The 115343-nt window shown below is 70.9% G+C and carries 92 protein-coding genes and 4 pseudogenes (1 of these 96 running past the window's edge); 57 read left to right on the forward strand and 39 right to left on the reverse strand.

Annotation, left to right across the window (positions count from 1 at the left end; genetic code table 11):
- From ACWC21_RS15915 to ACWC21_RS15940, 6 genes and pseudogenes are all read left to right on the forward strand, one after another.
- A pseudogene (locus tag ACWC21_RS15915) lies at positions 1-187 on the forward strand (glycoside hydrolase family 3 protein); the annotation flags it as partial.
- Positions 188-359: 172 nt separating this feature from the next.
- Complete coding sequence (locus ACWC21_RS15920) at positions 360-1397, forward strand: phytanoyl-CoA dioxygenase family protein (protein WP_450882085.1); 1038 nt, start codon at positions 360-362, stop codon at positions 1395-1397.
- Positions 1394-2722 carry a DUF6271 family protein gene (locus tag ACWC21_RS15925; RefSeq protein ID WP_450882087.1) on the forward strand — a complete coding sequence of 443 codons (1329 nt, stop codon included), beginning with the start codon at positions 1394-1396 and terminating at the stop codon, positions 2720-2722. Before ACWC21_RS15920 ends, ACWC21_RS15925 begins: the two co-directional genes overlap by 4 nt.
- Positions 2723-2730: 8 nt before the next feature.
- A pseudogene (locus tag ACWC21_RS15930) lies at positions 2731-3894 on the forward strand (type III PLP-dependent enzyme); the annotation flags it as partial.
- 33 nt (positions 3895-3927) lie between these two features.
- Positions 3928-4407 carry a GNAT family N-acetyltransferase gene (locus ACWC21_RS15935; RefSeq protein WP_450882371.1) on the forward strand — a complete coding sequence of 160 codons (480 nt, stop codon included), beginning with the start codon at positions 3928-3930 and terminating at the stop codon, positions 4405-4407.
- Positions 4407-5618, forward strand: a complete 1212-nt coding sequence (locus ACWC21_RS15940) for an MFS transporter (protein WP_450882089.1) — start codon at positions 4407-4409, stop codon at positions 5616-5618. The genes ACWC21_RS15935 and ACWC21_RS15940 overlap by 1 nt, the downstream gene beginning before the upstream one ends.
- A gap of 15 nt (positions 5619-5633) precedes the next feature.
- Here the strand turns inward: ACWC21_RS15940 and ACWC21_RS15945 are convergent, their stop codons facing one another.
- Entirely contained in the window at positions 5634-6344 is a 711-nt protein-coding gene (locus ACWC21_RS15945) for a hypothetical protein (protein WP_450882091.1), read from the reverse strand.
- Between the two features lie 38 nt (positions 6345-6382).
- Positions 6383-9178, reverse strand: a complete 2796-nt coding sequence (locus ACWC21_RS15950; protein ID WP_450882093.1) for a tetratricopeptide repeat protein — start codon at positions 9176-9178, stop codon at positions 6383-6385.
- Between the two features lie 223 nt (positions 9179-9401).
- Between ACWC21_RS15950 and ACWC21_RS15955 the strand changes: the two genes are divergently transcribed.
- Positions 9402-10598, forward strand: coding sequence for a glycosyltransferase family 4 protein (locus ACWC21_RS15955; protein ID WP_450882095.1), 1197 nt, complete (start codon positions 9402-9404; stop codon positions 10596-10598).
- A 23-nt stretch (positions 10599-10621) separates the two neighbouring features.
- Here the strand turns inward: ACWC21_RS15955 and ACWC21_RS15960 are convergent, their stop codons facing one another.
- The 4 genes from ACWC21_RS15960 to ACWC21_RS15975 form a co-directional block, all read right to left on the reverse strand.
- Positions 10622-11653: a LacI family DNA-binding transcriptional regulator gene (locus ACWC21_RS15960; RefSeq protein ID WP_450882097.1), complete on the reverse strand. Its 1032-nt coding sequence runs from the start codon at positions 11651-11653 to the stop codon at positions 10622-10624.
- A 76-nt stretch (positions 11654-11729) separates the two neighbouring features.
- A complete protein-coding gene (locus tag ACWC21_RS15965; RefSeq protein WP_450882099.1) occupies positions 11730-12566 on the reverse strand; it encodes an ATP-binding cassette domain-containing protein in 837 nt (278 codons plus the stop codon).
- Positions 12563-13558 (reverse strand): ABC transporter permease, encoded by a 996-nt coding sequence (locus ACWC21_RS15970; RefSeq protein ID WP_450882101.1) that lies wholly within the window; start codon positions 13556-13558, stop codon positions 12563-12565. Before ACWC21_RS15970 ends, ACWC21_RS15965 begins: the two co-directional genes overlap by 4 nt.
- Positions 13559-13686: 128 nt before the next feature.
- Positions 13687-14703, reverse strand: a complete 1017-nt coding sequence (locus ACWC21_RS15975) for a substrate-binding domain-containing protein (protein ID WP_450882103.1) — start codon at positions 14701-14703, stop codon at positions 13687-13689.
- Between the two features lie 253 nt (positions 14704-14956).
- Here ACWC21_RS15975 and ACWC21_RS15980 point away from each other — a divergent pair, with 253 nt between their 5' ends.
- Together ACWC21_RS15980 and ACWC21_RS15985 are read left to right on the forward strand one after the other, a co-directional pair.
- Entirely contained in the window at positions 14957-15910 is a 954-nt protein-coding gene (locus tag ACWC21_RS15980) for a carbohydrate kinase family protein (RefSeq protein WP_450882105.1), read from the forward strand.
- A gap of 190 nt (positions 15911-16100) precedes the next feature.
- Positions 16101-16394, forward strand: coding sequence for a putative quinol monooxygenase (locus ACWC21_RS15985; RefSeq protein ID WP_450882107.1), 294 nt, complete (start codon positions 16101-16103; stop codon positions 16392-16394).
- 37 nt (positions 16395-16431) lie between these two features.
- Here the strand turns inward: ACWC21_RS15985 and ACWC21_RS15990 are convergent, their stop codons facing one another.
- Both ACWC21_RS15990 and ACWC21_RS15995 read right to left on the reverse strand, forming a co-directional pair.
- Complete coding sequence (locus ACWC21_RS15990; protein ID WP_450882109.1) at positions 16432-17394, reverse strand: alpha/beta fold hydrolase; 963 nt, start codon at positions 17392-17394, stop codon at positions 16432-16434.
- 90 nt (positions 17395-17484) lie between these two features.
- Positions 17485-17730 carry a hypothetical protein gene (locus ACWC21_RS15995; protein ID WP_450882111.1) on the reverse strand — a complete coding sequence of 82 codons (246 nt, stop codon included), beginning with the start codon at positions 17728-17730 and terminating at the stop codon, positions 17485-17487.
- Positions 17731-18330: 600 nt separating this feature from the next.
- Between ACWC21_RS15995 and ACWC21_RS16000 the strand changes: the two genes are divergently transcribed.
- Together ACWC21_RS16000 and ACWC21_RS16005 are read left to right on the forward strand one after the other, a co-directional pair.
- The gene (locus ACWC21_RS16000) at positions 18331-18504 is read left to right on the forward strand and encodes a DUF397 domain-containing protein (protein WP_450882373.1); all 174 of its coding nucleotides are present in this window, start codon (positions 18331-18333) and stop codon (positions 18502-18504) included.
- Between the two features lie 230 nt (positions 18505-18734).
- Positions 18735-19580 carry an SAM-dependent methyltransferase gene (locus tag ACWC21_RS16005; RefSeq protein WP_450882113.1) on the forward strand — a complete coding sequence of 282 codons (846 nt, stop codon included), beginning with the start codon at positions 18735-18737 and terminating at the stop codon, positions 19578-19580.
- A 21-nt stretch (positions 19581-19601) separates the two neighbouring features.
- Here ACWC21_RS16005 and ACWC21_RS16010 read toward each other — a convergent pair whose 3' ends face one another.
- Complete coding sequence (locus tag ACWC21_RS16010; protein ID WP_450882115.1) at positions 19602-20471, reverse strand: helix-turn-helix domain-containing protein; 870 nt, start codon at positions 20469-20471, stop codon at positions 19602-19604.
- A gap of 492 nt (positions 20472-20963) precedes the next feature.
- On the opposite strand from ACWC21_RS16010, the gene ACWC21_RS16015 reads away from it, so the two are divergent.
- A complete protein-coding gene (locus ACWC21_RS16015) occupies positions 20964-21200 on the forward strand; it encodes a DUF2945 domain-containing protein (RefSeq protein WP_450882117.1) in 237 nt (78 codons plus the stop codon).
- Positions 21201-21258: 58 nt separating this feature from the next.
- The gene (locus ACWC21_RS16020) at positions 21259-21765 is read left to right on the forward strand and encodes an MSMEG_6728 family protein (protein ID WP_450882119.1); all 507 of its coding nucleotides are present in this window, start codon (positions 21259-21261) and stop codon (positions 21763-21765) included.
- A gap of 15 nt (positions 21766-21780) precedes the next feature.
- On the opposite strand, the gene ACWC21_RS16025 is transcribed toward ACWC21_RS16020, so the two are convergent.
- A complete protein-coding gene (locus ACWC21_RS16025) occupies positions 21781-21948 on the reverse strand; it encodes a DUF397 domain-containing protein (RefSeq protein ID WP_450882121.1) in 168 nt (55 codons plus the stop codon).
- 585 nt (positions 21949-22533) lie between these two features.
- On the opposite strand from ACWC21_RS16025, the gene ACWC21_RS16030 reads away from it, so the two are divergent.
- Complete coding sequence (locus tag ACWC21_RS16030; protein WP_450882123.1) at positions 22534-23634, forward strand: globin domain-containing protein; 1101 nt, start codon at positions 22534-22536, stop codon at positions 23632-23634.
- A gap of 167 nt (positions 23635-23801) precedes the next feature.
- Positions 23802-24956: a nitric oxide synthase oxygenase gene (locus ACWC21_RS16035; RefSeq protein ID WP_450882125.1), complete on the forward strand. Its 1155-nt coding sequence runs from the start codon at positions 23802-23804 to the stop codon at positions 24954-24956.
- Between the two features lie 100 nt (positions 24957-25056).
- Here the strand turns inward: ACWC21_RS16035 and ACWC21_RS16040 are convergent, their stop codons facing one another.
- The 7 genes from ACWC21_RS16040 to ACWC21_RS16070 all read right to left on the reverse strand — a co-directional run bounded on the left by ACWC21_RS16040 (position 25057) and on the right by ACWC21_RS16070 (position 32651).
- Positions 25057-26889, reverse strand: a complete 1833-nt coding sequence (locus tag ACWC21_RS16040; protein ID WP_450882127.1) for an ABC transporter ATP-binding protein — start codon at positions 26887-26889, stop codon at positions 25057-25059.
- Positions 26886-27323, reverse strand: coding sequence for a lasso peptide biosynthesis B2 protein (locus tag ACWC21_RS16045; RefSeq protein WP_450882129.1), 438 nt, complete (start codon positions 27321-27323; stop codon positions 26886-26888). Before ACWC21_RS16045 ends, ACWC21_RS16040 begins: the two co-directional genes overlap by 4 nt.
- Positions 27320-27574 carry a lasso peptide biosynthesis PqqD family chaperone gene (locus ACWC21_RS16050; RefSeq protein ID WP_450882131.1) on the reverse strand — a complete coding sequence of 85 codons (255 nt, stop codon included), beginning with the start codon at positions 27572-27574 and terminating at the stop codon, positions 27320-27322. The genes ACWC21_RS16045 and ACWC21_RS16050 overlap by 4 nt, the downstream gene beginning before the upstream one ends.
- A 40-nt stretch (positions 27575-27614) precedes the next feature.
- On the reverse strand, positions 27615-29465 hold the full coding sequence (locus ACWC21_RS16055; protein ID WP_450882133.1) for a lasso peptide isopeptide bond-forming cyclase: 1851 nt from the start codon (positions 29463-29465) through the stop codon (positions 27615-27617).
- Positions 29466-29493: 28 nt separating this feature from the next.
- Positions 29494-29604 (reverse strand): keywimysin-related RiPP, encoded by a 111-nt coding sequence (locus ACWC21_RS16060; protein WP_450882135.1) that lies wholly within the window; start codon positions 29602-29604, stop codon positions 29494-29496.
- A 483-nt stretch (positions 29605-30087) separates the two neighbouring features.
- Positions 30088-31110, reverse strand: coding sequence for a LacI family DNA-binding transcriptional regulator (locus ACWC21_RS16065; RefSeq protein WP_450882137.1), 1023 nt, complete (start codon positions 31108-31110; stop codon positions 30088-30090).
- A 164-nt stretch (positions 31111-31274) separates the two neighbouring features.
- The gene (locus ACWC21_RS16070) at positions 31275-32651 is read right to left on the reverse strand and encodes a poly(ethylene terephthalate) hydrolase family protein (protein WP_450882139.1); all 1377 of its coding nucleotides are present in this window, start codon (positions 32649-32651) and stop codon (positions 31275-31277) included.
- A gap of 894 nt (positions 32652-33545) precedes the next feature.
- Here ACWC21_RS16070 and ACWC21_RS16075 point away from each other — a divergent pair.
- The 19 genes and pseudogenes from ACWC21_RS16075 (at position 33546) to ACWC21_RS16165 (ending at position 65689) form a co-directional block, all read left to right on the forward strand.
- Positions 33546-35138 (forward strand): arabinofuranosidase catalytic domain-containing protein, encoded by a 1593-nt coding sequence (locus ACWC21_RS16075; protein WP_450882141.1) that lies wholly within the window; start codon positions 33546-33548, stop codon positions 35136-35138.
- Positions 35139-35246: 108 nt separating this feature from the next.
- Positions 35247-37697: an RICIN domain-containing protein gene (locus ACWC21_RS16080; RefSeq protein WP_450882143.1), complete on the forward strand. Its 2451-nt coding sequence runs from the start codon at positions 35247-35249 to the stop codon at positions 37695-37697.
- A 45-nt stretch (positions 37698-37742) separates the two neighbouring features.
- A complete protein-coding gene (locus ACWC21_RS16085) occupies positions 37743-38885 on the forward strand; it encodes a ricin-type beta-trefoil lectin domain protein (RefSeq protein WP_450882145.1) in 1143 nt (380 codons plus the stop codon).
- A 76-nt stretch (positions 38886-38961) separates the two neighbouring features.
- Positions 38962-40443, forward strand: a pseudogene (locus ACWC21_RS16090) (endo-1,4-beta-xylanase); the annotation flags it as partial.
- Between the two features lie 388 nt (positions 40444-40831).
- Complete coding sequence (locus tag ACWC21_RS16095; protein ID WP_450882375.1) at positions 40832-42265, forward strand: arabinofuranosidase catalytic domain-containing protein; 1434 nt, start codon at positions 40832-40834, stop codon at positions 42263-42265.
- A 122-nt stretch (positions 42266-42387) separates the two neighbouring features.
- Positions 42388-44040 (forward strand): glycoside hydrolase family 27 protein, encoded by a 1653-nt coding sequence (locus ACWC21_RS16100; RefSeq protein ID WP_450882147.1) that lies wholly within the window; start codon positions 42388-42390, stop codon positions 44038-44040.
- A 139-nt stretch (positions 44041-44179) separates the two neighbouring features.
- Positions 44180-45712, forward strand: coding sequence for an arabinofuranosidase catalytic domain-containing protein (locus tag ACWC21_RS16105; protein ID WP_450882149.1), 1533 nt, complete (start codon positions 44180-44182; stop codon positions 45710-45712).
- A 149-nt stretch (positions 45713-45861) separates the two neighbouring features.
- Positions 45862-47700, forward strand: a complete 1839-nt coding sequence (locus ACWC21_RS16110; RefSeq protein WP_450882151.1) for an RICIN domain-containing protein — start codon at positions 45862-45864, stop codon at positions 47698-47700.
- A gap of 23 nt (positions 47701-47723) precedes the next feature.
- A complete protein-coding gene (locus ACWC21_RS16115) occupies positions 47724-50132 on the forward strand; it encodes a ricin-type beta-trefoil lectin domain protein (protein WP_450882153.1) in 2409 nt (802 codons plus the stop codon).
- A 63-nt stretch (positions 50133-50195) separates the two neighbouring features.
- Positions 50196-52178, forward strand: coding sequence for an alpha-L-fucosidase (locus tag ACWC21_RS16120; RefSeq protein WP_450882155.1), 1983 nt, complete (start codon positions 50196-50198; stop codon positions 52176-52178).
- A gap of 77 nt (positions 52179-52255) precedes the next feature.
- The gene (locus ACWC21_RS16125; RefSeq protein WP_450882377.1) at positions 52256-53584 is read left to right on the forward strand and encodes a ricin-type beta-trefoil lectin domain protein; all 1329 of its coding nucleotides are present in this window, start codon (positions 52256-52258) and stop codon (positions 53582-53584) included.
- Between the two features lie 90 nt (positions 53585-53674).
- The gene (locus tag ACWC21_RS16130) at positions 53675-57319 is read left to right on the forward strand and encodes a glycoside hydrolase family 3 C-terminal domain-containing protein (protein WP_450882157.1); all 3645 of its coding nucleotides are present in this window, start codon (positions 53675-53677) and stop codon (positions 57317-57319) included.
- Between the two features lie 67 nt (positions 57320-57386).
- A complete protein-coding gene (locus ACWC21_RS16135) occupies positions 57387-58736 on the forward strand; it encodes an extracellular catalytic domain type 1 short-chain-length polyhydroxyalkanoate depolymerase (protein ID WP_450882159.1) in 1350 nt (449 codons plus the stop codon).
- A gap of 276 nt (positions 58737-59012) precedes the next feature.
- Positions 59013-59399, forward strand: a pseudogene (locus ACWC21_RS16140) (SDR family NAD(P)-dependent oxidoreductase); the annotation flags it as partial.
- A 314-nt stretch (positions 59400-59713) separates the two neighbouring features.
- Complete coding sequence (gene kdpF, locus ACWC21_RS16145; protein WP_016434100.1) at positions 59714-59803, forward strand: K(+)-transporting ATPase subunit F; 90 nt, start codon at positions 59714-59716, stop codon at positions 59801-59803.
- A gap of 32 nt (positions 59804-59835) precedes the next feature.
- Positions 59836-61515: a potassium-transporting ATPase subunit KdpA gene (gene kdpA, locus ACWC21_RS16150; RefSeq protein ID WP_450882379.1), complete on the forward strand. Its 1680-nt coding sequence runs from the start codon at positions 59836-59838 to the stop codon at positions 61513-61515.
- A complete protein-coding gene (gene kdpB / locus ACWC21_RS16155; RefSeq protein WP_450882161.1) occupies positions 61512-63647 on the forward strand; it encodes a potassium-transporting ATPase subunit KdpB in 2136 nt (711 codons plus the stop codon). Before kdpA ends, kdpB begins: the two co-directional genes overlap by 4 nt.
- A gap of 24 nt (positions 63648-63671) precedes the next feature.
- Positions 63672-64340, forward strand: a complete 669-nt coding sequence (locus ACWC21_RS16160; RefSeq protein WP_450882163.1) for a potassium-transporting ATPase subunit C — start codon at positions 63672-63674, stop codon at positions 64338-64340.
- Between the two features lie 872 nt (positions 64341-65212).
- The gene (locus ACWC21_RS16165; protein WP_450882165.1) at positions 65213-65689 is read left to right on the forward strand and encodes a bifunctional DNA primase/polymerase; all 477 of its coding nucleotides are present in this window, start codon (positions 65213-65215) and stop codon (positions 65687-65689) included.
- 474 nt (positions 65690-66163) lie between these two features.
- Here ACWC21_RS16165 and eutC read toward each other — a convergent pair whose 3' ends face one another.
- Complete coding sequence (gene eutC, locus ACWC21_RS16170; protein ID WP_450882167.1) at positions 66164-66934, reverse strand: ethanolamine ammonia-lyase subunit EutC; 771 nt, start codon at positions 66932-66934, stop codon at positions 66164-66166.
- Positions 66931-68322 carry an ethanolamine ammonia-lyase subunit EutB gene (locus ACWC21_RS16175; RefSeq protein ID WP_450882169.1) on the reverse strand — a complete coding sequence of 464 codons (1392 nt, stop codon included), beginning with the start codon at positions 68320-68322 and terminating at the stop codon, positions 66931-66933. The genes eutC and ACWC21_RS16175 overlap by 4 nt, the downstream gene beginning before the upstream one ends.
- A 161-nt stretch (positions 68323-68483) precedes the next feature.
- Here ACWC21_RS16175 and ACWC21_RS16180 point away from each other — a divergent pair, with 161 nt between their 5' ends.
- Positions 68484-69995: an APC family permease gene (locus tag ACWC21_RS16180; RefSeq protein WP_450882171.1), complete on the forward strand. Its 1512-nt coding sequence runs from the start codon at positions 68484-68486 to the stop codon at positions 69993-69995.
- Between the two features lie 416 nt (positions 69996-70411).
- Here ACWC21_RS16180 and exaC read toward each other — a convergent pair whose 3' ends face one another.
- The 3 genes from exaC to ACWC21_RS16195 form a co-directional block, all read right to left on the reverse strand.
- Positions 70412-71935, reverse strand: a complete 1524-nt coding sequence (exaC, locus tag ACWC21_RS16185; RefSeq protein ID WP_450882173.1) for an acetaldehyde dehydrogenase ExaC — start codon at positions 71933-71935, stop codon at positions 70412-70414.
- 94 nt (positions 71936-72029) lie between these two features.
- Positions 72030-73310: a GAF domain-containing protein gene (locus ACWC21_RS16190; RefSeq protein WP_450882175.1), complete on the reverse strand. Its 1281-nt coding sequence runs from the start codon at positions 73308-73310 to the stop codon at positions 72030-72032.
- A gap of 66 nt (positions 73311-73376) precedes the next feature.
- Entirely contained in the window at positions 73377-73976 is a 600-nt protein-coding gene (locus ACWC21_RS16195) for an N-acetylmuramoyl-L-alanine amidase (RefSeq protein ID WP_450882177.1), read from the reverse strand.
- Between the two features lie 541 nt (positions 73977-74517).
- Between ACWC21_RS16195 and ACWC21_RS16200 the strand changes: the two genes are divergently transcribed.
- The gene (locus tag ACWC21_RS16200; RefSeq protein WP_450882179.1) at positions 74518-75459 is read left to right on the forward strand and encodes a DUF4232 domain-containing protein; all 942 of its coding nucleotides are present in this window, start codon (positions 74518-74520) and stop codon (positions 75457-75459) included.
- On the opposite strand, the gene ACWC21_RS16205 is transcribed toward ACWC21_RS16200, so the two are convergent.
- From ACWC21_RS16205 to xylB, 3 genes are all read right to left on the reverse strand, one after another.
- Positions 75428-75922, reverse strand: a complete 495-nt coding sequence (locus ACWC21_RS16205; RefSeq protein WP_450882181.1) for an NUDIX hydrolase — start codon at positions 75920-75922, stop codon at positions 75428-75430. The genes ACWC21_RS16200 and ACWC21_RS16205 overlap by 32 nt on opposite strands.
- Positions 75919-77127 (reverse strand): ROK family protein, encoded by a 1209-nt coding sequence (locus ACWC21_RS16210; RefSeq protein ID WP_450882183.1) that lies wholly within the window; start codon positions 77125-77127, stop codon positions 75919-75921. Before ACWC21_RS16210 ends, ACWC21_RS16205 begins: the two co-directional genes overlap by 4 nt.
- A gap of 103 nt (positions 77128-77230) precedes the next feature.
- Entirely contained in the window at positions 77231-78676 is a 1446-nt protein-coding gene (gene xylB / locus ACWC21_RS16215) for a xylulokinase (protein ID WP_450882185.1), read from the reverse strand.
- 145 nt (positions 78677-78821) lie between these two features.
- Here xylB and xylA point away from each other — a divergent pair, with 145 nt between their 5' ends.
- From xylA to ACWC21_RS16230, 3 genes are all read left to right on the forward strand, one after another.
- Positions 78822-79988: a xylose isomerase gene (gene xylA, locus ACWC21_RS16220; RefSeq protein WP_450882187.1), complete on the forward strand. Its 1167-nt coding sequence runs from the start codon at positions 78822-78824 to the stop codon at positions 79986-79988.
- A 149-nt stretch (positions 79989-80137) separates the two neighbouring features.
- Entirely contained in the window at positions 80138-80536 is a 399-nt protein-coding gene (locus ACWC21_RS16225; RefSeq protein ID WP_450882189.1) for a hypothetical protein, read from the forward strand.
- A gap of 156 nt (positions 80537-80692) precedes the next feature.
- Positions 80693-80875 carry a hypothetical protein gene (locus ACWC21_RS16230; protein ID WP_450882191.1) on the forward strand — a complete coding sequence of 61 codons (183 nt, stop codon included), beginning with the start codon at positions 80693-80695 and terminating at the stop codon, positions 80873-80875.
- A gap of 96 nt (positions 80876-80971) precedes the next feature.
- Here ACWC21_RS16230 and ACWC21_RS16235 read toward each other — a convergent pair whose 3' ends face one another.
- Both ACWC21_RS16235 and ACWC21_RS16240 read right to left on the reverse strand, forming a co-directional pair.
- Positions 80972-81820, reverse strand: coding sequence for a hypothetical protein (locus tag ACWC21_RS16235; protein ID WP_450882193.1), 849 nt, complete (start codon positions 81818-81820; stop codon positions 80972-80974).
- Between the two features lie 144 nt (positions 81821-81964).
- The gene (locus ACWC21_RS16240; RefSeq protein WP_450882381.1) at positions 81965-82261 is read right to left on the reverse strand and encodes a hypothetical protein; all 297 of its coding nucleotides are present in this window, start codon (positions 82259-82261) and stop codon (positions 81965-81967) included.
- 99 nt (positions 82262-82360) lie between these two features.
- Here ACWC21_RS16240 and ACWC21_RS16245 point away from each other — a divergent pair, with 99 nt between their 5' ends.
- Complete coding sequence (locus ACWC21_RS16245) at positions 82361-83266, forward strand: oxygenase MpaB family protein (RefSeq protein ID WP_450882195.1); 906 nt, start codon at positions 82361-82363, stop codon at positions 83264-83266.
- Between the two features lie 123 nt (positions 83267-83389).
- Here ACWC21_RS16245 and ACWC21_RS16250 read toward each other — a convergent pair whose 3' ends face one another.
- On the reverse strand, positions 83390-83989 hold the full coding sequence (locus tag ACWC21_RS16250) for a class I SAM-dependent methyltransferase (RefSeq protein WP_450882197.1): 600 nt from the start codon (positions 83987-83989) through the stop codon (positions 83390-83392).
- A gap of 152 nt (positions 83990-84141) precedes the next feature.
- Here ACWC21_RS16250 and ACWC21_RS16255 point away from each other — a divergent pair, with 152 nt between their 5' ends.
- The 5 genes from ACWC21_RS16255 to ACWC21_RS16275 all read left to right on the forward strand — a co-directional run bounded on the left by ACWC21_RS16255 (position 84142) and on the right by ACWC21_RS16275 (position 89056).
- A complete protein-coding gene (locus tag ACWC21_RS16255) occupies positions 84142-84915 on the forward strand; it encodes an MHYT domain-containing protein (RefSeq protein WP_450882199.1) in 774 nt (257 codons plus the stop codon).
- A 47-nt stretch (positions 84916-84962) separates the two neighbouring features.
- The gene (locus ACWC21_RS16260; protein WP_450882201.1) at positions 84963-87482 is read left to right on the forward strand and encodes a sensor histidine kinase; all 2520 of its coding nucleotides are present in this window, start codon (positions 84963-84965) and stop codon (positions 87480-87482) included.
- On the forward strand, positions 87479-87916 hold the full coding sequence (locus tag ACWC21_RS16265) for a roadblock/LC7 domain-containing protein (protein ID WP_450882203.1): 438 nt from the start codon (positions 87479-87481) through the stop codon (positions 87914-87916). The genes ACWC21_RS16260 and ACWC21_RS16265 overlap by 4 nt, the downstream gene beginning before the upstream one ends.
- A 22-nt stretch (positions 87917-87938) precedes the next feature.
- Positions 87939-88352, forward strand: a complete 414-nt coding sequence (locus tag ACWC21_RS16270) for a DUF742 domain-containing protein (RefSeq protein ID WP_450882205.1) — start codon at positions 87939-87941, stop codon at positions 88350-88352.
- 71 nt (positions 88353-88423) lie between these two features.
- Positions 88424-89056, forward strand: a complete 633-nt coding sequence (locus ACWC21_RS16275) for a GTP-binding protein (RefSeq protein WP_450882207.1) — start codon at positions 88424-88426, stop codon at positions 89054-89056.
- Between the two features lie 15 nt (positions 89057-89071).
- On the opposite strand, the gene ACWC21_RS16280 is transcribed toward ACWC21_RS16275, so the two are convergent.
- Positions 89072-89500: a PPOX class F420-dependent oxidoreductase gene (locus ACWC21_RS16280; protein WP_450882209.1), complete on the reverse strand. Its 429-nt coding sequence runs from the start codon at positions 89498-89500 to the stop codon at positions 89072-89074.
- 95 nt (positions 89501-89595) lie between these two features.
- Between ACWC21_RS16280 and ACWC21_RS16285 the strand changes: the two genes are divergently transcribed.
- Both ACWC21_RS16285 and ACWC21_RS16290 read left to right on the forward strand, forming a co-directional pair.
- Entirely contained in the window at positions 89596-90009 is a 414-nt protein-coding gene (locus ACWC21_RS16285; protein WP_450882211.1) for a roadblock/LC7 domain-containing protein, read from the forward strand.
- A 125-nt stretch (positions 90010-90134) separates the two neighbouring features.
- Positions 90135-91082, forward strand: a complete 948-nt coding sequence (locus ACWC21_RS16290; protein WP_450882213.1) for a DUF6397 family protein — start codon at positions 90135-90137, stop codon at positions 91080-91082.
- On the opposite strand, the gene ACWC21_RS16295 is transcribed toward ACWC21_RS16290, so the two are convergent.
- The gene (locus tag ACWC21_RS16295) at positions 91069-91935 is read right to left on the reverse strand and encodes an acyl-CoA thioesterase (RefSeq protein WP_450882215.1); all 867 of its coding nucleotides are present in this window, start codon (positions 91933-91935) and stop codon (positions 91069-91071) included. The genes ACWC21_RS16290 and ACWC21_RS16295 overlap by 14 nt on opposite strands.
- 19 nt (positions 91936-91954) lie before the next feature.
- Positions 91955-94468, reverse strand: coding sequence for a DEAD/DEAH box helicase (locus ACWC21_RS16300; protein ID WP_450882217.1), 2514 nt, complete (start codon positions 94466-94468; stop codon positions 91955-91957).
- Between the two features lie 145 nt (positions 94469-94613).
- Between ACWC21_RS16300 and ACWC21_RS16305 the strand changes: the two genes are divergently transcribed.
- A complete protein-coding gene (locus tag ACWC21_RS16305; RefSeq protein ID WP_450882219.1) occupies positions 94614-95408 on the forward strand; it encodes a metal-dependent hydrolase in 795 nt (264 codons plus the stop codon).
- Between the two features lie 14 nt (positions 95409-95422).
- Here the strand turns inward: ACWC21_RS16305 and ACWC21_RS16310 are convergent, their stop codons facing one another.
- The 4 genes from ACWC21_RS16310 to ACWC21_RS16325 form a co-directional block, all read right to left on the reverse strand.
- Entirely contained in the window at positions 95423-95689 is a 267-nt protein-coding gene (locus tag ACWC21_RS16310; protein ID WP_450882221.1) for a type B 50S ribosomal protein L31, read from the reverse strand.
- A 45-nt stretch (positions 95690-95734) separates the two neighbouring features.
- Positions 95735-96205, reverse strand: a complete 471-nt coding sequence (locus ACWC21_RS16315) for a DUF5709 domain-containing protein (RefSeq protein ID WP_450882223.1) — start codon at positions 96203-96205, stop codon at positions 95735-95737.
- A gap of 285 nt (positions 96206-96490) precedes the next feature.
- Positions 96491-98272 carry an ABC transporter ATP-binding protein gene (locus ACWC21_RS16320; protein ID WP_450882225.1) on the reverse strand — a complete coding sequence of 594 codons (1782 nt, stop codon included), beginning with the start codon at positions 98270-98272 and terminating at the stop codon, positions 96491-96493.
- Positions 98269-100116 carry an ABC transporter transmembrane domain-containing protein gene (locus ACWC21_RS16325; protein WP_450882227.1) on the reverse strand — a complete coding sequence of 616 codons (1848 nt, stop codon included), beginning with the start codon at positions 100114-100116 and terminating at the stop codon, positions 98269-98271. The genes ACWC21_RS16320 and ACWC21_RS16325 overlap by 4 nt, the downstream gene beginning before the upstream one ends.
- Positions 100117-100259: 143 nt before the next feature.
- Here ACWC21_RS16325 and ACWC21_RS16330 point away from each other — a divergent pair, with 143 nt between their 5' ends.
- Positions 100260-101012 carry a L,D-transpeptidase family protein gene (locus ACWC21_RS16330; protein ID WP_450882229.1) on the forward strand — a complete coding sequence of 251 codons (753 nt, stop codon included), beginning with the start codon at positions 100260-100262 and terminating at the stop codon, positions 101010-101012.
- A gap of 51 nt (positions 101013-101063) precedes the next feature.
- Positions 101064-102668 (forward strand): peptide-N4-asparagine amidase, encoded by a 1605-nt coding sequence (locus ACWC21_RS16335; RefSeq protein WP_450882231.1) that lies wholly within the window; start codon positions 101064-101066, stop codon positions 102666-102668.
- A gap of 24 nt (positions 102669-102692) precedes the next feature.
- Here ACWC21_RS16335 and ACWC21_RS16340 read toward each other — a convergent pair whose 3' ends face one another.
- A complete protein-coding gene (locus ACWC21_RS16340; RefSeq protein ID WP_450882233.1) occupies positions 102693-103142 on the reverse strand; it encodes a MarR family winged helix-turn-helix transcriptional regulator in 450 nt (149 codons plus the stop codon).
- Between the two features lie 124 nt (positions 103143-103266).
- On the opposite strand from ACWC21_RS16340, the gene ACWC21_RS16345 reads away from it, so the two are divergent.
- Together ACWC21_RS16345 and mltG are read left to right on the forward strand one after the other, a co-directional pair.
- Positions 103267-105069 carry an ABC transporter ATP-binding protein gene (locus ACWC21_RS16345; protein ID WP_450882235.1) on the forward strand — a complete coding sequence of 601 codons (1803 nt, stop codon included), beginning with the start codon at positions 103267-103269 and terminating at the stop codon, positions 105067-105069.
- A 63-nt stretch (positions 105070-105132) separates the two neighbouring features.
- Positions 105133-106029, forward strand: coding sequence for an endolytic transglycosylase MltG (gene mltG, locus ACWC21_RS16350; RefSeq protein ID WP_450882237.1), 897 nt, complete (start codon positions 105133-105135; stop codon positions 106027-106029).
- Positions 106030-106050: 21 nt separating this feature from the next.
- On the opposite strand, the gene ACWC21_RS16355 is transcribed toward mltG, so the two are convergent.
- Complete coding sequence (locus ACWC21_RS16355; RefSeq protein WP_450882239.1) at positions 106051-107127, reverse strand: NAD(P)-binding domain-containing protein; 1077 nt, start codon at positions 107125-107127, stop codon at positions 106051-106053.
- 91 nt (positions 107128-107218) lie between these two features.
- Here ACWC21_RS16355 and ACWC21_RS16360 point away from each other — a divergent pair, with 91 nt between their 5' ends.
- The 3 genes from ACWC21_RS16360 (at position 107219) to ACWC21_RS16370 (ending at position 110410) form a co-directional block, all read left to right on the forward strand.
- Positions 107219-107641 (forward strand): YjbQ family protein, encoded by a 423-nt coding sequence (locus ACWC21_RS16360; RefSeq protein ID WP_450882241.1) that lies wholly within the window; start codon positions 107219-107221, stop codon positions 107639-107641.
- Between the two features lie 188 nt (positions 107642-107829).
- On the forward strand, positions 107830-108039 hold the full coding sequence (locus ACWC21_RS16365; protein WP_450882243.1) for a hypothetical protein: 210 nt from the start codon (positions 107830-107832) through the stop codon (positions 108037-108039).
- A gap of 208 nt (positions 108040-108247) precedes the next feature.
- Positions 108248-110410, forward strand: coding sequence for a SpoIIE family protein phosphatase (locus ACWC21_RS16370; protein ID WP_450882245.1), 2163 nt, complete (start codon positions 108248-108250; stop codon positions 110408-110410).
- A gap of 78 nt (positions 110411-110488) precedes the next feature.
- Here the strand turns inward: ACWC21_RS16370 and ACWC21_RS16375 are convergent, their stop codons facing one another.
- The gene (locus tag ACWC21_RS16375) at positions 110489-111673 is read right to left on the reverse strand and encodes a type III polyketide synthase (RefSeq protein ID WP_450882247.1); all 1185 of its coding nucleotides are present in this window, start codon (positions 111671-111673) and stop codon (positions 110489-110491) included.
- A 389-nt stretch (positions 111674-112062) separates the two neighbouring features.
- Between ACWC21_RS16375 and ACWC21_RS16380 the strand changes: the two genes are divergently transcribed.
- Positions 112063-113514, forward strand: coding sequence for an amidase (locus tag ACWC21_RS16380; protein ID WP_450882249.1), 1452 nt, complete (start codon positions 112063-112065; stop codon positions 113512-113514).
- Positions 113515-113994: 480 nt separating this feature from the next.
- A complete protein-coding gene (locus tag ACWC21_RS16385) occupies positions 113995-115017 on the forward strand; it encodes a glycoside hydrolase family 3 N-terminal domain-containing protein (RefSeq protein WP_450882251.1) in 1023 nt (340 codons plus the stop codon).
- Between the two features lie 6 nt (positions 115018-115023).
- Here ACWC21_RS16385 and ACWC21_RS16390 read toward each other — a convergent pair whose 3' ends face one another.
- On the reverse strand, positions 115024-115343 hold the 3' end of the coding sequence (locus ACWC21_RS16390) for a 6-phospho-beta-glucosidase (protein ID WP_450882253.1). The gene runs 1042 nt beyond the window's last position; only the last 320 of its 1362 coding nucleotides appear in the window; the start codon falls outside the window, past its right edge; the stop codon is at positions 115024-115026.

Here is a 115343-nt window from a genome sequence, read left to right on the forward strand (position 1 = left end):
CCGTGACGAGCACCGGCACGACTGGATGCGTGCGGCCCTGGACGTCCTCCTCGCCGCCCGCCCGGACACCGTCGTGGTCGAGATGGGCGTACCGCAGGCCCCGCCGCGCGGTGCCCTGCACCTCGCCACGCACGGCGCGGCCCGTGTCTGCGCGGTGGCGGCGGCGGAGCGCGTAGTCGCCGGCTGACGGAACAGTGCCACCAGCGCCGACGGGACCTCGTGCCCGTCGGCGCCTGCTCATCTGCAACGACCGGCATCTGACAGGCAGTTGGCGGCAGTTTCGGCCGTGATCCGTTGAATCGGAAACTGGTCTGGTCCAGGGTGAGGGCACGTCAGCCCGATCAACCCGGAGTCGCCGCATGCCGACGCCCGACCGCCACTCCCGCCTCTTCCGAGCGGCATCGGACCGCCCCTACTTCAGCACGGACGCCGAGAACTACCTCGCCCCGACGCCGCTGAGAGACATCCAGAAGTCCCTGCCGCTGCGTGTGCTCTCGGACGCGGACCTCGCCCACTGGCAGACGTACGGCCATGTCGTCGTCCGGGACGCCGTCTCCCCGGGCGCCGCGAAGAGCCTGCTGGAATTCGCCTGGGATTTCCAGGGACTCGACCCCGACCGCCCCGAGAGCTGGTACCAGGAGCGGGAGTTCCGCTCGGACCTCGACCGTGACCTGCACGTGTACGGCTTCGTCGAGGCCTACCACCACCAGCTCATCTGGAACAGCCGCCAGACCGAGCGCGTCCACGACGCCTTCGTCGACGTGTGGGACTGCGAGGAGCTGTGGGTCACACTGGACCGGCTCAACCTCAACCCGCCCAACCGCGGCACCCGTGCGCGTTCCCTGATCGAATCCACCGACGAGGGCTTCGACATCGAACTGCACTGGGACGTCGACACCACCCTCGCGGTCCTTCCGCAGCGCGTCCAGGGCATCATCGCGCTCACCGACACCCGCCCGGAACTCGGCGGCTTCCAGTGCGCACCCGAACTCTTCCGCCGGTTCGACGAGTGGCGGGCCGCCCAGCCCGCTGGCCGTGACCCGGTCCGCCCGGCGATCGACCGCACCGAATTCCCCGTGGTACGCCCCGAACTGCGCGCCGGCGACCTGCTGATCTTCAACGGGCTGCTGGCGCACGGAGTGGCACCCAACACCTCCGACAACGGTGTCAGAGCCGTCCAGTACCTGTCGATGATGCCCGCGCTGGAGGAGCACACGGCCCTGCGCCGCTCCCGCGTCGAGTCCTGGCGCACCCTCAGCACCCCCGACTGGAACCCGACCCTGCTCGGCGACGCGCTGAGGCCCGAGGCCCTCAGATACGGCCCCGCCGTACTCGACGGTCTGGGCCGCCGGCTCCTCGGAGCCGACTCCTGGCACGGACGGACGGAAGAGCGGTGAGCCGGGACACCGGCACGCACCGGATCTGCCTCACCCTCCCCACCAACCGCGCCTGCGCCCCGACCCTGGCCGCCGTCGCCGCGGAGGCGGCCCACGCGACCCGCCGCCTCGGCGCCGAGGTGCACCTGCTGGTCCTCGACTCCTGCGACGGGCCCACCCGGTCCGAACACGCCGGCGTCCTGGCCGGACTGCCCCCGGTGCACGGCCTGACCGTCCATCACCTCGACGAGGCACGCCAGGCGGACTTCCTGCGGGACGTGCTCCACCGGGCACGCCCCGCCGACCCCGAGCGGCTGCTCACCCTCATGCTCCCGGCCGCTGTCTCCTACGGCGCCTGCACCAACCGGGCGTTCCTGGTGGCGAGCGCGCTCGGCTGCCGGTCGGTGCACCGCAGGGACTCCGACAGCGCCTACCAGACGACGGACGGCGAGCCGGTCTTCCCCGTGCGACACGAACTCCCGTCCCTCGGCATGCGCGCCGCCCGGGCGGCGGCCCGGGTGTCCGACACGGACCTCGACCCCGCACACCTCCACCGGCCGGTGTCACTCGCCGGCGCCTCCTTCATCGGCGAACCCTCCGTGGACATCGGTGAGATCCAGCGCCTCGACGAGGACGTCCACCACGAGGTGGTGAGCCTGTGGGCTCCCGGGAACTGGTCCGAGGAGCTGAAGCGGGACCTCGTCACCGAGTCCTTCAAGGGAGCGGGCACCGCCCCGTTCACCGGCGACCACTCGACACTGACCCTGGTCGACCCCATGCGGGTGGACATGTGCAACATCGCGCTCCACCACGACGTGTACGAGCGGGTGCCGCTGCCACCGGCCACCGACACCATCGGCAGCGACTACTTCCTCCTCCACCTCGTCCGCGCCGCCACGCTCCCCGGCATCCTGCACAACCGCCACATCGTGAACTTCCACACCCCCGAACGGCGTACGGACAGCGGCTTCCTCGCCTACCAGACGCGGTTCGTGAAGTTCCTGCTCTCGATGCTCCACCTCCACCACGTCTACGACCGGATGGCCGCCGCGGGCCCCGCCCTGCTGGACGACCGGCAGCATGTCAGGGCCGACGTCGTCGTGGGCCTCCTGCGGGAGAGCACCTGCCTGGACCCGTCCGAGAACGTGTGGCGGCTGGACCGCCTCGACAGTGCCTACCGCAAACTCGGCGGCAGGTACGCGGCCTTCGCCGACCTGCTGGCGGCACGCCGGGAACGGCTGCTGGACGAGGCCCGGCGGGACGTCGAGGACTTCGCGCTGCTCACCGAGGCCTGGCCCGCGCTGGTGGACGCCGCCCGGGAGAGCGGACCGGGGAGGCTCCGGTGAGCGGGGACATGTCCGCACCGCTGTCCGCCGCGCTGGCGTCCGCGTCCGAAGACGCCGTGATCTTCGACATCCTGGGCATCGAGGCGCAGTACGACACCCTGCTGCGCGAATTGCCCGGCCTGGCGGTCCGCTTCGCCGTCAAGGCCTGCCCCGTGGACGAGGTGCTGTCCTGCCTCGCCGGCCGGGGCGCGGGCTTCGACGCGGCGAGCCCCGCCGAGATGGCGCAGGCCCTGCGGACCGGCGTGCCCGCCGACCGCGTCCACTACGGCAACACCGTCAAGTCCGACGAGACGATCGCCGAGGCCCACCGGATGGGCATCCGGACCTTCGCCACCGACAGCGTGCAGGACGTGGCCGCGATCGCCGCCCATGCCCCGGGCGCCCGGGTCTTCTGCCGCCTCGCCACCAGCGGGGACGGGGCCCTGTGGGGACTGAGCCGGAAGTTCGGCTGTTCGCACCAGGACGCGGTACGGGTGCTCACCGCGGCCCGGGCGGCCGGCCTGACCCCGGCCGGGCTGTCCGTGCACGTCGGCTCCCAGCAGATGACGGCCGAGGCCTGGCAGGACGCGTTCGACTCCCTCGCCGAGGTGATCGTGGCGCTGCGCCGCACGGGGATCGTGCCGGACCACGTCAACCTCGGCGGCGGCCTGCCCGCGCTCGGCTGCCTCGACCGGTGGGGGCGCAGACTCGAACCTCCGCTGGACAAGATGTTCACCGTCATCCGCGAGGGCATGGAGAGGCTGCGGGAGGTGAACGCCGCGCCGCTCGGCTTCGTCATGGAACCCGGCCGCCATCTGGTGGCGGACCACGGCGCGGTCCGGGCCCACGTGTACCGGATGACCGCGCGCCGGAGCCCGGACGGTGTGTCCGAACGCTGGCTGTACCTCAGCGTCGGGAAGTTCAACGGGCTCTACGAGACGGACCGGCTGAACTTCCGGCTGGTCTTCCCGAACCGCCCCGGCCTGCCGGACGCGGAGTACGTCCCCGCCGTCGTCGCGGGCCCGACCTGCGACAGCGAGGACACCTTCGGGGCCGGCCGCCACCGGGTGCCCGTGCCCAGCGACGTGGCCTCCGGCGACCCGGTCTGGATCCTTTCCGCCGGCGCCTACGCCACCAGCTACATGACCCAGCGGTTCAACGGCTTCCGTCCGCTGCGCCACGACGTCGTACGCGTCCGCCCGGTCGCCGACGCCGACTGGCCGGCCGTGGCCGCCCTGGAAGCCGCCGCCTACGCGCACCGCTCGCTCTCGGAGGGCCGGGCCGCACTGGAGTCCAGGGGCCGCAGCTCGCCGGACACCTGCTTCGTCCTGCAACTCGGCGGCCGGATCGCCGGCTACGTACTCGCCCTGCCCTACCCGAGGTTCCGCCACCCGGAGCTCACCCGCCCGGAAGAGACCGTGTTCCGGTCCCGCAACCTCCATCTGCACGACCTCGTCGTCGCCGAGCACCTGCGGGGCCGCGGCCTGGGCGCACGGCTGCTGCGCCACCTGACGGCCACCGCCGGGGCGCAGGGTTTCGAGCACATCTCACTGGTCGCGGTCGACGGCACGGAGGGCTACTGGCAGGCCCACGGCTACCGGTCGCACCGCGAGGCCGGCTCGCCGCCGGGCTATGGCAGGGATGCGGTGTACATGTCCACCAGGGTGCGGACCGGCAGGCCCCGCCACGGGGAGGACACGGACTGATGCGCACTCCACCCGTCCACGATTCGTTCCGCCACGAGAAACGGGCGATCGCGGCCCTGTTCTGCTTCCTCGGCTTCCAGTACGCCACCTGGGCCTCCCGCCTCCCGGCGCTGAAGTCCCGGCTCGACCTCACCGAGCAGGAACTGGGGCTGCTGCTGATGGCATGCGGCGCGGGCGCCGCCGCCTCCTTCCCGCTCGTCGCGTTCCTGACCCGGCGACTGGGCGCACGGCGTCTGGCGCTCGTCTCCGCCGGGTGCCTGACCGCGCTGCTCCTGGCCCTGTCCGTGGTGCCGGACTACCCGTGGGCGCTGCTGGTGGTCTGCTGCGACGGCGTGGCCGTCGGCTGCCTCAACGTCGCCATGAACGCACAGGGCGCCGCACTGGAGACCCGGCACGGGCGCACCGCCATGTCCCAGCTGCACGCGACGTTCAGCGCCGGACTGCTGGGCGCCGCACTCCTGGCCTCCGCTGTCAACACGCTGACACCGTCCGTCCCGGCGCACTTCGCGGTGGCCGCCGTCCTGCTGTCCACACTGCTCGCCCGGGCACGCCCGCGCCTGCTGACGGACGGGGACCGGGCCGCCGGTGAAGCCGGTACCGGCTCACCGCGGACGGCAGGGGACAAGCCGGGAGGACGGCGTCCCGCACTCACCCTCCCGTCCCGCACGACCCTGTGGCTGGGCTGCGCCATGGCGTTCGGCACCATCACCGAGGGCGCCATGAACGACTGGTCGGCGCTCTACCTCGAGGACGTCGTCAAGGCCTCGGCGACCGTGGCGCCGCTGGGCATCGCCGTCGTCTCGGTCACGATGCTGCTGGCGCGCGTGCGCGCCGACCGCTGGCGCGGCCGCCGGGGCGACGGACACGTCGTCCGAGTCGGCGGCGCCGTCGCCGGACTCGGGCTGGCCCTCGCCCTGACGGTCGGCGGGGTGCTGCCCACGCTGGCCGGGTTCGCCTGCGTGGGACTGGGGGCGGCGGCGATCACCCCCTGTGTGTACGTGGCCGCGGCCGCGCGCGGACCGGAAGCACTGGCCCTGGTCGCGGCGATGGGCACCACCGGCCTGCTGGCCGGGCCGGCCCTGATCGGCTTTGTCGCGGGCAGCGGCGGCCTCACCCTGGGCATGGCCGCGGTCGCCGCCTCCGCCCTGCTCGTCTCCCTGTGCGGCCTGCGGATCCGGTGGCGGTCCGGCGCGCCTGCCACCGCGAAATAGGCACGCCGGGTGTGCTCAGCCGAAGGCGGCCCATGTGACGTCGCGGTGGAGCCGCACGCCCTGATGGCCGTACGTGGCGATGTCGTGCACCCTGAGCAGGAGGCAGAAGCGCTCGGTCGAGGCGACCGTCGCCGCCACCTCGGCGCAGGAACGGCGCAGCCAGTACGCGGCGGCATGGTTGTGGACGGCGCTCTGGCCGCAGATGAGGACGACCGGACGTACGCCCCCGGGGGCCATGAACCGGGCGACGAGCGCGTATCCGCTGTCACCGCGCACCCAGGGATACACCTCCCCGCCGACCTCGATGGCCAGCGGATGGTCGGGGTCCGTGTAGGGACGGAAGGTGATGCCGGGCAGGCTGTGGGCCAGATGCCCGGCGGTCCTGACGTTCGAGCCCAGGGGGCCGCCGACGCAGAACTCGACCCGGTCCTCGTTGCTGCCGTGAAAGTCGTCGCTGCGTGCCACGACCACCTGGCAGCGCAGCTCATGGACCAGCACGGCCACTTCGATCATGGCCTGGACGTCCCTGTGGTGGGTGCTGCCCGGCGCACCGGCCTTGTTGTTCATCACGATCAGGCAGGTCTCGCCGGGCCGCGCACCGACGACCCGGGCCCTGAGGCGTAATCGCCGGGTCCGTCCGCTCTGCTGCCAGAGCCACACCGCCGATCCGCTGAGGCAACTGGTCAACAGGCCGAAGACGATGTTCGCGACCGCACCCGTCCACACGGCTTTCTCCCCCCCCGTGGCAGCCCGTGGCTTCCCCGTCAGTCGTCATTCCCCGGTGCGGCGCCGGATACCCCCGCGTCCTCGCCCTCCACCGCCGCCAGGAGGGCGGCGGCTTCCGTCGTCTCCTCCGCGCCGATCCGCCGGAAGATGGTGACCGAGGCGTCCAGGTGAGTACGGGCGGCGGCCGTGTCACCGGTGCGCCGTGCGGCGTCGCCGAGCCCGAACAGCGCGCACGCCTCCTCCAGCGGGTTGCCGATGTCCCGGGCCACCACCAGCGCCCTGCCGTGCGCGGTCAGCGCCGCGGCCGGATCTCCCGCCGCGAGCTCGAGTCGCCCGAACGCGTTCCACACGGCCGCCGTTCCCATGCGCTCGTCCAGCCGCTCGTTCAACTCCAGTGCCTGGCCCAACCGGTCGCGTGCCTCCTCCAGACGGCCGTCCTTCACCAGCACCTCTCCCCACTCCTTCAGCACACAGGCCCGGCCGATCTGCTCGTTGATGTCGACGTAGAGATCGAGTGAGTCCTCGAACGCACGCGTGGCCTCCTCGCCCCGGCCCAGCCGGTGCAGGGTGACGGCGAGTTCGATGAGTACTTCGGCCTCCACGGACCGGTCCGCGAGCCGGCGTGCGATGCTCCGCGCGCTCTCCAGGTGTTCCGCGGCCTCCTTGTGACGGCCCGTGAGCCGCGCCACGCTGCCGAGCTTGGTCAGCGCCTGGGCTTCGACCAGGGAGTCGCCCAGGTCCCGGGCCAGGGTGAGGGCCTGGTTCAGGGCCGTCTCCGCCTCGGGGTAGCGGTCGGTGTAGTACCAGGTGTTCCCCAGGTTCTTGAGGACTCTGCTGCGGCTCTGCTCGTTGCCGAGTTCCTCGTGGATGAGCAGGGCCGCGGTCAGGTGCCGTTCGGCGTCCTCGTACTCGTCGCGGTAGTAGGCGAGGGTGCCCAGTTCGACCAGGACGCTCGCCTCGCCCGACCGGTCCGCCACCGACCGGCTGAGCTCCAGGGCCTGGTCGAGCAGGACACGGGAGGCTTCGTAGTCGTCGGTGAGCCATTGCTTCGAGGCCAGCTCGACCAGCGCCTCCACCTGCCCCGGCACGTCGTGCAGCGCGATCGACGCCTCCAGCGCTTCCCGGGCGTGGCGCTCGGCGAGGTCGTAGTCGCCGTGGTTGCGGTGGGCCGTGGCCAGTTCCAGCAGGGCACGGGCCTGAGCGGGCCGGTCGTGCACGGCCCGCGCGGCGTCGAGGGCCTGCCGGTGCAGTCCGGCCGCGACGTCCCAGGGACCGGTCAGCCTCAGATGGCGGGTCATCGCCGAGGTCAGTGCCAGGATCCGGCCGGGCTCCCCGGCGGACACCCGCAGACCGGCCAGCAGGTTCTGCCGCTCGTCGGACAGCCAGGCCAGTGCGTCACGGCGGGAGTCGAGCACGGGCAGCGGGCCGTCGTAGGCGCGGGCCGCGGGCGTGCCCGGTGCGGGGGCCAGGAGGGTGTCGGCCATGAAGGCGGCGTCCTGGTAGTAGTCCAGCAACCGGGGCAGTGACCGCCGCAGCGCGTCGGGGTCGACCCTGGACACCAGGTCACGGACGTACTCGGCGATCAGGTCGTGCATCCTGAACCGCCCGTACACGTGCTCGTCCACCAGGTTGACGTCGAACAGCCCCTCCAGCTGGCGCTTCGCCTCCCGCAGCGAGCTGGCGGTGAGCGCGGCGTACGCATGGGCGTCGGTGTCGGGCCCGGGATGCAGGCCGAGGGCACGGAAGAAGGCCTGCCGCTGGGTCGACAACGCCCGGTAGGACAGTTCGAAGGCGGCTGCCACATGGTGGTTGCGCACCCGGAGGGCGGCGAGCCGGCCTACGCCGTCGCGGAGTTCGGCCACCAGACGTTCCACCGTGAGGCTGGTCCGGGTACGCAGCCGGCCCGCGACCAGGTGGATGGCCAGTGGCAAGTACCCGCACAGCGCCACGAGTTCACCCACCGGACTGTCCTCGGGCAGGTCACGGCGCGCGCCGGCCCGGAGCATCCGCTCGGCGTCCTCGGGCGGCAGCACGTCGAGGGCGATCGTCACCGGTGCCGGGCTCAGGTTCGACAGCCGCCGTCTGCTGGTGACCAGTACCAGACAGCCGGGGGCCTGCGGCAGCAGCGGGGTGACCTGCTCCTCGTCGACGGCGTTGTCCAGGATCAGCACGGCGGCCTGGTCGGCCATCCGCTGCCGCCACAGCGCCGCCCGCTCGTCGGTCGAGGCGGGCAGGTCCCGTCCCCGCACACCGACCGCCTTCAGCAGCGTGGCCAGCGCCTCGGCCGGGGGCACCGGGTCCTGGGTGGCGCTGTGGCCGTGCAGGTCGATGAAGAGCTGCGCGTCGCGGAACCTGCCCGCCAGCCGGTGGGCGGCGTGCGTGACGAACGCGGACTTGCCCACCCCGGGCCGGCCGTCGACCGCGTGGACGGCGATCACCGCTCCGGTGCCGGCGGCGCGGTTCACCTGGGCGCGCAGCTCGGCCAGTTCGTCCGCCCGTCCCGTGAACGTGTCGATGTCCCTGGGCAGTCGGTTGGCCGGGGGCGGTTTCAGTGCCGTGTCGGCGAAGGCGTCCAGGGCCGCGTACTGGCCCATCAGATGCGTCCGGCGGCGCTGTTTCGCCTCCTGGGAGGCCTCCAGGTGTTCGAGGCAGTGCCTGACGTAGCTCTCGATCAGCGGCTTGTCCGGAGTGCCGGCCCAGTCGCCCCGTTCGATCTGCGAGACGCGGGCGACCGTCCTGCCGATCTCGTCGCCGACGTCCTTCTGTGTCAGTCCGGCGTCCTTGCGCAGCCGGGCGAGCTCCTGCCCGAACGCCAGCTTGTTCTGCTCCGGCATGCCCCGCCCCCAGGTGCCTCGCGCTGCCACGGAATTCAAGTGCGACGGAGTCCAACATACGGCGCCCAGTGGCGCTCACCTGCTCGTTCGGGGATTTTCCCGGCGCGCATTCAAGTGATCAACGTCGTAGGGCGAAAGCCGTAGTTCGATGGCCGCCGCACGCGGATTCCCGTCCGTGGGGGATCGGTTGCGTGCACCGGGATGAGCGGAAGAGGACACCACGGTGAAGCCGACCGAGCTGCAGCGGCCGTTGCTGGTGAGCACCAGCTGGTCACCCGCTAACGGCGGGGTGCCGTCCTACAACCGGTCCCTGGCCATCGCCCTGGCCCAGGCCCGGTACCCGGTGATGTGCCTGGTCGAGCGGGCCACCGAGGCGGAGTTCGAGGACGCCCGCGACCACGGGGTCCGGCTGGTGTCCGCGGTGTGCACCCCCGCCGGCCCGTCACTGATGCTGCCCGCGCCGCAGGTGCTCGGGGCGGCACCCGACCTGGTGATCGGCCACGACCGGTTCACGGGACCGGCGGCATGGGCCTACGCGCGCCATTTCGGCCGTGCCCGGCTGGTGCACATGGTGCACACCGCCCCGCAGGAGATAGAGCCGTACAAGGAGTCGGGCAGGGCCGCGGAGGTGATCGCCGAGCGCGAGGCGGTCATGCGTCGGCTGGCCGCGGCTGCCGACGTCGTCGCCGCCCCCGGGCGGCGGCTGGAGCGGTACGCCGCCGACGTGCTCTCCGACGACAGTGGCCCGGGACACGTGATCCGCCTCGATCCGGGGCTGTCCGTGTCCGCCGGCCCGTCGCGGCGCCGCCCGCCGGCCAAGCACCACGTCCTCGTCCTCGGCCGGACCGACGACCTGGTCCTCAAGGGACTGGACATAGCCGCGAGGGCCGTCGCGGTGGCCGCGGTGCACGACCCCAGCGCCGGGCTCCTCGTCCGGGGTGCGCCACGGGAGCAGTGCGACGCCCTGCACGCCAGGCTGGTGAAGCTGTCCGGTCTGGCCCGGGAACGCATCGACGTACGCGCGTACACCGTCGATCCCGCCGAGCTGCGCCGCGATCTCGTCCGCTCGGCCGTGTGCGTCATGCCCTCACGTGCGGAGGGCTTCGGCCTGGTGGCCCTGGAGGCGGTCGCCGCGGGGACGCCGGTGCTGGTCAGCGACCGGAGCGGGGCCGCCGAGCTGCTGCGGGAGCTGCTCGACGCGCCCACCTGGGCCTCGATGATCGTGGAAGTGCGTGACGACCTCGAGCACGACACGGCCGTGTGGGGTGCCGCCGTACGCCGCGTCCTGGCGGACCTGCCCACCGCGCTCGAGCACGCCGCCCGAGTCCGCGACGAGCTCTCGGGCCGGCTGAAGTGGAGCGACACGGCTGCCGCCCTGATGGACCACGGTGCGGTTCCCGCGGGGGTGACCCACTCCTGACGGGCCGTCGAACGGCCGGCGGGTCACGCCTCCAGGAGGACGGGGGCCGGCTGTTCCCCCGAGCCGCGGACCATCAGCCGGGTGGGCACGGTGATGGTGCGAGCGCGGGACTGGTCGCCGTCGAGCCGGCTCAGGGCGGTGGCCGCCGCCGTTCTGCCGATCTCCTCGGGGTCCTGGGCGACGACGGTCAGGGCCGGTTCGAGTGCCTCGGCGAGCGCCACGTCGTCGAAGGCGACGACGGCGATGTCCTTGCGCTTGCTGCGGGCGAGTTCGGCGACTATGCCCAGCGCCATGATGTTGTTGCCGGCGAACAGGGCGGTGGGGGGATCGGCCAGGTCGAGGAGCCCGGCGGTCGCGCGCTCGGCCCCCTGCTGGTCGTGGGCGCTGATGACGAGCGAGCGGTCGTAGGGGATGTCGGCTTCCTGCAGGGCCGAGCGGTAGCCTGCCAGACGTTCGCGGCGGGTGTAGAGCTTCACGGGCAGGTCGCCGACGAAGCCGATGCGCCGGTGCCCGTGGGCGATCAGGTGGGCGACACCGGTGTGGGCCCCCGCACGGTTGGTGCTGACGATGCTGTCCGTGGACAGTCCGACTCCCGGACGGTCGAGGAACACCACCGGCAGGCCCGCCGTGCGGTGGGACTTGAGGTGCGCGTGGTCGGCGCCGACGGACGGCACGACCATCAGGATGCTGACGCGGCGGGCGAGGAACTTGTCCGTCAGGGCCCGTTCGCGCAGGGGATCGTCGGCGGAGGAGCCCATGAGCAGGGTCAGTCCGCGTTCGCGGACGGTGTCCTCGATGGCGCGGGCCACGGCTCCGAAGAAGGGGTTGGCGAGGTCGGGGATGACCAGGCCGATGGTGGTGTCCGGGCCGCCGACGCGGATGTTGCGGGCCATGAGGTTCGGCTGGAAGCCGAGCTTGGCCACTGCGGCGAGTACCTGTTCCCTGGTCCGTGCCGAGACGGGGCCGTCCTCGTTGAGGACGCGGGAGACCGTCTTGGCGCTGACGCCCACTTCCTGGGCGACATCGGCCAGGGTGGGGCGGCGGTTCGCTGCCATGGAGGAAACCGTCTCCTGTGAGCTCTCGGTTCCGGCCGCGGCCTCGGCCGGAAACAACGGGAGCTGGGTCGTGTTGTCAGGTGGCCTGGACTCCGGCGGCCTTCGCGGCCGCCGAGTCAGCTACGACAGTATCTCCGGCCGCGTCGACGCTGAGCGCACCGGTCATGATGGCGACGACCTCGGCCATCGAGTAGTCGGAGGGCTTGATGAGGGCGGCGCGCCGGCCCAGCCGGTGGACGTGGATCCGGTCCGCGATCTCGAAGACGTGGGGCATGTTGTGGCTGATCAGCACCACCGGCATCCCCTTGTCACGGACACGGCGGATGAGGTCGAGGACCTGGCCGGACTCCTTCACGCCGAGGGCGGCGGTGGGTTCGTCCATGACGACGACGGAGCGGGCCCAGGCGACGGCGCGGGCGACCGCGACGGCCTGCCGCTGTCCGCCGGAGAGGGTCTCGACCGCCTGCGTCAGCGAGCGCAGGCCGATCTTCAGATCCGCCATGTGCTCGGCGGCCTCCTGGCGCATCCGCTTCTTGTCGAGCATGCGGAAGGCGCTGCCGAGGATGCCGGGCCGGCGCAGTTCGCGCCCGAGGAACACGTTCGAGGCGATGTCCATGGAGGCGGCCACGGCCAGGTCCTGATACACCGTCTCGATGCCGTGGGCGCGGGCGCTCTGCGGACCGGAGAACTGCATCGGCTCACCGTTCAGCCGGATCTCGCCCTCGTCGGGGGCCACCGCACCGGTGAGCGCCTTGATCAGGCTCGTCTTGCCGGCTCCGTTGTCGCCGATGACGGCGAGGACCTCGCCGGGCAGCAGATCGAAGTCGGCGCCGTCGATGGCGGTGACGTGGCCGTACCGCTTGACCAGGCCGCGGGCCTGCAGAACGGGGGTGGGGGTGCTGGTGGCGGTCATCGGGCCTTCTTCCGGGAGATCTGGTCGACGGTCACCGCGAGGATCACCAGAACGCCGGTGATCAGGGTCTGGTAGATGGAGGCGACGCCCATCAGCTGCAGGCCGTTGCGGAACACGCCGACGATGAGGACGCCGATGAAGGTGCCCAGAACCGAGCCGCGGCCACCGAAGAGGCTGGTGCCGCCGAGCACCACGGCGGTGATGCTGTCGAGGTTGTCGGTCTGCCCGGCCTGCGGGTCGCCCACTCCGGTGCGGGAGATGAGCAGCAGGGCGGCGACGCCGTACAGCAGGCCGGCCGTGGCGTAGATGCCGATGGTCAGCCGGGAGGTGCGGATGCCGTTCAGCCGGGCCGCCTCCTGGCTGTTGCCGAGGGCGTAGACGTGCCGGCCCCAGCCGGTGCTGCTCAACGCGTAGGCGAGCAGCAGGAACAGGGCGATGGTGACCAGGGAACCGTAGGTGATGTCGGTGTGGCCGAGCGGGAAGGTCTGCCCGAGAGCCGTGAGCGGGCCGGGCAGGTTGGTGACGGTCTGCTCCTCGGAGTAGATGTGCGTCAGCGCGAACGCCACGTTGAGCATGCCGAGGGTGACGATGAACGGCGGCAGCGGGATCTTCTGCACCAGCAGCCCGTTGAGCAGGCCGAAGCCGGCGCAGACGGCGATGCCCAGGGCGATGGCGAGCAGCGGTGGCAGGGTGCCCTCGGCCGCCATCTTGGCGATCATGATGCTGCCGAACGCCATCACCGCACCGCACGACAGGTCGATGCCCGCGGTGAGGATGATCAGGGTCTGTCCGATGGCGAGGGTGCCGACGACCATGACCTGCTGCACGATCAGGGAGAAGTTCCCGCCGGTGAGGAACTGGTCGGTCGAGAGGGAGAAGAAGACACAGGCCAGGAGGAGGGCGACCAGCGGTCCGGTGGTCGGTGCCGTGAGCAGTCTGCGGGCCGTGGTCGGTGCCTTGAGCTCCGCGTACGGCGTGGTCGTGGCTGTCATGCGAAGTCCTTGTCGGAAGACAGATGTCCTTGTCGCCAGGACAAGGGGGGCGGCCGCCCCGGGGGAGGTCGTGGGGCCGGCCGCCCCGCTGAGGAGGCGGCGGTGTCGTACGGTCCTTGCGAGGCGCGTCAGCCCCAGCAGTTCTCCAGGCCGAACGCGGTGTTCTTCGACGTGACGCCCGACTGCGCCTTGTCGGTGATCAGGTTGACGCCGGTGTCGGTGTAACCGGACGCCTTCTTGCCGGTCTTGGCGTAGGTCACGACGGCCTTGACGCCCTCGGCGGCCATCTTCAGCGGGTACTGCTGGGAGGTGGCGGCGATCTTGCCGTCCTTGACGGCCTGGGTGCCGGTGCAGCCGCCGTCGACGGAGACGATCAGGACGTCCTTCTCGCGGCCCTTGGCCTTCAGGGCGGTGTACGCGCCCAGGGCGGCCGGTTCGTTGATGGTGTAGACGAGGTTGATGCCGGGTTTCTTCTGCAGGCAGTTCTCCATCGCGGTCTGCCCCTTGGCCTGGTCGCCGCCCGTGTCCTGGGCGCAGACGACGTCCTTGTCGGTGGCGCCGAAGCCCTTCAGGAAGCCGTTGTGCCGCTGGACGCCGACGGAGACGCCCGGCGCGAGGTCGAGGGCGGCTATCTTGGCCGACTTGCCCTTCATGGCCGCCTTGGCGTACTCGCCGATCAGCTCGCCGGCGTGCAGGTTGTTGGTGGCGAAGAGGGCGTCGACCGCGCTCTGCGGTTCGGTCGGGGTGTCCAGGGCGATGACCAGGACGCCCTTGGCGCGGGCCTTCGCGATCGCGGGCACGATGGCCTTCGAGTCGCTCGGCGTGATCAGGATGCCCTTCACGCCGGAGGCGACCATGTTCTCGATGGCGGTGACCTGTCCGGCGTTGTCTCCGTCGAACTTGCCCGCAGCGGTGACCAGTTGGACGCCGTTCTGCTTGGCGGCCTTCTCCGCGCCCTCCTTCATCTTCACGAAGAACGGGTTGGTCTCGGTCTTGGTGATCAGACCGACCTTGACGCTGCCCGAGCCGGAGCTCGCGGTGCTGGACCCGGACCCGGATCCGCAGGCCGTCAGGGTGAGGGCCGCGACGCCCGTGACCGCGGCGGCTCTGAGGAGGGAGGAGGACAGACGAGTGGTGCGAGACATTGAACGACTCCTGCGGGATAGCGGGCGGCGCGGGACCGGGATCAGAGCATGCCGCCCCGGGGTGTCATCGTTGACTTATGTCATCGTTGACACTGCTTGCCGAGGATGATGGACTCCGGTTCGCGGCAACGTCAATGCCTTTCACTCGTCACAAATTGGCAACGTTGGTCCGCTGTTGACCCACGACTGATCAGAGGCCCCGCACAGGGATACGCCCCTGTTCGACCGTATTGTCCGAAAAGAAGGGCAGCTCATGAGCTCGTGTCGGATCACCGTCCTGGGGGAGTGCGTCGCGGACGCCTTCGCCGAACCCGCGAGCGCCTCCAACGAGCTCGCCCTGCGTGTGCTGCCCGGCGGCGGCCCCGCGAACACCGCCGTCGCCCTGGCCCGGCTGGGCACACCGGCCCGCTTCCTCGCGCGGCTGTCCCAGGACGTCTTCGGGCGCCTGTTCCGTGCCCATCTGGAGGCTTCCGGCGTGGATCTGTCCTGCGCCGTCGCGGCCGGCGAACCCAGCACGCTCGCGGTGGCGGAACTGGACGCCCAGGGGCAGGCCGCGTTCTCCTTCCACGCCCAGGACACGGCCGACTGGCAGTGGACGCCGGCGGAGCTGGCCGGGCTGGACCTGTCCGGGACCTCCTGCGTGCACACCGGATCACTGGCGCTGGTCCGTGAGCCCGGCGGCCCGGTGGTGGAGGAGTTCCTGGCCGCCGCCGCCTCCCGGGCCACCATCAGCATCGACCCCAACGTCCGCCCGTTGCTGGTCCGTCCCGAGGTGTACCGAGCCCGGCTCGCGCACTGGTGCGGCCTCGCCGACATCCTGCGGCTGAGCGAGGACGACCTGGAGCAGTTGCTGCCGGGCGCCTCGCCCGAGCAGGCGTGCGACACCTGGCACGCGGCAGGAGCACGGCTCGTCGTGATCACGCGTGGTGCCGACGGGGCCCTGATCTCGCTCGACGGAGAACGCCGGCAGGTGCCCGCGACGGCGACGCGGGTGGTCGACACGGTCGGTGCGGGGGACTCCTTCACCGCCGGGTTGCTGCACCAGCTCGGCAGCCGGGGACTCCTCGGCGGCCGGCTGGCCGGTCTCACCCTCGACGATGTCGCGGAAGCCTGCCGGTTCGCCACCCGGGTCGCAGGCCTGACCTGCTCGGTCGCCGGCCCCAACCCGCCGTGGCGGCGGCAGCTCGTCGGCGCCGACGGAGTCTGACGGGGAGCCGGTCCCGGCCGGGATGGTCACACCGCAACCGTTGACGTCTCGGAGGGCTTGCGTCCATCATCGGGCCACTCGATGTCATCGATGACATAGTCGCGACGCCACTGCCGGACGGCATGGACCACGGTGGTTCCCACCGTCGACCGACGAGACGACCGCAATCCAGAACCGAGGAAACACCACTGTGACCAAGAGCCTGCTCGCCGAGTTCACCGCCCGCGAGGGTGCGGAGGACGAAGTCGCCCGCCTGATCCGGGACTACGCCCGCGAGGTGCGCCAGGAGGCGGGCAACCTCGCCTTCGACGTCTACACCAAGGCGTCCGCCCCGCGCGCCTACTGGATCTTCGAGGTCTACCGGGACGAGGAAGCGTTCCAGGCACACCTCGAGGCGCCGTACGGAGGCCCGTTCAACGCCGCTCTCGTCCCGCTGATCGAGGAGGACGCCTCCGTGCTGACGTTTCTCGACCCGGTGGTCTGATCCCGCGTCGCGGACAGGACATCCGGTCGGCCCGGGTTCAGGCGCAGGCCGTCAGGAATTCGATGAGCGCCGCGTTCACCTGGTTCGGGCGTTCTTGCTGGGTCCAGTGTCCGCAGCCCGCCAGTTCGAGGGGGCTGCGCCACAGGCTGGGCATCAGGTCGGGGAGCTTCTCGATGAGTTCGGGTGTACCGGGGAAGGCGGGCACGAGGTCGCGGTCGCCGTAGATGTACAGGGCGGGGCGGGTGACGACGGCGCCGTGCCAGGGCGCGGTGAGCTCCCAGTTGCGGTCGAGGTTGCGGTACCAGTTGAGGGCCCCGGTGAAGCCGTGGGAAAAACTCTCGGTGAGTGCGTCGAGGTCTTCCTCGGTGAACCACTCCGGCAGGACCTCGGGGTCCGGCATGTCCTCGAGCCAGCCCCGTCCGGGTTCGACCAGTCGCTGCTTGATCTCGCCGACGGGGGAAGCGGAGCCGGAAGCCGAGTAGAAGAACTTGCGGAGGGTGGTGCGTACGTCCCTGGCGAACTCCGCGTCGGCCACACCGGGGCGGTTGAAGTAGTTCCAGTAGAACCGGCCGCCGAACCTCTCCTCCATGGCGGCCAGCGGAGGCCGTGTCCCCCGGAACGGGGGCGGCACACTGAGGCCGGCCACCCCGAGCACCATGTCCGGTCGCAGCAGGGCGGTGTGCCAGGCGACCGGCGCCCCCCAGTCGTGGCCGACGACGTACGCCTTCTCCTCGCCGAGGGCGTGGATGAGGCCGACGACGTCGCCGACCAGGTGGAGGATGGTGTACGCGTCGACGTCCTCGGGATGGTCGCTGCGCCCGTATCCGCGCTGGTCGGGGGCGACGACTCGGAAGCCGGCGTCGGCCAGCGGGCCGAACTGGTGGTGCCAGGAGTGCCACGACTCGGGGAAGCCGTGCAGGAGTACCACCAGGGGGCCGTCGCCCTGCTCGGCGATGTGCAGCCGGATGCCGTTCACGTCAATCATTCGATGCTCGACCATGGTGTCTCAGCGTACGTGCCGTGTCTCCGGAGCCGCCGGGTCGCCGCTGCCCGTGCTCGGGGCGCTGCTGCGAGCAACGCCCCGACTCGGTTACTTCCGTTGCTCGTTCGGGTTGTGGCCGGAGTGCCGCAGGGCCGTGCGCAGACCGAGGAGGGCGACGGTCCCCGCGGTGTTCAGCCAGTGTCCTGGCTGCTGCGGGCCCAGCAGATGGCCGACGGGGCCGAGCGCGAGCTCCACCCAGTCGGCGAGACAGGGCAGACATGGGCAGGCGAGGCGTGCGGTGCGGGGTCTCGCATGCCGCGGTTTACGACGCCGCCGCCAGGGGGAGGGGGCCATCGCGATTCTCCTTGGAGAGTCGTGGACACGGGGCCCCGGCGGAGGCTGCGACCACTGTTGCCGGGGCCCTGTTGCCGCTCGGCCCTGTGGCCGAGCGCGAACGACGGTAGGCGCGGTACGGCCGGACATCTTGCCGTTTGCCGCCCCGCGCGGGCGGCGGTCAGCTTCACGGACGCCCCGCGGCGGTCTGCGCTCGGGGCGGCGGACAACGGTGTGTTCGATCCCGTGCGTCCGAACGGGCCGGGGGGAGCGTCCCGTTTCCCCTGATGAGAGCTCCGGCCGGGGCAGGCACTCAGCCGTCGGCCCGACGGGCCGTACGACAGCCGTGTGCGGGGGAGACCTACTCAAAGCCCCTGTCTGATTGTGCGATTAACGCGTTGGCTGTGCTCGCGCACTTGCACACCCGGCAACAGTTGAATTGAGACATTGTTGCCCCAAGCACGCATACCAGTCCCGGTGGGCGGCGATCCTCCCCTGGTCGGGTCCGAATGCAATTGCATCCGGGCAACGGGGAGTTCGTTCACCGCAGGAGGTCGTCCGGTGGGGAAACCGACGTGTGTGCGGGGCGGAGTGACGGGAAGTCGGCGGCGAGCCGAGGTCGTGTGGCGAAAGAGTTCGCACAGCACTCCGGAGGGGGCGTGCGTGGAAGTCGCGGAGCCGTCCGGCGGGCGGGTGCTGTTCCGTGATTCCAAGGTGCGGCAGGGGCATGTCGTCCCGGTGTCCAGGGGGACCGCAGCGGCGTTCATCACCGCTGTGGGCCGCGGTGCCCTGTGAGGTGACGGCCGACCGCTGCCGGACGCGTCGTCTGCATGTGCAACGGCGCGTCCGGTGGGCCGGTTGCTCCTCTGCGTCGCTGCCCGGACCCGGGGTGGCCGGCGTGACCGGAATCCAGTGTGGCGTTAAGTCGAGAAAACCGTTCAGTGCTGGACATCCCCGGTGACCGGCCAGTAAGCATGGGCACAATGCAAGTGCATTCCGCCCCTGACGTGGGCGGAAATCGCCGGATGCCTGGGAGGGCGACAGTGGGGGAGCAGCCCGCACCCGGACGGGGCAGGTACGCGGACTTAGGCCAGGACCGGGCGCACAGTGCGCGGATGTACGACTACTACCTCGGGGGAAAGACCAACTACGCCGTGGACCGTGAGGCCGCGCAGGCTGTCATCCGGCTGTTTCCCGCGGTCGAGACGGGGGCCCGGGTCAACCGGGCCTTCATGCACCGCGCGATGCGCTACCTGGCGCGGCAGGGTGTGCGGCAGTTCATCGATGTGGGGACGGGGATACCGACCTCTCCCAATCTCCACGAGGTCGTACAGAGCGTCGCCCCCGAATGCCGGATCGCCTACGTCGACAACGATCCCATCGTGCTCGTCTACGCGGACGAACTCCTCGACGGGACGAGCGAAGGCAAGACCTGTTACGTGCAGGCGGACGCCACGCGGCCGGCCGACGTCCTCGCGGCCGTGGAGGCCGAGGACGTCATCGACTTCGAACGCCCGGTCGCCCTCAGCCTGCACGCGCTGTTGCACTTCGTCCCCGACGATCAGGATCCGTACGGCGTCGTCGGCCGCTTCCTGGACAGGCTTCCCGCGGGGTCCTACCTCAGCGTGTCGCACTGCACCGGCGACTTCGAGCCGCAAGCGTGGCAGGCCATAGTCGACACGTACATGAAACGCGGCACCCCCGCCCAGGTGCGCACCAGGGCGGAGGTACTGCGCTTCTTCGACGGTCTGGAACTGGTGGACCCCGGCCTCGTCGTCGCGCACCGCTGGCACCCGGAACCGGATGGCGGGCCGGGGCAGCTGCGGGACGAGCATGTGTCCCTCTACGCCGGTGTTGCCCGTAAGCCGTGACCGGGCCGGTGGCGAGCGCGGTCAGCGGTAGTAGTTGAGCGAGAGCAGGTCGCGTATCTTCTGCACGGTCCGACGCGGAGCCAGTGAGGCCACCAGCAGGGCGTCGAACGCCTTCTGCCGACGGTCCACCGACTCCTCGTCCTGGACGATCAGACCGCCGTCGAAGCATTCCGTGTAGACGATGGTGGGCAGGATGCGCCCCGAGAAGTCGAAGATGGTGGTCGTCCCCAGCTCTACGGGCAGGTCGTAGCGGCCCAGCTCGGCGAGCCGGAACCGGTAGCGGGGGTCGGACGAGAGATCGATCAGATGCTCCAGCTGCCGGCGCATGATCTCCGGCGACCCGACCGGCCGGCGCAGGGTGGCTTCGTCGATCACACAGATCAGCGTCTTGTCCTCCGCGGCCGCGAACCGGGCCTGGCGCTGCTCACGCAGCTCCACCAGGGCCTCGCGCTGCCGCTGCGTGCCGCCTCCCCGGCTGATCAGTGCGCGGGCGTAGTCGGGGGTCTGCAGCAGGCCGTGCAACTGCTGGGACTCGTAGGACCGGATGCGTTGGGCCATGTCCTCGAAGCTCACCACGGCCTGCAGGTACTTCTGTGCCACACCTGACCACGACTGCCACCAGGTCGGCTGGTTGGCCGCTTCGGCCAGTTCCCTCAGCTGCGCCTGCTCGGCCGGGTCGTCGACCCCGTACACGGCGAAGAACTGCCGCAGGTCGTGCTCCTTGAAGTTGTGCTGGCCGTTCTCGATCCGGCTGACCTTCGAAGGGGAGCCGCCCAGCAGACGGGCGACCTGCTCCTGTTTCAGGCCGCGCAGTCCGCGCCGCTTGCGCAGGGCGCTGCCCAGCACCATCCGTGTCGCGGAAGGCGCGGCCTCGTCCTGGAGGTATCGCACCCTGCGGCCGGACTTCTGGCCGTCGCTATCGCCAGGCTCCTTAGCGCCTGCCAACTGCTGGACCACATTCGCTCCTCGACGTTATGAACAGACTGTGAGGCTGTTGGCGCTCATCGTGCACGAACGGCCGAAGCCGGGAGATGGAATCGTAAAAAAGTCCAATATTGCTCATATGGTCGGCTGGAATCCGTCCTGGATGACCTGTCACCAGGGGTAGAGGTGCCGCGCGCTGGAGTCAACGCGGCGCGCTGTGGCGCCAGTTGGCGTGCCGTCCGGGCCGGTGCCACCCGAGCCGGGCGCGGTCGACGCCTCCGCCTCCGTCGGCGGACCGCGCGGCCGGCGCCGGCGCCGGACACGCCGTTCAGGGGACGCTGCATCCGGATGCCCGACGGACGGGGAAGAGACAGTGGCAGGACACGAGGCCGGCGATCCAGACCTCCGGAGACACGGAGGACTGCGCCGTCGAGCAGCCCCGGAGAAGGGAGCGAGACCATGGCCGGGAAGAAGCAGCACGACCGACCCGACGCGGAGCTCGCCGAAGGCGAGGAGGTGGCCTGGAACAGCCACGGATCGACTGCCGAAGGAGAGGTGCAACGCAAGATCACCCGGCGCACCGAGGCCGCCGGCCGCACCGTGGACGCCTCGCCGGACGAGCCCCAGTACGAGGTCCGCAGCGCCACTTCGGGCCGGACGGCGGTCCACAAGCCGTCGGCCCTCCGCAAGAAGTGAGCCGCAGCCCCGCACCCAAAGTGAGCCGCAGCCCCGCACCCATGACAGGACGGCGTGCATGCAGACGTTCCTGCCCGATCCCGACTTCCGGCGCTCGGCCCTCCTCCTGGACCGCCGCCGCCTGGGCAAACAGCGGGTCGAGGCCCTCCAGGTCCTCCGCGGCCTGACCGTCCCCGGATACGGCTGGCGCAGGCACCCGGCGGTGCGCATGTGGAGCGGATACGAGGAGGCACTGGTCCGCTACGGCCTGGAAGTGTGCCGGGTGTGGCGGGAGCAGGGGCACCAGGACAGTTGCGCCGCCTCACTGGTCGCCGGATACGCGGCATGCCGTCCGGGCGCTCCCGTACGCGATCAGCCCGCTCTCGCCGCCGCCGGGGAACTGCCGCCGTGGCTCGGTGACGAGGCCTTCCACCGCAGCCACCGGTCCGCGCTCGTCCGCAAGGACCGGGAAGCGTACGAACGCAAGTTCCCCCGTGTTCCGGACGACCTCCCCTATGTGTGGCCGGCGTCCGACCGGGAGGCCGGCCCGGCGAGGACGGACCGACCCGGCTCTGCTTCGCCGTGAGTGGAGGGCTCGGCGCTACTTGACCGCGAGCGTCATGAACGCCGACCACTCGCCCCGGGGGACGCGCGGAACCGGCCCGTCACCCGCAGCCTTCGAGTCCCGCACGTACACGGCGTCCGGCCGAGACGGCGCTCCCGTCCCGGCGGATCGCGGAACTCGCGCCGAATGCGACCGTCGACGCACAGGATGTCACCGCGCTCGGCAGATGTGCCTGTTTCTTGTGAACCGTGTGTCGATGTAGTGGCGTTTTACCTGCCTCCTGTGGGTCATGTGCTGGTGTGGTGGCGTGTTGGGCGGTGGCCTGAAATCGCCCTTCGGCTTGCCGGAACCTCCCTGTGTGGGGGATCTGGCGGATTTCCCTTGTTATTCACGGAATGAGCGTGCAAATGCGCATGTCGAGGATGAAGAAGACGGTGGCGAAAGAAGGTGCGGCAGGGCACGGCAATGGCAACACCTGCACCGAAATCTCCCGGCAGGGTGGGATGCGATTGTCGTGATCTCCCCTGTCGGTACCAGCAGTTCCCCGTTGCCGTCGCCGGCAGCGCACACGCGATCCGACGTGAGCGGCACCCGGTGATATTCAGCCGTGCGTCACGAGGAGACAGCAGACGCCGTCAGGCGGCGGACGCCGCGGCGCAAACGGCGGAGCCCCCTTCCGCTCCCTCGCCCCCGCAGCCGGGTCCGCCGCCGGACATCGTGCCGTTGACGGCGGAGGAAACCGCCCTGATGCGTGCGAGCGTGTCCGTGGTCGGCCCGTACGCAGCGGATATGACCGTGTATTTCTACGCCATTCTGTTCACACGCCACCCCGAGGTGCGCGAGCTCTTCCCTGACGACCTGGACGTCCAGCGCGACCGTTTGCTGCGCGGGCTGCTGCGGATCGTCGACCTCGTCGACGACCCGGAGAACCTGATCCGGTTCTGTGGCCGGCTCGGTCGCGACCACCGCAAGTTCGGGGCGCTGGAGGGCCACTACCCCGCGGTGGGCGAGTGTCTGCTCGCAGCCCTGGCCCGCTATGCCGGCCCGGCCTGGAGCCCGGAACTGGCCGCCGCGTGGACGCACGGATACGGCGTCGTCGCGCAGATGATGACGCACGCCGCAGCGGAGGACGCCCGCACGGCGCCCGCGGTGTGGGACGCGGAGATCATCCACCATCTGCACCGCGGCCATGGCATCGCGGAGGTCACCGTACGGCCCGACGCCCCCTACCCGTACACGGCAGGCCAGTACGCGAGCGTGGAGACACCCTGGCAGCCCAAGGCATGGCGCTACTACTCGCCCGCGCACGCGCCGCGACCGGACAACACCGTGACCTTCCAAGTGCGTGCGGTCGCCCAGGGCCAGGTCAGCCAGGGCCTGGTCCACAGGGCCAAGCCCGGCGACGTGGTGCGGCTCGGACCCGCTCAGGGCGACATGACGCTCGACCCGCGCAGCGACCGGGATCTGGTGTGCGTGGCCGGCGGGACCGGCATGGCCCCCATCAGGGCCCTGGTCGAGGAAGCGGCCCGCACCGGGACGGAGCGCTACGTCGACGTCTTCGTCGGCGCGCGGACCGCCGAGGAACTCTACGGTCTGGACGACATGCTCAGGATGTCTCAGCGGCACCACTGGCTCTCCGTGCGGGCCGCGGTGTCGCACGAGCGTATTGCGGGGCTGGAGGGCACCCTGCCACGGGTGCTGAGCGAGTTCGGGCCGTGGTACCGCCACGAGGCGTTCATCTCGGGCCCGGTGGACATGGTCACGCAGGCCAGCGCCACCCTGGCCCGGCAGGGCATCCCGCAGGAGCGGATCCATTTCGACCCCTTCGACGTGCCCGTACTCGAGGCCGCGTTGCTGCCCCGGCAGTTGCGGGAACCGCCCGAGGACTGAGCGCGCGGCCCGATCCGGCCGACCCGGCCCGGCCGTGCGGCCCCTCGCCCGCCGTGCCCGGTCGCCGGACTCGGCTCCGACCGTCCACTCCCGGCCGAGCGGCCGCCCGACGCCGCCGGCAGGCCGGGTCCGTGTGAGCACCAGACCCCGAGCAGGAGAAGAATCCGGTGCGACTTCCCTTTACGTCCGACCCGGCCCGGCGCCGCCCGTCGGCGCACGAGGCCGTCCTGGCGGCCGCCGAGGTGTTCATCCGCCAGTACGCCACCGAGAACCCGGGCCACGGCGATCCGCGCCGGCGGCTCACGGAGGTCACCGCGGAGGTGGAGCGCTTCGGCACGTACGAACACACCCCGGCGGAGCTGGCGTTCGGGGCACGAGTGGCCTGGCGCAACGCGGCGCGCTGTATCGGCCGGCTGTACTGGAACAACCTGGTCGTGCGGGACCTGCGGCACGTCACCCATCCCGACGACATCGCCGACGAATGCTTCGAGCATCTGCGGATCGCGACCAACGCAGGCCGTATCCGGCCGGTCATCAGCGTCTTCGCCCCCGATCGCCCCGGCCGTCCCGCCGCAACGCTGCTGGGCGAGCAGTTGGTGCGCTACGCGGACGACCCGCGCAGCGCCCACCGGACGGCGCTGGCCCAGGACTTGGGCTGGAAGGGCGGCGAAACCCCTTTCGAGGTGCTGCCGTTGCTGGTGCAGCCCGGCCCCGGCCTCACCCCGAAGTTCTACGAGGTGCCCGAGGACGCCGTGCTGGAGGTGCCGTTGACGCATCCGCACCATCCCGGGTTCGCCGGTCTCAACCTGCGCTGGTACGCGGTGCCGGCCGTCAGCGACATGGCGCTGGAGATCGGTGGGATCAGGTATCCGGCAGCGCCCTTCAACGGCTGGTACATGGGAACCGAGATAGGCTCGCGCAACCTCGCCGACACCGACCGCTACGACCTGCTGCCCGCCGTCGCCGAACTGTTCGGCCTCGACACTCGCGACGAGCGCACCCTGTGGCGGGACCGCGCCCTGGTCGAGCTCAACCTGGCGGTCCTGCACTCCTACGAGCGGGCGGGGGTGACCATGGCCGACCACCATACGGAGTCGCGCCGGTTCCTCGCGCACGTCGAGCGCGAGGAACGGCACGGGCGCCCGGTACCGGCGGACTGGAGCTGGATCGTCCCACCCCTGTCCGGAGGGGCGACCGCGGTGTTCCACCGCTACTACGACGCCGAGGACCCCCATCTGCGGCCGGCCTTCGTGCACCGGACCGCGCCGTGGCCGGTTCGAGACCCCGCGCGGGCGGACTGCCCGGCGCACTCGAACCAGTAGCGGAGTCGGGCGGACACCGCCCGCACGCCCGCCGTGGTTCCGGCCCGCGGGTTCGCACGGGCGACACCTGTGACCGGGACGGCGCGGGCCCGGAAGAAGTTCACCCCCGACGGTCGCCTCCCGGCCGGAGCATCTGGCTCGCGGCCAGCTCACGGTAGAGGGCACTGCTCGAGAGCAGCTCCTCGTGGCGCCCGCCCGCGACGGTGCGGCCGTCCTGCAGCACGACGATGTGGTCCGCGTGCTGCACGGTGGACAAACGGTGGGCGATGACCAGCACGGCGCACTCCTGGGCGATGTTCTTCATGACGGTGGTGATCGCCGCTTCGTTGATGGCGTCGAGATGGGAGGTGGGCTCGTCCAGCAGGAGCAACGAGGGGCGGGCCAGCAACGCGCGGGCGAGGGCGATGCGCTGGCACTCGCCGCCGGAGAGGGTGCCGCCACGTTCGCCGACGACGGCGGACAGGCCGCCGGGCAGCCTGTCGACGACCTCTTCGAGGCCGGTCAGTTCGATGACCCGCCGGATGTCCGCCTGCGTCGCGTCGGGCACCGCGTAGGTGATGTTGTCGTGCAGGGAGCCGTGGATGACGTGGGTGTTCTGACCGACGACGGCGATGCCGCGGCGGCATGCCTCACGGGTCAGTTCGGCTGCGGGCCGCCCGTCGAGGAACACGGCGCCCGCGTCCGGCTCGTAGAACCTCGCCACCAGCGCGAACACCGTGCTCTTGCCGGCTCCGGACCGGCCCACCAGGGCCACGTAGCGTCGGTGCGGGACCGTGAACGAGACACCGCGGAGGACCGGCCGCCGCGGGTCGTAGGAGAAGTGGACGTCCTCCAGGGCGAGGGCCGGGTGCTCGCTGACCGGGGTCGGCCCGGCCGGCCGCGCCGCGGATGTGCGGTCGCCCGGGACCCGTGGAGCGGTGGCCTCGACCGTCAGGCGGAGCGCCTCGTCGATGCGCTGGTAGGCACCCATCCCGCGTTGGACGAGGCCCACGGCACGGAAGACGGAGGACAGCGGCAGCACCAGGTACGAGGCGTACAACAGGAAGGCGACGAGGTCGCCCAGGGAGCCGGCGTGGCCGCTCACGCGCAGCCCGCCGACGACCAGAACGATGAGGAACGAGCCCTGGACGGCGAGTTCGACGGCGGAGCTCATGACGGAGGCGAGCTTCGCGGTGCGTACGCCGGCTCCGTAGGCCGCGTCGACACGAGCGCCGATGCCGGCCGCCTCGCGTTCCTCGGCCCGGTGCACACGGACCATCGGCAGGGAGACCAGAGCGCGTTCCAGGTCGGCGGCGATGGCACCGACCGAGTTCTGCATGTGTTCGGACGCGGACCTGATACCAGTGAGCAGCGACGCGACGACCGCGGCTGCCGCCGCCACGGTTGCGGCGACCAGGAGCAGCAGCAGGGGGTCCAGCCACGCCATGAGGATGATCGCCCCTGCGGCGACCAGGCTTCCCGTCACGAGATCCACCAGGGCCTGCGACACGACTTCCCGGAGCAAGGTGGTGTCGGCCGTCACCCGGGAGACGAGGTCGCCGCCACGGTGCCGGGTGTATTCCTTCATCTCGAGCCGCAGCAGCCGTCCCACCAGCCCGTGACGCAGCTGCCGTATGACTCCTTCGCCCATGCGCTCCAGGATGAAGCGCCCCGCGGCTCCCGCGGCGGCCTCGACGAGGAACAGTGCCCCGAGGAGGGCCAGCAGCGGCCAGGCGACCTGTCCGCGACCGGTCGCGTCAATGACGCGCTTGGCGACGAGTGGCTGGGCCAGCCCCAGGGCGGAGGCCAGAAGGGTCAGTACGGTGGCGACGGTGATCGTGCTGCGGTGCCCGGCGGTGAGCCCGTACATCGTGGCGAACGCCGTCCGGACGGAGGACTTGTCGTCGACGGCGGCCTCGGCCCGGCCGCCCGGCGGGACGGTCGTGCCGGTCATCGGTCCGTCGACGGTGACAGCGGGCCGACGGTCACCAGCCGGGCGAAGTAGCCCTCCGGCACGCCCTCGCCGACGACACGGCCTTCCGCTTCGACCCAGGCGTGCGCGGTGAAGGGCGGGACCACGCGTACCCCGGTGCACCAGGTCGGCCAGGTTCCGCCGAGCCGGCACAGCAGTACCGCCCCCAGAGAGCGCGGCAGGCACCCCTTCGGACCGGCGCACTGCAGGCTGACGGCGCACATGGCGTCGCGCGCCTCCTGCGCCTGCGCTGTGGTGGCGGGTGCGGCACCGCGTCGCAGAACACCGAGGACGGTGCGGATGCGGCGGGGCGGCAGCAGGGCGAGGGCGACGGCGGGGAGCAGGACGAGGCGGGCGGCCAGTCGCCGGGACAGGGGCACGGCGCCGGGGCGTTCCAGGGCGCTGGGCGTGGTCATGAGGCGAGCCCCGATGCGCGCAGCTCACGTACGAGGGTCTCGACGTCCCGCCGGGCCTGCGCCTGGTCGATGTCGAACTCCCTGACCAGGGCGGCGGCCGCGTCCGCCGTCTCGCCCCCGTCCAGCAGCGTCCGCACCACCAAAGTGGCCGTCGGGTTCAGTTCCCAGTAGGAACCGGCCCGTTCGTCCAGCAGTACCGTGCCGTAATCGGTCTCGGCCGTGGAGACGTTGTCGCCGAACCGCAGGGGCATGTGAGGCCTTTCTGATGTGTCTGACGGTGGGTGGACGCGGTCAGGGCCGCGGGACGCGGGTACGGCGGCGGGCAAGTCCCCGCAGCCACACCTCGGCGGCGATCGTGGAGTAGAGGATGGCCTCGGAGAGCCCATGTGAGGCCGGTCGCAAGGCTAGGCGGCGGAGCTCGGCGCCGTTCACCAGCCCCAGCTCCGCCAGCCGCGAGTCCTCCCACAGGGCCAGCAGGTCGGCGCGGTGTTCGCGCAGTCCGTTGGCGGCGTCCATGGACGCCGTGGCCTTGTTGCTCCGCCGCAGGCACTCCTCGGGCACGATCCCGCGCATGGCTGCGCTCAGGGCGGGCTTGTACCGCCACGGTGAGACGCGTTCGCTGGGGCGTACGGCGAGGAACGCCTCGATGACCCGGTCGTCGAGGAAGGGGGAGGCCATCGGCAGGCCGGTACGGGCCGCCATCCGGTCCCACTGCCGGATGATGCGCGTGCCCGAGCGGATCTGCTCGAGGTCCGAGTGCAGTCCACGGTCCGGATGGAGCGGCGAGGCCGTCGCCGCGGCGTCGAGCAGCGCCCGGCGGGCCGTCCGTTCGGTCTCCGGGGTCATCCAGGCGAACACGCGCGGCGCCATGCCCCAGCCGAGGCCCGTCGCGACGGGCGACGGCGAGGGGTCGCGCAGATGGCGGGCGGCGTCGGCGAGCCACCTGCCGTACGGCCGGGAGTCGGCGAGCGCGCGGACGGTGCCGCCGAACGGCCACTGCCACAGCGCCCGGAACCCCCGCAGCTGCCCCAGGGCGAACAGCGGGCGGGTGCGCAGCAGCCCGTGGTAGTACGCCTCCGAGCACCATGCCACGTGGTCGCCGCCGATGCCGGTCAGGTGCAACCGGCTGCCGCGTGCGGCGAGGGCGGGCAGGTGGTGCAGGACCCGGGAGCGGTCCATGACGCCGATGGTGGGTTCGTCGAGAAGGTCGTCGACGCCGAGCAGATCCTCGTAGACCAGTGGCGACTCATCGGGGTCCCAGACGAGGTGCTCGACGTCCGGGAGGTGCCCGATGGCACGCTCGGCCCACTGCAGGTCGGTGTCCGCCGGATCGCGTCCCGGCCAGGTGCCGGCCACCACGCGGGCGGCGGAGCGGTCGGCCAGGAAACAGACGGATGTCGAGTCCAAGCCTCCGGACAGGTCGCAGCTCACCACGCCGCCCTGACGGGTGCGGGCGTCGACGGCGTCCTCCAACGCCTTCCGGATCAGTGGCACCGCTTGCGCTAGCGGCCGGACCGGCTCCGGCGGAGTCCACCATCGGGTGTGCCGTACGCTGCGCCCGTCCGTGGCGACGACCATGGCGTCCTGCGGGGGAACCGCGGTGATGCCGTGCCACATGGAGGACTCGGACAGCGGATAAGGGGCCGGCCACAACAGCCTCACGGCCAGTTCGTCCACGTCGGGGTCGAGGCCCAGGACGGTGGCGAGCGTGTCGGCCCGGGAAGCGGCCACCCGCACGCCGCCGATCTCGGCGTGGAAGACGAGCCGCAGTCCGGAGGCGGTGCCCTGCACTCTGGTGTGTCCGTCGAGGGCGCCCACGAGATGGAAACTGCCGGGCAGTGAGCGAACCAGGGTGTCGAGTTCCGCGAGATCACGCAACCGCGCGGCCCGGCGTCGCAGTTGGTCGGTGTCGATCGGGCAGCAGCCGATCACGGCGATGGAGGAGGCGCCGGCGTGGGCCGCGACGACCTCGTCGTCGTGCCAGTGGCCGACCAGCCAGGGCCGGCCCGACGCGTGCGCGAGGGTCCGGCTTCCGGGGAGGGCGAAGGATCGGGCCACGGCGGCCGCGTCCGCACGGTCCGAGAAGACCGCGAAGTGCGCGTCGCCGGGGCCCGTCCCCGCACTCTCGTGCAGTTCAGTCATGACGTCGGGTCTTGAGGACCGTCCGGCCTCAGTTCTTGCTCAGGACCAACCGGTCGTTGCCCGCGCGCCCGAGGAGCCCGGTCTCCTTGCGGAAGGTGCCGAGCCGGACGAGCGTCGGTGCCTCGTAGGCCTTCTTCATGACTACTCCTCACATGCGATGTTCTCGGCCACTTCCCTGACATCGGTCCAGGCTCGTCGGGAGCCCGGGCCAGGAAGCGGCCGCAGCACATACCTAGCCGTGGATCACGAGGCCTCCGCAAGAGCGTCACGGATGTCGGACAATGTGTAAAATCTAAGTTGATCTGAGCTGTGTGGTCTTCTCGGCCTGGCCATTTCCCGTGCCGGACCAGTGCGCGACCCGGGTGTGCGCAGTCCCGGATAAACGTTTCTACGTGCACCCCGGCAGTTGATCGCCGTACCTGCCGGACGCGTCTGCCGGCGGCTGTGGACGGGCGGCGCCGGACGGCGCGGGGGCCTTGTCCCCACTCCGGTACGCGCTCCGTTGCCTGTGACTCCGGTTCCGAGATGTTTAGCCGTCGCAGGTCTCTGCCGACGGCGCCAGGGACCGCGGGAGGGCTCGGACGAATGAGGGACCGCCCGGCTCACCCGCCGCGCGTCCGCCTCACGGCTGCCAGCCGGTGCGTGCGGCGGCCGTGCTGGAGCGGAGCGAGATCGGCGGGGTCAACAGGATGTGCCGAGGCGGGGCCTCCGGCGCGGTGATGCGTTCCACCAGCAGGGAAACGGCTTTCTCGCCCATCTCCAGGGCCGGGACGTCCGCTGCCGTGAGCGGCGGACGGAAGTCCTCGGCCCAGGTCCTGGCCACCACTCCGGTGATGGAGAAGTCGTAGGGCACTCGAAGGCCCACGTCGGCCAGCGCCCGCTGGATGCCGGGCAGGGCGGCCTCGTTGATGGTGGTGACAGCGGTGAGGTCCGGATGGCCGCGCAGGAGCGCCTCGACGCATTCCTGACCCGAGCGGGCGTCGTCCCCGCACGGCACCTCGATGCCGTCGAGGCCGCGTTCCGCCACGGCGGCCTCGAAACCCTCGCCGGCCCTGCGCGCCGGACCGTAACCGGCCGAGACGAGTTCGGGGGAGCGAGTGATCAGAGCCACTCGGCGGTGCCCCAGATCCGCGAGGTGCCGCACGGAGTGCCGGACCAAGCCGGCGTAGTCGACGTCGATCCAGGACATCCGCCGGTCGTCGGCCGTGTGCCCGATGCCGACGAACGGCAGCCCGGCGTCCTGCAGACGGCCCACACGAGGGTCCTCCAGGCGGATCTCCATCAGGATGACACCGTCCACGCGGCTCTCCGAGACCAGCCGGTCGAAAGAGCGGTCGTGGTCCCCGCCGGAAGGGGACAGCAGCACATCCAGGTCGACCCGGGCCGCGGCGTCGACCACGCTGGCCACGAAGTCCAGTTGCATGTGCGTGAGTCTGTTGCCGGCCGGCGGGATGACGAGACCGATCGTCCGGGTCCGGCCCTCCTTCAGGGCCCGCGCCGTCGCGTTGGGGCGGTACCCCAGTTCGTCGATGACGTCCTGGATACGTCTCCGGGTGTCGCTCGCGACGGGTCGTTTGCCGCTGAGCGCGTAGGACACCGTGCTGCGTGACACGCCGGCGCGCCGAGCGATCTCCCCGATGTTCATTCAGCTCCCCAAGAACCCACCCGCGGGCCGACAGGATAGCTCGCGGGATTCGGTTCGCCGGCGGGCACGGGACGTGACGGCTGGGAGGTGGGGGCGGCGCGCGCTGACACGCCGGGGCGGCGGCCGGATGCCGTCCCGGCGTGGGGTGCGGGCCCCTCACTGGTTCAGCTCAGCGCCCATCGCTGGTTGGACTGGCCGCTACAGGTCCACAGTTGGACCGGGGTGCCGTTGGTCGTGGCGGAGCCGGTCACGTCCAGGCACAGGCCGGACTGGGCGCTGGTGACGGTGCCGTCGGAGTTCAGCGTCCACTGCTGGTTGCTCTGGCCGTTGCAGGTCCAGGTGATGACCTTGGTGCCGGGACTGGTGCCCCGGCCGGAGGCGTCCAGGCACAGCCGGCTGCCGCCCGAGTACACGCTGAGCTCGTGGGAGGCGGTCTGGGACCAGGTCTGGTTCGCCGCGCCGGTGCAGTCCCGGATCTGGGTCTGCGTACCCGGCGTCGTGGACGCGCCCGGCACCTCCAGACACTTGCCCGCGCCCACCGCACGCAGCGCACCCGTACCGCTCGGCGGAGTGGTGGTCGGAGGCGCGTACGGGCACTTGCCGTGATAGACCGAGAAGCCGGCCGGGTCGGCCAGCGCCGGGCAGAGGAACTGGGTGTAGCGGGTGTCCTCGTCGACGAAGATCTTGAGCCAGGGGATCAGGACCTTCATCTCGGTGTTGTTGGGGTGGGTGTAGTAGACGTGGTCGGCTCCGGCGATCTGGAGGAAGGCGCTCTGCGTGGCGGCGGGCATGCCGGCGTACAGGCCGTCGAGGTAGGAAGGGGTGACGACGGTGTCCTTCTGGCCCCCGATGACCATGGTGGGCACCTGGTCGGTGGCCAGGCTCTGTGAGGGGGAGAAGGGCGCGAGGGCGATGGCGGCCTTCAGCGACGGCCGTCGTTCGGAGGCGCTGACGACCCCGCCTCCGCCCATCGAGTGGCCGATGACCGCGAGCCGTCCGGGATCGACCCGGTCACGCACGGGGCTGCGCTGGGTGAGGTAGTCCAGCGCCGCCAGCAGTTGGGTGCCGCGTGCGGTGTCGAAGTCGGTGCGGCTGTTGGTCTCGACGCCGATCACGACGAAACCGAAGGACGACAGCCATGGCCCCATCCAGGCCTCTTCGTCGGCGAAACGGGCGGTGTAGCCGGGGACGATCGCGACGGCGCCCCAGGTGCCCAGGCTGGTGTCGGTGGGGTAGTAGATCGTGCCGCCGTTGAATCCGTTGCCGGGGGGCACGCTGACCGATGCGGTAGTGAAGGGGCCGCTGGTGGCGGCGACGCTCGCCACGGTGGGGTCGGGGCCGCGCTGGTGCGGGTTGCCGGCGGCCGCGGCCGGCTGGAGGGTCGCGAGCATCGCGGCGATCAGTCCCGCGACCGCCACGAGCGCGGCCGCGACCGCCTTGACGGGCCGTTCCCTCGAGTCGTGCCGGGCCGGTAAGCCGGGCCGTCTCCGGCCGGACGGGAAGCCCTCGGGCTCCCGGGGTGCAGGTTCGCTTCCTGGCATCAGTGACCTCCTAGGTACGACCCGGCTCGGACCGTCCGCCCACACCGACGGAACAGTCGGAGCGGGGGCTGTGGCCATGCGGACCCATCGGCGACCATGCCGACGGCCCCGCCCCGTGCCGAGGCCGTCGGCATGGTCGCCGTCGCGGGCGGAGCAGCGGCGGCCATGGCCGGGCGGGCAGGTTTCGTCCGCTGTGCGGATGGTGCTGTTCGCCCTGCTGCCCGGCGGTGCGTGCAACCGTCTGCGCGCCCTGGCGGCTCAAGGCGGAAGAAGGGTGACCGAGTGCCATGAGTGACGAGGAACGGCCTCGGATTGCCGGGAACCGGCACGTGTTCCGTATTGCACGCAGTACCGGAAGGCGTGGAGCGAACCGGTTCCACGCAAGCGCTTCGACGGGATGGTACGACCGGTGGAGTGCGGGGTCAATGGTGCGCCGCGCTCGAGACGGCGTCGACGCGCGGGCCGGGGCGCCGCCGCTTCGGTCCGCGCCCTCCGGGACGGCCCTCCGTCATCCGGGTTCGGCGGCTGTACCGCTGTTCAGCAGCGGGATGGTCATACAGCCTGCGAGCAGGGCGCGAACGCCGGACGCACCCGCGCGTTCGGCCGCGGCCCGCGCGGCGGGAGGTCGCGCCACCGTGCGTACGCCTGCGCACCGGACCGGTCCGAGCGGGCCGGTCGTTCCCGAACCGCAGGATTCAGCCGTCGAACCGATTCCGCGACAAGGTTCGCAGCAGAAGCCTCCGCACCCTTGACAGCCCGTGAAGCCGGGAGCACCGTCTCCCCCCGAAACCTCTCTGCAATCTCGCTGCAAATAAGGCACCTCCGAGCGCTTCTGGATTGTCAGCGCCACCAGTACGACCCGATCGGGTCGCGTCGGCACGGTAGGGAGATCGGATGGGAACACGTACAGGACGCCACCTGCTGCTGGGGCGCGGCGGCGTGCGACGGTTATTCGCGGCGCGGCGCCGTGGCAGGCCGGACGACGCGCCGGACCGGGCACACGTCCCTGTGCCGGTACGCTCACCCGGCTCCCGGCCGAAGGCGTTCGCCCGCGCGGGGGCCGCGGCCGTGCTCGTGGCCGGCACGCTGGCCGGCGCCACGGCCACCGCGGGCACGGCCCGTGCCGACACGTCCGGGCCGTGCGACATCTATGCGGCAGGCGGTACGCCCTGCGTGGCGGCACACAGCACGACACGGGCGTTGTACTCCTCGTACAACGGGCCGCTCTACCAGGTCCGGCGTGCCTCGGACAACACCACCCGGAACATCGGCGTCCTGAGCGCGGGCGGATACGCCGACGCGGCCGCCCAGGACTCGTTCTGCTCGGGGACGAGCTGTCTGATCACGATCATCTACGACCAGTCCGGCCGGGGCAACAACCTCACCCAGGCGCCCGGGGGCGGCGCCGCGGGAGGCCCCGACAACCTCGCGAACGCGACCGCCGCACCCACCACGGTGGGCGGCCACAAGGCCTACGGCGTGTACGTGGCCCCCGGCACGGGCTACCGCAACAACCGAACCAACGGCATCGCGACCGGGGACAACCCGGAGGGCATGTACGCGATCTTCGACGGCACGCACTACAACGGCGGCTGCTGCTTCGACTACGGAAACGCCGAGACGGACAGCAACGACGACGGCAACGGCACCATGGAGGCCATCTACTTCGGCAACATCAGGGTCTGGGGCTACGGATCGGGCAACGGCCCCTGGATCATGGCCGATCTGGAGAACGGTCTGTTCTCCGGTGTCAACCAGCACTACAACGCGAACGATCCGACCATCAACTACCGTTACACGACCGCCATCATCAAGGGCGGCCCGAACCACTGGGCGATCCGCGGCGGCAACGCGCAGTCCGGCGGCCTGTCCACCTTCTACGACGGGGTGCGTCCCAACGTTCCGGGTTACAACCCGATGCGGAAGCAGGGTGCCATCATCCTGGGCACCGGCGGCGACAACAGCAAGGGCGCCCAGGGCACGTTCTACGAAGGCGTGATGACCTCCGGCTACCCGTCGGACGCCACCGAGAACGCCGTGCAGGCCAACATCACCGCGGCCGGGTACAGCAACGCCCCTTCCGGCGGGACGAGCACCGGCGCGCTGCACGCGGTGGGCGCCGGCAAGTGCCTGGACGTGCCGAACTCGTCCACCACGGCCGGTACGCAGCTGCAGATCTGGGACTGCAGCGGTGGTGACAACCAGAAATGGACCCGCACTTCCTCCGACCAGCTGACCGTCTACAGCGGTGGCAGCCAGATGTGCCTGGACGCGTACAACAACCAGACGTCCGCCGGTACCAAGGTGGTGACCTGGCCGTGCAACGGCGGTGCCAACCAGCAGTGGCAGCTGAACTCCGACGGCACCGTCACCGGCACCCAGTCCGGACTGTGCCTCGACGTCACCGGTGCCTCCACCGCCAACGGCGCCCTGGCGGAACTCTGGCCGTGCAACGGGGGATCCAACCAGAAATGGAGTCTCAGCTGACCTGACCGGCTCCAGCCCGTGACCGGATCGCCACCGGTCACGGGCACTCGCCAATCCGGCCGACCACCCACAGCCCCAGCGCACCCGCGCCGCCACCGGAGGATGACGATGTCCAGAGACAGAGTGCTCCGCGGCCTCTTGGCCGCCCCAGTAGCTCTGCTCGCCCTGCTGGCCGCGAGCCTGGGCGTGGCAGGGCCCGCGGGAGCCGTACCCGCCGAGCGCCAGGCGTCGGCCGCTGCCCTGTACGTGGCGCCGGACGCGGCTCCAGGAGGGAACGGCACCGCTGACAAGCCGTTCGCGACGATCGACCAGGCGCAGCAGCCCGCGCACCGGCTCTCGGCCGACTCGGACGTCGTGGTCTACCTGGCCGGTGGCACCTACCGGCTGTCCAGGCCGCTGACCTTCGGCTCCGACGACGGTGGCCAGAACGGCCACACCATCACCTACCAGGCGATGTCCGGACAGCAGCCGGTCGTGAGCGGCTCCCAGCAGGTGTCGAATTGGCAGGTTCATGATCAGAATGTCAACATCTGGTCGGCCCACGTCGGCACCGGTGTGAACACGCGCCAGCTGTATGTGAACGGCATGGAGGCGCCGCGGGCGGCGATCCAGGTGCCCCGCTCGGCCTTCACCTTCACCCAGACCGGCCTCACCGTCACCGACTCCTCCCTCGACTACCTGGCCGGGCTCACGGACAAGAACCACATGGAAGTCGAGAGCGTCAACTCCTTCACCGACCGCTACGCGCCGGTCCAGTCGATCAACGGCAGGACCATCACCATGCAGCAGCCCGCGTGGAACAACAACTCATGGGGCTACGACACCATCAACGCGCCGTTCGCCGGCGGAACGATGTACCTCGAGAACAACTACGCGTTCCTGAAGCAGGCCGGACAGTGGTACCTCGACTCGTCCACCGGTGACCTGTACTACCGGGCCCAGCCGGGGCAGAACCCGAACAGCCTCGCCATCGAACTGCCCCGGCTGCAGAGTCTGCTCGGCATCAGCGGCAGTTACGGCACACCGGCCACCGGCCTGAGTTTCACCGGCATCCGGTTCACGGGTACCTCCTGGCTCGGCCCGAGCGGGCCCGACGGCTACGCGGACCAGCAGAGCGGCGCGCACATCACCGGCGTCTTCGCGATGCCCGCCAACTGGCTGAGTACCTGCAAATCGGGGTGCACCCAGTTCGAGGCCACCCGCAACCACTGGGCGCAGATGCCCGCGGCCGTGCAGGTCTCCGCCGCCACCGGCATCACGTTCTCCGGAGACACGTTCTCCGAACTCGGCCAGGTGGGCCTGGGCGTGGGGAACGACGGGGTCGCCACGGCCTCCGGCACCGGACTCGGCGCGAACGGCATCACCATCACCGGCAACACGTTCACCGACGACGCCGGCAGCGGCATCCAGGTCGGGGGGATCCAGCCGGACGCGCACCACCCCGGCAACCCGCAGATGACCAACCAGAACATCACCATCAGCAACAACCGGGTCAGCGGGGTGGGCACCGACTACAAGGAGACCGCGGGCATCCTGTCCACCTACGTCACGAACGCGACCATCACCCACAACCAGTGCGACCACCTTCCCTACGACGGGATCGACATCGGCTGGGGCTGGGGCATGAACGACCCGGGCGGCAGCCAGGACTACGTCAACCGCGGCACGTACAACTACCAGCCCATCTACAGCACCCCCACGACGCTGAAGAACAACACCGTCTCCCACAACCTGGTCTTCGACACCAAGAAGGCCATGTTCGACGGCGGCAGCATCTACAGCCTGTCCGCGAATCCCGGCTCGGTGATCTCCGACAACTACATGTACGGCAACAACCACACCACCGCGCTGTACCTGGACGAGGGCTCCCGGTACCTGACGGTGTCGCACAACGTGGTGCAGGACGCCGGCAACTGGGCGCTCACCAACGCCAACGGCAACAACCACACCGACGACAGCACCTTCTCCGGCAACTGGTACAACGGCGGCAACACGTACGTCGCCACCGGGCCCCCGCACAACAACGTCCTCACCGGCAACGTCCAGGTCAGCGGCACCAACTGGCCACAGGGCGCGAGGCAGGTCATCCAGCAGGCAGGCGTCCAGCAGTCCGGCGGCGACGGCGGCTTCCCCACCGGCTACCACCAGCTGGTGATCGGCAGCAACAACCTGTGCCTGGACGTGTACGGCAACTCCGGCAGCGCGGGCGCCGCGATCGACCAGTGGACCTGCAACGGCCAGAGCAACCAGCAGTTCCAGTTCCTGCCGGCCTCGGGCGGGTACGGCCAGTTGCAGGCCCAGAACTCCGGGCTGGTCGTGGCGGTGTCGGGCGGCTCCACCACCGCAGGTACGCCCGACATCGTGCAGCAGGCCCCGGGCAGCGGGGCCGGCAGTCTGTGGCTGCCGGTGCAGCAGTCCGACGGCTCGTACGCCTTCAAGAACCAGAACAGCGGCCTGTGCCTGGACGCCTACGGCGGCAGCAGCAGCCCAGGCCAGCAGCTCGACCAATGGACCTGCAAGAACACCGCCGGCAGCAACCAGGACTTCACCCCCCGCTGACCGGCTCGCGCCCACACTCCCGTCGCGCACCCGTGAGGAACGCTGATGAAGAAGTACCCGGCACTCCTGGCCGCGGCGCTGACGGCCGCGCTCGGCGTGTGCACCGCATGGCCGGCGGCGGCCGCCCCCGGCGCCGGGGCGCCGCCCTTCACCGGGCAGGCCGCCGCCGCTCCCACCGCCCTGCGGTTGATGCCGATGGGCGACTCCATCACCTGGGGTGTCGGCAGCCCCTCGGGGAACGGTTACCGCGGTTTCCTGTGGAACCAGCTGTCGGCCGACGGCCACACCCTGGACTTCGTCGGTTCGGGCCGGGCCGGCACCATGCCGGACCCGGACAACGAAGGCCACTCCGGATGGCGGATCGACCAGATAACCGGCATCGCCGACTCCGTGCTGGCCCGTTACCGGCCCAACGTGGTGACCCTGGAGATCGGCACCAACGATCTGAACGGCAACTACCAAGTGCCGACCGCCCCCGACCGGCTGCGCGCCCTCATCGACCGGATCACCGACGACGTACCCGACGTGACCGTCCTCGTCGGCACCCTGATCGTCTCCACCAGCGGCACCGAGGAGGCCAGCCGGCCCGCGTTCAACGCCAGGATCCCCGGAATCGTCCAGGCGGAGCAGGCCGCCGGCAAGCATGTACGCCTGGTGGACATGAGCGCGCTGACCCCGGCGGACCTCGCCGACTCGCTGCACCCCAACGACAACGGCTACCGCAAGATGGCGGACGCCTTCGGCGCCGGGGTCCGGGCCGCGGACGCGGCCGGCTGGATCAAGCCCCCGGCGGTCCCCACGGGCGGTCAGGTGCGCTCCGCGGTCGCGGGGAAGTGCCTGGACGTCTCCGGCGGCAACAGCGCCAACGGGACCGCCGTGGACATCCGGTCCTGCGACGGCTCCGACGCGCAATCGTGGTCCGCGCGCTCCGACGGCAGCCTGCGGGCACTCGGCAAGTGCCTCGACGCGACCGGTCGCGGTACCGCCAACGGCACCAGGATCCAGATCTGGGACTGCAACGGCGGCACCAACCAGCAGTGGCAGGCGTACAACGGCGGCTACCGCAATCCGGTCTCCGGCCGCTGCCTCGACGACCCCGGCTCGTCCACCACCGACGGCACGCAACTGGTCCTGTGGGACTGCAACGGCGGCGCCAACCAGAAGTGGACCGCTCTACCGGTCACCTGAAGCCTCCCCGACCCGGCTTCACCTCAGCACTTCTCGTGACCGGTCCTCACCCCCCACCCGAGGAGAATGATCGCCCATGTCCTGGCTCAACAAGGGGCCCGGTGTCCGCAAGGCCCTGACCTCGGCCACCGCTCTGACCGCCGGCACGGTGCTGGCCCTCACCGGCGCGGCGACGCCCGCGGCCCATGCGGCCTCCGGCACGCTGGGCGCGGCGGCGGCCGGCAGCGGCCGCTACTTCGGCACGGCCGTGGCGGCCGGAAGGCTCGGCGACTCGACGTACTCCACGATTCTCGACCGGGAATTCAACATGATCACCCCGGAGAACGAGATGAAGTGGGACACCACCGAACCGTCCCGCGGCAACTTCAACTTCGGCCCGGCCGACCAGATCGTCAGCCACGCCACCGCGCACGGTCAGCGGATGCGCGGCCACACCCTGGTGTGGCACTCACAGCTGCCCGGCTGGGTCGGCGGCATCAGGGACGCGAACACCCTGCGCAGTGTGATGGACAACCACATCACCAGCGAGATGACCCACTTCAAGGGCAAGATCTACGCCTGGGACGTGGTCAACGAGGCCTTCGCCGACAACGGCAGCGGACAGCAGCGCAGTTCGGTGTTCCATGACGTGCTGGGCAACGGATTCATCGAGGAGGCGTTCCGCACCGCGCGGGCCGCCGACCCTTCGGCCAAGCTCTGCTACAACGACTACAACATCGAGAACTGGAGCGACGCCAAGACCCAGGGTGTCTACAACATGGTGCGCGACTTCAAGTCGCGCGGCGTGCCCATCGACTGTGTGGGATTCCAGAGCCACTTCGGCGCCGGGGGCCCGCCGTCGAGCTACCAGACCACCCTGTCCAACTTCGCCGCCCTCGGCGTCGACGTCCAGATCACCGAGCTCGACATCGCCCAGGCACCGCCGACGGCCTACGCGAACACCGTCAAGGCCTGTATGAACGTCGCCCGCTGCACCGGCATCACCGCCTGGGGCATCCGGGACAGCGACTCCTGGCGCAGCGGGGACAATCCGCTGCTGTTCGACCGCAACGGCAACAAGAAGCCGGCCTACGACGCGGCCCTGTCCGCGCTGGGCGGCAGCAGCGGGGGGAACCCGGGGGACCCGGGGGGCATCGTCTCCGGCCAGGTGTACACGCTGAGCGATGTCGCCGCCGGCCGAGTGCTGGACGTGCCGGGCGGGCAGACGGGGAACGGTACGCAGCTGCAGGTCTGGGACGCCAACGGCGGTGCCGCGAACCAGCAGTGGCGGGCGAGTCAGAACGGTGACGGTTCCTACACGCTGACGAACATCGCCAGTGGGCGGGTTCTGGACGAGCCGGGCGGCCAGACGGGCAACGGCACACGGGTGGTGATCTGGGACGCCAACGGCGGCGCCAACCAGCACTGGCGGGCCGGCCGGAACGACGACGGTTCGTACACCCTGACCAACGTCGCCTCCGGCCGGGTACTGGAGACTCCCGCCGGGCAGAGCGCCAACGGTGCCTCCGTCCAGATCTGGGACTCCAACGGCGGCGCCAACCAGCACTGGAACCTCAGGTGAGGTGAGGGCGCCGAACGCCCTGCTGTCACCGGATCCCGGCGGACCGAACGAACACCCGCGCCCGGCACGGCGGCCGTCGCCGGACGCGGGTTTCGCCATGCCGTCACAGCGGTCCGACCAGGCACAAACATGGGATGGATCGCGGGCTGGTGGATGGAGACGATTCTATTGACAGCGGTGAGTTGCGTGTGGAATCACTATCGACATGGGATGTCTGAGGGTTCCCGGAGGGTCCTCTCGGGCGTCCTGGCCTCTCGGACAGGCACGGCACTCTCTGTCCCCTTCCCCCACATATCCAAGGAACAGAATGCAGCCTTCATCCGTTCCGCCCCGGAGCCCCGCGGCTCTCGGACGACGCTTACCGGCGGCCGCCGCCGCATCCGTGCTGGCACTGCTGGCCATGTTGCTGGCCGCCGCGCCGACTTGGTCGGCGCCGGAGTCCGCGGCGCCCCTGGTGAGCCCGGCGTCGGGGCGATGCCTGGACGTCAAGGGCAACGTCGACACGCCGGGGACGGCGCTGCAGATATGGGACTGCAACGGCCAGGCCAACCAGGCCTTCGAGTTCACGTCGGCCGGTGAACTCAGGACGATGAACGGCACCCGGTGCGTGGACGCCTACGACAACCGGACGGCTCCCGGAGCCGCGGTGGTCATCCGGTCGTGCGACGGGCGGCCGACCCAGGTGTGGCGGGAGAACTCCGACGGATCCGTCACCGGTGCGGCGTCCGGATTCTGCCTGGACGTCAACGGGGCGGGAACGGCAAACGGCACCGCGGTGATCCTGTGGACCTGCAACGGCCAGGGCAACCAGAAGTGGAGCACTCCGGCACCTCCGCCCCCGCCGCCGCCCGGCGGATCGGGCCCGTGCGACATCTACGCCGCGGGCGGTACGCCGTGCGTCGCCGCGCACAGCACGGTGCGGGCCCTCTACAGTTCGTACAACGGCTCCCTGTACCAGGTCAGGCGCTCCTCGGACAACGCCACCAGGGACATCGGGGTGCTGACGCCCGGCGGCGTCGCCGACGCGACGGCCCAGGACTCGTTCTGCGCGGGCACCTCGTGCGTGATCACGGTCGTCCGCGACCAGTCCGGACACGGCAACGACCTGTGGTACCAGGGCTCGGCCCAGGTCCCGGGATCGAATCAGAGCAGCCCCGCGAAGGCCACCTCCGAGTCACTGACCGCCGGGGGCAGCAAGGCGTACTCCCTGTACATCAACCCGGGGAACAGCTACTGGCGGGACGGTCACCTGACGGGCGTGCCGACCGGTACCGCGCCCGAAGGGGCGTACATGGTGACCAGCGGCACCCACGTCAACGGCGGCTGCTGCTTCGACTACGGCAACAGCGAGACGACCCGGAAGGCCGACGCCGCCGGGGCGATGGACGCGATCAACTTCGGCACCGAGTGCTGGTTCGGCGGCTGCGCCGGCAGCGGTCCCTGGGTCCAGGCCGACCTCGAGTGGGGCCTGTACTCCGGCGGCAGTCAGTCCTGGAACCGCAACCAGCGCGCCTTCCCGAACAAGTTCGTCACCGCGATGCTGAAGAACAACGGGACGTCGAGGTTCGCCCTCAAGGGCGGCAACGCGCAGTCCGGCGGCCTGACCACCCTCTGGGACGGCGGACTCCCCGGCGGATACAGCCCCATGAAGAAACAGGGAGCCATCGTCCTCGGGAGCGGCGGCGACTGCTGCAAGCCCGGTGGCGGCGCCAACCTGAGCGCCGGAACCTTCTACGAAGGAGCGATCGTCGCCGGCTATCCCTCCGACGCGACCGACGACGCGGTGCAGGCCAACATCACCGCGGCCGGCTACCGCTGAGTCCCCACCGGTGAGGGGACGGTCCCCCGGCCCGCTCGAAGCACCGCCGCGGGACCTTCCCCACCGTCCATGCGTGTGTTCTCCCACAACCCGGCCCACCTCGGTCCAGGAGTCGATGAATCATGCCCGTGACCACTGAGAGAGCCAGGCGACCGCGGCCGCTGCCCACCCTGCTTTCCTTGCGCAGGGCCCTGGCGCTCACCTTCTCCGTCGTGCTGCTCGCCGTGGCCGCCCCCCTCCTCGTCCTCGGCACGGCGCAGCCGGCCGCCGCGCTGGGCAACGGCCTCGCGCTCACCCCGCAGATGGGATTCAACGACTGGAACGCCTACGGCTGCAACGTCTCCGAATCGCTGATCAAGTCCACCGCGCAGGCGATGCACACCAACGGCATGCAGGCGGCTGGCTACTCGTACGTCAACATCGACGACTGCTGGATGACCCACAACCGCGATTCCGGCGGCCGGCTGGTACCGGACCCGGCCAAGTTCCCCGACGGCATCAAGGGCACCGCGGACTACGTGCACTCGCTGGGGCTGAAGCTGGGGATCTACGAGGACGCGGGCACCGCGACCTGTGCCGGGTACCCGGGCAGTCTGGGGCACGAGACCACGGACGCGCAGTCGTTCGCGTCGTGGGGCGTGGACTACCTGAAGTACGACAACTGCAACAACACCGGAGCGCCGGCGCGGACCCGGTACACCGCGATGCGTGACGCCCTGGCCGCCACCGGCCGGCCGATCCTGTTCAGCCTGTGCAACTGGGGCCAGGAGAACGTGTGGACCTGGGGCGCGGGCGTGGGCAACAGCTGGCGCACCACCGGGGACATCAGCGCCAGTTTCTCCAGCATGCTGTCGATCTTCCACAGCAATGTGGGACTGGCCTCCTACGCCGGCCCCGGCCACTGGAACGACCCGGACATGCTGGAGGTCGGCAACGGCTCGATGACGGCCACCGAGAGCCGCAGCGAGTTCAGCCTGTGGGCGGAGATGGCCGCCCCGCTGATCGCGGGCACCAACATCCCATCGGCCAGTGCGGACACCCTGTCCACGCTCACCAACTCCCGGGTGATCGCGGTCGACCAGGACCCTCTGGGCAAGCAGGGCACCATGGTCTCCTCCTCGGGCGGCCGGGACGTGCTGGCCAAGCCGCTGGCGAACGGAGACGTGTCGGTCGCGCTGTTCAACGAGACGGGCTCGACGGCGACCATCACCACCACCGCGGCCGCGATCGGTAAGTCCGGCGCGTCCGCCTACACCCTGACCGATCTCTGGTCGGGTGCGTCCTCGACCACCACCGGCACGATCAGCGCCTCGGTGCCGGCCCACGGCACGGTGATGTACCGGGTCGCGGGCGGCACCAGCGGTGGCGGCGGCACCAGCGTGACCGGTGCGCTGCACGCGGTGGGTGCCGACAAGTGCCTGGACGTCCCGAACTCGACCACGACCGCCGGTACCCAGGTGGAGATCTGGAGCTGCCACGGCGGGGACAACCAGACCTGGACGCATTCCACCTCCAACCAGCTCACCGTCTACTCCGGCAGCGATCAGAGGTGCCTGGACGCCTACAACAACCAGACCAGTCCCGGGACGAAGGTGGAGATCTGGTCGTGCAACGGCCAGACCAACCAGCAGTGGACGCTGAACTCCAACGGCACCATCACCGGTGTCCAGTCCGGTCTGTGCCTGGACGTCACCGGAGGGGCCACGGCCGACGGCGCGCTCGCCCAGCTGTCGACCTGCAACGGCAGCAGCAGCCAGCGGTGGACGCTGGGATGAGTCCCCCTCCGCGCCCGAGCCGAGTACCGGCCGGGCCCTGCCGCGGGCCTGCCTGCCGCCGGCAGCCGGGCGCCTGCGCACCGACCACCCGCAGCTTCGGTGCCGCCGTGGGGGCGGCACCGCCACAGAGGAGGTCTCCATGATCGAACCAGCCGGCCACCACCGGCGACGGCGATGGAAAGCCGTGCTCCTTGTCGCCCTGGCGATGGCCCTGGCCGCGTTCGGCGCGCCGGCGTTCGCCAAACCCTCGCAGCCCGGTACCACCGCCACCGTCCAGCCGGCGGCCCACCGTGCGGCGGACGCGTCGCTCCCGTGCGACATCTACGCCGCGGGCGGCACTCCGTGTGTGACGGCGCACGCCACCACCCGGGCGCTCTTCGCGTCGTACAACGGGCCGCTGTACCAGATCCAGCGGTCCTCCGACCACAGCTACCGCGACATCGGAGTGCTCAGCGCGGGCGGGTACGCCGACGCGGCGTCCCAGGTCTCGTTCTGCGCGGGCACCTCGTGCACGATCACGAAGATCTACGACCAGACCAGCATGCACAACGACCTGCCGATCTCCTGGGGCGGTTTCTGGAAGGGGCCCGGACCCAACGGATCCGACGTCGGCGCGGATGCCATGGCCCTGCCGGTGACCGCGGCCGGCCACCAGGTCTTCGGCGTCAAGGTCAAGCAGGGTGTCGGCTACCGGATCGACCACGCGAAGGGTGTGGCCACCGGTTCCCAGCCCGAAGGCATCTACATGGTGACGTCGTCGAACTTCACCAACCAGTGGTGCTGCTTCGACTACGGCAGCGGTGAGAACTCCCACACCGACACCGGCAACGCCACCATGAACGCCATCTACTGGGGCAACGCCTGCTGGTTCAACGGGTGCACGGGCAACGGTCCCTGGGTCGAGGCCGACCTGGAGAACGGCATGTACCACACCAACACCGGTTCCAACAAAGACCCCAACAACACCGGGGTGCACTTCCCGTTCGTCAGCGCGTGGCTGAAGAACAACGGCACCAGCAACTTCACCCTCAAATACGGCAACGGTTCCAGCGGTGGACTGACCACCACCTTCTCCGGTCCCTTGCCCAGGGGCTACTCACCGATGAAGCTCGACAGTTCGGTGCTGCTCGGCACCGGGGGCGACAACAGCGTCTCGGGTACCGGCGAGTTCTTCGAAGGCGCCATGACGGCGGGCTACCCCTCCGACGCCACCGAGAACGCCGTGCAGGCCGCCATCACCGCAGCCGGCTACGGAGCGGGCGGCGGCGGTGGCAACACGACCGGTGCGCTGCGTGCGGTGGGCGCGGGCAAGTGTCTGGAGGTGCCGGGCGCGTCCACGACGCCGGGTACGCAGACCCAGATCCGGGACTGCGCCGGCGCGGCGAACCAGACCTGGTCGAAGACCGACTCCCAGGAGCTCAGCGTGTACTCGGGCGGCAGCCGGCTGTGCCTGGACGCCTCCGGCCGGGGGACCAGTCCCGGCACCAAGGTCATCACCTGGACCTGCAACGGCCAGGCCAACCAGCAGTGGAACGTCAACGCGGACGGCACCGTCACCAACGCCGAGTCCGGCCTGTGCCTGGACGTCACGGGTGCCGCCACCGCCAACGGCACCCCCGTCGAACTGTGGACCTGCAACGGACAGTCCAACCAGCAGTGGTCACTGACCTGACCGTGTGAAAGACCCGCGCTCGACGCCGGGGCGGAACCCGACCGCCGCCCCGGCATGCCACCGCGCCGCACCGCCCCGAGCAGGGGAGCGGGCCCCGTCCATGACGCGCGCCGCAACACGGCGGCGCTGAACCGGGAGGAGGATCGGAAATGAGGACGAGAGCGAGGCCCGGCCGCCTGATACTGACGGTCGGCACCGTCCTGGCATTCGTGCTGTCGCTGCTGTCGACAGCCGCGAGCCAGGCCGCCGCGGGCGAATCGCTGAGCGTGCACCTGGCGTCGACGCGGGGACCGTCGACCGGCGTGGGGGAGGGGTTCCTCTACGGCATCACCCAGGACGGCAGCCAGCCGGCGGACCAGTTCATCCAGCCGCTGGGGATCAACGCCTTCCGCGGCGGCGGATGGTTCTCCGGCGGCTGGATCAGGGACGGCTACCAGTACGGCTCGGCCACCCGGGCCGACCTCGACTCGATCATCGCGCAGGCGAAACGGCTCACCCGGCCGCCCTACCACGCGCAGTACCAGGTGCTGGTGAGCGACATCTACGGAGCGAACGGCGGCCAGCCGTCGAACACACGGTATCCGTGCGACAACGGCGACTGCTCCAACTGGGTGAGCTTCATCGACTCCACGGTGGGAGCGCTGCAGGCCTCGGGGCTCACCTTCGCCTACGACATCTGGAACGAGCCGGACATCTCCGCCTTCTGGACCCGGGGGGTGAACAGCACCCAGTACTTCCGGATGTGGGACACCGCCTACCGGGAGATCCGGCGCATCGCACCCGAGGCACAGATCGTGGGGCCGTCACTCGCCTTCAACCCGCAGCACAACCCGGGTGAATGGCAGACCTGGCTCGCCCACGTGAAGGCGGCCGGGACCGTGCCGGACATGATCACCAACCACAACGAGGGCGACGTCGACGACCCGGTCACCGTAGCGCGGACCCTGAACAGCGATCTCACCGCGGCGGGCATCGGCCCGCTGCCGCTGTCCTCGAACGAGTACCAGCCGGCCGACCGGCAGACCGCCGGGGTGACGGCCTGGTACCTGGCGCGGTTCGCCCAGTCCGGGTACACCAACGCGATGCGCGGCAACTGGGTGTGCTGCATGACCCCGAACCTCACCGGAGTCCTCACCCAGAGCGGGGGCAGCTGGCAGCCGACCGGCAACTGGTGGGCGCTTCGGGACTACGCCGACATGACCGGCACCCTCGTGGACACCTCCGGTCAGGTCGGCTCCACGGCGATCTCGGCCTCCGAGGACTCCGCCGCCAAGCGAGCGGTGGCGGTCATCGGCGACTCGAACGGGTACACCGGCGCGGCGTCCGTGACCTTCGACGGGCTGGCCTCCGTGCCCTGGTTGGCGAGCGCCGACGGCGTGCACGTCACCGTGCGCCGGATCCCCGACCAGGCACCGCTCGGCGCCCCGCAGACGGTGTACGACCAGAACGTCAGCGCCTCAGGCGGCTCGATCACCGTGCCCATCACGTTCCAGGGCGCTCACGACGCCTTCTCCGTCTATCTGACACCCGCCTCGTCCAGTGGCGGTGGCGGCGGCTTCCCGGACGGCGACCACCAACTCGTGATCGCCTCCGACAACCTGTGCCTGGACGTCCAGGGCAACTCGAGCAGCGCCGGTGCCGCGATCGACCAGTGGACCTGCAACGGGCAGGCCAACCAGAGGTTCCGGTTCGTGCCCGCCTCCGGCGGCTACGGCGAACTGCGGGCCCAGAACTCCGGCCTGGACGTGGCGGTGGCCGGCGGCTCCACGGCGGCGGGCACCCCGGACATCGTCCAGCAGGCCCCCGGCACCGCGGCGAGCGCCCTCTGGCTGCCGCTGCCGCAGTCCGACGGCTCCTACGCCTTCCAGAACAAGAACAGCGGCCTGTGTCTGGACGTCTACGGCGCCGGCGGCAACCCCGGCCAGCAACTCGACCAGTGGCAGTGCAAGAACACGCCCGGCAGCAACCAGGACTTCACCCCCCGCTGATCGACCTGCGAAAGGAACCCACCGTGTCATCTTTCAGCCGGTTGTTCCGGCGCCTGCGCGCCTTGACGGCCGTGCTCGCGGGCCTCCTCCTGACCGCCGGCGGCCTCGTGGCCACGGCCGCCGCGCCGGCCCAGGCCGCCACCTCCATCACCGTCAACGGCGCGTCCGGTGGCCGCGTCTTCGACGGCGTCGGCGCGATCAGCGGCGGGGGCGGCAACAGCAGACTCCTGATCGACTATCCCGAGCCCCAGCGCGGCCAGATCCTCGACTACCTGTTCAAACCCGGCTACGGCGCCGCCCTCCAGATCCTCAAGGCGGAGGTCGGCGGTGACACCAACTCCACCTCGGGCGCCGAGCCCAGTCACCAGCACACCCGGTCCGACCTGAACTGCGACCGGGGCTACGAGTGGTGGCTGATGGAGCAGGCCAAGGCACGCAACCCGGACATCAAGCTGTACGGGCTCGCCTGGGGCGCGCCCGGCTGGATCGGCGGCGGCAACTTCTGGTCCACCGACATGGTCAACTACCTGCTCTCCTGGCTGGGCTGCGCCAAGCAGCACGGACTGACCATCGACTACCTCGGCGGGTGGAACGAGCGGGGCTACAACATCTCCTGGTACGAGCAGTTGCGCAGCGCCCTCAACAGCAACGGCTACGGCAACGTCAAGATCGTCGCGGCTGACTCGGACTGGAACGTGGCGAACGACGTCAACTCCAACCCGGCCTTCGCCGCCGCGGTGGGCGTCATCGGCACCCACTATCCCTGCGGCTACCGGTCGTCGCAGTCCAACTGCTCGGTGCCGGCGGCCGCCACCTCGTCCGGCAAGACGCTGTGGGCGAGCGAGAACGGCTCGGACGACTACAACGGGGGAGCGCAGGCCGTCGCCCGCGGCATCAACCGCGGCTACATCGACGGCCGGATGACCGCTTACCTCAACTGGCCGGTGGTCGCCGCCGTCACCCCCAACATCCCCTACCCCACCATGGGGCTCGCCCTGGCCTCGCAGCCCTGGTCCGGCCACTACTCGATCGGCAAGAACGCCTGGGTGATGGCACAGACCAGCCAGTTCACCGCCCCGGGGTGGCACTACCTCGACTCCTCCAGCGGCTACATCGGCGGCAACCGGAACAACGGCAGCTACGTCTCCCTGAAGTCCACGAACAACTCCGACTGGTCCACGGTCATCGAGACGATGGACGCCGGCGGCGCCCAGACGCTGGACTTCAACGTCACCGGCGGGCTGTCCACCAAGGCCGTCCACGTCTGGTCGACCGACGTCCGCTCCGGCAACTCGGCCGACTACTTCGTGCACGCCACGGACATCACCCCGTCCGGCAGCGGCTTCAGCCTCACCGTCCAGCCCGGCCGCGTGTACACCCTGACCACCACGACCGGCCAGGGCAAGGGCACCGCCACCGGCCCTGCCCAGGGCAACCTGAAGCTGCCGTACAGCGACTCCTTCGACAGCTACACCGCCGGAACCGAGGCCAAGTACCTCATGGACTGGCAGGGCGCCTTCGAGGTGGTGGGCTGCGGCGGCGGCCGCAGCGGAAAGTGTGTGCGCCAGATGAGCCCGCAGAAGGCGATCACCTGGGACGCGCTGACCGATCCGCACGCCCTGCTCGGTGACGTGAGCTGGGGCGACTACACCGTCTCCTCGGACGTCATGCTCGAACAGCCCGGATACGTCGAGCTGATCGGCCGTGCGGGCGGGCACGACTACGACCGCACCGGAGGGCAGAACGCCTACCGCCTGCGGGTGAGCGACACCGGGGCCTGGTCGATCCTGAGCTCGAACACCAACGGCAACGTCTCCACCCTGGCCCGCGGCACGACCGCCGCGCTGGGCACCAACCGGTGGCACACCCTGGGCCTCACCTTCTCCGGCACCACCATCACCGCCGTCGTCGACGGAGCCACCGTCGGTTCCACGAACGACCGCACCTATGCCGCCGGACAGATCGGCTACGGGACCAGCCAGGGCGAGACGGCGCAGTTCGACAACCTGTCCATCACTCCCGGCAGCGGTGGCAACGACGGCGGCACGACCGGTGCGATCGTCGGGGCCGCTTCCGGCCGCTGCGTGGACGTGCCCAACCAGTCGCAGACGGCCGGCACCCAGGTGGAGCTGTGGGACTGCAACGGCGGCAGCAACCAGCAGTGGACCAGCACCTCGGCCGGTGAGCTGCGGGTCTACGGAAGCGACTGCCTGGACGCCGCGGGCCAGGGCACCAGCCCCGGCACCAAGGTGGACATCTGGGGCTGCACCGGCGGCAACAACCAGAAGTGGACCATCCACTCCGACGGCACGATCACCGGTGACCAGTCCGGCCTGTGCCTGGACGCCACCGGCGCGGGAACGGCCAACGGCACCCTGCTGCAGCTGTGGACCTGCAACGGCAGCAGCAACCAGAAGTGGACGCGCGACTGATCCGCTGACCGGCCGACGACCACCGACTCCCGCATCACCCCGTCAATCCCCAGAGAGGCCCCCATGTCTTCCTCCTCCCTGCCGGTCAGCCGGCGCCGGCTGCTGGCGGCGGCCGGCGCGGCCACGGCCTACGGCCTGCTGCGGTTCGCCCCGGAGGCCGCCGCGACCGACGGCCCCGGAAGCTACACCGCGAGCTGGTCGTCCGTGGACCAGCACCCCCCGGCCCCGGCCTGGTTCCAGGACGCCAAGTTCGGCATCTACTACCACTGGGGCGTCTTCAGCGTTCCCGCGTTCGGCAACGAGTGGTACCCGCGCAACATGTACATCGGCGGCTCGGCCGAGAACCGGCACCACATCGCCACCTACGGCGACCCCTCCTCATGGCCGTACAACAACTTCATCGACGGCGCCCGCGACAAGGCCGGCAACTACGTGCAGTTCGCCCCCAAACTCGCCTCCCAGGGCGGCAACTTCGACCCGGACGCCTGGGCGCGGCTGTTCAAGTCCGCGGGGGCGCGGTTCGCCGGCCCGGTCGCCGAGCACCACGACGGCTTCTCCATGTGGAACAGCCGCGCCAACCCGTGGAACTCGGTCCAGCGCGGTCCCAGACTCGACCTGGTGGGACTGCACGCGCAGGCCATCCGCGGGCAGGGGCTGAAGTTCATGGCCTCCCTGCACCACGCCTACCACTTCAACGGCTACTACGACCACGTGCCGAACCAGTCGGACCCGACGCTGCGCATCCTCTACGGGCAGCAGGGGACGGCGGCGGAGAACAAGCTCTGGTACGACAAGCTGATCGAGATCATCGACGGTTACCAGCCCGACCTGGTCTGGCAGGACTTCGACCTGGGCCTGGTGCAGGAGTCCTACCGGCTGCAGTTCCTCGCGCACTACTACAACCAGGCGGTCGCGTGGAACAAGGACGTGGTCGCGACCTACAAGGACGGCCTGGACAACAAGGGCGAGGTGTACGACTTCGAGCGCGGCGGCCCGGCAGGACTGCTCACCCCCTACTGGCTGACCGACGACAGCATCTCTTCCTCCAGCTGGTGCTACACGGTGGGCATCGGCTACTACTCCACGCAGGCACTGCTCCACTCGCTGATCGACCGGGTCAGCAAGGGCGGCAGCATGCTGCTGAACATCGCTCCGATGGCCGACGGAACCATCCCCTCCGGGCAGCAGTCCATCCTGCTCGGAATGGGTGACTGGCTCGGCCGCTTCGGAGAGGCGATCTACGGCACCCGGTCCTGGATCAGCTACGGCGAGGGCCCCACCAAGATGGGCGGCGGTTCGTTCAGCGGACCGGTGGCCGGCAAACCGCAGGACGTCAGGTTCACCCGCAGCCAGGACAACAAGGTCCTCTACGCCACCGCGCTGGGCTGGCAGGGCGGCACCATGACCATCACGACGCTGAACTCGAACCAGTTCAACCTCAGCAGCCTGACCGGCGCGCAGCTGCTGAACAACACCGCCGGCAGCTACACCGATCTGCCCGCGCCGACCCAGGACGCCTCCGGTCTGCACCTCACCATGCCTTCGTCCAACGCGCCGTTCAACGCCCTGGCGTACACGGTCAAGCTCACCTTCTCCGGCCAGATCCCCCCACTGGGCGCGACCGGCGGCTCCACCACCTGGGTCAAGATCGCCAATGTGACCAGCGGACTCGTGCTGGACAGCGGGGGCAACGTCGCCTCCGGCTCCAACCTCAAGCAGTGGAACTACGACGGCAGCACCAACCTGCAGTGGCAGTTGATCGACCTCGGCAACGGCTACTACCGCATCATGAACCGCACCAACGGAATGGCCGCCGACAGCTGGGGCAACTCCGCCAACGGTGCTCCCGCCCGCCAGGAGGCGTGGAACGGCGGCAACAACCAGCAGTGGTCCCTCAACAACCTCGGTGGCAACCGCTACCAGATCGTCAACCGGGGCACCGGCACCGCCCTCGACGGCAGCGGCAGCACGACGTCCGGCTCGACGGCGGTGCTGTGGACGCCGAACTCCAGCACCAACAACGAATGGACCATCACCGGCGTGTGAACCGCCCCGGCGACACAAGCTCCCCGCACGTCCCCCCACCACGGAAGAAGGAGTGCATGAAACCCAAACCACTCTTGATGTCGATCGCGGCCGCGTTACTTCTCGTCCTGTCGGCCGCGGGCACCTCGTTCAGCAGCAGTGCGAGCGCGCCCACGTCGGCGAAGACCACCGGTGCCGTCCGGGCGACCGCCGGCTGCGGCAAGGCACCGGCGCTGACGAGCGGCAACCACACGATCCAGAGCGGCGGCCAGACCCGCAGTTACATACTGCGGGTCCCGGCCGGCTACGACAGCAACCACCCCTACCGGCTGGTCTTCGGTTTCCACTGGCGGGGCGGCACGGCCAATGACGTCGACTCGGGCGGTACGGACGGGTACAACTGGTCCTACTACGGTCTGCGGCGCCTGGCGGACGCGAACAACAGCACGATCTTCGTCGCGCCCCAGGGCAACGGCAACGGCTGGGCGAACCCCGGCGGCCAGGACGTGGCCTTCGTCGACGCCATGGTCAGCCAGATCGAAGCAGGTCTGTGCGTCGACACCACCCAGTTGTTCTCCGCGGGCTTCAGCTACGGCGCCGCGATGTCGTACGCCCTGGCCTGCTCCCGGGCGACGGTCTTCCGCGCGGTCGCGGTCTACTCCGGTGCGAACCTCAGCGGGTGCAACGGCGGCAACCAGCCCATCGCCTACATGGGGCTGCACGGCCTCAGGGACAACGTGCTTCCCATCCAGTCGGGACGGGACCTGCGCGACACCTTCGTCCGGACGAACGGCTGCACCCCGCAGAACCCGCCCGAGCCGGCCTACGGAAGCCTGACGCACATCATCACCACCTACTCCGGATGCAAGTCCGGCTACCCCGTCGTCTGGGCTGCGTTCGACGGAGCGGGCCACGACCCCGGACCCATCGACGGTTCCACCGGTGACGGCTGGCGCACCTGGACGTCGGCGGCGGTGTGGCAGTTCTTCACCCAGTTCGGCTCGGGCACGAACCCGCCCCCGCCTCCGCCCCCGCCCTCCGGCAACCAGGAGATCGTGGGCCAGCAGTCGGGGCGCTGCCTCGACATCAACAACTCCACGACCGCCAACGGCACCCAGGCACAACTGTGGGACTGCAACGGCGGAGCCAACCAGCGGTGGACCTACTCCACCGGCAAGCAACTGATGGTCTACGGCAACAAGTGCCTGGGCGTCGGCCAGTCCGCGGGCAGCGGCACCCCGGCGGCCATCTGGGACTGCAACGGGCAGCCGGACCAGCAGTGGAACGTCAATCCCGACGGCACCATCACAGCGGTGCAGTCGGGGCTCTGCCTGGACGCCAACGGCCAGGGGACCGCGAACGGGACGAAGGTCCAGCTGTGGAGCTGCACGGGCGGTGCGAACCAGCACTGGAGCCTGCAGAACTGACACACCGGGGCCAGGCCCGCACGGCACCGTGCCGGCCTGGCCCCGCACACGAACCGGACGGCCGACCAACGTTGCGCTAGGAGGCGCCCGATGCCCAGAACCAACACACCGTCCCTGCGCGCGGCTGTGGCCGCCGCGTGCTGCCTGGGCATGCTCGGCGCGGCCGCCGGCACGGCCCATGCCGGCCCGCGGTCCGCGATCCGGGCATCCCCGCCCATCTACCTCGACACCTCGTACTCCTTCCCGGAACGGGCCGCGGACCTGGTCTCCCGGATGTCGCTGGACGAGAAGATCCAGCAGTTGCACACCAACAGCGCGCCGGCCGTGCCCCGGCTGGGCGTGCAGCAGTACACGTACTGGAGCGAGGGGCAGCACGGCATCAACACCCTGTTCGCCAACACCAACCCGGGCTCCGTGACCGGCGGCGTGCACGCCACCAGCTTCCCCACCAACTTCGCCGCGTCCATGTCCTGGGACAAGGACCTGATGTACAAGGAGACGACGGCGATCTCGGACGAGGCCCGTGGCCTGCTGGACAAGTCCCTGTGGGGAACCGGGCAGAACAACCTCGGGCCCTCCAAGGACGACTACGGGATGCTCACCTACTGGGCGCCGACGGTCAATCTCGACCGCGACCCTCGGTGGGGCCGCACCGACGAGGCGTTCGGTGAGGACCCGTACTTCACCGGGCAGATGGCGGGCGCTTTCGTGAACGGCTACCAGGGCCAGAATCCCGACGGCAGCCCGCAGAGCAAGTACCTGAAGGTCGCCTCGACCGCGAAGCACTACGCGCTCAACAACGTCGAGCAGGACCGCACCGGCATCAGTTCGGACGTCTCGGACGACGACCTGTACGACTACTACACCGCGCAGTTCAAGAGCCTGATCGAGAAGTCGCGTGTCGCCGGCCTGATGACCTCGTACAACGCGATCAACGGCACACCGTCGGCGGCCAACACGTACACCACCAACCAGATCGCGCAGCGCACGTACGGCTTCGGCGGGTACATCACCTCCGACTGCGGCGCGGTCGGCACCACGTACCAGTCCTTCCCCACCGGTCACGACTGGGCGCCGCCCGGCTGGACCACCGACCACAAGGGTGCCAACTCGACCTGGACCAGCACCGCCACGGGCCGGAAGGTGTCTGGGGCGGCCGGCGGCCAGGCCTACGCGCTGCGCGCGGGCACCAACGTCAACTGCACGGGTGCGGAGGCCACCTCGGCCAACCTCGAGCAGGCGATCAAGGCCGGTGTCCTCAGCGAAGGCGTCATCGACAACGCGCTGGTGCACCTGTTCACCGTCCGGATGCGGACCGGTGAGTTCGACCCGGTGAACCAGCAGCCGTACACGAAGATCACCAAGGACGTCGTCGAGTCCCCGGCCCACCAGGAACTGGCCCGGACCGTCGCCGACAACGCGCTCGTCCTGCTGCAGAACAACAAGGTCGCGGGTACCGGCAGGCCGCTGTTGCCCGCCGACCCGGCCAAGCTGAACAAGGTCGTCATCGTCGGCGACCAGGCCGGGAAGGTCACACTCGGTGGCTACTCGGGCGATCCCACCAAGAAGGTGGACGCAGTCCAGGGCATCACCGCCCAGGTCAAGGCGGCCAACCCCGACGCGCAGGTCGTCCACGACGCGGCCGGCACCTCCAGCACCGCGACCGGCGCGGCGACGCTGAGCGACCGGACCCAGGCCGACATCAAGAGCGCCGACCTGGTGGTCGTCGCGATCGGCACCGACGACGCCACGGCGGGCGAGGGCAAGGACCGCGCCGGGCTGGCCCTGCCCGGCAACTACGGCAGCCTCATCGACCAGGTCACCGCCCTGGGCAACCCCAGGACGGTGCTGGACATCCAGTCCGACGGGCCGGTCGCCATCGAGCCCTACCGCGCCAAGGTGGCCTCGATCGTCTTCGCCGGCTACAACGGCGAGAGCCAGGGCGACGCCCTCGCCGACGTCCTGTTCGGCAGGCAGAACCCGGGCGGGCACCTGAACTTCACCTGGTACAAGGACGACTCCCAGCTGCCCGCCATCTCCGATTACGACCTCGCACCCAGCGGGACCGGCGGTCTGGGCCGCACCTACCAGTACTTCACGGGCAAGCCGACCTACCCCTTCGGCTACGGCCTGAGCTACACCACCTTCGCCTACTCCCACATCCATGCCGACCGCTCCTCGGTGAACGCCGACGGGACGGTGAACGTCCGCTTCGACGTCACCAACACCGGCACCGTGGCCGGAACCACCGTCGCCCAGCTGTATGCGGCCACCGACTTCACGGTCAAGGACCGCGAACTGCCGAAGAAGCGGCTCGTCGGTTTCCGGAGGACCCGGGTCCTCCAGCCCGGCGCCACCCAGCACATCACCCTGCGCGTCCGGGTCCCGGACCTGGCCTTCCACGACGGCCGGAAGGCCAGGCAGGTCGTCCACGACGGCACGTACCGGTTCGAGGCCGGACCGGACTCCGCCACCACCGCCGGATCAGCCAGGGTCACCGTGCACGGCAGCCTCACCCCGCACGTGAAGTACGTGACCGTACAGCCTGAGGCCGTGGTCTACGACGCGGGCCACACCCTCGACCTCACCGCCCGCAACCGGTGGATCAAGGACGACACCGACCCCACGGCCCAGCCCGGCCGCAACCTGAACGTCACCGCCGACCACATCGTGGAGGCGGTCAACGACGACGGCTCCTTCCTGGACCTGTCGAGGACCAAGGTCCGCTACGCCAGCAGCGACCCCTCCGTCGCCACCGTCAGCAGCAAGGGGCTGGTCACCGCGGTGGGCAACGGCGTGGCCACCATCAGCGCGACCGTGCACGGCGTCACCGGTTCCGCCGTGATCCGCGTCCACCACACCCTGGCCCTCTCCGCCGACCCGATCGTCAAGCCCGGTTCCCCCGTCACGGCGACCACCACCTACACCAACACCGGCCGGACCGCCATGCCGAACGCCTCGGTCACTCTCGACGTGCCCGACGGCTGGAGGGCCGCCCCGACCTCACCGGCCACCTTCCACAGCATCCCGGCCGGCGCCTCGGTCAAGACCACCTGGACGGTCACGCCCCCGGCCGGCGTCAAGCCCGGCACCTTCGCCCTGGCCGCCTCGGCCGGCTACCGGGGCGCCCGGGCCAGCGACGACGCGGCCTGCCAACTGCTCGTCCCCTACTCGTCCATCAGCGACATCACCAAGAACATCGGCATCAGCGATGACGCCACTCCCGCCGCCGGCAATCTGGACGGCGGCCGTCAGAGCCTGTCCCAGCAAGCCCTCGCCGCCAAGGGGATAACCTCCGGCGGCACCGTCACCCACGACGGACTGACTTTCACCTGGCCCACCACCGGCACCGGCAAGCCCGACAACATCGTGGCCGGGGGCCAGACCGTCCCGTTCACCGGAAGCGGCACCAAGCTCGGCTTCCTCGGCACCGCCGACTACGGCGACGCGTCCGGCACCGGCCTGATCACCTACACCGACGGCACCAGCCAGAGCTACACCCTGTCCTTCTCCGACTGGTGGAGCAACAGCGCCGCCGGCGGCAGCGACATCCTCGCCACCACCGACTACTTCAACAGCGGCAGCGGCAAGGTCCAGCAGAAGGTCAGCGTGTACGGCGCCACCGTGCCGCTCCAGGCAGGCAAGACCGTGGCCTACCTGACCCTGCCGAACGTCGGCTCCGACGCGGCGCAAGGCCAAGTGGCCATGCACATCTTCGCCACAGCCATCGGCTGACCACCACACCAGGGGCCGGGCGAGCCGCTGCCCGGCCCCTGCCGATCACCGGAAACGAGGTTTACTCGTGAGACGCGCTCTGCACGCGGTCCTGGCGATGGTGTTACTGCCACTGGCCGCAGCCTTCACCCTCCTGGTGCCCCAACCCGCGGCCGCGGCGAGCCTGACCCACGTCACGGGCTTCGGGAACAACCCCACCAACCTCAACATGTACCTCTACGTGCCCGACCACCTGGCGGCCAGGCCGGCACTGCTGGTTCTGGTCCACTACTGCGGGGGCTCGGCCGGGGGAATCTTCGGCGGCAACGGACACGACTACGTCACCGCCGCCGACCGGTACGGCTACATCATCGTCCTGCCCGAGGCCACCCGCGACGGGCACTGTTTCGACGTCTCGTCACCGGCGGCGCTCAAGCGGGACGGCGGCAGCGACTCCACCGGCATCATGTCGATGGTGGGTTACACCCGGCAGCACTACAACGTCGATCCGGCCCGCATCGTCGTCAGCGGCTTCTCGTCGGGAGCCATGATGACGAACGTGCTGGCCGCCGAGTACCCCGATGTCTTCAGCGCCGCCTCCGCGTTCTCCGGGGTGCCGGCGGGCTGCTTCGCCACCACCGACGGTTCCCAGTGGAACGGCCAGTGCTCCGGCGGCAACGTCATCAAATCGGCCCAGCAGTGGGGCGACCTGGCCCGTTCCATGGATCCGGGCTACACCGGAGGCTACCCGCGCATGCAGCTGTGGCACGGCACCACCGACACGACCCTCGCCTACCCCAACTTCGGCGAGGAGATCAAGCAGTGGACCAACCTGCACGGCATGGGGCAGACACCCACCGCCACCGACCGGCCGCAGTCGTCCTGGACCCGCACCCGCTACGGCGGCACCGGCGCGCAGTCCCCCGTCGAAGGGATCAGCATCGCGGGCACGGGCCACACCCTGCCGCAGCCGGGCATGCTCGCCTACGCCATCACCTTCCTCGGTCTCGACGGCGGCGGCGCCGGCACCCCGCCGCCCAGCACCTCCGGTGAACTGCACGCGGTGGGTGCGGGCAAGTGCCTGGACGTGCCGAACGGGTCGACGACGGGGGGTACCCAGGCGCAGATCTCGGACTGCCGGGGCGGGGCCGGCCAGATCTGGACCCGCACCGGTTCCGGGCAGCTGACGGTGACCCTGTCGGGGACCACCCTGTGCCTGGACGCCTACAACAAGCAGACCACCGCCGGAACCAAGGTGGTGACCTGGCCGTGCAACGGCGGGGCGAACCAGCAGTGGAACACCAACGCCGACGGAAGCGTCACCGGCTCGCAGTCCGGCCTGTGCCTGGACGTCACCGGCGCCTCCACCGCCAACGGCGCCCCGGTCCAACTGTGGACCTGCAACGGCGGCAGCAACCAGAAGTGGAACCTCGGCTGACTCCACCACCGCCGGCGAGCCCCGGGCGCGGGTGACCGCACTGTCGCCACTCCTCGCTATCCGCTAACAGAATAATCAGATCGATAAATAGGCCGGATGATCGCGAGGAGTGGCCCCTCACCATGGAGGGCATCGGCGCCGTCTCCAACACCGTGGCGGCAGGCCCTGGTCCGGTGCCGGTCCCGGTCGTCCGGCGCCGGTACCGGTCGTCCGGCGCCGCCGCCGTGAGCGGCCGTGAGCGACCTTTGAGCCAAGCGACTCCTCGGCAAGGTCGTGGTCTCCTACACCGCCGCCAAGTGGGCGCTGCGCGGCCTGTCGAAGACCGCCGCCATGGAGCTGGGACCGCGCGGCATCCGCGTGAACACCGTCCACCCTGGCTTCGTGGAGACCGAGACGACCGCCTCCGCCGCGCCCGCGTTCCGCGAGGCGAACCTCCGGGGGACACCCCTCGGCCGCACCGGAACGGTCGACGACGTCACCCCGCTCGTCACCTTCCTCCTCTCCGGCGACGCATCCTTCATCACGGGCGCGGAGACCCCCGTCGACGGCGGCCTGACCGCACACGGCGGCGCCAAACCGATCTCGGACGCCTTGCTCGTTCCGCCGACCGATGGCCGGGTCACCCCGGGTGGCGGTTGCGTGGATGAGAACAAAGAGCCGTAGCGCCGGCGAGCACACACTCGTCCGTCCGGGAGCCCGCTGGTGTCACTGCCGCCTACGCCCGCGAAACGGATGCCTCGGAGCCTGGCACGCGGGTCTGAGGGCCGGGTCGTAAGAGTCCCGTCAAAGCCGTGACGGTACCCGTAAGAGAGCCGTCAACGGGTGGTCGGACCCGGCCGGAAAGGCGGTTCCCTCTAACCGTCCGCCTTTCATCGAACCTCACGCCAGGAGCTCGCGATGGCCGATCTGGCCTTCGTCGTCACCGTGCTCGCGTCCTTCGCGCTGGTGGCCCTCGTCGCCAAGGGGGTGACGAAGCTGTGACCGCCGAGAACATCGTCGGCCTGGTCGTGGCCGTCGCCCTGCTGGGCTATCTCGTCCTCGCCCTGATCTTCCCGGAGAGGTTCTGACTGTGACATCAGCAGTCACCGCTGCGGGGGACATGGGTCCCGTTCTCGCGGGAGTGCTCCAGCTGGTCGCCCTCATCGGCGCGCTGGCGCTCGCGTACATCCCCCTCGGCACCTACATGGCCAGGGTCTACTCCTCCGACAAGCACTGGCGCGTCGAGAAGTGGATCTACAGGGGCATCGGTGCCGACCCGGACACGGAGATGCGCTGGCCCGCGTACCTGCGCGGTGTCCTCGCCTTCTCCGCGGTCGGCGTCCTCTTCCTCTACCTGCTCCAGCGGCTCCAGGGCGTTCTGCCCGGCTCGCTGGACTTCTCCTCGGTCAACCCGGCGCAGTCGTTCAACACGGCCGTCTCCTTCGTGACCAACACCAACTGGCAGTCGTACGCCGGCGAGCAGACCATGGGGCACGTCGTGCAGACCGCCGGTCTGGCCGTGCAGAACTTCGTCTCCGCGGCCGTCGGCATCGCCGTCGCCGTGGCGCTGGTCCGCGGGTTCGCCCGCTCCCGCACGGGTGAGCTGGGCAACTTCTGGGCCGACCTGGTGCGCGGTACGGTCCGGATCCTGGTGCCGGGCGCCGCGATCGCCGCGATCGTGCTGGTGGCGTGCGGTGCGATCCAGAACTTCTCCGGCATCCACGAGGTCGGCCAGTTCCTCAACGGCCGCGGCATGACCGGCTCGCAGCAGTGGAACGGTGGAGCGGTGGCCTCGCAGGAGGCCATCAAGGAGTTCGGCACCAACGGCGGCGGTTACTTCAACGCCAACTCGGCGCACCCCTTCGAGAACCCCACGCCCTTCACCAACCTCTTCGAGATCTTCCTGCTGCTCGTCATCCCGTTCTCCCTGACCCGCACCTTCGGCGTCATGGTGGGCAGCGTGAAGCAGGGATACGCGATCCTCGCCACGATGTTCACGATCTGGCTCGGCTTCGTCGCGCTGATGATGTGGACCGAGTTCGCCCACCACGGCCCGGCGCTGCAGCTGGCCGGCGGGGCGTACGAGGGCAAGGAGGTCCGCTTCGGCGTCGGCTCCTCGTCCATCTTCGCGGTGTCCACGACCCTGACGTCCACCGGTGCCGTGGACTCCTTCCACTCCTCCTTCACCGGCCTCGGCGGCGGGATCACCCTGCTCGGCATGATGCTGGGCGAGATTGCGCCCGGCGGTACCGGTTCCGGCCTCTACGGCATCCTGATCATGGCAGTGATCGCCGTGTTCATCGCCGGTCTGATGGTCGGCCGTACACCCGAGTACCTCGGGAAGAAGATCGGCTCCCGGGAGATCAAGCTGGCCGCCTGCTACATCCTGATCACCCCGGCGCTCGCGCTCGTCTTCACCGCGGTCTCCATGGCCCTGCCGACGCCGCCGCACTCGATGCTCAACTCCGGGGCGCACGGCTTCTCCGAGGTGCTGTACGCCTTCACCTCGGCGTCCAACAACAACGGCTCGGCCTTCGCCGGCCTGAACGCGAACACCGACTGGTACAACACGATGACCGCTCTGGCGATGCTGTTCGGCCGCTTCCTGCCGATGGTGTTCGTGCTGGCGCTGGCCGGCTCCCTCGCCGAGCAGCAGCCGATCCCGGTGACCGTCGGCACGTTGCGCACGGAGAAGCCGCTGTTCACCGGTCTGCTGGTGGGAGCGATCCTGATCATCACCGGTCTGACCTACTTCCCGGCGCTGGCGCTGGGTCCGCTCGCCGAGGGGCTGGCGTCATGACCACCCGTACAGAGAAGTCAGAGGACTCGATGTCCACAGCCACCCCGACCCGGGCGCCGCACAGCGACGTACCCACCGGGCACAAGCCCGCTGAAGGGCGTGTCGGCGCGGGCCTGTTCGACCCCAAGCAGCTGTTGAAGTCGCTGCCGGACGCCTGCCGCAAGCTCGACCCGCGGGTGATGGTCAAGTCCCCCGTGATGTTCGTGGTGTGGATCGGGTCCGTCCTGACCACCGTCTTCTCCTTCAAGGACCCGGGCGACTGGTTCGGCTGGGCGATCAGCGTCTGGCTGTGGCTGACCGTGATCTTCGCCAACCTGGCGGAGGCCGTCGCCGAGGGCCGCGGCAAGGCGCAGGCGGACACCCTGCGCAAGGCCAAGACCGACACCGTGGCGCGCAGGCTGCTCACGGACGGCACGTCCGAGGAACAGGCGCCCGGCACCGAGCTGAAGATCGGCGATCTGGTCGTCTGCGAGGCCGGCGACATCATCCCCGGTGACGGCGACGTCATCGAGGGTGTCGCCTCCGTCGACGAGTCGGCGATCACCGGCGAGTCGGCCCCGGTCATCCGCGAGTCCGGAGGTGACCGCAGCGCCGTCACCGGCGGGACGAAGGTGCTGTCCGACCGCATCGTCATCAGGATCACGACGAAGCCGGGTGAGACGTTCATCGACCGGATGATCAACCTGGTCGAGGGCGCGGCCCGGCAGAAGACGCCCAACGAGATCGCGCTGAACATCCTGCTGGCGTCGCTGACGATCGTCTTCCTGCTGGCGTGCGCCACGCTGCCGCCGTTCGCGGACTACGCGGGCACGCACCTGACGATGGTCGTGCTGGTGGCCCTGCTGGTGTGCCTCATCCCGACGACGATCGGCGCCCTGCTGTCCGCGATCGGCATCGCGGGCATGGACCGGCTCGTCCAGCGCAACGTCCTCGCCATGTCGGGCCGTGCGGTCGAGGCCGCCGGTGACGTGTCGACGCTGCTGCTGGACAAGACCGGCACCATCACCCTGGGCAACCGCCAGGCGTCCGAGTTCGTGCCGGTCCAGGGCACCACCGAGGCCGAAGTGGCCGACGCGGCACAGCTGTCGTCGCTTGCCGACGAGACGCCGGAGGGCCGTTCCATCGTCGTACTGGCGAAGGAGCGGTACGGGCTGCGGGAACGGCACCAGGGCGAGCTGGCGCAGGCCGAGTGGATCGCCTTCACCGCCCAGACCCGTATGTCGGGCGTGGACGTCGACGGACGCAGGATCCGCAAGGGCGCGACCGGTTCGGTCATCGCCTGGGTCCAGGAGGAGGGGGGCACCGTCGCGGAGGACGCGCGCACCCTCTCCAACGCCGTCTCGCAGGCGGGCGGCACTCCGCTGCTGGTCGCCGCCAAGGACGACCGGGGCACCCGCGTGCTGGGTGTCATCCACCTCAAGGACGTCGTCAAGGACGGCATGCGCGAGCGGTTCGAGGAACTGCGCCGCATGGGCATCAAGACCGTCATGATCACCGGCGACAACCCGCTGACGGCCAAGGCGATCGCCGAGGAGGCGGGTGTCGACGACTTCCTCGCGGAGGCCACGCCCGAGGACAAGATGGCGCTCATCAAGCGGGAGCAGGCGGGCGGCAAGCTGGTCGCGATGACCGGTGACGGCACGAACGACGCGCCCGCGCTGGCCCAGGCGGACGTCGGCGTGGCCATGAACACCGGTACGTCGGCCGCCAAGGAGGCCGGCAACATGGTCGACCTCGACTCCAACCCGACCAAGCTGATCGAGATCGTCGAGATCGGCAAGCAACTCCTCATCACACGCGGAGCGTTGACGACGTTCTCCATCGCCAACGACGTGGCGAAGTACTTCGCGATCATCCCGGCGCTGTTCGCGGCCGTCTACCCGGGCCTGGACAAGCTCAACATCATGGGCCTGTCCTCGCCCGACTCCGCGATCCTGTCCGCCGTCGTCTTCAACGCACTGATCATCATCGCGCTGGTACCGCTGTCCCTGAAGGGCGTGCGGTACAGGCCGGTGAGCGCGGACAAGATGCTGCGGCGCAATCTCACGATCTACGGCATCGGCGGGCTGGTCGCCCCGTTCATCGGCATCAAGATCATCGACATGCTCATCTCCCTCATCCCCGGGCTGTGACTTTCCGAAGGCGTGCTGATCACCATGAACAACTCCGTATCCAGCACATTCCGGTTGCTCGGGGCGGGCCTGCGCGCCCTCCTGGTGCTGACCATGGTCACCGGCGTCATCTATCCGCTGGTCGTCACCGGTGTGGCGCAGGCGCTGTTCCACGACAAGGCGAACGGCTCCGAGATCAGGGCGGACGGCAAGGTCGTCGGCTCGTCCCTGATCGGGCAGTCGTACAACCTGCCGCCGAAGAAGGGCCGGCGGACCCCCGACCCCGACCTGAAGTGGTTCCAGGGCCGTCCGGCCAACGGGCTCGGCGGCAACAGCGTCAACACCCGTTACAAGTTGCTGCTGTCCGGCGCCACCAACCTCTCCGCCGACAACAAGGACCTGATCCAACAGGTGAAGGACGCGAAGGCGGCCGTCATCAAGGACAACTCGGTGCCCGGCTACACGGTCAGGGCCTCCGAGGTGCCCGCCGACGCGGTCACCTCCTCCGGCTCCGGCCTGGACCCGGACATCTCCCCGCAGTACGCGGAGATCCAGGTCCACCGGGTCGCCGTCGAGAACGGCCTGCCGGCCTCCCAGGTCGAGAAGCTGGTCAAGGACCACACCGAGGGCCGCACGCTCGGTTTCATGGGCGAGCCCCGGGTGAACGTCCTCGAGCTCAACGTCGCGCTCAAGGATATTCTGGCCAGGCGTTGACGGGATCACGCGACATGCGCGGCACGCTGCCGGCCACCGGCTTGTCGCCCGTCGTCGCCGACGGTGCCTGTTGCCACGAGCCAAGGCACCATCACCGTTAGGACCGCCCGGGCGGGCCGGTGCCCTCCACACGGCACGTCACCAGGGGTTTCCCTGCTCCAGAAGAACCCAGGTTTCTTCGGGCTGTAGGAACAGAGGATGTTCTTCGTCTGCTGGTGGTACGAGCCTTGCGTGCTCGTGACCAGCAGAAATAGCCGCGCCTTGCACGGGTGGCGAGTAAATGGCCCGGGAATGGTCCGGATCTTGGTCTGAGGTCCAGGGGCGGCGCACACTCGGTCCGCGCGGGGTGGGTGGACCTCCGGTGGACCGCCCAGTATCTCCACGACCCGGCCGACTTCGACTCCGATCAGCAGGGACACTCCGGCAAGACTGCTCGGACAGCAAGGGCCCACGCTGATGGAGAAGTTGATGCAGGATCACCTCGACCTACGGGCGAGGACGGAAAAGTGGACCAGATCGCCCGGCTGGGTGCGGGGGTCTGTGAGCTGAGTGATGAGCCGGCTTCGTCCACTGCGACCAACTGGAGCCGCCGATGGGTACGGGAATCCTGGAGTCGCAGACGATCAGCGGCGTAGCCACTTGCGAATACGTTGGGCCAGGTCGGGCGGGCAGTCGGGGGACTGAGCCAGGGGGAGGGCGCGATGGCCGGGGCTTCGGCGTTCGTGGACGGCGAATGCCTCGGCGATCGCCCCCTTCGTGCCCGGGGCCCGAGACGGGCCACAGCTCGGTGACCAACCACTCCGCGAACGGCGGATTGTTCTTCGGCACCGGCTTCCACTGCTGCGAGTGCGGCGCCGACCACGAGTACCACGGTGCTTGCTGACCCGGCCTCGACCACGGCTGCGGCTGTCGACCTGGCCGGGCTGGCGGTGTTCCCGATCCCGCCCGGCGGGCGGTGGCCCGCCGCTGGCGGGTGGCACGCACGCTGCCTGAGCGTCCCCGCCCGCGTACGGGATACGTGGCGGGCCGGCGACAACGTCGCCGTCGGCTGCCGGGCCTCGCGTGTGGCCGGGCTGTACCTGGACCTCGCCGGTGACGGGCGGGCCGTGCTCGCCGCACTCGCTGCCCGGCTCGGCGCGGAGTGGCCGGACACCTTGACGGTGCGGACCCCGAGGGGGGTGCCCCTCTCTGTTTCCCAGTCTGAGCTGATGAGGCCGCTTGAGTCACTGGTCCGTTGTCAAGGCCGCCAGGATCTGCACGCCGGTCCGGCTGCCCCGGGCGTCGGAGAGGTGTACGGCGAGCAGGAGATCGTCGGCGGGTTCGGCTTGGCTACGTTCGGCACGAAGTAGACATACGACGACCAGGCGCCGTAGTCGGTGCCGTCATAGGTCCGTCAGGAACTGGTCGGCGACCGACATCAGGAGGCGGGTGCGGTCCCCGCGCCAGGCCCCCGTGGGCCCCCACCCATCCGGACCGCGCACCAGGAGCGTGTCGTGGTCTGCAATCCCCTTGCTGCGCCGCACAGTTCTCCCGTCCGGAGTGGTCACGCAACCGCTTCATCCGGCACCGGGCGGGACACCAGTTCCCGCAGCCGCCGCCGCACCGGATCCGCCACCACCGCTCGGTCTGGTTGCACTGACTGGCCTGCTTCCGCGACCCGGGGTTGTCCCAGGTGACGTTCTCCCGGACCCACTCCAGCGCCTCACCGGTCGTCGAGGAGATCCAGCATCGCCTCGAAGCCGTCGGAGTCGGTGCCGCTCATCGTCGGTCGCTCTGTCGTCAACGTCATGATGCGCCCCCGGCCCTCGCAGACCAGTCACCACTCAGAGTATCCGCTCGCCTACTGCTTCGTGATCGCTTTCGTCCTTCAGTCCCACCCCGGTGATCCCCAGCTCCCGCCCCCTCCCCATCAAGCCCGCCAACTTCCCCGCTGCCAGCTCATACGTCAGGCCCAGGGGCGGCCGGATGTTGCTCAGGCAGTTGCGGTCCGCGTCCGTCGTCTCCCCCGGCCTCGGCCGGTACGTCAGGTACGCGCCCAGCGAGTCCGCCGCCGACATCCCCGGTCGTTCGCCCACGAACACGACCACCATCGCGGCTCCCATCGCGGACGCGATGTCGTCGCCGAGGGCCACCCGGGCCTGTTCGGCCAGTACCACCGGTGCCACCCGCCATCCCACGAGCCGCGCTACCGTGCCCCGTACCATCGCCGCCGCGTGCTCGTGCACGGCCCGGCTGGACAACCCGTCCGCGACCACGAACACCACATCCCAGTCGCCGACGGGCAGATGCGCGCGGTTCATCGGGTCCAACCAGCGGCCCAGATCGGGGCGTTGGAGGTACGTGAGGCGGTCACCCGCCGCGCTGCGGACCCGTACCGTCTCCCTTCCCGCGAGCCCCGCCGCCACCACCTCCGGCTCGAACGGCGAGTGCACCGCGTCCCGTGCTGCCGCGTGCGCGGACTGGAGTTCCAGCCGGTGCCGCGTCGGCAGCGAGGTGCCCGCGCGGCCGAGGCCGATACGGGCCTGGGTGTGCCGGCGCAGCGCGGACCAGAGGGGCAGGTTCCTGACGGTGAGATCGACTTGGCCGTTCGTCATGCCGCCAGTTCCCTTCCGATCGCCATCAGGGGATGCGCCGAGTCCGACGGCACCTCCCTGATCGAACCCGCCTCGTCCAGCAGACCGATCGACCCCAGCCATGCCTCGAACTCCGGTGCCGGGCGCAGGCCGAGGACCTCACGGAGGTACAACGCGTCGTGGTAGGAGGCCGATTGGTAGTTGAGCATGATGTCGTCGCCGCCCGGCGTGCAGATCACGAACGACGCGCCCGCGACGCCGAGCATGGTCAGCATGGTCGCCACGTCGTCGTCATCGGCGTCGGCGTGGTTCGTGTAGCAGATGTCCAGGCCCATGGGGAGGCCGAGGAGTTTGCCGCAGAAGTGGTCCTCCAGGGCGGCGCGGAGGATCTGGCGGCCGTCGTAGAGGTACTCCGGGCCGATGAAGCCGACGACCGTGTTCACCAGCAGGGGCTCGTAGCGCCGGGCCACCGCGTACGCCCTCGCCTCCACCGTCTGCTGGTCCACACCGTGGTGCGCGTCGGCGGACAGGGCGCTGCCCTGGCCGGTCTCGAAGTACATGACGTTGTCGCCGACCGTCCCCCGGCCGAGCCCGCGCGCCGCCTCGTGCGCCTCGTCCAGGAGGCCGAGCGTGACACCGAAGGAGGCGTTCGCCGCCTGGGTGCCGGCGATGGACTGGAAGACCAGGTCGACGGGGGCGCCCTGCTCCATCAGCTGCACGCTCGTCGACACGTGGCACAGCACCGAGGACTGGGTCGGGATCGAGTACCGGCCGATCACACCGTCCAGCAGCTCCAGCAGTGCCCTCGTCGCCTTCGGGCTGTCCGTCGCCGGGTTGATGCCGATCACCGCGTCGCCGGAGCCGAGCAGCAGGCCGTCCAGCAGGGCCGCCGCCACTCCCGCCGGGTCGTCCGTCGGGTGGTTGGGCTGGAGGCGGGTGGCCAGCCGCCCCGGCAGTCCGATCGTCGAGCGGAACGCCGTCACGACCCGGACCTTGCGGGCCACGGCGACGAGATCGGCGTTGCCCATCAGCTTCGAGACCGCCGCGGCCATCTCCGGGGTCAGCCCGGGCGCCACCGTCGACAGCGCCTCGCTCCCCGCCGCCAGCAGCCATTCCCTCAGCTCGCCGACCGTCATCCCGCCCACGGGCGCGAAGGCCGCCGCGTCATGCGTGTCGAGGATCAACCGGGTCACGTCGTCGGTCTCGTACGGGATCACCGGCTCGGTCAGGAAGGTCGCGAGCGGCACCTCGGCGAGGGCCCAGCGCGCGGCGACCCGTTCCTGGGCGCTCGCGGCGGCGAGGCCGGCGAGCCGGTCGCCGGAGCGCTCGGGGCTCGCGGCGGCGAGGAGGTGCGCGAGGGAGCCGAAGCGGAAGCGTTCGACGCCGAGTGTGGACGTGTAGACGGTCATGGCGGTGACCGTACGAGCCGTGTGTTGCCCACAGGTTGCGTCAGGTTTCTAAAGGTCTGGTTGACAAACATTTAACGCCCCGAGACCCTTGCCCGACTCATTCGGGCTACAGAGTTCCGGTCCAGTGCAAGCAGCGAGCAGCAGGAGAGGGGCCACCGGCGATGGCAGTGGACGAAAGAGTCGCCCCGGCGACGGAATCGGGCGACGAAAGCAGGGTTCACCGGCTCAAGCCCAACGCGATCGGTCTGCTGGGCGTGGTCTTCATGGCCGTCGCGACGGCCGCCCCGATCACCGCGATGACCGGCAACGTGCCCTTCATGGTGTCGTCGGGCAACGGCATAGGCGCCCCGGCGAGCTATCTCGTCGCAATGGTCGTCCTGGCAATCTTTTCGGTCGGCTTCACGTCGATGGCGAAGCACATCACGTCCACCGGCGCCTTCTACGGTTTCATCTCCTACGGCCTCGGCCGCACCGCGGGCCTCGCCTCCGGCCTCCTTGCGACCTTCGCCTACGTCGTCTTCGAGCCGGCGCTGATCGGCATCTTCTCGGTCTTCGCCAACACAACGCTCAAGGACCAGACAGGCGTTGACGTCCCGTGGTGGGCGTTCGCGATCCTGATGCTCGCCGTCAACGCGACCGGCACCTGGTTCGGCGTCAGCGTCGCCGAGAAGCTGCTCGTCGTGCTCCTCGGCACCGAGGTCACCGTCCTCGCGGCCATGGCCATCTCGGTCGCCCTGCACGGGGGCGGCCCTCACGGCTTCACCTTCGGCCCGGTCAACCCGGTCAACGCCTTCAAGGGGACCTCCGCCGGCCTCGGCCTCTTCTTCGCCTTCTGGTCTTGGGTCGGCTTCGAGTCGACTGCGATGTACGGCGAGGAGTCCCGCGACCCGAAGAAGATCATCCCCAAGGCGACGATGATCTCGGTCCTCGGCGTCGGTGTCTTCTACGTCTTCGTCTCCTGGATGGCCATCATCGGCAACGGGGAGGCGGAGGCCGTGAAGGCCGCGTCCTCCCCGAACCCCCTCGCCCTCTTCTTCAACCCCACCGAGCACTACGTCGGCCACTGGGCGGTCGTCGTCATGCAGTGGCTGATGATCACCGGCTCGCTGGCCTGCGGCATGGCCTTCCACAACTGCGCCGCCCGCTACATGTACGCGCTGGGCCGCGAGGGCGTCCTGCCGTCCCTCAAGCGCACGGTCGGCCGCACCCACGCCAGGCACGGCTCCCCGCACATCGCGGGCCTGGTCCAGACGGCCGTGTCCGCCGTCCTCATCGGCGCGTTCTGGGCGGCCGGCAAGGACCCGTACAACGCGCTGTACGTCCTCCTCGCGATCCTCGGCACGATGGCGATCCTGGTCGTCCAGGCCGTCTGCTCCTTCGCGGTGCTGGTCTACTTCCGCAGGAACCACCCCGAGAGCCGCCACTGGTTCAGGACCTCCGCCGCCCCGCTCATCGGCGGCATCGCGATGCTCGGCGTGGTCGTCCTGCTGGTGTCCAACATGGGCGTCGCCGCGGGCACGGAGTCCGGCTCGCTGCTGCTGAAGGCGACGCCGTGGCTGGTGGCCCTGGTCGCGGTGACGGGCATCGGCTACGCCCAGTACCTCAAGCACCGCTCCCCCGAGCGGTACTCCCTGCTGGGCAGGACGGTGCTGGAGGAGACCAAGGAGCGGTAGGGGCATGAACGGTGTCAGGGGTACGGGGTGTGGGGTCACCCCGTACCCACCTCCCGACCGAGGTTGACCGTGGCGCGAGGCGACGGCCCGCGGCCCCAGTGGCTGCGCCGAGACCTGCGTGGGCGTCGGCGTCGCCGCGAAATGCCCCTCGCGCCCGCCAGGGCCCCGGCGGCGATCGCCACGGCGGTGGCGGGCGCACGCTCGGGGCAGACGTCCGCGCGTTCCGGTCCCCTGCCCGGCTACACCACTTCACGGGACGCGATCCCTCCTGCAGCGCCCGATATCCGAGGCGAGCACCGCGTGCGGCACTGACAACGGCCTTGTCCACGCCGGGTGTGGCTCGCGGGATGACGTTCTCCAGCGCATATTGGTCCGTGACTGGTCCGAGTGGAACTCCGCTGGGCGCCAGAGAGTAACTAGAAGAACCCGAGTTTCTTCGGGCTGTATGAAACGAGCAGGTTCTTCGTCTGCTGGTAGTGCTCCAGCATCATCTTGTGCGTCTCGCGGCCGATTCCCGACTGCTTGTAGCCCCCGAACGCCGCATGCGCCGGATACGCGTGGTAGCAGTTCGTCCAGACCCTGCCCGCCTGGATCGCGCGGCCCGCGCGGTACGCCGTGGTGGAGTCCCGGGTCCAGACGCCGGCGCCGAGGCCGTACAGGGTGTCGTTGGCGGTCTTGACGGCGTCGTCGAAGTCGTCGAAGGAAGTCACGGAGACCACCGGGCCGAAGATCTCCTCCTGGAAGATCCGCATGCGGTTGTCGCCTTCGAAGATGGTCGGCTGGACGTAGTAGCCGCCCTTCAAGTCGCCGTCGTACTCGATGCGTTCGCCGCCGGTGAGTACCTTGGCGCCCTCCTGCCGGCCGATGTCCAGGTAGGAGAGGATCTTCTCGAGCTGGTCGTAGGAGGCCTGGGCGCCGATCATGGTGTCGGTGTCGAGAGGGTGCCCGGGCTTGATCAGCCGGGTGCGGGCGACGGCGGCCTCGAGGAACTCCGCGTAGTGGCCACGCTGGATGAGCGCCCGGGACGGGCACGTGCACACCTCGCCCTGGTTGAGCGCGAACATGGTGAAGCCCTCGAGCGCCTTGTCACGGAACTCGTCGTCATGGGCCCAGACGTCGTCGAAGAAGATGTTGGGCGACTTGCCGCCGAGCTCCAGTGTGACCGGCTTGATGTTCTCGGAGGCGTACTGCATGATCAGCCGCCCCGTGGTGGTCTCCCCGGTGAACGCGACCTTCGCCACCCGCGGGCTGGACGCCAGCGGCTTGCCCGCTTCCACGCCGAAGCCGTTGACGATGTTGACCACGCCCGGCGGCAGCAGGTCCGCGATCAGGCTCATCCAGTAGTGGATGGAGGCCGGGGTCTGCTCGGCGGGCTTGATGACGACCGCGTTGCCCGCCGCGAGCGCCGGAGCCAGCTTCCAGACCGCCATGAGGATCGGGAAGTTCCAGGGGATGATCTGTGCGACGACGCCGAGAGGTTCGTGGAAGTGGTAGGCCACGGTGTCGTCGTCGATCTCGCCCAGGGAACCCTCCTGGGCGCGGATCGCACCGGCGAAGTAGCGGAAGTGATCGATCGCCAGCGGGATGTCGGCCGCCAGCGTCTCGCGCACCGGCTTGCCGTTCTCCCAGCTCTCGGCTACCGCCAGCGGCTCCAGGTGGGCCTCCATACGGTCGGCGATCTTCAGCAGGATGCCGGAGCGTTCCGTCACCGACGTACGTCCCCAGGCGGGTGCGGCCGCGTGCGCGGCGTCGAGCGCCCGCTCCACGTCCTCCGCGGTGCCGCGCGCGATCTCGGTGAACGGCCGGCCGTCGACCGGCGAGGGGTTCTCGAAGTACCGCCCCTTGGCCGGCGGCACGTATGCGCCGCCGATGAAGTGGTCGTAGCGCGTCTGGTAGGAGACGATCGCGCCCTCGGTGCCGGGCGCCGCGTAACGGGTCATGCTGGTCTGCCTCCCGGTGAAGTACTGCCCGCCGTTGGGCAGCTCTGCGCGCGAGGCTAGGCACCCGGACGTTGCGGGGACGTTGCGCGTCCGGTCAGCGCGCTGCCCGGCGGGCGTGGGCTCCCGGTTCCGCCGCCAGTTCCGACTCCAGGGCCCTGAGCCGCGCCCGCACCGCCGCGGTCGGCCGCACCGCCGCGAGTGCCCGCCACACCTCGAGGTCGTCCTCGCCCCAGGGGGCGTGCGCCCAGTCGGCCAGCAGGTCGGGATCGCGGTGGCCGATCAGGGCGGCACGCAGCCCGTCGGCCAGGCGTTCCCGGATTCTGACCACGGCCGGTGCCCGCGAGGCGGGCAGCAGGGATCCCGAGTACGCCGCCGCAGCAGCCGGCACCGCGCCGGCCCGCAGCCGCCGTTCGACGAGGGCGACGTCGGACTCGACCGGAGCCGTCAGCCGGTAGGGCCGCGACACCAGCAGGCCCGGACCGAGCAGCCTGCGCAGCCGGGCCAGTTCGGCACGCAACGTCACCGGCGGCACGGATTCGTCCTCGTACAGTGCGCACAGCAGTTCGCCACCGGTCAGCCCCTCGGGACGGTGGGCCAGCAGGACCAGCATCTCGCTGTGCCGGCGACTGAGCGTCAGACGTCGGCCGGCCAGCCGCAGACCGGCCTCGTCACGGCCCAGTGCGGTCAGCTCCGGTGCCTCGCCGACGGGTCGCGGCGGCACGAGCAGGGCGAGCTGCGACTCGGCGGCACGCGCCACCGCCTGCACGAAACCCAGGCTGTGCGGGTGGGCCAGCCCGTCGCCGCCGGTGATGTCCACCGCGCCCAGCACCCGGCCGGTGCGGGGATCGTGCACCGGCGCGGCCGCGCAGGTCCACGGCTGTGCCTGCCGGATGAAGTGCTCCGCCGCGAACACCTGCACCGGCCGGCCCACGGCGACCGCCGTGCCCGGCGCGTTCGTCCCGACCGCGGTCTCGGCCCAGCGTGCGCCCGGGACGAAGTTCATCCGGTCCGCCCGGCGGCGGGTGGCCGGGTGGCCCTCGACCCACAGCAGCCTGCCGTGCGCGTCGCACACGGCGAGCAGATGCTCGCCGTCCGAGGCGAACGGCCCCATCAGCTCGCGGACCAGCGGCATCACCCGGGCGAGCGGATGCTCCGCGCGGTAGGCACCCAGGTCTCCGTCGGTCAGCTCCACGCTGGCGGCACCTTCCGGTCCCACGCCGGCCCGCGCGCTGCGCCGCCACGAGTCCGCCACCACCGACCGCACCGGCCGCGGCACGGTGCCCGCCGTGGTGAACGTCTCGTGCGCGCGGCGCAGCACCCGAACGCGTTCGGCGGGGTCGGCGCCCGGCTCCAGCGCCATCCACGGATCGTTCAACTGGGCCTCCCGGACGGCGAAGCGGCTGGGGACATCGTCACCCGGGGTGGTGGCCCGGACAACCGGTCAGGCGAAGTTGACCAGTCTGATGTAGCGGACCCAGTCCCAGTCGGGCCCCGGATCGGTGTGATCGGTCCCCGGTACCTGGTAGTGCCCGATGATGTGCGCCCGGTCCTTGGGGATGCCGTACGTGTCGCAGACCGCGGCCGTCAGTTTCGCCGACTGCTCGTACAGGGCGTCGGTGAAATAGGCGGGCTGGTCCACCCAGCCCTCGTGCTCGATGCCGATGCTGCGGGTGTTGTAGTCCCAGTTCCCGGCGTGCCAGGCGACGTTCGCCTCGCGCACGCACTGCGCGATGTGCCCGTCGGCGGAGCGCACCAGGTAGTGCGCGGACACCGCCTTCTGCGGGTTCTGGAAGATGGTCAGGGTGTCGGCATACGTCTCCTGGGTGACGTGGATGATCACACGGTCGATCGCGTAGGTGCCGGGGCGGCCGGACGCCGTGTAGTTGGAACTGGTGGCCGGCTGCCACTCGGCGGTCGGATAATCGACCGTCTCGGCCTCGGCGCCGGCCCGTGTGGTGGGCAGCACCGCATGGGGGACGGCGGCGAGTGCCGCGCCTTTGAGCAGGCGTCGTCTGGTGGGCAGGGGTCTGTCCCGGTCCATGGTGGGATCGCCTTCCGGAGTGGGGGGTGGGGGAGTGGGGCTTCGGGGACGGGCGTGGTGAGCGACGGCGGGCTCCGGCCGCGCACAGATGGTCGGTGTCGCACACGTTGGCCAACGGTGGTTCGAGCGCCCGGGTTGCGAACAGACACGCGTCCAGCCCAGTGCATCCGGGCGCAGTCCGGCGACATCGGGCCCCAGTCCCTCGAACGATTCCCCCCGCATGCGTTCCCCCGACCGTGTGTGTTCCCTCGTCGTCCTCGTCACGCCACCGGCGTCCGGCCGTGGTGAGTGCCTCGCCCGACCCGAATCACGGTACGGCGCCTGGGGGTTGGGCAGAAGAGAGGCAAACCGTTCCGTGGATGACGGCGGTTTTGTGGACAACTCGGCCGTCCGATCGGGTGAAGCCCGCACGCGCGTAGCGAGTCGCGAGGCAGCGGAGGAGGGGCCGGAAGCGGGCCTCGGCGCACCTGTGACGGTCCTGTGACCGGAGGAGTGGCTTCCGCCACAGCCCGTCGTGGGCACACCCTGATCGACTCGGCGGATGCGAACCGTCCCCGCCGGCCTCTCCGTCGTCGCCGGCCTGCTGCTCCTCACCTCCTGCGCCCAGAAGGAGACTTCCGCCGAACCGCTCGGCGACGCCACGTGCGGTGCGGCGCTCTCCTCACGGCCCGCCGCGGCCTCCGAGCCCGCGGCCGAGGAGACGGACGGTGTCACGGTCACGGATCAGGGGGATGACGGAGCACGGGACTGCGCCGCGTTCCAGGTCACCAACCGCGCACGTGAGCCCTTCACCTACACGGTCACCTTCGCCTTCCTGTCCGACTCCGGATCGCCGGTGGGCGACGCCGACCGGATCGTGCCGTCCGTCGCACCCGGCCGGACGGTGACCGGCACCGTCCACGCCGACGAACTGCCGGGCGCACAGGGCTGGTCGAGGGTGCGTGTCCAGAAGGTGAGGAGCGTCCCCGCCGACGAGGCTCCGGCGCCCGGCGGCCCCTGCCCCTCCTCTGGGCTGCGTCTGTACGCCGACGAGGGCGATGCCGCCATGGGCCTGCGGGTGGTCGGGCTGCATGTGGTGAACTGCGGGACGCGGACCCGGCGCCTCACCGGCTATCCCCGTGTGAGCCCCCTCGACGAGGACCACCGGCCGCTCACCGGTCTGCGCATCCTGCACGACGGCTCCGCCATCGCGTCCGGCACCGGGGCCGACGGCCCGGCCCGCCCCCTGTCCCTGAAGCCGGGCGAGGCAGCCCACGCCGGCCTGGTGTGGCGCAACACCGTGCTCTCAGGTGCCGCGGTCGGCGTCCCCTACGTCAGGGTCTGGGCGAAGCCGGGGGCCGCGCCGGTGATGGTGACACCGGAACTGGACCTGGGCACCACGGGGAAATTCGCCGTCGGCCCGTGGAAGCGGGACACCTCGGCGGGCCGCGCCCACGGTCCACGCCCACGGGTCACCGGGGCTCCCCCTCCCGCAGACAGGTGACGGCTCCGGACAGGGCGGCCGTGCGCAGGGCGATGAGCGTGGAGATGCGTGCCGTGAGCGGCGCGCGGGCCGCCTCGTCGAGAGCGAACCACCCGTAGCGGTCGTGTTCGGCGCTGAGCCGGACGCGTGCCCCGCCCTCGAGGGTGCCGCCGTGGAAGAAGCAGTCGAGGACCGGTCCGGTCCCCAGTACGTCCACCCGGTGGTCGATGCCGATCAGCGTGGGCACGGGGCCGAGTTCGATGCCCGTCTCCTCCCGCGTCTCCCGCCGCGCCGCCGACCAGGGGTCCTCCCCGTGGTCGACCATCCCGCCGGGCAGCCACCAGGTACCGGCGGCCGGCTGACCGGGCCCGTAGCGCAGGAGCAGGACGCGGCCCCGGCCGTCCAGCAGGACGACGCAGGAAGCGAGGAGAGCCTGCGGCTGGGTCTTGACCCACTCCGCACGGGGTATCCATGTGCCGCTCATCCCCGCTCCGCCACCGTCGCCGGGTCGTCGAGCACCGCGCGTATCACCGAGTGCGCGGCGCCGAGCAGCGGTCCCTCGGGCCCGAGACGGGACACCGACACCGGGCAGGCGGGCCCCGCCGTCCGGCTCGCCAGCTCGGCCTCCAGCGACGGCAGGAGCCACGGCGACAGTCCGGCCAGCGCGCCGCCCAGGACGACGGCCTCGGGGTCGAGCAGGTTGACCGCCCCGGTCAGGGCTATGCCGAGGGCCCTGCCGGCGTCCCGCAGTGCCTGCCGCACGCCCGCGTCCCCCTCGTCGGCCCGCCGGGCGAGCAGCCCGACCAGGTCCTTGCCCGGCTCGAGACCCGCGGCGCGCAGAACCGCTTCCTCTCCGGCGTACTGCTCCAGGCAGCCGCGCCCGCCGCACGCGCACCGGGGCCCGTCCGGGTGGACCGGCACATGGCCCAGCTCGCCCGCGAACCCCCGCGTGCCACGCAGCAGCCGGCCATCCACGACGACCGCGGCACCGATACCGATCTCGGCCGACACATGCAGGAAGTCCGCGGGGGTGTGCGCCCCGAGCCAGAGTTCGGCAAGGGCACCGAAGTTCGCCTCGTTGTCCACGGTCAGCGGGACGCCGGTGGGCAGCAGGGCCGCCAGGTCGGTGTCGTGCCAGTCGAGGTTGGGGGCGCGTACGACCGTACGGTCGTCGCGCGCCACCAGGCCGGGCACCGCGACCGCGAGCCCGGCGGGCCACAGCCCCTCCTGTTCCGCCTCCGCGACGACCCGGCGGACGAGAGCGTCGAGTTCCTCGAGCACCGGTCCGGGCGCACGGCCACGGTTCACGCGGTGCCGGACTGCCCGGGCCCGGACCTCGCCGCGCAGGTCGACCGCGCACACCGCGAGGTGGTCGACGCCGACCTCCGCGCCGATCCCCGCCGGCCCCCGACCGCTGACCGCGAGCGCCGACCCGGGCCGGCCCACGCGGCCCGGCCGCTCGGGGCCCAGCTCCTCCAGCAGTCCCCACCGGATCAGCTCGTCCACCAGGGTGGACACGGCAGCCCGCGTCAGACCGATGCGTGAGGCGACGGCGGCGCGCGAGAGCGGCCCTTCGGCGCGGACGGCATGCATCGCCCGGGCGAGGTTGCGGCGTCGCATGCCCTGCTGGGTGTCCGGGAGTGCCCGGCCGGGGCCGGCCGGGCGGGCCTCGTGCAGCGGTGCGCTCATGCCTGGAGTCAGTCCTCGTCCGTCTTTCCGGTCAGTGCGTCAGTCCCGCCGGTGCGGCACGGCCGCCCCGTTCCCGCGCCGTCGCGCTCCCCGCGGCGGAGTGTCAGCGACCGCCCGTCCCCCGCTCCAGCAGCGGCGCCGCGTCGGAGAGTACCCCGGAGATCCGGGCCAGCGTCTCCTCGTCCCGTTCCACGGCCTGCAGCACCGGTCCGGCCGTGGTGTTCCAGCGCCGCGCGACCGCGGCCGGATCCTCGCCGGTCAGCAGTGCGGCCGCCTGGGCCGCGGCGCCGAGCGCGACGAGTTCCCTGGCCTCGGGGATCTGCACCGGCCGTCCGGACAGGCGCCGTACCGTCTGCTGCCAGGCCGTGCCCCGCGCCCCGCCGCCGATCAGCAGCAGCGGTGCCGTGCGGTCCGCGTCCTCGTCGAGCACCAGGTCCAGCGCGCCGAGCAGAGCGTGCACGGCACCGTCGTACGCCGCCTGCAGGAGCTGCCCGGCGGTCGTGTCGTGGCGCAGGCCGTGCAGGAGACCGGAGGCGTCCGGCAGGTTGGGTGTGCGCTCACCGTCGAGGTACGGCAGGAGGGTGACGGAGGTGCCGGGCTCGACGTCCTCGCGGTCCCGTCCCAGCAGGGCCGCCACCCGGTCGACCGCGAGGGTGCAGTTCAGGGTGCAGGCCAGCGGCAGCCAGTCCCCGCGCGCGTCGGCGAAGCCGGCGACGGTTCCGCTCGGGTCGACGGGACGGTGCTCGGAGACGGCGTACACCGTGCCCGACGTGCCGAGGCTGAGCACCGGGGTGCCCGGGCGCAGCCCGAGGCCCAGCGCGGCAGCCGCGTTGTCGCCGGTGCCGGGGGCCACCAGGGTGCCCTTGGAGAACGGCAGGTCGTGGCTGTCGCGCACCGTCCCGGCCACCTCGCCCGGCCGCACCACCCGTGGCAGCAGCGCTGGGTCGAGCCCCACGCGCGCGAGGATGTCCTCGTCGTACGCCTCGGTCCCGGACGCCCACCAGCCCGTACCGGAGGCGTCGCCGCGGTCGGTGGTGCCCTGGCCGGTCAGATGACCGGTGAGGTAGTCGTGGGGCAGGCGGACGGCCGCGGTGGCACGGACCGCGTCCGGCTCGTGCTCGGCGAGCCAGGCCCACTTCGTGACCGTGAAGGACGCGCCGGGCACGCTGCCGGTCCGCTCCGCCCATGCCTTCGGACCGCCCAGCTCCTCGACGAGCCTGCGGGCCTGCGGCGCCGAACGCACGTCGTTCCACAACAGCGCCGGGCGCACCGGCTCACCCCGGGTGTCCAGGGTGACCAGACCGTGTTGCTGGCCGCCGATCGACACCGCGGCCGCCTCGTGGGCCGCGTCCCCGCACTGGTGGAGCGCCGTGCACAGGGCCTCCCACCACTGCCGGGGGTCGCTCTCCCGGCCGGCTCCGGAGGAGACGGTGTGCGGTGCCTGGCCGCTCGCCACCACCTCTCCGGTGGCCGCGTCGACGACCAGGACCTTGGTGGACTGGGTGGACGAGTCCACGCCGACGACGAGCGGACCCTCGGCTGCTGACATCGGGCTCTCCCTCTTTCCGCGGCTCGCGGGATCTGGTCTCGAGATCCGGCCTCGAGGACATCTTGTCCCTTCCCAGGGACGCGAGCGCATACTAATTTGTAAATCGCCATGACGAAATAGTCGCAAGCGAGCAAGGAGCCGCGGCATGAGCTACCAGCCCACCCCCGAGCACAGGTTCACCTTCGGCCTGTGGACCGTCGGCTGGCAGGGACGGGACCCGTTCGGCGACGCCACGCGCCGTGCCCTCGACCCGGTCGAGACGGTGCAGCGACTGGCCGAGCTCGGCGCGTACGGGGTGACCTTCCACGACGACGACCTGATCCCCTTCGGGTCCTCGGACACCGAGCGCGAGTCGCACATCAAGCGGTTCCGCCAGGCCCTGGACACGACCGGCATGGCCGTGCCGATGGCCACCACCAACCTCTTCACGCACCCGGTCTTCAAGGACGGCGCGTTCACCGCCAACGACCGCGACGTGCGGCGCTACGCCCTGCGCAAGACCGTCCGCAACATCGACCTGGCGGTCGAGCTGGGCGCGAAGACGTACGTGGCCTGGGGCGGGCGGGAGGGCGCCGAGTCCGGTGCCGCCAAGGACGTGCGCGTCGCGCTGGACCGCATGAAGGAGGCCTTCGACCTGCTCGGTGAGTACGTCACCTCCCAGGGCTACGACCTTCGCTTCGCCATCGAGCCCAAGCCGAACGAGCCGCGCGGCGACATCCTGCTGCCCACCGTCGGTCACGCGCTGGCCTTCATCGAGCGGCTGGAGCGCCCGGAGCTGTACGGCGTCAATCCCGAGGTCGGCCACGAGCAGATGGCCGGGCTCAACTTCCCGCACGGCATCGCCCAGGCCCTGTGGGCGGGCAAGCTCTTCCACATCGACCTCAACGGCCAGTCGGGCATCAAGTACGACCAGGACCTCCGCTTCGGCGCCGGTGACCTGCGTGCCGCCTTCTGGCTGGTCGATCTCCTGGAGAGCGCCGGTTACGACGGCCCCCGCCACTTCGACTTCAAGCCGCCGCGGACCGAGGACCTCGACGGGGTGTGGGCGTCGGCGGCCGGCTGCATGCGCAACTACCTCATCCTGAAGGAGCGCGCGGCGGCGTTCCGCGCCGACCCGGAAGTGCAGGAGGCACTGCGCGCCTCGCGCCTGGACGAGCTGGCGCAGCCCACCGCGGCCGACGGCCTGCAGGCGCTGCTCGCCGACCGCACGGCCTTCGAGGACTTCGACGTGGAGGCGGCCGCCGCACGCGGGATGGCCTTCGAGCGTCTCGACCAGCTGGCCATGGACCACCTGCTGGGCGCGCGCGGCTGACCGCACCAGCGTGCCGGTGACGCATACGCGCGCGTGCCGTTGAGGCACGCGCGCGTACTGCTCCGGTCTCGTGCGGTCCATGGCGTGAGCCGGTGTCGACCTCCGTGCGCCGGTCGCTTCCCGGACCGTACGAGGCGATGGTGGACGGTATGACCCCACCGTCCGTACCGCCTCCGCCCCCCGGACCTCCTGACGGCGGCTTCGGACCGCCTGCCGACGGCTCCGACCCCGGCCCGCGAAGACGCCGGGGTCCGCTCTTCGCGGTCCTCGCCGTGCTCGCTGCGGCCGTGGCGGTCCTCGCCGTGGCCCTGATGGCCTCGGGAGGCGACGATCCCCCCGACGGACGGCCCCCGGGGAGCAGCGCTGCTTCCGGTGACTCGCAACGGCCCTCGTTCCGTCTGCCGACCGGACTGCCCAGCGGGCTGCCGCGGGGACTGCCCTCCCGGCTGCCGAGCGGTCTGCCGCCGGTGTTCCCCGGCGGACCGCCGAGCGAGGTGCCGAGCGACCTCGAGTCGGTCGTCGGAGCGTTCCCGGACGCGCTGCCCTGAGGTGGCACCCACCGGATGAGCCGGGAGCAGCGGATCCTCAGGGATGTGTCAGGGCCGAGCCTCAGGGACGTCTCAGGGTCGCGGAGCGGAACCGCGGGAAGCGCGGGCCCGTTTCCACATCAGAGAGCGGCAGTGGCCGCGAAGGAGGCGACGCTCATGTCCAAGAACGCGAAGATCGCCGCAGGAGGTGTGGCGGTCGGGCTCATCCTGCTCATATGGCTGCCCTGGTGGATATCGTTCCTGATCGTCGTGGGAGTGCCGGTGGCCGCGTACCTCGCGCTGGATCCGTCGCAGCGCCGCAGGCTGCGCCGTGTCACGCGCAAGGAACTGGGCCGCTGAAGCGCTGCCGCCCGGGGTGCCTCGTAAGCCACGTGCCTGGGACCGGGGCGGGAGCCGACCGGCCGCCGGCCCGGGCCCGGGGCGTCCCGGGCGGCCTCAGGCGGGACGCACGGCCAGTTTGTCGAGTGCCTCCAGCAGACCGGGCAGCTCGGGGCCCCGGCCCACCGGCAGGACCTCGCCGGGATTCTCGTCGAGCAGCACGAACGCCATGTCGTCGGTGCGGGCCACCATCGACCAGCCGGGGCCGTCGACGCGCAGCGTGCGGGCGTTACCCGGGGCGAACGACGAGCGGACCCGCCCGAGCGGCGGCGGAGTGTCCACGTAGGAGCGTGCCTCGGCGAGTACACGCCGGACACTGCGGTGGCCCGGCGACGGCGCGTCCGCCCCGTCCTCCTGCCCGTCCTTCCCGCTGTCGTGTGCCTCGGCCGGGCTGCTCGGCGTCCGGAAGTTCGCGTCGTCGATCTGCCCCCGCCACATGGCCCACTGCAGGGCGATCTCGTCGGCGCCCAGGCGCCGCTGGGCCGGTCCCCAGCAGGTGGTGTCCGGCGGGGCCAGCGGGGGCCGGTCCGCTGCCTCGGGGGCGGGGTCGTGCGGCGCGGGCACGTTCGGCGCGGCGACGGCGACCGCCAGGGGCCAGCCCGGCAGGGCGGCCACGACGGAACGCTCGTCGGGCGACAGCTCGTACTCCATGCCGCAGTCCCATGACGCGATCGCCACGGCGACCAGCGAGACGTCGTCGATGACGACCGTCCAGCGGGAGCCGTCGCCGTCCTGTCCGAGCACCAGGCCGTAGCCGTCGGCGCGCGGCGCCAGGCCCAGCGCGGCGCACGCCTCCGGGTAGTCGTCGCCCAGCACGCCCGGAAACTGCGCCGGCGTCAGCAGTACCGCCGTCAGTACGTACAGCGCATCGTCCGCGGTGGCGACGACCTCATCCGTCCCGGCCATCCCAGCCTCCCCAGTGGTTCGTCCAACGGCGCGCACCCTAGTGGCAGCAGAACGCGCTTGTCACGACTCCCCCCACACGCGGAGCTGCGGTCTTCTCCCTCCGCCACCGGAAAAAGGGACGAAAGGCCGTCCGTCGGACGCCGGTCAGGCAACGGGCAGCCCGAGCAGGTCACGAGCCACCTTGCGCGGAGACTCCTCCCGTTCCCGGGCCAGCGCGATGACGGCCCGGCACGCCAACTCGCTCACCCCGAACGACAGCGCCTCCGGCGACACCCAGGACGCGGCCTCCTCGATCCCGTCCTGGTCGTCCTCCGCACTGGCCGACACATAGGCGGCCGCGGCATCGAACAGATTGTGCGTGCCCTTTTCACGATCTCCACCAGCGTCCGCGCGCTCGGAGACGCCCAGCCCGGCGATCTTCTCGCGGATCCTGTCCCACATGCGGGCCACCTTCCCCTGCGTGACGTTCCCCAGTTGATCGTCCATCCGTCCCTTCTCAACGTAGAGTTGGAGTCTCGGCGGCAAAAGGGGGATGACGCGGTGAAGCGTTTCGAGCGGCTCGAACGGATCCGTCGGATGGATCCGGTGGCGGACGCCGTGGAGATCTACCGCATCAGCGTCACTCTCGAATTCCCCTGGGACTTCGCCCGGGCCCTGGAGCTGGCCCTGTACCGGACCTACGCCGTGCCGAGCATCGGCCGGCTGCTCGCCGAGACGGCGGAGCTCACCGACCGTACGCAGAAACGCTATGACGACACGTCGCTGCTCCTCGACGCCGTCGTCGAACACGGCTTCGCCTCCGTCCAGGGGCGCACGGCGATCCGCCGCATCAACCAGATGCACCGCAGCTACGACATCAGCAACGACGACATGCGCTACGTGCTGTGCACCTTCGTCGTGACACCGAAGAGGTGGATCGACGCCTACGGCTGGCGCCGGATGTCGCGGCACGAGATCGTCGCCGCCACCGTCTACTACCGCACGCTCGGCCGGCACATGGGCATCACGGATCTGCCGGAGTCCTACGAGGAGTTCGAGGACTGCCTGGACGCCTACGAGGAGGCCCACTTCGCCTGGGACGAGCAGTCGCGCCGGGTCTCCGACGCCACGCTCCATCTCATGACGTCCTGGTATCCCCGGCCCATGGCACCCGTGCTGCGCGCCGCGACGCTCGCCCTTCTCGACGAACCGCTGCTGAGGGCCTTCCGCTACGAGCCGCCCGCGCCCGTCACCACCACGGTCGTGCGGCGTGCGGTCCGGATGCGGGGACGCCTCGTCCGTCTGCTCCCGCCGCGCCGCACACCCCACTACGGACGGCAGAACCGGGAGATCAAGGGTTACCCGAACGGCTACCGGCTGGCCGACCTGGGCACCCGTCCGGTGCCCGGAGTGCGGGGCTGCCCGGTGCGGCACATCGGCAGCTCAGCGGCCGACCCCGTCGAGTGAGGCGAGGGTCTCCCGCAGCCAGGTCAGTTCCGCCCGGCTCGTGGCCCGGGCGGTGGAGTGTTCGACACCCCTGACGCCTTCGTGGCGGCGGTCGCGGGTGTCGGACCGGTCCTCCCGCCGGGCTCAGCCCTCGCGGACGGCCAGAGCCAGGAAGCGTGCGTCCTCGTCGACGTATGACGTCATGCGCCACCCGGAACCGGCCAGAAGCGGGCCCAGGTTGGCCTCGGCGCGCAGGTCGTCCGGGGTGATCCGGCGGCCCTGGCGTGCTGCCAGCGCGGCCCGGCCGACCGGGTGGAACAGTGCCAGGGTGCCGCCCGGCCGCACCACGCGCGCGAGCTCCCGCAGGTTCTCCGCCGGATGCGGCAGATGCGCGATCAGCCCCGCGCCGAACACGGCGTCGAACACTTCGGACCGCAACGGCAGTGCCGCGACGTCGGCCAGCAGCAGCCGGCCCTGACCAGCCCGCCCCGCCCGGACAGCGGCCCGCAGCATCGCCGGGGTCAGGTCCACTCCGATGACGACTCCGGACGGCTCCACGGCCGTGCGCAGCGGTTCCAGGGCGCGTCCCGTGCCGCAGCCGGCGTCGAGCACGCGGTCCCCGGCGCGCAGCCCGAGGCCGGCGACGGCGGCGGCGAAGGCCGGCCCGTCGTCCGGAAACCTGCTGTCCCAGTCGTCCGCCCGGGCGGCGAAGAACTCCTGGACGTGTGTGTGGTCGTCGCTCATGATCTGCATGATCCCTCACCCACATGGAGGGGTGCGCTGTGCGCACGTTCGAGCGTGACGCGATCGTTCCGGTGTACGTCTGCGCCAGATTCCAGCACCTTTCGAAATGCGCCCCCTTCGGAGGTCCCTGTCAGGTCTAGCGTCCCGGGGCCATGGGACACCTGGACCACGCCTCCCTCGGCTGGCTGACCCCCACGTTGTCGTACGCGATGGCGTGCATCGGCGCCGCCCTGGGACTGCGCTGCACCGTCCGCGCGCTCGGCACCACCGGCCGGGCACGCCGCAACTGGCTCCTCACCGCGGCGTCCGCGATAGGCACCGGCATCTGGACCATGCACTTCGTGGCCATGCTCGGCTTCGGCGTCAACGGCACCGACATCCGCTACGACGTGCCGCTCACCATCCTCAGCCTCCTGGTCGCCGTGGTCGTCGTCTGCGCCGGCGTCTTCGCCGTCGGCTACAGCCGTGACCGCACCCGCGCCCTCCTGCTGGGCGGCCTCACCACCGGGCTGGGCGTGGCCAGCATGCACTACCTGGGCATGGCGGCCGTGCGGCTGCACGGCGACGTGACCTACGACCCGGTGCTGGTCGGGGTCTCCGTCCTGATCGCAGTGGTCGCCGCGACCGCGGCGCTGTGGGCCGGGCTCAACATCAAGTCGCCGATCGCGGTCACCGCAGCGTCCCTCGTCATGGGAGCGGCCGTCAGCAGCATGCACTACACCGGCATGTTCGCGGTCCGCGTGCACGTCACCCCCTCCGGCGAGGTCCTGCCCGGGGCCACGGCGATGCAGTTCATCTTCCCCCTCGCCGTCGGCCTCGGGTCCTACCTGTTCATCACCTCGGCGTTCGTCGCACTGTCCCCGACGGCGGGGGAGCGCGAGGCATCCGCCTCCGCGCAACGCCCGGTGCGGAGCCCGGCCCGCTGACCGGCCCCGCCTCAGAGCCCCCCCACCCACTTCCGAGCGAGGAGGCCATGCGTACACCCCGTAGGACCACACCGGACGCACAGACGCCGCCCTCGCCGCCGGTGCGCGGCCGTCGGGCCCATGCCGGGCGGCCGGCCGACGAAGACACCGACGGGACGGCCGACCGGGCCCCGGACGCCGCGCCCGCGCGCGTGGGACGCCGACGGATCAGGCCCCGGACCGTACGCGCCAAGGTCGTCTGCCTGCTGATGGTGCCCGTCGTCTCCCTGCTCGCCCTGTGGGCGTACGCCACCGTCAGCACCGCCCAGGACGTGTCCCGGCTGCGCCAGTCGCAGCGGGTGGACGCCGAACTCCGAGCCCCGCTCGCCGACGCCGTCACCGCCCTGCAGGCCGAACGCGTGGCTGCCGTGCGCTGTGCGACCGGTCCGGCCACCGCACAGGGCCGCGATCTGCGGGCTCTCGCCGCCCGCACCGACCGGGCCGTGGCCCGGCTGCGGCTCGGCGACCACAACACCGTCGCCGACGGCCAGGAACTGCCCTCCGGCGTCGCACAGCGCCTCGAGGACTTCGTCAGCGGGGCGGAGCACCTGCGCCCCCTGCGCACGGCGGTGCTCCACCACCGCGTCGGCTGGGACGAGGCGTACCGCGGGTACACGCGGTCCATCGGCACCGCCTTCGCGGTGGACGGCGCCCTCACCGGCATCCGGCAATCCGATCCGGGCTCGGACGCACGCGTGGTGCTCGAGTTCTCCCGCGCCCGCGAAGCACTGGCACAGGAGGACGCGGTACTCACCGGCGCCCGCCTCGCGGGCGGACTCACGGGCGAGCGCCTGCGCCTGTTCACCGGCGCCGTCGACACCCGCCGCGCACTCACCGACACCGCCGTCGCCGACCTGCCCGCCGCCCAGCTTGCCGCCTGGCGGAAGCTCGCCACGAGCGGCGCCTACACCGCCGTCGGCGCCGTCGAGGACAGGGCCCTGGCCGGCGCCCCCGGCGCCCACGAGGTCACGGCCGGCCCGGCAGCCACCTGGGAGGAGCCCCACGCGCGCGTCCGGGACGGAATGCGGGCCATCGAAAGGGACGCCGCGAGCAGCGTCGCCGGCCAGGCCGACCCGTACGGCCGTGGCCTGCTCACCCCGGCCGGAGCCGCCGTGCTCTTCGGCCTGGCCGCCGTGACCGCCTCGCTCGTCATCTCCGTACGCATCGGACGCGCACTCGTGGTCGAACTGGTCGGTCTGCGCAACGGCGCACTGGAGATCGCCCGCCGCAAACTTCCCGAAGCCATGCGGAGACTGCGCGCCGGGGAGGAGATCGACATCCGGGCGGAGGCCCCTTCGGGGCCGCCCGCGGAGGACGAGACCGGTCAGGTCGCCGAAGCCCTCGGCACCGTCCACCGGGCGGCCCTGCTCGCCGCCGTGGAACGGGCGGAGCTGGCCGGCGGCATCTCCAGGGTCTTCGTCAACCTGGCCCGCCGCAGTCAGGTCCTGGTGCACCGCCAGCTGAGCCTGCTCGACAGCATGGAACGCCGTTCGGACGACCCCGGAGAGCTCGGTGACCTCTTCCGGCTCGACCACCTCACCACCCGCATGCGTCGCCACGCGGAAAACCTGATCATTCTCTCCGGGGCGGCGCCCGGGCGGGCCTGGCGCATGCCCGTGTCCCTCACCGACGTCGTCCGCGCGGCCGTCTCCGAGGTCGAGGACTACGCGCGCGTCGAAGTGCGGCAGCTTCCCGAGACATCCGTGGCCGGCGCCGCCGTCGCCGACCTGACCCACTTGCTCGCCGAACTCGTCGAGAACGCCGCCCAGTTCTCACCGCCTCACACGCGCGTGCGGGTCAACGGCGAACCCGTCGGCAACGGCTACGCCCTGGAGGTCGAGGACCGAGGCCTCGGCATGAGCCCGGAGACCCTCGACGAGGCGAACCGGCGCATCGAGCAGTCCGAGGCACTCGACCTGTTCGACAGCGACCGTCTGGGCCTCTTCGTGGTCAGCAGACTCGCCGCACGCCACAGCATCAAGGTGCACCTGCGGACCTCGCCCTACGGCGGCACCACCGCGGTCGTCCTGCTGCCCACCGCCCTCCTGCACGACGACCCGGCCGAACCCACCGCCCACTCGGCGACGGACCGGGAACGGACACAGCACCACGCGTACGCGCGCGTGCCCGGTGCCCGGCCACCCCATGAGGTCGCGGCGACGTCCGCCGGCCGGCCAGTCCTCGCGGCCACCGGCCGGCCGTCGGCGGAACCCGCGGCCGAACCACCCCCACCCCCGGAAGTCACCACCTTGCGGCTGCACCGACCCCCGAACGACTCCGATGGCTCGGACGGCCTCCCCCGCCGGACACGACAGGCGAGTCTGGCGCCCCAACTACGTGAACACCACCCCGAGAAGCCTTCCACGGCACCTCACGCGCGGAGCGACGACCGCACCCCCGAACTGGTGAGGGACCGCATGGCGGCCTACCGCGACGGCTGGACGCGCGGCGGCGGCAGGCGACCCGGCCGCGGTGCCACCCCCGGCCCCGAAGCGGGCAGCGACAGCACTGAAGGAGACCTCGCGTGATCCACGACCCGAGAACGAGGCCCGCCCAGCCGTCCGGCGAACTCGACTGGCTGCTGGACGACCTGGTGACCCGCGTCGGCGACGTACGGCACGCCGTGGTGCTGTCCAACGACGGCCTGGCGGTGGGCGCCTCGACCGGCCTCTTGCGCGCGGACGCCGAGCACCTCGCCGCCGTCGCCTCCGGATTCCACAGCCTGGCCAAGGGGACGGGGCGGCACTTCGGAGTGGGCGGCGTCCGCCAGACCATGGTGGAGATGGACGACGCCTTCCTCTTCGTGGCCGCCGCCGGAGACGGCTCCTGCCTCGCCGTCCTCACGGCGGTGACCGCCGACATCGGACTCGTCGCGTACGAAATGGCACGGCTTGTCAAGCGCGTCGGTGAACACCTCCGCACGGCCCCCCGGGCCGCCACGCGGCCCCCCGCCGCCGGATGAACCGAGAGGGCGGTCGGCACCCATGAGCGAGGACACGGGAGGCACTCCGCCGGAGCAGGGCAGCCAGTGGTACGACGGCGAGGCCGGACCTCTGGTCCGCCCGTACGCCGTGACCGGCGGGCGCACCGGGCCCGGTCCCGGTGGAGCGCACTTCGACCTGCTCGCACTAGTGACGCTCGATCCCGGCGGTCTCACCGCCGACGGCAACCCTGCCCTCGGCCCCGAGCACCGCTCGCTCGTCGACCTGTGCCGCACCGAGACCCAGTCGGTCGCCGAACTCGCCGCCGGCACGGACCTGCCCCTGGGCGTCGTAAGAGTGCTGCTGGGTGACCTGCTCGAGCTCGGCCGCGTCACGATCAGCCGCCCGGTGCCCCCGGCGCAGCTGCCCGACGAACGGATCCTGCGCGAGGTCATCGCGGGATTGAGGGCGCTGTAGATGACAGTGCACGACCCACCGGACCTCCGCCGCCCAGTCGCCCGCGACCCGCATTCCCGAGAGAAGTGATCATGGTCTCCGAGCACTCCGAGCACTCCGAGCACTCCGAGTACGCCGACACCACCGACGGCGAGACGTCCGCCCTGGCGCTGAAGATCCTGGTCGCCGGCGGCTTCGGCGTCGGCAAGACCACCCTGGTCGGCGCGGTCAGCGAGATCCGCCCGCTGCGCACCGAGGAACTGCTGAGCGAGGCCGGGCAGTCGGTCGACGACACCGACGGCGTCGACCAGAAGGTCACCACGACCGTGGCCATGGACTTCGGCCGCATCACCATCCGCTCGGGCCTGTCCCTGTACCTCTTCGGCACACCGGGGCAGGACCGCTTCTGGTTCCTGTGGGACGAGCTATCACAGGGCGCGCTCGGAGCTGTGGTCCTGGCGGACACCCGGCGGCTGGAGGACTGCTTTCCGGCGGTGGACTACTTCGAGCACCGGCACATCCCGTTCGTGGTGGCGGTCAACTGCTTCGCCGGGGCACGCACCTACGGCGCCGACGACGTGTGCCGTGCCCTCGATCTCGACCGGGGGACCCCCGTGGTGCTGTGCGACGCCCGCGACCGGGACTCGGGGAAGGACGTGCTGATCCGGCTCGTCGAGTACGCCGGGCGGATGCACACCGCCCGGCTGCTCGACTCGGTGGGCTGAGGGACTGCGGAGGCCTCAGTCCGCGATGCCCTTCAACGCGACCACATGCTCGACGGCGACACGGACCAGGAGCTCGCCCGGAACGCCGTTGCGGGCGCCGAACTCCTCGGCGCGTTCCTCACCCATGTACCGCGCGGCGATCCGGGTCGCCCAGTGCCGGAGTTCGCCGGGATCCTCCGACAGCCGGGCGCGCCCGTTCAGCACCACGAAGTCGAACGGTGGCCGGTCGTCGTCGACGCAGAGCGCGACCTGGCCGTCGCGAGCCAGATTGCGCCCCTTCACGGTTTCCTTGCCCGTGTTGAAGACCACTTCGTCGCCCTCGAGCAGAAACCAGATCGGTGCCACGTGCGGGCTGCCGTCAGCCCGCACGGTCGACAGTTTTCCGGTGCGGGTGCCCGCCGAGACGAACGCCCGCCATTCCTCGTCGGTCATCTTCTGTGCCATGCCTCCATCCTCCTTGCCCGGACGGCGGTCGTGGGGAAGGCTGGCGAAGAGTTCCTCCAGCCAGGGGGGAGACGTCACACGGGGAGAGACCGAAGATGGCGCAGAACCAGGGACTCGGGTGGCTCCTGGACGACCTGACGGAGCGCGTGGAACAGGTACGGCACGCGTTGGTCCTGTCGAACGACGGCCTGGTGGCGGGCGCGAGCACCGGCCTCCGCCGCGAGGACGCGGAGCATCTCGCCGCCGTCGCATCCGGACTGCACAGCCTGGCGAAGGGGTCGGGGCGCCACTTCGGTGCGGGCAGGGTCCGCCAGACGATGGTCGAGTACGACGACGCCGTGCTGTTCGTCACCGCCGCAGGCAACGGCAGCTGTCTGTGCCTGCTCAGCGGCGCGGAGGCCGACATCGGCCAGATCGCCTACGAGATGACGCTGCTCGTCAACCGGGTCGGCGAGCACCTCGGCGTGGATGCCCGGCAGCCCGGGCGTGAACCCGAAGAAGAGCTCTGACCTGCATAGACGTCGCCCCGCCTGGAGTTATCCACAGGCTCGCCAGGAGATTCGCCGGACCGGCTACGGTTTTTTTCACGGCGAGCGCGGACGGCGTGAGCCACCACTCCACGGGGGAGACGACCATGTCGGGCAGCATCATCGCGGCACCACGTCACCTGACCTGTGCACCGAGCCGTGCAGCACGCGAACTCGGCCTAGCGCGAAGCGAATTCGACATCGCACTACTCCTCGGGCGGATCCGGACCGTGCCCGACGGACAGGGGGACGGGAGCCGTCGCGTGGAGCGGGCCGAGATCGAGCGCCTGCGCGCCGAGGAGGGATTCCCCGAATCGCTGCGGGAGAGCGTCAGGGCGGTGGGTACCACGGAGGGTGCGGCCCTGATGGAAGTGTCGGCCATGAGGTTCACCCGCCTGGCACGCCTCGGCCTGGTGGTGCCCGTGAGATTTTATGTGAACCGGTACCGGGCCGTGGTCTGGCTCTACCCGGCCGAGGAACTACGGCGGTTCACGGCGGACGAGCGGAACGCCCCACTGCTCACCGGCCGTATGCCCGAGGCATTGCGCGACCGACTGGGGGAGGGGCTGGATCTACGGGCCCGCACCTGGCGCGGACGTCATCTCGGATTCCTGCTGGGGCAGGCCGACGATCCCTGGGAGCGCGCCGGGGCCGTGGCCGCCTTCCTCGACCCGGTGCACATCCCGGACGTGATCAAGGACCCCTACGAGCGAGCTCATGTCAACCGCTACCGGCCGGGGCCACCGGCCAACGGCGCCCCCGGCTCGTCCTACGCGGAGCTGGCCGAGCGGATCATGACGGCGGACGACGCGGACGAGGCCGGCCGGCTCCGTCGCGATCTGGCACAGGCGGTGCGGGACGCTCGCGCCCACCGGCCGGCCCCGCGCCCCGCACCGGCCCCGCCCGCAGCACACCCGGACCCGTCACCACCGCGCCCGGATCCGTCCGCGCCGGACGCGGCGCCGGCCCCGAAACCGGCACGCGGACTCCTGCGCCGGCTGCGCCGCAGAAGCCCCCGGCCCGCAGGCTGCCGAGCCGTGACTACAGGGTCCTGAACAGCCCTTCCTGGACGACCGACACGAGCAGCCGCCCCTGCAGGTCGTAGATCCGCCCACGGGCCAGACCGCGGCCGCCCGTGGCGATCGGGGACTCCTGGTCGTACAGGAACCACTCGTCCGCGCGGAACGGCCGGTGGAACCACATCGCGTGGTCCAGCGAGGCCATGTCGAAGTTGCGCGGCCCCCACAGCGGCTCGACCGGAATGCGGACCGCGTCCAGAAGGGTCATGTCGCTGGCGTAGGTCAACGCGCAGGTGTGCACCAACGGGTCGTCGCCCAGCGGGCCGACCGCACGCATCCAGACCGCGCTGCGCGGTTCCGCGCCCTCCACCTCCGCGGCGTTCCAGCGGAGCCGGTCGACGTAGCGGATGTCGAAGGGCTGGCGGCGCGCCATCCGCTCCAGCTGCTCGGGCAGTGCGCCCAGGTGCTTGCGGACCTCCTCCGTGACCGTCGGCAGGGAATCCGGGTGCGGCACTTCGCGGGCGGGCGGGAGCTGGTGCTCGAAGGGTCCTTCCTCAGGCTTGTGAAAGGAGGCGGTCAGATTGAAGATCGTGCGGCCCTGCTGCACGGCGGTGACCCGGCGTGTAGTGAAAGACCGCCCGTCGCGCACTCGTTCCACCTGGTACACGATCGGCACGCCCGGTCTGCCGGGCCGCAGGAAGTACGCGTGCAGCGAGTGCACCGGGCGGTCACCGTCCGTGGTGCGCCCGGCGGCGACCAGTGCCTGGCCCGCCACCTGGCCGCCGAAGACCCGCTGGAGGGACTCCTGCGGGCTCAGGCCACGGAAGATGTTGACCTCGATCTGCTCCAGGTCGAGCAGGTCGACGAGTCTCTCGGCCGGATTCGTCATGGGTGGGATGCTCCTGTGCTCACAGCTGTCCGACGTCGGTGACGCGGACGACCGCACGGCCCTCCGCGTCGGAGGCCGCGAGGTCGACCTCCGCGCTGATGCCCCAGTCGTGGTCGCCCGCCGGGTCGTCGAAGATCTGACGGACGCGCCAGAGACCGTTCTGCGGCTCCTCCTGGATCACCAGCAGCTTGGGGCCGCGGGCGTCGGGGCCGGTTCCGAGGTCGTCGTACTCGTCCCAGTACTTGTCCATCGCCTCGCCCCAGGCCTGCGCGTCCCAGCCGGACTCCGCGTCCAGCTCGCCCAGTTCGTCGACCTGGTCGAGGGCGGCGAGCTCCACACGGCGGAACATCGCGTTGCGGACCAGGACCCGGAAGGCGCGTGCGTTGGTGGTGACCGGCTTGACCTCGTCGGCCTTCTCCTGGGCCTCCTCGGCGGTCATCTCCTCCGGGTTGGCCAGTTGTTCCCACTCGTCCAGCAGGCTGGAGTCGACCTGGCGCACCATCTCGCCGAGCCATTCGATCAGATCCTCGAGGTCCTCCGACTTGAGGTCGTCCGGAATCGTGTGGTCCAGGGTCTTGTAGGCGCCGGCGAGGTAGCGCAGCACGATGCCCTCGGTGCGCGCCAGCTCGTAGAAGGACACCAACTCCGTGAAGGAAAGCGCCCGTTCGTACATGTCGCGGATCACGGACTTCGGCGACAGCGGATGGTCGCCGACCCAGGGATGACTCTTGCGGTACGTGTCGTAAGCGTGGAAGAGCAGCTCCTCCAGGGGCTTGGGGTAGGTGACGTCCTGGAGGCGCTCCATGCGTTCCTCGTACTCGACGCCGTCCGCCTTCATAGCGGCCACGGCCTCGCCGCGCGCCTTGTTCTGCTGGGCGGCGAGGATCTGCCGCGGGTCGTCCAGGGTGGACTCCACGACCGACACCATGTCGAGAGCGTAGGACGGCGACTCCGGGTCCAGCAGCTCGAACGCGGCGAGCGCGAAGGTCGACAGCGGCTGGTTGAGCGCGAAGTCCTGCTGGAGGTCGACCGTGAGGCGGACGATGCGGCCCGTGGGGTCCGGCTCGTCCAGTTTCTCGACGATGCCGCCGTCCAGCAGCGAGCGGTAGATGGCGATCGCCCGCCGGATGTGCCTCAGCTGCTGCCTGCGCGGCTCGTGGTTGTCCTCCAGAAGATGGCGCATCGCCTCGAAGGCGTTGCCGGGACGGGCGATCACCGACAGCAGCATCGTGTGCGTCACCCGGAACCGGGACGTCAGCGGTTCCGGCTCGGAGGCGATCAGCTTCTCGAAGGTGTTCTCCGTCCAGCCGACGAAGCCCTCCGGTGCCTTCTTGCGCACCACCTTGCGACGCTTCTTCGGGTCGTCGCCCGCCTTGGCGAGGGCCTTCTCGTTCTCGATGACGTGCTCGGGTGCCTGCGCGACGACGAGCCCCGCCGTGTCGAAGCCGGCTCGGCCGGCGCGGCCCGCGATCTGGTGGAACTCACGGGCGCGCAGGGTGCGCACGCGGCTGCCGTCGTACTTGGTCAGGGCCGTGAAAAGCACCGTGCGGATGGGCACGTTGACGCCGACGCCCAGGGTGTCGGTGCCGCAGATGACCTTCAGCAGACCGGCCTGCGCCAGCTTCTCCACCAGGCGTCGGTACTTGGGCAGCATGCCGGCGTGGTGGACGCCGATTCCGTGACGTACGTACCGGGAGAGGTTGCGGCCGAACTTCGTGGTGAAGCGGAAGTTGCCGATCAGCTCGGCGATCTGGTCCTTCTCTTCGCGCGAGCACATGTTGATGCTCATCAGCGCCTGCGCCCGCTCCACGGCCTGCGCCTGGGTGAAGTGCACGATGTAGACCGGTGCCTGCCTGGTTTCCAGCAGATCGGTGAGCGTCTCGGTGAGCGGCGTGAGCTCGTACTCGTAGGAGAGGGGGACCGGGCGGGTCGCCGAGCGGACCACCGCGGTGGGGCGGCCGGTGCGGCGGGTGAGGTCCTTCTCGAAGAAGGAGACGTCGCCGAGCGTGGCCGACATCAGGACGAACTGCGCCTGGGGGAGTTCGAGCAGCGGGATCTGCCAGGCCCAGCCGCGGTCACCCTCCGCGTAGAAGTGGAACTCGTCCATGACCACCTGGCCGACGTCCGCGTCCTTGCCGTCGCGCAGCGCGATGGACGCGAGCACCTCGGCGGTGCAGCAGATGACCGGCGCGTCGGCGTTCACGGATGCGTCGCCGGTGAGCATGCCGACGTTCTCGGTGCCGAAGAGCTTGCACAGTTCGAAGAACTTCTCCGACACGAGGGCCTTGATGGGAGCCGTGTAGAAGGTGACCTCGTCCCGGGCCAGAGCGGCGAAGTGGGCCCCCGCGGCGATCATGGACTTGCCCGAGCCGGTGGGCGTCGACACGATCACGTTCGCACCCGAGACCGCCTCGATCAGCGCCTCCTCCTGATGGGGGTAGAGCGTGAGACCGCGCTCCTGGGCCCACGACTCGAAGGCTTCGTACAGGGCGTCGGGGTCGGCGGTCGGCGGGAGCTGATCGATGAGGGTCACGCACCCATCTTGCCTGGCGTCCCGGCCGATGGGGGAATCGGCTGCGAGCCAGAAGATCATGGCAGCTACGCTGTGTCGCCGACGGAGCGTCGATGCACCCGGTCAACTGGACAGCGGCACACGAGGAATGGGGCGGGCAACGGCCATGATGGGACCAGCACACTCACTGTCGGGGGCCGCCGCCTGGCTCGGCGTCGGAGCGGCCGCCGCCGCGGCCGGGCACCCGATGCCCTGGCCGGTGCTCCTGGTCGGCGCGCTGATCTGCGCCGGTGCCGCGCTCGCCCCCGACCTCGACCACAAGGCGGCCACCATCTCGCGCGCTTTCGGGCCGCTCTCGCGCTGGATCTGCGAGATCGTGGACAAGCTGTCGTACGCCGTCTACAAGGCGACCAGGAAACAGGGCGACCCCCGTCGCTCCGGTGGGCACCGGACGCTGACGCACACCTGGCTCTGGGCGGTCCTGATAGGCGGGGGATGCTCCGCGGCGGCGATCAGCGGGGGCCGCTGGGCGGTGCTGGCGATCCTCTTCGCGCACATGGTGCTGGCCATCGAGGGTCTGCTGTGGCGGGCGGCGCGCGGTTCGAGCAGCGACGTCCTGGTCTGGCTGCTGGCCGCGACCAGCGCATGGATCCTCGCCGGCATCCTGGACAAGCCGGGCAACGGTTCCGACTGGCTGTTCACCGCGCCCGGACAGGAGTACCTGTGGCTGGGGCTGCCCGTGGTGCTGGGAGCGCTGGTGCACGACATCGGGGACGCGCTGACCGTTTCCGGCTGCCCGATCCTGTGGCCGATCCCCGTGGGCCGCAAGCGCTGGTACCCGCTGGGGCCGCCGAAGGCGATGCGGTTCCGGGCGGGCAGCTGGGTCGAGCTGAAGGTGCTGATGCCGGCCTTCATGCTGCTCGGCGGGGTGGGCTGCGCCGCCGCACTCAACGTCATCTGAGGGACGGACCGGGCTCAGGAGGCGGACTCCCCGGAGTCCGCCCCACCGTAGCGGCGCTCGAAGCGCGCGACGCGTCCCTCGGCGTCGACCGTGCGGGCCTTGCCGGTGTAGAAGGGATGGCTCTCCGAGGAGATCTCCACGTCGACGACGGGGTACGTCTCCCCGTCGTCCCACTCGATGGTCTGGTCGCTGCTCGCGGTGGACCGGGTCAGAAAGGCGTATCCGGCGGCGCGGTCACGGAAGACGACCGCATGGTGGTCGGGGTGCTTGTCCTCCTGCATGGCGGCTCCTCGCGATGGGCGGGCGGTGGGCGGGTGGCGTTCCGGTCAGCCGGAGAGGGTGTCCTCGTCCACGACGTGCATCGCGGCCTCCTCGGCGGAGGCGGCCGCGCCGTCGATACCGACGTCGGTGGCCACGAGGGCGGCCTCCTCGTCCTCGTGCGCCCCTTCGTCGGGGGCCACGAGGCGGCCGGAGCGGAGGTCGCCGACCTCGTTGTCCAGGGCTTCGCCGTCGGTGTCCTCGACATCGCCGATGCCGTCGCCGTCGGGGGTGGCGAGGTCGGGCAGCTCCTCGGCGAGGCGCTCCTCCAGAGTCTCGCCCTGACGGCGCTCGGCCGCCGTCACACCCGCGTGCTCCACCGCCCAGGGGCGCTCGGGAGGAGACCAGCCGCGGTCCAGGGGGTCGTCGACACCGTCGTCGACGAGCGTGTCCTCCGCGTCGAGCAGTCCCGCGTCGTCCTGGATCTCGGACGCATCGGGCTGGTAGACGTCGTCTCCCCATCCGTCGGTGCTGTCCACGGCTACCTCCAGCTGCTGGCCACGGCCCGTTCTCACCGCGCCGGGCGGGGCTCCGCCGGGGTGCGGGGCACAGGTTTCACCCGGCGCGAACCGGACGGTGACCGGACGGTTCCCGGGCGTTCCCCAAGCCGGTGCCAGTTTCCAGCCTTCCACTCCGGCTCGGCACCGCGCAACGGCACGGGGACCAGCCCGAGAGTGCACACCCCGATCCCGGCTCCACGCCGTCCACCTGAAGCGTGCACTCTCCTTCCGGCCCGCTGCCGGGCCGCCCGGTGTGCCGGCGGGTCACCCGTGCCAGGACCGCCAGAGGGCCGCGTACGCGCCGTCCGCCGCGACCAGCTGGTCGTGGCTGCCGAGCTCGCTGATGCGGCCGCTCTCCACCACCGCGATGACGTCGGCGTCGTGCGCCGTGTGGAGGCGGTGGGCGATGGCGACCACGGTGCGGCCGTCCAGGACGCCGGCCAGGGAGCGCTCGAGGTGGCGTGCCGCGCGCGGGTCGAGGAGCGAGGTCGCCTCGTCCAGGACCAGGGTGTGCGGGTCGGCCAGCACCAGCCGGGCCAGCGCGATCTGCTGGGCCTGGGCGGGGGTGAGCGACAGTCCGCCCGAGCCGACCTCGGTGTCCAGGCCGTCGTCCAGCGCCCGCGCCCACCCGTCGGCGTCGACCGCGCCGAGCGCCGCCCACAGCTCGGCGTCGGTGGCGTCGGCGGCGGCCAGCAGGAGGTTGTCGCGCAGGGAGCCCACGAACACGTGGTGCTCCTGGTTGACGAGGGCGACGTGCGAGCGGACCAGCTCGGCGGGCATCCGGGAGAGCTCGGCACCTCCCAGGGTGATCCGGCCGTCCCGGGGCGCGTAGATCCCGGCGAGCAGCCTGCCCAGCGTGGACTTGCCCGCGCCCGAGGGCCCCACGAGGGCCAGCCGGGTGCCGGGTGCCACCTGAAGCGACACCTCGCGCAGGACGTCGACGCCCTCCCGGTAGCCGAAGTGCACCCGGTCGGCGTGCACGTCGTGTCCGTCCGGGGCCAGCGCCTGGTCCCCGGCGTCCGGCTCGATGTCGCGCACCCCGACCAGGCGGGCCAGCGAGACCTGGGCGACCTGGACCTCGTCGTACCAGCGCAGGATCAGGTTGACCGGGTCGACGAGCATCTGCGCGATCAGCGCGCCGGTGGTCAGCTGCCCCACCCCGATCCAGCCGCGCAGGACGAAGTACCCGCCGACCATGAGGACCGAGCCGAGGACCGTCACATGGGTGGCGTTGATGACCGGGAAGAGCACGGAACGGAGCCACAGGGTGTAGCGCTCCCAGGCCGTCCACTCCTTGATCCGGCGCTCCGACAGGGCGATACGGCGCTCGCCGAGGCGGTGGGCCTCGACGGTGCGGCCGGCGTCCACGGTCTCGGCGAGCGCGGCGGCCACGGCGGCGTATCCGGCGGCCTCGGAGCGGTAGGCGGACGGCGCCCGCCTCCAGTACCAGCGGCAGCCGGCGAACAGCAGCGGCGCGGCGAGCAGCACGGCAGCCGCCAGCGGCGGCGCGGTGACCACGAGTCCGCCCAGCAGCAGCGCCGCCCACACGAACCCGATCGCCAGCTGCGGTACGGCCTCGCGCATGGCGTTGGCGAGCCGGTCGATGTCCGTGGTGATACGGGACAGCAGGTCGCCGGTGCCGGCCCGCTCCAGCACCCCCGGCGGCAGTCCGACCGACCGGACGAGGAAGTCCTCGCGCAGGTCGGCCAGCATCCGCTCGCCGAGCATGGCCCCGCGCAGCCGTACCTCGCGTACGAACACCGCCTGGAGGACCAGCGCGAGCAGGAATGCTCCGGCGGTCGGGCCCAGGTGCAGTTCGGCGGCCCGGTCGGAGACCCGCTCCACCAGCCCGCCCACCAGGTAGGGGCCCGCCATGGAGGCCACCACGGCGACGGTGTTGACGAGGATCAGGATCCCGAAGGCGCGGCGGTGCCGACGGAACAGTTCCACCACGTAGGCGCGTACCGTCGCCGGGGCACCGACGGGCAGGGTGGTGGCCGTCGTCGGGGCCGCCGGGTCGTAGGCCGGTGGCGCGACGCCGATCATGCGCTTTCCTCGATCTCTTCCAGGGCGCCCCGGAGGGCGGCGGTACCGTTCGTTTCCAACGCCCCTCGCGGGGCGGCCCTCTCGTCGGCCGGCAGCCCCGGCACAGGAGCCTCCTCTTCGGTCTCGCGGGTCACGACCGCCCGGTACCGGGGCTCGGTGTGCAGCAGTTCGCGGTGTGCGCCGACCGCCACCACCTCGCCGTCGTGGACGAGGACGACACGGTCCGCGCGGTCCAGCAGCAGCGGTGAGGAGGTGAACACCACCGTCGTGCGGTCGGTCCGCAGCTGCCGTAGCCCCTCGGCGATCCGTGCCTCCGTGTGGGAGTCGACGGCCGAGGTCGGCTCGTCCAGTACCAGCACCTCGGGGTCCGTGATCAGCGACCGGGCCAGCGCGAGCCGCTGGCGCTGGCCGCCCGACAGTGAGCGTCCGCGCTCCGTGATGCGGGCGTCCATCGGGTCGGCGGCGTCCAACGAACCCTGGACCAGGGCCTCCAGGACGTCCCCGCACTGCGCGGCCGCCAGTGCCTCCTCCGCGCGGACCGCGCCGGACGCGGGCACGTCGAGCAGCTCGCGCAGCGAACCCGACAGCAGCACCGGGTCCTTGTCCTGCACGAGGACGGCGGTGCGCGCGCAGTCCAGGGGCAGTTCGTCCAGTGGCACCCCGCCGAGCAGCACGGACGGGCCGGGTTCGGTGGGGTGGCCGCCCAGCCGCTCGGCGAGCCGCCCGGCCGCGTCCGGGTCGCCGCAGACCACGGCGGTCAGTCGGCCGGTGGGCGCGAGCAGTCCGGTGCCCGGGTCGTACAGGTCGCCGTCCGGAGTCCCCGCCTCGCGTGAGCCTCCCGCGTCCGTCGTGCGCTCCAGTGACAGCACGCGCGCGGCTCGCTTGGCCGACGGGCGTGAGAAGGAGTAAGCCATCGCGATCTCCTCGAAGTGCCGCAACGGATAGGCGAGGATCATCACCGAGCTGTAGGCGGTGACCAGTTCACCGACGGTGATCCGGCCGTCCCGTGCGAGCTGGACGCCGTGCCAGACGATCGTGATCAGCAGCACTCCGGGCAGGAGCACCTGGATCCCGGCGATCAGGGACCACATCCGGGCGCTGCGCACGGCCGCGCGCCGAACCTCCTGGGAGGCGCTGCGGTAGCGGTCGAGGAACAGTTCCTCGCCGCCGATGCCGCGCAGCACGCGTAGTCCGGCGACGGTGTCCGAGGCCAGTTCGGTGGCCCGGCCCGCCTTCTCGCGCTGGACGTCGGCACGCCGGGTCGCCCGGGGCAGCAGCGGCAGCGCGGCGAGCGCCACCACGGGCAGGCCCACCGCGAGCAGCACGCCGAGCGCCGGCTGGTAGACGAGCAGGGCCACGCAGACCACGACCACCGTCAACGCGGCGGCGGTGAAACGCGAGACCGCCTCGACGAACCAGCCGATCTTCTCGACGTCACCCGTGGAGACGGCCACCACCTCGCCGGCCGCGACCCGCCGGGTCAGCGCCGAGCCGAGCCGTGCGGCCTTTCGGGCCAGCAACTGCTGGACGCGGGCGGCGGCCGTGATCCAGTTCGTGATGGCCGTCCGGTGCAGGAAGGTGTCGCCGACGGCGATGCCCGCGCCGCACAGCGCCAGCAGCCCGCCGGTCAGGGCCAGATGCCTGCCGGAGCGGTCGACCACGGACTGCACGGCGAGTCCGACGCAGAACGGCAGCGCGGAGACGGAGACGAAGTGCAGCAGGCCCCAGGCCAGCGACTTCGCCTGGCCACCCAGCTGGTTGCGCCACAGCCACCACAGGAATCGGGGACCCGAACGCGCGTCGGGGACGCCCGGGTCGGGATACGGAAGGTCTTGGATCTGCATGGCGTATGACGTCCCAGTGGCTCGTGTCAGGGGCTCGTGTGAGGGGGAGGAGACGGCAACAAACCGTGCAAGGTTCGCGTCGCAGCGTGGTCGAAAGCAAACGGTTTTCCGGGGCGGTGCCCACAACGTGCCACCATGGCTCCGTGCAGTTGAACGGTGTGCGGCGTACGACGGTCGTGGTGACGGCTCTCGGAACGCTTCTGACGACCTTGTCGGTCCTGTCCGGATGCGGCTCAGCGGAAGACGGGGGTGCCCGGCCCGCCGGGGCGCGGGGAGCCCCCGGCCGCTCCGCGCACCGCCCCGCCACCGTCGACCCGACCCGCCTGCCGGGTGTCGGTGACCGGCTGCACCGCAGGATTCCCGCCGAATCCGGCCAGGTGGTGGCCGTCTACGGCCGCGGCAAGGACTCGTCCGAAGCCACGGTCGTGCTGTACACCCGGCGCGGCGGTGCCTGGGAGCGGACCCGGAGTTGGCCGGCGCACAACGGTAAGAAGGGCTGGACCCTCGACCACCGCATGGGTGACAACCGCAGCCCCGTCGGGGTGTTCACCCTCTCCGACGCGGGCGGCGTGCTCGACGATCCCGGTGCCGGGCTGCCGTACACGCAGGACGCGTCGTTCGCGGCCCCGCGCACGTGGGCGGAGTCGCACTGGCACGATTTCGACTACGTCATCGCCATCGACTACAACCGTGTCAAGGGCACCCCGCCGAACAACCCGGCCCGCCCCGAGGGCGAGCAGAAGGGCGGCGGCATCTGGCTGCACATGGACCACGGCAGCGGCACCTCGGCCTGCGTCAGCGTCTCGCGGGACGCCATGGAGTACCTGCTGCGCACCCTCGACCCGGCCCGGCATCCCGTCATCGTCATGGGGGACAGGGCGGACCTGAGCGCCTGATCCGCCCGGGCCTCATTGCGGCCGGGCCCGACTCCCCGTAGAACACCGGCCATGAGAAGCCGGATAGTCATGTCCATGCTCGCCGGGATCTCCCTCCTGGCGGGCGTCCTCCTGGGAGCGGCTCCCGCGCGGTCCGCCGACGTCCCCGCCGAGTTCGGCACCGACTGGCACGACCCCGTGACGGCCGCTCCGGCCGTCACCCGACCGCACACGAAATCCTGTGCGGTCACCCTCGCCAAGGCGCAGTTCAGGGACTTCACGCCGTACCGGGGCGCCTACACGCCCCCGGCGGGCTGCGGCGACCGCTGGAGCAAGGTGGTGCTGCGACTCGACGGCAAGGTGAAGGGCCGTCAGTACGACCGGCTCGGCTATCTGCGCGTCGGTGGCGTGGAGGTGCTGCGTACCTCGACGCCCGAGCCGTCCCCGGACGGCATCGAGTGGTCGGTGGAGAAGGACGTCACGCGTTACAGCGCCGTCCTCCGCAGCCCGCAGAACGTCGAGATGCTCATCGGGAACGTCGTCGACGACACGTACACGGGCGTCATCGACGTGAAGGTCACACTGACCTTCTACGCGGGCCGCCCGTCCGCCGCCGCGCCGGACCGCGTCCTCACCCTCACCGACACGGCCGGCGGAACCACCCTCACCACCCCGCGCAACACCGAGCGCGTGGTCGCGGAGGTGTACGCCACCGGATCCGGCGGCGGCTGCGAGGAGTTCTGGTACCTGGCGGCCCCCGACCCGGCGCCGTACTCCTGCAAGGCGGCCGGCGGTCCCTACCGCGAGGTGCAGATCAGGGTCGACGGCCAACTCGCCGGGATCGCCGCGCCGTTCCCGAACGTGTGGACCGGCGGCTGGTCCAACCCGTTCCTCTGGTACGTCGTTCCGGGTCCGCGCGCCTTCGACGTCCGGCCGATCGAGTACGACCTGACCCCCTACGCGGGCATCCTCGACGACGGCCGCCCGCACCGCGTGGAGGTCTCCGTGGTCGGCGTCCCCGAGGGGCAGACGGGCTGGAGCACTCCCGTCAACGTCCTGGTCTGGCAGGACGCGGGCCGGGCGCGGCTCACCGGCGGGCTCACCCTGCGCAAGGAGGGCGTCCTCAGGAACTCCGCGACCTACACGCCGGGTCCGGACCAGCGCGTGGACACCGACGCCGGTCACCGGCTCACCGTCGCCGGATACGTCGACACCTCCCACGGCCGAGTGACGACCACCGTCAGGCGCACGCTCGCCAACACCTCCGCCCACCGCTGGACGGACGGCGAGACGACGGACGCACTCGACGCCCGCTGGACCGACGACGAGTCGGTGACGGTCGACGGACGTGGACCCGCCGCGAAGACGTACACACACCGGACGTACACGATGGACGGCACCACCGTCATCGGCACCGACGACCGGCTGCGCACGGTACTCACCCTGGGCGACCGGGCGGCGATGGCCGGGACACGCAACGGCAGGCGCACGGCGTGGTCGCGGCTCGACGACACCTACACCGGCGACGCCGCCTACACCCTCGACGTCCCCCGCGACCAGCGTCACGCGGTCGGCACGACCCGTGAGCGCTACCGGCTGTACGGCCCGGCCGGCTGCTACGACCGTTCGCTGACGACGGTTCAGGGGGTGCTGACGCAGGACGACAGGCGTTGCTGACGGGGCGGCGCGGGCGCGGGACGGTCAGCAGCGCTTGACCGTCGCCCCGTCGACCAGCGCGTCCAGTAGGTCGCCGAGCAACTCGCGCTGCTCGTGCGTCAACGGCGCCAGGATCTCCCGGGCGGCCGACCGCCGGGCCCCGCGCAGCTCGTCGAGGGCCTTGCGGCCGGCCTCCGTCAGCTCGATCCGGGTGACCCGCCGGTTCACCGGGTCGGGCACCCGGCGCACCCTGCCGCTCGCCTCCAGCCCGTCGACCAGGGTGGTGACCGCACGCGGCACCACCTCGAGGCGCTCGGCCAGGTCGGCCATGCGCGGCGGTGAGCCGTAGTGGGCGAGGGTGCGCAGCAGCCGGGACTGGGCCGGGGTGATGCCCAGGTCGCACTGTTCCAGATGGCGCTTCTGGATGCGGTGCACCCGGCGGGTGAGCCGCAGCAGCTGCTCCGCGAGCAGGCCCTCGGGATCGGGGGTGGTCATGCGGGAACAATATCAGGATGCAGTTCATTGTGAGTATAGGTAACAATGACCTATGATCAATCGACCGCCGTCGGTCGGACCTGCCCGGTCTCGTCGCCGACGCCCGCCCACCCCGTAGGAGCCCATGCATCCCGACCGTGCGAACGTCTGGACCCCGCCTGCCGACGCCAAGGAGCAGCCCCGGCAGGTGCGCCGCATACTGAAGCTCTTCCGTCCCTACCGCGCCCGGCTCGCGATCGTCGGTCTGCTGGTCGGCGCATCGTCCCTGGTGTCGGTCGCCACGCCGTTCCTCCTCAAGGAGACCCTCGACGTCGCGATCCCCGACGGCCGCACCGGCCTGCTGAGCCTGCTGGCGCTCGGCATGATTCTCAGTGCCGTGCTCAGCAGCGTCTTCGGTGTACTGCAGACACTGATCTCCACGACCGTCGGCCAGCGCGTCATGCACGACCTGCGCACCGCCGTCTACGGCCGGCTGCAGCGCATGTCACTCGCTTTCTTCACCCGCACCCGCACCGGTGAGGTGCAGTCCCGCATAGCCAACGACATCGGCGGCATGCAGGCCACCGTGACCTCCACCGCCACCTCGCTGGTCTCCAACCTCACCAGCGTGGTCGCCACGATCGTCGCCATGGTCGCGCTCGACTGGCGGCTGACCCTCGTCTCGCTGCTCCTGCTGCCGGTGTTCGTGTGGATCAGCCGCCGCGTCGGCAATGAGCGCAAGAAGATCACCACCCAGCGCCAGAAGCAGATGGCCGCGATGGCCGCGACGGTCACCGAGTCGCTCTCCGTCAGCGGCATCCTGCTCGGCCGCACCATGGGCCGCGCCGAGTCCCTGACCGCGTCCTTCGCGGAGGAGTCCGAGCGGCTGGTCGACCTCGAGGTCAAGTCGAACATGGCCGGCCGCTGGCGCATGGCCGTCATCACCATCGTCATGGCCGCCATGCCCGCCGTCGTCTACTGGACCGCCGGGGTGGCCCTCCAGCTGGGCGGCCCGCAGGCCTCGCTCGGCACGATCGTCGCCTTCGTCTCCCTCCAGCAGGGCCTGTTCCGCCCGGCCGTCAGCCTGCTGTCGACCGGCGTGCAGATCCAGACCTCGCTGGCGCTCTTCCAGCGCATCTTCGAGTACCTCGACCTGCCGATCGACATCACCGAACGGGAGCGGCCCGTCCACCTCGATGCCGTCAAGGGCGAGGTCCGCTTCGAGGACGTCGAGTTCCGCTACGACGACAAGAGCGGCCCCGTCCTCGACGGCATCGACGTCACGGTTCCGGCGGGCGGCAGCCTGGCGATCGTCGGCCCGACCGGCGCGGGCAAGTCCTCGCTCGGCTACCTCGTGCCCCGGCTGTACGACGTCACCGGCGGCCGTGTGACCCTGGACGGCGTCGATGTGCGCGACCTCGACTTCGACACCCTGGCCCGCGCGGTCGGCGTCGTCTCCCAGGAGACGTACCTCTTCCACGCCTCGGTCGCCGACAACCTCCGTTTCGCCAAGCCGGACGCCACCGACGAGGAGCTGCACGCGGCGGCGAAGGCCGCCCAGATCCACGACCACATCGCCGCACTGCCCGACGGCTACGACACGGTGGTCGGCGAGCGCGGCCACCGCTTCTCCGGCGGTGAGAAGCAGCGTCTCGCCATAGCCCGCACCATCCTGCGCGACCCTCCGGTGCTCATCCTCGACGAGGCGACCAGCGCCCTGGACACCCGCACGGAGGCCGCGGTGCAGGAGGCCATCGACGCCCTGTCGGCCAACCGGACGACGCTCACCATCGCGCACCGCCTGTCCACCGTCCGGGACGCCGACCAGATCGTGGTGCTGGACTCCGGGCGAGTGGCCGAGCGGGGGACGCACGAGGAACTGCTGGAGCTGGACGGACGGTACGCCGCCCTGGTCCGGCGGGACGCGCAACTGGAACCGACAAGCTGAAGATGCTGCCGTATATCCGGTGATATACCAGGTTTGTGACGATATGCGGGTTAACGTGCCCGCATGCAGACGAACGCTCAGCCGCGGAGAACGATCCGACTGACACGCCGGGGCCGTATCGCCCTCGTCGCGACCGGCGCCGTCCTGGCCGGCACCGCCGTGGCGGTGCCGCTGCTCACCCTGGGCGACGACGGCGAGGCCGCCCGGCCCAGGACACTGGTGATCCCGGAGGGCTGGCGCGCCAGCCAGGTCTACCAGGCCGTCGACAAGGCCCTCGGCCTTCCCGCCGGCACCGCCCGCAAGTCCATCGGCAAGGCGGCGCTGAAGCTGCCGGGCGACGCCCAGGGCAACCCGGAGGGCTACCTCTACCCGGCGACGTACCCGATCGACCACAAGGCGACCCCGCAGTCGCTACTGCAGTCGATGATCGACACCGCCAACCGGAAGTTCAACGGGGCGCCGATCGCCGCCGGCGCGCAGCACAACGCGATGAACATCTACCAGGCGGTCACCATCGCGAGCATCGTCCAGGCCGAGGCCGCCTCGAAGGCCGACATGGGGAAGGTGGCCCGGGTCGTCTTCAACCGGCTCCAGCGCGGCATGCCCCTGCAGATGGACTCCACCATCGACTACGCCCTGAACCGCAGAACGGTCCGGACGACCACGGACGACACCCGTATCCAGAGCCCTTACAACTCCTACCAGCGCATGGGTCTGCCCCCCACACCGATCGACAACCCGGGTGAGGCGGCGATGCGCGCGGCCATCAACCCGGCGCCCGGCGACTGGCTGTACTTCGTCACCGTCAAGCCCGGCGACACCCGCTTCACCGCCGACTACGCCGAGCACCAGCGCAACGTGGCCGAGTTCAACGCCCTGCAGCAGAGCACGATGCGGCAGCCAAGCCCCGGCCGGACCCCGCGGCCGGCGCAGAGCAGGGCCACGCGGCCCTCCGCCTGAGCGGCCGCGGCGACCGGGGCGTCACGCGGCGGCCGGCTCGGCGGCCAGCAGTCGTCCGATGTCCCGCACGGCCGCGCGCCCCGCCCGGTTGGCGCCTATGGTGCTGGCCGACGGCCCGTACCCGACGAGGTGGATGCGCGGGTCGGCCACCGTGCGCGTCCCCTCGACCCGGATTCCGCCGCCGGGCTCGCGCAGCCGCAGTGGCGCCAGATGGTCGAGGGCCGCCCGGAAGCCGGTCGCCCAGAGGATGACGTCGGCGGAAACGCGCCGTCCGTCCCTCCATTCCACTCCGTCGGGAGTGATGCGGTCGAACATCGGCAGCCGGTCCAGTACGCCGTCCCGCAGTCCCTGCCGGATCGCGTCGTTGAGCGGCAGGCCCGTGACCGAGACCACGCTCCTCGGCGGCAGTCCCTGCCGTACCCGCTCCTCCACGAGCGCGACCGCGGCCCGGCCGGCTTCCTCGTCGAACGGCCCCTCGCGGAAGACCGGCGGACGTCGGGTGACCCAGGTGGTGGCGGCCGCGTACGGGGCGATCTCCAGCAGGTGCTGGGTGCCGGAGGCGCCCCCGCCGACCACGACCACCCGCAGCCCGGCGAACTCCTCGGGCCCCTTGTACCGCGCGGTGTGCAACTGCCGCCCCCGGAAACTCTCCTGGCCGGGGTAGTGCGGCCAGAAGGGCCGGTCCCAGGTGCCGGTGGCGTTGATCAGCGTCCGCGTCGACCAGGTGCCGTCCGAGGTCTCCACCAGCAGCCGGCCGCCCTCGCCCTCGCGCACGGCGCGCACCCGGACGGGCCGCAGCACCCGCAGGTCGAAGGTCCGCTCGTAGGCGTCGAAGTACTCCCCGACGACCTCCGCGGACGGCCGTGCCGGATCGGTGTCCGTCAGCTCCATCCCCGGCAGGGAGTGCATCCCGTGCACCTTGCCGTAGGTCAGCGACGACCACCGGAACTGCCAGGCGCCGCCAGGCGCGGGGGAGTGGTCGAGGACCACGAAGTCGCGGCCCGGCTCGAAACCGTCGCGCCGCAGGTGATAGGCGCTCGACAGACCCGCCTGCCCGGCGCCCGCGACGACCACGTCGACCTCACGCATGCTGTTCACGTCGGTACGAACACCGGGGGCGCCCGGGGATCTTCCCGTGCTATCGGGCGGGGTGACGTGTGAAACCCGGCCCAGCGGTGAGGATGGGGGCATGTCGGATGCCTTCACCACCCGAGTGCTGCACGTGGCCACCGGTTCCCGGGAGCGGGTCGCGGACCTCACCCGCGACTGCGAGGCCTTCCTGGCCGAGGTGGCGGCCGGCCGCGACGGCCTGCTGAACCTCTTCGTCCCCCATGCCACAGCCGGCATCGCCGTCATCGAGACGGGCGCCGGCAGTGACGACGACCTCCTGGCCGCCCTGCGCACCCTGCTTCCCGCGGACGACCGCTGGCAGCACCGCCACGGCAGCCCCGGCCACGGCCGTGACCACGTCCTCCCCGCGATCGTCCCCCCGCACGCGACCCTGCCGGTGGTCGGCGGGCGGCTGGAACTGGGGACATGGCAGTCGGTGTGCCTGGTGGACACGAACCGGGACAATCCCGACCGAAAGGTGAGGTTGAGCTTCCTGGCGTGACCGTCCTGCCGCCGAGGCCGCGCCGAACGGGGGAGCTGAAGCCCGAAGCCGAAGCGCCACCGCACACCGGCAAGTACCTACCTGCAGGGTCGGGGCCGCTCAGCGCCCGTCACCGCCGCCTGCCAAGATGGCCCGACACGACGCCGGTGGCCGGCTCGGGGACGGGAACCACATTGATCCTTCGTGGAGTGCTCGCTCTGCTCCTGCTGCTCGCGGGCGGCGGCTGCACGGCGGTGGCATGCGGTTACCGCGGTGTCGACGTATGGGTCTGGGACTGGGCGGACGCACTGCGCACCCCGTACGGAAAGACCTGGCGAAGCCTAGTCACCATGCGGATCCGCTTCGGGGTCCTGGGCGTCTTCCTCCTGGCCGGAGCGTTGCGCGCCCTGGTGAGCTGACCGCGACCCGCCTCGGAACAGTCCGGGCACACCGCCACGGTCACCGACTTCCGGCGGCTTCCCGCCGACGCGATCCGCTGGTGTGGGCGAAGCGACCCCCGGTGTTATTCAATGAGGTGTGCGGTCAGGGATCTCGGGGCCCCGTCGCACGGGTCCGAGTACGGCCCCGGCGCTGTGCCGGGGATCGCGGGATTGCTGAGAGAGCCGCATGGACTCCACACCCTCTCCCTCGTCCCCTTCGGCGTTCGGCCTGGTCAGCAGCGCCCTGGGGCGCTACATCCCGCGCGGTGGAACGGCAGCGGACGCCGGTCCCGACGACGCGCAGGGCGATCGCGCGACCCGCCGTCGTATGTCCGAGGACCCGGCAGCCGGTCATCAGGACCAGATCCTCGGTGCGGTCAACCTGGACAGGGATCTGAGGATCACCCGCTGCAATCTGGAGGCCCCCGTGTTCGCGGGCCTGACCGCCGTGACCGGGAGTCCCTTCGTCGATCTCCTGCCCCCCGGGGACGTACCGACGGTCACCCGGCGGTTGCGGCAGGTCCTGGAGACCGGGGAGGCGCATGTCGCCCGGATCCAGCGTCTGCGGCGTCGTGACGGGTCGGAGCTGGTGGTCTCGCTCAGCATCCTGCCCGCCGCGGTGCCCCAGGAAGGTCTGACCGTCTCCCTGATCGCCATGGCCAGGAGGCTGCACCTGTACGCCGCCGAGACCGCGATCGGCACCTCGCTGGACATCGGCGAGACCGCGCAGTCGCTGGCGCAGTCCCTGCTGGCCTGGGGGGACGTGGCCGCCGTCGACCTCGACTTCGCCGTGTGGACGGGGGAAGGGGTCACCGGCCAGGGGCAGGGGCGTATCCGGCTGCGGCGGGCGGCCCTGGTGCCGGACCGGGCCTGGCCCGAGGGGTACGTGACCCCGGGCGACGATCTTCCCAGCGACGCGAGTCGCCTGCTGGCGCAGGCGGTACGGCGGGACGACGCCCCGCAGGCCATCGTCATTCCCGACCGGGAGACGGTCGAGCGGGTGCTCGGCAATCCGCGAGTGATGCGTGCTCTGGTGCCCGGCGACCGGTCGGCGGGTGTGGCGTGCATACCGCTGGTCCTGGACCACGCGCCGCCCGTCGTGCTGGGCGTCGCGGAGGTCTGGCGGCGCGCGGACTGCCCCTTCCGCGACAGTGAGCTGTTCGACCTGCAGGAACTGGTTGCCAGGACCGCCCATCATGTCGACCTGGCCCGTCAGCACCAGCGCGAGCACACGCAGGTGCTGGCGTTGCAGCGCCGGCTGCTGCCCAGGACCGGCGGCGACACCGTCGAGATCGCCAGCGTCTACCAGCCCGCCACGCCCGACAGCGCGGGGGTCGGCGGCGACTGGGTGAACAGTTTTCCGCTGCCGGACGGCCGTACCGCGCTGGTGGTCGGTGACGTCGTCGGGCACGGTCTGGGAGCCGCGGCGACCATGGGCCAGCTGAGCATGGAGGCCCGTGCGCTGCTGTCCGCGGGGCTCGCACCGGACGAGGTACTGGAGCACCTGGACGAGACCGTGACCCTGCTGGACGACGCCGAGTCCGGGCTGGCGGCCGGCTACAGCGCCCTCGGGTCGACCTGCTGCATCGCCCTGTACGACCCGGTCAGCCGGCATGTGGCGCTGTCCAGTGCCGGCCACCTCCCGCCGGTCCTGGTCTCCCCGGACGGGCACGCGCGCCCGCTCGCTGTCCGCCCGCACCCCGGCCTGGGCGCCGAGTTCGCGCTGCGGGAGCCGTTCGAGGTGCACACCTTCGACGCACCCCCGGGCTCCCTGCTCGCCCTCTACACCGACGGCCTGGTGGAGGATCCGGTCGCGTCGATCGACGAGGGCATCGCCAGGCTGGCGGACGCCGTGTCCGGGGTGCACCCCTGGGATTCCCTCCAGCAGGCGGCACGGCACGTCGTCTCCGCGCTGGCACCTGTGCGCCGCCGCGACGACGTGACCCTGCTGCTGGCGCGGATGATCGGCTACCGCAAGGGGGACACCGCGACCTGGCGGTTGCCCGCCCGCTACGACGCACCCGCCCGCGCCCGCTCGCAGGTCTCCGCGCTGCTGCGGAAATGGCGTACGAGGGACGACACCCGGGACAATGTGCTGCTGCTGGTCAGCGAGCTGGTCACGAACGCGGTGCGCTTCGCCACCGGCCCCGTCACGGTACGGCTGATCAGGGCGGGCCACGGCCTGCTGTGCGAGGTGGGCGACACCGGCAACGGCCGACCACGTCTGAGTCCGGGCGGTCTCCTCGACGACGGCGGTCGTGGCCTGCAGGTCGTGCACCGGCTCACCACCCGGTGGGGTGTCCGGTGGACGGACACCGGCAAGGTGGTCTGGGCGGAAGTCGCGAGGTGACGCGGCTGCGGGACGGGGGCTCGGCCGGCCCGTAGGAGCACGGCGAGGGCGGGGGCGGAGTGCGCGTCGGTCGACGCACTACATCCACTGCCCTTCCAGGGCCGTGGCGGTCAGACCCGGTGCGGCCGCGTACAGGACGGCGCGACTGCCGGGCTTCTGCCCGGCGTCGTACGCCCGCCGCATGATGTCGAACACGGCGGCGCCGCCGCGGTTGCCGCTGGTGTAACTGGCCCTGCTGTGATCGAGCAGCCCCGACGGCCACGCGTCGGGCATCGTCTGCTCCATGTACTCCAGCACCCGTGTCCCGCCGGGGTGCGCGAGCAGCACGTCGGGGTGCCAGGAGTCGGGGTCGTCCTGGTAACGGACGCGCAGCCACTCCCACATCGCGGTGACCGTCTCCTGTACGGCGCGCGGCCCGCGCCGGTCCATCACGAAGTGGGTGCCGTCCGCCCGCGTTTCCAGACGGTGCAGGTCCTGGGTGCCGGGCAGGATGTGGTGCCAGGCGGTGTCCAGTCGCAGCATCGACTCGCGCCTGGGGCGGCCGGTGACCACCACGGCGACCGCGGTGTCCGCGAACAGCAACCGGACGATCAGGGACTCGAGTGTGTCGTCCGCGGGCTGGTAGGTCGTGCTCAGCGCCTCCGCGATCACGACGAGGACCACCCGGTCGGGGTCCGCGGTCACGAGGTCCGCCGCCAGCGCCAGGGAGCGGGTCCCGGCGATACAGGCCCACTGCGTGGCGGGCAGCAGCATCACGTCGTCGCGGAGCGGAAGCCTGTTGGCCAGGGAGATGTCCAGACCCGGCAGTGCCGGGGTGGTGGAGTGACTGGTGATCAGGCAGTCGATGTCCGCGGCGTCCAGCCCGGCGATCTGCAGGGCCCCGCGCGCCGCACGCTCTCCGTACGACTGCACGGCCTCCCAGGCGGGTGCGGTGCGCTCCTGGACGGTCTGCGGCGCGGGTATCGCCTCGAGTGCGGCGATCACGCGGTCCACGTCCTGTGGGGCGAATCCGTCGCGCGCCAGCGCTTCTTGGGCCGATCCGATGCCGAGGGCCCGCAGACCGCCGCCGTTGCCGGGCGCGACGGCGGCCTCCAGCGGCAGCATCCACCCACGGGTCTCGATGCCCGTGGCGGCCGCGATGCCGTCGATCCGCGGCGCCCAGGCCGCGTGCGGATGCCGGTCGCGCACCTCCGCCACGATCTGGCTGGTCCGAACGGCGTGCTCGCCGTGTATCACGGCAGGGGGACAGAGGTAAGCGGCCATGACGGGGCACCTTTCCGGGGGAAGAAGAGGGAATGTCACGAATTCTGTGTCGTGGGTCACTTTGGAACTTCGTGCCCAAGGCATTGCCGATAGGCTCCACTTCGGGAGTCGGCGTCCGGGTTCGAGCATGGACGACAAGCAGACATTTACGCTGTGATGCAGGCAACTCGGACATTCTTCGCAATGCGTGACACCGCACACATCGCATGGCGGGGACCACAAAGCGGTTCGGTAAGCCTTACTTGGCTCGGCGTCAGCCGGTACGGCCGCTCACGCCGTGACATGCGGGCTGTCGGACGCGAAGGGCGGCGGAGGGGTACTGAAATGCCAACTCTGTTGCGGCAAAAGGCATTTCATGGCCTCTGGCGGAGGCCGGTACGGTCTGCCGCATGGAATGGAGCCTTCAGAGCGCCGAAGAACTCGCGGCGGCCTTGCGTGCCGGTGAAGTGACCTCTGTACAACTGACCGACGAGGCGATCGCCCGGATCGAGCGGGACGACAAGGCGATCAACGCCATCTGTGTGCCGGACTTCGACCGTGCCCGGGACGCCGCGCGCGATGCCGACCAGGCGCGCGCCCGCGGTGAGGACCTGCCGCTGCTCGGCATTCCGGTGACGGTCAAGGAGTCCTACGACATGGCCGGGCTGCCCACGACATGGGGCATACCGCAACACCGCGACCACATGCCGGCCGAGGACGCGGTGCAGGTGTCACGGCTCAAGGCCGCGGGCGCGGTGATACTCGGCAAGACCAATGTGCCCTTGGGGCTGCAGGATGTGCAGAGCTTCAACGAGCTCTACGGCACCACCAACAACCCGTGGGACCACGGGCGCACCCCGGGAGGGTCCTCCGGCGGATCGGCGGCGGCCCTGGCCTCCGGCTTCGGCGCGCTGTCCATCGGCTCCGACATCGGCGGTTCGCTGCGCACCCCCGCACACTTCTGCGGTGTCCACGCGCACAAGCCGACGCTCGGGCTGGCGGCGAACCGCGGTATGGTCCCACCGGACGTGCCGGCATGGCCGGCCGATGTCGACCTCGCCGTCGTCGGCCCGATGGCACGCACTGCCCGCGACCTCACCCTCCTGCTCGACGTGATGGCCGGACCGGACCCGCTGACACACGGCGTGGCGTACCGACTGACGCTCCCGCCCGCGCGCCACGAACGGCTCCGCGACTTCCGGGTCCTGGTCCTCGACGACCATCCGCTCATTCCCACCGGGTCCGCGGTGCGGGCGGGCGTGAACCGGGTGGCCGACGCGCTTGTCGACGGCGGCGCCCGCGTCGAACGGCACAGTCCACTGCTGCCCGACCTGAACGAAGCGGCGATCCTCTACACGCAGTTGCTGATGTCGAGCACCGTGGCGCGGTTTCCCGTCGAAGCGTACGCATGGCTGCGGGCCCGCGCCGCCGAACTGGACGCGGACGACCAGAGTCTCGACGCGACACGGCTGCGCGCCATGGTGTTCAGCCACCGCGACTGGATGGAGGCGAACAACCGCCGCGAGCGCCACCGCCACGGCTGGCGGCAGTTCTTCGCCGAGTTCGACGCCGTGGTGTGCCCCATCACGCCCACCCCCGCCTTCCCGCACGACCACAACCCCGATCCGAGGGAACGCCGGATCGACATCGACGGCGTCGAGTACCCGTACCTCGATCAGCTCGTCTGGGCCGGTCTGGCCACCATGCCCGGCCTCCCCGCCACCGCCGTACCGGCGGGCCGGTCCCCGGAGGGCCTGCCGGTGGGAGTGCAGCTCATCGGTCCGATGCTCGAGGACCGCACCCCGCTGCGCCTCGCCGAACTGCTCGAGCGGAAGATCGGCGGCTTCCAGGCGCCGAAGTAGACCTGCTCCTCGGGCAGGGGCGGCGGTTGGTGTGCCGAGCACTCCCGGAGGGCGTCCGGCGACCGCCCGACGCCCTCCGGGGGCGAACAAATGCCCAATAACGTACGGTGTGGGGGACGCAGCAAGCCGGGCTCGCCGTGACGGAAGCGGCCGCGCAGTACGCGGCAGCCCCGGCTCGTCCACGCCGGGAGAGGAAGCATGACAATACGCGTCCGGCAGCAGCCCAGGAGCCGCCGCACAGCACTGCGCGCCGGGGTCCCGCTGGTCACTCTGGCGCTCGCGGTCACAGGCTGCGGTGCGTCGGCCGCGCCCGGGGGGACAGCCGACTCCCCCCGGTCCCCCGCTGCCACCCATGGCACACGAGACCCGGGTTCCGCCAGGGCGCTGCCGAGCCGTACCAGCGCCGACGCCGCCCCGCCCCCCTCGAGCGCCGCACCGTCGGCACCCGCCGCCACCTGTACCGACCGGTACTTGTCCGGCATGACCACCGCTCAACGGGCCGGACAGCTCCTCATGGGAGGCGTCTCCGCGGACCGGCCCGACCAGGCCCAGCTGCACACCCTGCGCGACAACCACGTCGGGTCCGTCATGCTGACCGGCCGAAGCACCGCCGGTACGACGGCCACCAGAAACCTCGTCGACGGTTTCCGGGGCCAAGCGGACCAGGTCGGCGGACGGCGGGTCGGCCTCCTGGTCGCGACCGACCAGGAGGGCGGCCAGGTGCAGGTGCTCCACGGCCCCGGCTTCTCGGACATGCCCAGCGGTCTGGCCCAGGGCAGCCTGCCGACCGCGACGCTGCGTACCCAGGCCGCCGGGTGGGCCCGGCAGCTCAAGGCCGCCGGGGTCGACCTGAACCTGGCGCCGGTCGCCGACGTGGTCCCGGCCGCTCTGGGCACCCGCAACATCCCGATCGGTTCCTTCCAGCGTGAGTACGGCCATACCGCGGACACCGTGACCTCACACACCGGCGCCTTCGCCGCGGGCTTCGCGCAGACCGGCGTGATGACCACGCTCAAGCACTTTCCCGGGCTGGGCCGGGTGATCGGCAACACCGACACCACCGCGAACGTCGTGGACTCGGTGACGACCGCCGACAGCTCCGGCCTCACGCCGTTCCGGGCCGGGATCCGGGCCGGGGCGCCCTTCGTGATGGTCTCGTCGGCCACCTACACCAAGATCGACCCCAGGCACCTTGCGGCCTTCTCGCCGACGGTCATCGACGACCTGCTGCGCAGCCGGTTCGGATTCAAGGGAGTGGTCATCTCCGACGACCTCGGGAACGCGGTCGCGGTACGGTCCTTCAGCCCTGCCCAGCGGGCCGTGAACTTCGTCGCGGCCGGCGGGGACATGATCCTCACGGTGCGGCCGAGCACCATACCCGCGATGGCACAGGCCATCCGGGCCCGGATGGGGCAGGACGCGACGTTCCGGGCCAAGGTCGACGACAGCGTGCGCCGGATACTCGACGCCAAGCGCCACGCGGGCCTGCTCGACTGCCGCTGAGGCTCGTCACCGGCCCAGGTACGCGAGTTCGGGGAAGTGCCGCTGGTAGGCGTCCAGGAGGCGTTTGGCGACGGTGTAGGAGTCGATCAGCGGGTGGATCGTCAGTGCCTTGACCGCCTGGGCGCGGTCGGCGGTGGTGGCGGCCCGGATCACCGCCCTTTCGACGGCCTTGACCGAGTGCACCAGGCCCCGGCCGTGGTCGGGCAACGGGGCTCCGGCGATGGGCCGGGCGCCGTTGGCGTCCACGTGGCAGGGGACCTCGATGACGGCGTCGTCGTCGAGTACGGGGATACGGCCGCGGTTGCGGACGTTGAGGATCAGTGTGG

This window comes from Streptomyces sp. NPDC001348 (genome assembly GCF_053597535.1).

Excerpts from the sequence above, each read along its gene's own strand:
- ACWC21_RS15920 (WP_450882085.1), top strand. The coding sequence starts at position 360 with ATGCCGACGCCCGACCGCCACTCCCGCCTCTTCCGAGCGGCATCGGAC.
- ACWC21_RS15940 (WP_450882089.1), top strand. The coding sequence starts at position 4,407 with ATGCGCACTCCACCCGTCCACGATTCGTTCCGCCACGAGAAACGGGCG.
- ACWC21_RS15950 (WP_450882093.1), bottom strand. The coding sequence starts at position 9,178 with ATGCCGGAGCAGAACAAGCTGGCGTTCGGGCAGGAGCTCGCCCGGCTG.
- ACWC21_RS15960 (WP_450882097.1), bottom strand. The coding sequence starts at position 11,653 with ATGGCAGCGAACCGCCGCCCCACCCTGGCCGATGTCGCCCAGGAAGTG.
- ACWC21_RS15965 (WP_450882099.1), bottom strand. The coding sequence starts at position 12,566 with ATGACCGCCACCAGCACCCCCACCCCCGTTCTGCAGGCCCGCGGCCTG.
- ACWC21_RS15970 (WP_450882101.1), bottom strand. The coding sequence starts at position 13,558 with ATGACAGCCACGACCACGCCGTACGCGGAGCTCAAGGCACCGACCACG.
- ACWC21_RS15975 (WP_450882103.1), bottom strand. The coding sequence starts at position 14,703 with ATGTCTCGCACCACTCGTCTGTCCTCCTCCCTCCTCAGAGCCGCCGCG.
- ACWC21_RS15980 (WP_450882105.1), top strand. The coding sequence starts at position 14,957 with ATGAGCTCGTGTCGGATCACCGTCCTGGGGGAGTGCGTCGCGGACGCC.
- ACWC21_RS15990 (WP_450882109.1), bottom strand. The coding sequence starts at position 17,394 with ATGGTCGAGCATCGAATGATTGACGTGAACGGCATCCGGCTGCACATC.
- ACWC21_RS15995 (WP_450882111.1), bottom strand. The coding sequence starts at position 17,730 with ATGGCCCCCTCCCCCTGGCGGCGGCGTCGTAAACCGCGGCATGCGAGA.
- ACWC21_RS16005 (WP_450882113.1), top strand. The coding sequence starts at position 18,735 with ATGCCTGGGAGGGCGACAGTGGGGGAGCAGCCCGCACCCGGACGGGGC.
- ACWC21_RS16015 (WP_450882117.1), top strand. The coding sequence starts at position 20,964 with ATGGCCGGGAAGAAGCAGCACGACCGACCCGACGCGGAGCTCGCCGAA.
- ACWC21_RS16020 (WP_450882119.1), top strand. The coding sequence starts at position 21,259 with ATGCAGACGTTCCTGCCCGATCCCGACTTCCGGCGCTCGGCCCTCCTC.
- ACWC21_RS16030 (WP_450882123.1), top strand. The coding sequence starts at position 22,534 with ATGACCGTGTATTTCTACGCCATTCTGTTCACACGCCACCCCGAGGTG.
- ACWC21_RS16040 (WP_450882127.1), bottom strand. The coding sequence starts at position 26,889 with ATGACCGGCACGACCGTCCCGCCGGGCGGCCGGGCCGAGGCCGCCGTC.
- ACWC21_RS16045 (WP_450882129.1), bottom strand. The coding sequence starts at position 27,323 with ATGACCACGCCCAGCGCCCTGGAACGCCCCGGCGCCGTGCCCCTGTCC.
- ACWC21_RS16050 (WP_450882131.1), bottom strand. The coding sequence starts at position 27,574 with ATGCCCCTGCGGTTCGGCGACAACGTCTCCACGGCCGAGACCGATTAC.
- ACWC21_RS16055 (WP_450882133.1), bottom strand. The coding sequence starts at position 29,465 with ATGACTGAACTGCACGAGAGTGCGGGGACGGGCCCCGGCGACGCGCAC.
- ACWC21_RS16060 (WP_450882135.1), bottom strand. The coding sequence starts at position 29,604 with ATGAAGAAGGCCTACGAGGCACCGACGCTCGTCCGGCTCGGCACCTTC.
- ACWC21_RS16065 (WP_450882137.1), bottom strand. The coding sequence starts at position 31,110 with ATGAACATCGGGGAGATCGCTCGGCGCGCCGGCGTGTCACGCAGCACG.
- ACWC21_RS16070 (WP_450882139.1), bottom strand. The coding sequence starts at position 32,651 with ATGCCAGGAAGCGAACCTGCACCCCGGGAGCCCGAGGGCTTCCCGTCC.
- ACWC21_RS16075 (WP_450882141.1), top strand. The coding sequence starts at position 33,546 with ATGGGAACACGTACAGGACGCCACCTGCTGCTGGGGCGCGGCGGCGTG.
- ACWC21_RS16080 (WP_450882143.1), top strand. The coding sequence starts at position 35,247 with ATGTCCAGAGACAGAGTGCTCCGCGGCCTCTTGGCCGCCCCAGTAGCT.
- ACWC21_RS16085 (WP_450882145.1), top strand. The coding sequence starts at position 37,743 with ATGAAGAAGTACCCGGCACTCCTGGCCGCGGCGCTGACGGCCGCGCTC.
- ACWC21_RS16100 (WP_450882147.1), top strand. The coding sequence starts at position 42,388 with ATGCCCGTGACCACTGAGAGAGCCAGGCGACCGCGGCCGCTGCCCACC.
- ACWC21_RS16105 (WP_450882149.1), top strand. The coding sequence starts at position 44,180 with ATGATCGAACCAGCCGGCCACCACCGGCGACGGCGATGGAAAGCCGTG.
- ACWC21_RS16110 (WP_450882151.1), top strand. The coding sequence starts at position 45,862 with ATGAGGACGAGAGCGAGGCCCGGCCGCCTGATACTGACGGTCGGCACC.
- ACWC21_RS16120 (WP_450882155.1), top strand. The coding sequence starts at position 50,196 with ATGTCTTCCTCCTCCCTGCCGGTCAGCCGGCGCCGGCTGCTGGCGGCG.
- ACWC21_RS16125 (WP_450882377.1), top strand. The coding sequence starts at position 52,256 with ATGTCGATCGCGGCCGCGTTACTTCTCGTCCTGTCGGCCGCGGGCACC.
- ACWC21_RS16130 (WP_450882157.1), top strand. The coding sequence starts at position 53,675 with ATGCCCAGAACCAACACACCGTCCCTGCGCGCGGCTGTGGCCGCCGCG.
- kdpA (WP_450882379.1), top strand. The coding sequence starts at position 59,836 with ATGGGTCCCGTTCTCGCGGGAGTGCTCCAGCTGGTCGCCCTCATCGGC.
- kdpB (WP_450882161.1), top strand. The coding sequence starts at position 61,512 with ATGACCACCCGTACAGAGAAGTCAGAGGACTCGATGTCCACAGCCACC.
- ACWC21_RS16160 (WP_450882163.1), top strand. The coding sequence starts at position 63,672 with ATGAACAACTCCGTATCCAGCACATTCCGGTTGCTCGGGGCGGGCCTG.
- eutC (WP_450882167.1), bottom strand. The coding sequence starts at position 66,934 with ATGACGAACGGCCAAGTCGATCTCACCGTCAGGAACCTGCCCCTCTGG.
- ACWC21_RS16175 (WP_450882169.1), bottom strand. The coding sequence starts at position 68,322 with ATGACCGTCTACACGTCCACACTCGGCGTCGAACGCTTCCGCTTCGGC.
- ACWC21_RS16180 (WP_450882171.1), top strand. The coding sequence starts at position 68,484 with ATGGCAGTGGACGAAAGAGTCGCCCCGGCGACGGAATCGGGCGACGAA.
- exaC (WP_450882173.1), bottom strand. The coding sequence starts at position 71,935 with ATGACCCGTTACGCGGCGCCCGGCACCGAGGGCGCGATCGTCTCCTAC.
- ACWC21_RS16195 (WP_450882177.1), bottom strand. The coding sequence starts at position 73,976 with ATGGACCGGGACAGACCCCTGCCCACCAGACGACGCCTGCTCAAAGGC.
- ACWC21_RS16200 (WP_450882179.1), top strand. The coding sequence starts at position 74,518 with ATGCGAACCGTCCCCGCCGGCCTCTCCGTCGTCGCCGGCCTGCTGCTC.
- ACWC21_RS16205 (WP_450882181.1), bottom strand. The coding sequence starts at position 75,922 with ATGAGCGGCACATGGATACCCCGTGCGGAGTGGGTCAAGACCCAGCCG.
- ACWC21_RS16210 (WP_450882183.1), bottom strand. The coding sequence starts at position 77,127 with ATGAGCGCACCGCTGCACGAGGCCCGCCCGGCCGGCCCCGGCCGGGCA.
- xylB (WP_450882185.1), bottom strand. The coding sequence starts at position 78,676 with ATGTCAGCAGCCGAGGGTCCGCTCGTCGTCGGCGTGGACTCGTCCACC.
- xylA (WP_450882187.1), top strand. The coding sequence starts at position 78,822 with ATGAGCTACCAGCCCACCCCCGAGCACAGGTTCACCTTCGGCCTGTGG.
- ACWC21_RS16225 (WP_450882189.1), top strand. The coding sequence starts at position 80,138 with ATGACCCCACCGTCCGTACCGCCTCCGCCCCCCGGACCTCCTGACGGC.
- ACWC21_RS16230 (WP_450882191.1), top strand. The coding sequence starts at position 80,693 with ATGTCCAAGAACGCGAAGATCGCCGCAGGAGGTGTGGCGGTCGGGCTC.
- ACWC21_RS16235 (WP_450882193.1), bottom strand. The coding sequence starts at position 81,820 with ATGGCCGGGACGGATGAGGTCGTCGCCACCGCGGACGATGCGCTGTAC.
- ACWC21_RS16240 (WP_450882381.1), bottom strand. The coding sequence starts at position 82,261 with ATGTGGGACAGGATCCGCGAGAAGATCGCCGGGCTGGGCGTCTCCGAG.
- ACWC21_RS16250 (WP_450882197.1), bottom strand. The coding sequence starts at position 83,989 with ATGAGCGACGACCACACACACGTCCAGGAGTTCTTCGCCGCCCGGGCG.
- ACWC21_RS16255 (WP_450882199.1), top strand. The coding sequence starts at position 84,142 with ATGGGACACCTGGACCACGCCTCCCTCGGCTGGCTGACCCCCACGTTG.
- ACWC21_RS16260 (WP_450882201.1), top strand. The coding sequence starts at position 84,963 with ATGCGTACACCCCGTAGGACCACACCGGACGCACAGACGCCGCCCTCG.
- ACWC21_RS16270 (WP_450882205.1), top strand. The coding sequence starts at position 87,939 with ATGAGCGAGGACACGGGAGGCACTCCGCCGGAGCAGGGCAGCCAGTGG.
- ACWC21_RS16275 (WP_450882207.1), top strand. The coding sequence starts at position 88,424 with ATGGTCTCCGAGCACTCCGAGCACTCCGAGCACTCCGAGTACGCCGAC.
- ACWC21_RS16280 (WP_450882209.1), bottom strand. The coding sequence starts at position 89,500 with ATGGCACAGAAGATGACCGACGAGGAATGGCGGGCGTTCGTCTCGGCG.
- ACWC21_RS16285 (WP_450882211.1), top strand. The coding sequence starts at position 89,596 with ATGGCGCAGAACCAGGGACTCGGGTGGCTCCTGGACGACCTGACGGAG.
- ACWC21_RS16290 (WP_450882213.1), top strand. The coding sequence starts at position 90,135 with ATGTCGGGCAGCATCATCGCGGCACCACGTCACCTGACCTGTGCACCG.
- ACWC21_RS16295 (WP_450882215.1), bottom strand. The coding sequence starts at position 91,935 with ATGACGAATCCGGCCGAGAGACTCGTCGACCTGCTCGACCTGGAGCAG.
- ACWC21_RS16305 (WP_450882219.1), top strand. The coding sequence starts at position 94,614 with ATGATGGGACCAGCACACTCACTGTCGGGGGCCGCCGCCTGGCTCGGC.
- ACWC21_RS16310 (WP_450882221.1), bottom strand. The coding sequence starts at position 95,689 with ATGCAGGAGGACAAGCACCCCGACCACCATGCGGTCGTCTTCCGTGAC.
- ACWC21_RS16320 (WP_450882225.1), bottom strand. The coding sequence starts at position 98,272 with ATGATCGGCGTCGCGCCACCGGCCTACGACCCGGCGGCCCCGACGACG.
- ACWC21_RS16325 (WP_450882227.1), bottom strand. The coding sequence starts at position 100,116 with ATGCAGATCCAAGACCTTCCGTATCCCGACCCGGGCGTCCCCGACGCG.
- ACWC21_RS16335 (WP_450882231.1), top strand. The coding sequence starts at position 101,064 with ATGAGAAGCCGGATAGTCATGTCCATGCTCGCCGGGATCTCCCTCCTG.
- ACWC21_RS16340 (WP_450882233.1), bottom strand. The coding sequence starts at position 103,142 with ATGACCACCCCCGATCCCGAGGGCCTGCTCGCGGAGCAGCTGCTGCGG.
- ACWC21_RS16345 (WP_450882235.1), top strand. The coding sequence starts at position 103,267 with ATGCATCCCGACCGTGCGAACGTCTGGACCCCGCCTGCCGACGCCAAG.
- mltG (WP_450882237.1), top strand. The coding sequence starts at position 105,133 with ATGCAGACGAACGCTCAGCCGCGGAGAACGATCCGACTGACACGCCGG.
- ACWC21_RS16360 (WP_450882241.1), top strand. The coding sequence starts at position 107,219 with ATGTCGGATGCCTTCACCACCCGAGTGCTGCACGTGGCCACCGGTTCC.
- ACWC21_RS16370 (WP_450882245.1), top strand. The coding sequence starts at position 108,248 with ATGGACTCCACACCCTCTCCCTCGTCCCCTTCGGCGTTCGGCCTGGTC.
- ACWC21_RS16375 (WP_450882247.1), bottom strand. The coding sequence starts at position 111,673 with ATGGCCGCTTACCTCTGTCCCCCTGCCGTGATACACGGCGAGCACGCC.
- ACWC21_RS16380 (WP_450882249.1), top strand. The coding sequence starts at position 112,063 with ATGGAATGGAGCCTTCAGAGCGCCGAAGAACTCGCGGCGGCCTTGCGT.
- ACWC21_RS16385 (WP_450882251.1), top strand. The coding sequence starts at position 113,995 with ATGACCACCGCTCAACGGGCCGGACAGCTCCTCATGGGAGGCGTCTCC.